Source organism: Peribacillus sp. TH27 (assembly GCF_016650915.1).
GTDB classification, from domain to species: Bacteria; Bacillota; Bacilli; order Bacillales; family DSM-1321; genus Peribacillus; species Peribacillus butanolivorans.
This window is the reverse complement of sequence record NZ_JAEKEV010000002.1, coordinates 3,531,201-3,646,543: the sequence shown is the minus strand read 5'-3', so window position 1 is coordinate 3,646,543 and position 115,343 is coordinate 3,531,201. Positions and strand designations below refer to the sequence as shown.

At 38.8% G+C, this 115,343-nt stretch carries 114 protein-coding genes, 1 other RNA gene and 4 riboswitches (2 of these 119 cut by a window edge); of the genes, 31 read left to right on the top strand and 84 right to left on the bottom strand.

Annotated elements, in window-relative coordinates:
* The 3 genes in view from JFU24_RS18870 to JFU24_RS18860 are tightly spaced (at most 24 nt apart) and all read right to left on the bottom strand, a layout consistent with a single transcriptional unit that may run on beyond the window.
* A protein-coding gene (locus JFU24_RS18870) for an FAD-dependent monooxygenase (protein WP_201222739.1) crosses the window boundary here: on the bottom strand, positions 1 to 733 show its 5' portion. Its footprint begins 362 nt before the window's first position; 733 of the gene's 1,095 nt are visible here — the first part of the coding sequence; it begins with the start codon at positions 731 to 733; the stop codon falls past the left edge of the window.
* 24 nt (positions 734 to 757) lie between these two features.
* Positions 758 to 1,852 carry a bifunctional diaminohydroxyphosphoribosylaminopyrimidine deaminase/5-amino-6-(5-phosphoribosylamino)uracil reductase RibD gene (ribD, locus tag JFU24_RS18865; RefSeq protein ID WP_056524761.1) on the bottom strand — a complete coding sequence of 365 codons (1,095 nt, stop codon included), beginning with the start codon at positions 1,850 to 1,852 and terminating at the stop codon, positions 758 to 760.
* A gap of 13 nt (positions 1,853 to 1,865) precedes the next feature.
* Entirely contained in the window at positions 1,866 to 2,615 is a 750-nt protein-coding gene (locus tag JFU24_RS18860) for a GTP cyclohydrolase II (protein WP_201222737.1), read from the bottom strand.
* Between the two features lie 236 nt (positions 2,616 to 2,851).
* On the opposite strand from JFU24_RS18860, the gene JFU24_RS18855 reads away from it, so the two are divergent.
* Positions 2,852 to 3,247, top strand: a complete 396-nt coding sequence (locus tag JFU24_RS18855; RefSeq protein WP_201187188.1) for a hypothetical protein — start codon at positions 2,852 to 2,854, stop codon at positions 3,245 to 3,247.
* Positions 3,248 to 3,313: 66 nt separating this feature from the next.
* On the opposite strand, the gene JFU24_RS18850 is transcribed toward JFU24_RS18855, so the two are convergent.
* On the bottom strand, positions 3,314 to 4,810 hold the full coding sequence (locus tag JFU24_RS18850; protein WP_201187190.1) for a leucyl aminopeptidase: 1,497 nt from the start codon (positions 4,808 to 4,810) through the stop codon (positions 3,314 to 3,316).
* Positions 4,811 to 5,090: 280 nt separating this feature from the next.
* Here JFU24_RS18850 and JFU24_RS18845 point away from each other — a divergent pair, with 280 nt between their 5' ends.
* Both JFU24_RS18845 and JFU24_RS18840 read left to right on the top strand, forming a co-directional pair.
* Entirely contained in the window at positions 5,091 to 5,573 is a 483-nt protein-coding gene (locus JFU24_RS18845; protein ID WP_201187192.1) for a divergent PAP2 family protein, read from the top strand.
* Positions 5,574 to 5,582: 9 nt separating this feature from the next.
* Entirely contained in the window at positions 5,583 to 6,371 is a 789-nt protein-coding gene (locus tag JFU24_RS18840; protein ID WP_201250290.1) for a cobalamin-binding protein, read from the top strand.
* 123 nt (positions 6,372 to 6,494) lie between these two features.
* Here the strand turns inward: JFU24_RS18840 and JFU24_RS18835 are convergent, their stop codons facing one another.
* The 4 genes from JFU24_RS18835 to JFU24_RS18820 all read right to left on the bottom strand — a co-directional run bounded on the left by JFU24_RS18835 (position 6,495) and on the right by JFU24_RS18820 (position 9,827).
* Positions 6,495 to 7,187, bottom strand: a complete 693-nt coding sequence (locus tag JFU24_RS18835) for a 3D domain-containing protein (RefSeq protein ID WP_201250289.1) — start codon at positions 7,185 to 7,187, stop codon at positions 6,495 to 6,497.
* A 137-nt stretch (positions 7,188 to 7,324) separates the two neighbouring features.
* Positions 7,325 to 7,642 (bottom strand): YuiB family protein, encoded by a 318-nt coding sequence (locus JFU24_RS18830; protein ID WP_056524740.1) that lies wholly within the window; start codon positions 7,640 to 7,642, stop codon positions 7,325 to 7,327.
* Between the two features lie 108 nt (positions 7,643 to 7,750).
* Positions 7,751 to 8,230 (bottom strand): NUDIX domain-containing protein, encoded by a 480-nt coding sequence (locus JFU24_RS18825; RefSeq protein WP_176527503.1) that lies wholly within the window; start codon positions 8,228 to 8,230, stop codon positions 7,751 to 7,753.
* A 379-nt stretch (positions 8,231 to 8,609) separates the two neighbouring features.
* Positions 8,610 to 9,827 (bottom strand): NAD(P)/FAD-dependent oxidoreductase, encoded by a 1,218-nt coding sequence (locus JFU24_RS18820; RefSeq protein ID WP_201187196.1) that lies wholly within the window; start codon positions 9,825 to 9,827, stop codon positions 8,610 to 8,612.
* Between the two features lie 486 nt (positions 9,828 to 10,313).
* Between JFU24_RS18820 and JFU24_RS18815 the strand changes: the two genes are divergently transcribed.
* Together JFU24_RS18815 and JFU24_RS18810 are read left to right on the top strand one after the other, a co-directional pair.
* A complete protein-coding gene (locus JFU24_RS18815; protein ID WP_201187198.1) occupies positions 10,314 to 11,306 on the top strand; it encodes an NAD(P)/FAD-dependent oxidoreductase in 993 nt (330 codons plus the stop codon).
* Positions 11,307 to 11,636: 330 nt separating this feature from the next.
* Positions 11,637 to 11,918: an NAD(P)H-binding protein gene (locus tag JFU24_RS18810; RefSeq protein ID WP_201187200.1), complete on the top strand. Its 282-nt coding sequence runs from the start codon at positions 11,637 to 11,639 to the stop codon at positions 11,916 to 11,918.
* Positions 11,919 to 12,186: 268 nt separating this feature from the next.
* Here JFU24_RS18810 and JFU24_RS18805 read toward each other — a convergent pair whose 3' ends face one another.
* Both JFU24_RS18805 and JFU24_RS18800 read right to left on the bottom strand, forming a co-directional pair.
* A complete protein-coding gene (locus tag JFU24_RS18805; protein ID WP_056524722.1) occupies positions 12,187 to 12,549 on the bottom strand; it encodes a HesB/IscA family protein in 363 nt (120 codons plus the stop codon).
* Positions 12,550 to 12,873: 324 nt separating this feature from the next.
* Positions 12,874 to 13,110 (bottom strand): YuzB family protein, encoded by a 237-nt coding sequence (locus JFU24_RS18800; protein WP_053348713.1) that lies wholly within the window; start codon positions 13,108 to 13,110, stop codon positions 12,874 to 12,876.
* Between the two features lie 309 nt (positions 13,111 to 13,419).
* On the opposite strand from JFU24_RS18800, the gene JFU24_RS18795 reads away from it, so the two are divergent.
* On the top strand, positions 13,420 to 14,487 hold the full coding sequence (locus tag JFU24_RS18795; protein ID WP_053348712.1) for an NAD(P)/FAD-dependent oxidoreductase: 1,068 nt from the start codon (positions 13,420 to 13,422) through the stop codon (positions 14,485 to 14,487).
* 85 nt (positions 14,488 to 14,572) lie between these two features.
* Here JFU24_RS18795 and JFU24_RS18790 read toward each other — a convergent pair whose 3' ends face one another.
* Positions 14,573 to 14,896 carry a YuzD family protein gene (locus JFU24_RS18790; protein ID WP_201187203.1) on the bottom strand — a complete coding sequence of 108 codons (324 nt, stop codon included), beginning with the start codon at positions 14,894 to 14,896 and terminating at the stop codon, positions 14,573 to 14,575.
* A 166-nt stretch (positions 14,897 to 15,062) separates the two neighbouring features.
* Between JFU24_RS18790 and JFU24_RS18785 the strand changes: the two genes are divergently transcribed.
* A complete protein-coding gene (locus JFU24_RS18785) occupies positions 15,063 to 15,299 on the top strand; it encodes a NifU family protein (protein WP_053348710.1) in 237 nt (78 codons plus the stop codon).
* 215 nt (positions 15,300 to 15,514) lie between these two features.
* Here JFU24_RS18785 and thrB read toward each other — a convergent pair whose 3' ends face one another.
* From thrB to yutH, 5 genes are all read right to left on the bottom strand, one after another.
* Positions 15,515 to 16,459, bottom strand: a complete 945-nt coding sequence (gene thrB / locus JFU24_RS18780) for a homoserine kinase (RefSeq protein WP_201250288.1) — start codon at positions 16,457 to 16,459, stop codon at positions 15,515 to 15,517.
* The gene (gene thrC / locus JFU24_RS18775) at positions 16,456 to 17,517 is read right to left on the bottom strand and encodes a threonine synthase (RefSeq protein WP_201222726.1); all 1,062 of its coding nucleotides are present in this window, start codon (positions 17,515 to 17,517) and stop codon (positions 16,456 to 16,458) included. Before thrC ends, thrB begins: the two co-directional genes overlap by 4 nt.
* Complete coding sequence (locus JFU24_RS18770) at positions 17,514 to 18,812, bottom strand: homoserine dehydrogenase (protein ID WP_057215288.1); 1,299 nt, start codon at positions 18,810 to 18,812, stop codon at positions 17,514 to 17,516. Before JFU24_RS18770 ends, thrC begins: the two co-directional genes overlap by 4 nt.
* A 190-nt stretch (positions 18,813 to 19,002) precedes the next feature.
* Positions 19,003 to 19,917 (bottom strand): L,D-transpeptidase family protein, encoded by a 915-nt coding sequence (locus JFU24_RS30395; protein ID WP_242485362.1) that lies wholly within the window; start codon positions 19,915 to 19,917, stop codon positions 19,003 to 19,005.
* Between the two features lie 117 nt (positions 19,918 to 20,034).
* Complete coding sequence (gene yutH, locus JFU24_RS18760) at positions 20,035 to 21,036, bottom strand: spore coat putative kinase YutH (protein WP_056524703.1); 1,002 nt, start codon at positions 21,034 to 21,036, stop codon at positions 20,035 to 20,037.
* 200 nt (positions 21,037 to 21,236) lie between these two features.
* On the opposite strand from yutH, the gene JFU24_RS18755 reads away from it, so the two are divergent.
* The gene (locus JFU24_RS18755) at positions 21,237 to 21,734 is read left to right on the top strand and encodes a phosphatidylglycerophosphatase A family protein (RefSeq protein WP_201187205.1); all 498 of its coding nucleotides are present in this window, start codon (positions 21,237 to 21,239) and stop codon (positions 21,732 to 21,734) included.
* A gap of 146 nt (positions 21,735 to 21,880) precedes the next feature.
* Here the strand turns inward: JFU24_RS18755 and JFU24_RS18750 are convergent, their stop codons facing one another.
* Both JFU24_RS18750 and JFU24_RS18745 read right to left on the bottom strand, forming a co-directional pair.
* Positions 21,881 to 22,648, bottom strand: coding sequence for a TIGR01457 family HAD-type hydrolase (locus JFU24_RS18750; RefSeq protein ID WP_201187206.1), 768 nt, complete (start codon positions 22,646 to 22,648; stop codon positions 21,881 to 21,883).
* Between the two features lie 25 nt (positions 22,649 to 22,673).
* The gene (locus JFU24_RS18745) at positions 22,674 to 23,111 is read right to left on the bottom strand and encodes a DUF86 domain-containing protein (RefSeq protein WP_201187207.1); all 438 of its coding nucleotides are present in this window, start codon (positions 23,109 to 23,111) and stop codon (positions 22,674 to 22,676) included.
* 324 nt (positions 23,112 to 23,435) lie between these two features.
* On the opposite strand from JFU24_RS18745, the gene JFU24_RS18740 reads away from it, so the two are divergent.
* Both JFU24_RS18740 and JFU24_RS18735 read left to right on the top strand, forming a co-directional pair.
* Positions 23,436 to 23,702, top strand: coding sequence for a DUF3055 domain-containing protein (locus tag JFU24_RS18740; RefSeq protein WP_053348702.1), 267 nt, complete (start codon positions 23,436 to 23,438; stop codon positions 23,700 to 23,702).
* Positions 23,703 to 23,768: 66 nt separating this feature from the next.
* Positions 23,769 to 24,062 (top strand): cytosolic protein, encoded by a 294-nt coding sequence (locus JFU24_RS18735; RefSeq protein ID WP_201187208.1) that lies wholly within the window; start codon positions 23,769 to 23,771, stop codon positions 24,060 to 24,062.
* 31 nt (positions 24,063 to 24,093) lie between these two features.
* On the opposite strand, the gene JFU24_RS18730 is transcribed toward JFU24_RS18735, so the two are convergent.
* Entirely contained in the window at positions 24,094 to 24,369 is a 276-nt protein-coding gene (locus JFU24_RS18730; RefSeq protein WP_053348700.1) for a YutD family protein, read from the bottom strand.
* A 115-nt stretch (positions 24,370 to 24,484) separates the two neighbouring features.
* On the opposite strand from JFU24_RS18730, the gene JFU24_RS18725 reads away from it, so the two are divergent.
* Entirely contained in the window at positions 24,485 to 25,147 is a 663-nt protein-coding gene (locus tag JFU24_RS18725) for a YhcN/YlaJ family sporulation lipoprotein (protein WP_201250287.1), read from the top strand.
* A gap of 68 nt (positions 25,148 to 25,215) precedes the next feature.
* On the opposite strand, the gene lipA is transcribed toward JFU24_RS18725, so the two are convergent.
* Positions 25,216 to 26,130 (bottom strand): lipoyl synthase, encoded by a 915-nt coding sequence (gene lipA / locus JFU24_RS18720; protein ID WP_053348698.1) that lies wholly within the window; start codon positions 26,128 to 26,130, stop codon positions 25,216 to 25,218.
* Between the two features lie 189 nt (positions 26,131 to 26,319).
* Here lipA and JFU24_RS18715 point away from each other — a divergent pair, with 189 nt between their 5' ends.
* Both JFU24_RS18715 and yunB read left to right on the top strand, forming a co-directional pair.
* Positions 26,320 to 27,309, top strand: coding sequence for a M23 family metallopeptidase (locus tag JFU24_RS18715; protein WP_446728292.1), 990 nt, complete (start codon positions 26,320 to 26,322; stop codon positions 27,307 to 27,309).
* An 87-nt stretch (positions 27,310 to 27,396) separates the two neighbouring features.
* Positions 27,397 to 28,149: a sporulation protein YunB gene (gene yunB, locus JFU24_RS18710; RefSeq protein ID WP_053348696.1), complete on the top strand. Its 753-nt coding sequence runs from the start codon at positions 27,397 to 27,399 to the stop codon at positions 28,147 to 28,149.
* A gap of 24 nt (positions 28,150 to 28,173) precedes the next feature.
* On the opposite strand, the gene JFU24_RS18705 is transcribed toward yunB, so the two are convergent.
* The 22 genes from JFU24_RS18705 to JFU24_RS18600 form a co-directional block, all read right to left on the bottom strand.
* Entirely contained in the window at positions 28,174 to 29,271 is a 1,098-nt protein-coding gene (locus tag JFU24_RS18705; RefSeq protein ID WP_201250286.1) for an HD-GYP domain-containing protein, read from the bottom strand.
* 178 nt (positions 29,272 to 29,449) lie between these two features.
* A complete protein-coding gene (locus JFU24_RS18700) occupies positions 29,450 to 29,743 on the bottom strand; it encodes a YunC family protein (RefSeq protein ID WP_379156164.1) in 294 nt (97 codons plus the stop codon).
* 70 nt (positions 29,744 to 29,813) lie between these two features.
* A complete protein-coding gene (locus tag JFU24_RS18695) occupies positions 29,814 to 31,199 on the bottom strand; it encodes a bifunctional metallophosphatase/5'-nucleotidase (protein WP_201250284.1) in 1,386 nt (461 codons plus the stop codon).
* A 13-nt stretch (positions 31,200 to 31,212) separates the two neighbouring features.
* The gene (locus JFU24_RS18690; RefSeq protein ID WP_201250283.1) at positions 31,213 to 32,040 is read right to left on the bottom strand and encodes a sulfite exporter TauE/SafE family protein; all 828 of its coding nucleotides are present in this window, start codon (positions 32,038 to 32,040) and stop codon (positions 31,213 to 31,215) included.
* 87 nt (positions 32,041 to 32,127) lie between these two features.
* Positions 32,128 to 32,976 (bottom strand): DUF72 domain-containing protein, encoded by an 849-nt coding sequence (locus tag JFU24_RS18685; protein WP_201250282.1) that lies wholly within the window; start codon positions 32,974 to 32,976, stop codon positions 32,128 to 32,130.
* 136 nt (positions 32,977 to 33,112) lie between these two features.
* On the bottom strand, positions 33,113 to 34,510 hold the full coding sequence (gene sufB / locus JFU24_RS18680) for a Fe-S cluster assembly protein SufB (protein ID WP_056524668.1): 1,398 nt from the start codon (positions 34,508 to 34,510) through the stop codon (positions 33,113 to 33,115).
* 56 nt (positions 34,511 to 34,566) lie between these two features.
* Positions 34,567 to 34,995, bottom strand: coding sequence for a Fe-S cluster assembly sulfur transfer protein SufU (sufU, locus tag JFU24_RS18675; protein WP_053348689.1), 429 nt, complete (start codon positions 34,993 to 34,995; stop codon positions 34,567 to 34,569).
* Positions 34,985 to 36,214, bottom strand: a complete 1,230-nt coding sequence (locus JFU24_RS18670) for a cysteine desulfurase (RefSeq protein ID WP_098176260.1) — start codon at positions 36,212 to 36,214, stop codon at positions 34,985 to 34,987. The genes sufU and JFU24_RS18670 overlap by 11 nt, the downstream gene beginning before the upstream one ends.
* A complete protein-coding gene (gene sufD / locus JFU24_RS18665; protein WP_098176261.1) occupies positions 36,214 to 37,515 on the bottom strand; it encodes a Fe-S cluster assembly protein SufD in 1,302 nt (433 codons plus the stop codon). Before sufD ends, JFU24_RS18670 begins: the two co-directional genes overlap by 1 nt.
* A gap of 15 nt (positions 37,516 to 37,530) precedes the next feature.
* Positions 37,531 to 38,316, bottom strand: coding sequence for a Fe-S cluster assembly ATPase SufC (gene sufC, locus JFU24_RS18660; RefSeq protein WP_053348686.1), 786 nt, complete (start codon positions 38,314 to 38,316; stop codon positions 37,531 to 37,533).
* A 450-nt stretch (positions 38,317 to 38,766) separates the two neighbouring features.
* Entirely contained in the window at positions 38,767 to 38,970 is a 204-nt protein-coding gene (locus JFU24_RS18655) for a hypothetical protein (protein WP_057215299.1), read from the bottom strand.
* Between the two features lie 103 nt (positions 38,971 to 39,073).
* Positions 39,074 to 39,907: a MetQ/NlpA family ABC transporter substrate-binding protein gene (locus tag JFU24_RS18650; protein ID WP_201187224.1), complete on the bottom strand. Its 834-nt coding sequence runs from the start codon at positions 39,905 to 39,907 to the stop codon at positions 39,074 to 39,076.
* 15 nt (positions 39,908 to 39,922) lie between these two features.
* Positions 39,923 to 40,591 (bottom strand): methionine ABC transporter permease, encoded by a 669-nt coding sequence (locus JFU24_RS18645; RefSeq protein ID WP_201187225.1) that lies wholly within the window; start codon positions 40,589 to 40,591, stop codon positions 39,923 to 39,925.
* Entirely contained in the window at positions 40,584 to 41,618 is a 1,035-nt protein-coding gene (locus JFU24_RS18640; protein WP_201187226.1) for a methionine ABC transporter ATP-binding protein, read from the bottom strand. Before JFU24_RS18640 ends, JFU24_RS18645 begins: the two co-directional genes overlap by 8 nt.
* Positions 41,619 to 41,798: 180 nt before the next feature.
* Positions 41,799 to 41,911, bottom strand: a riboswitch (SAM riboswitch).
* Positions 41,912 to 42,028: 117 nt separating this feature from the next.
* Positions 42,029 to 43,339: an O-acetylhomoserine aminocarboxypropyltransferase/cysteine synthase family protein gene (locus tag JFU24_RS18635; RefSeq protein ID WP_201222716.1), complete on the bottom strand. Its 1,311-nt coding sequence runs from the start codon at positions 43,337 to 43,339 to the stop codon at positions 42,029 to 42,031.
* A 103-nt stretch (positions 43,340 to 43,442) separates the two neighbouring features.
* Positions 43,443 to 43,548, bottom strand: a riboswitch (SAM riboswitch).
* 161 nt (positions 43,549 to 43,709) lie between these two features.
* Positions 43,710 to 44,018, bottom strand: coding sequence for a thioredoxin family protein (locus JFU24_RS18630; protein ID WP_056525383.1), 309 nt, complete (start codon positions 44,016 to 44,018; stop codon positions 43,710 to 43,712).
* Positions 44,019 to 44,021: 3 nt separating this feature from the next.
* Positions 44,022 to 44,387, bottom strand: coding sequence for a toprim domain-containing protein (locus JFU24_RS18625; protein ID WP_053348680.1), 366 nt, complete (start codon positions 44,385 to 44,387; stop codon positions 44,022 to 44,024).
* A gap of 90 nt (positions 44,388 to 44,477) precedes the next feature.
* On the bottom strand, positions 44,478 to 44,858 hold the full coding sequence (gcvH, locus tag JFU24_RS18620) for a glycine cleavage system protein GcvH (protein ID WP_201187229.1): 381 nt from the start codon (positions 44,856 to 44,858) through the stop codon (positions 44,478 to 44,480).
* Between the two features lie 96 nt (positions 44,859 to 44,954).
* Positions 44,955 to 45,311, bottom strand: a complete 357-nt coding sequence (locus JFU24_RS18615) for an arsenate reductase family protein (RefSeq protein WP_201188106.1) — start codon at positions 45,309 to 45,311, stop codon at positions 44,955 to 44,957.
* 139 nt (positions 45,312 to 45,450) lie between these two features.
* The gene (locus JFU24_RS18610; RefSeq protein ID WP_098177282.1) at positions 45,451 to 47,238 is read right to left on the bottom strand and encodes an acyl-CoA dehydrogenase family protein; all 1,788 of its coding nucleotides are present in this window, start codon (positions 47,236 to 47,238) and stop codon (positions 45,451 to 45,453) included.
* Positions 47,239 to 47,320: 82 nt separating this feature from the next.
* Positions 47,321 to 48,499 (bottom strand): acetyl-CoA C-acetyltransferase, encoded by a 1,179-nt coding sequence (locus JFU24_RS18605; RefSeq protein WP_201250281.1) that lies wholly within the window; start codon positions 48,497 to 48,499, stop codon positions 47,321 to 47,323.
* A 79-nt stretch (positions 48,500 to 48,578) separates the two neighbouring features.
* Positions 48,579 to 51,008, bottom strand: coding sequence for a 3-hydroxyacyl-CoA dehydrogenase NAD-binding domain-containing protein (locus JFU24_RS18600; protein WP_446728291.1), 2,430 nt, complete (start codon positions 51,006 to 51,008; stop codon positions 48,579 to 48,581).
* Between the two features lie 166 nt (positions 51,009 to 51,174).
* Between JFU24_RS18600 and JFU24_RS18595 the strand changes: the two genes are divergently transcribed.
* Positions 51,175 to 51,306: a YuzL family protein gene (locus JFU24_RS18595; protein ID WP_082612715.1), complete on the top strand. Its 132-nt coding sequence runs from the start codon at positions 51,175 to 51,177 to the stop codon at positions 51,304 to 51,306.
* 49 nt (positions 51,307 to 51,355) lie between these two features.
* Here JFU24_RS18595 and JFU24_RS18590 read toward each other — a convergent pair whose 3' ends face one another.
* Complete coding sequence (locus JFU24_RS18590; protein WP_201250279.1) at positions 51,356 to 52,273, bottom strand: proline dehydrogenase family protein; 918 nt, start codon at positions 52,271 to 52,273, stop codon at positions 51,356 to 51,358.
* A 156-nt stretch (positions 52,274 to 52,429) separates the two neighbouring features.
* On the opposite strand from JFU24_RS18590, the gene JFU24_RS18585 reads away from it, so the two are divergent.
* Both JFU24_RS18585 and JFU24_RS18580 read left to right on the top strand, forming a co-directional pair.
* Positions 52,430 to 52,708, top strand: coding sequence for a hypothetical protein (locus JFU24_RS18585; RefSeq protein WP_162878703.1), 279 nt, complete (start codon positions 52,430 to 52,432; stop codon positions 52,706 to 52,708).
* A gap of 12 nt (positions 52,709 to 52,720) precedes the next feature.
* Complete coding sequence (locus JFU24_RS18580) at positions 52,721 to 53,056, top strand: spore coat protein (protein WP_201187239.1); 336 nt, start codon at positions 52,721 to 52,723, stop codon at positions 53,054 to 53,056.
* 124 nt (positions 53,057 to 53,180) lie between these two features.
* Here JFU24_RS18580 and rodA read toward each other — a convergent pair whose 3' ends face one another.
* From rodA to JFU24_RS18555, 5 genes are all read right to left on the bottom strand, one after another.
* Positions 53,181 to 54,353: a rod shape-determining protein RodA gene (gene rodA, locus JFU24_RS18575; RefSeq protein ID WP_201187241.1), complete on the bottom strand. Its 1,173-nt coding sequence runs from the start codon at positions 54,351 to 54,353 to the stop codon at positions 53,181 to 53,183.
* A gap of 147 nt (positions 54,354 to 54,500) precedes the next feature.
* Complete coding sequence (locus tag JFU24_RS18570) at positions 54,501 to 55,382, bottom strand: metal ABC transporter permease (RefSeq protein ID WP_207203211.1); 882 nt, start codon at positions 55,380 to 55,382, stop codon at positions 54,501 to 54,503.
* Positions 55,379 to 56,305, bottom strand: coding sequence for a metal ABC transporter permease (locus JFU24_RS18565; RefSeq protein WP_053348671.1), 927 nt, complete (start codon positions 56,303 to 56,305; stop codon positions 55,379 to 55,381). Before JFU24_RS18565 ends, JFU24_RS18570 begins: the two co-directional genes overlap by 4 nt.
* A gap of 7 nt (positions 56,306 to 56,312) precedes the next feature.
* Entirely contained in the window at positions 56,313 to 57,068 is a 756-nt protein-coding gene (locus JFU24_RS18560; RefSeq protein ID WP_056524634.1) for a metal ABC transporter ATP-binding protein, read from the bottom strand.
* Positions 57,069 to 57,080: 12 nt separating this feature from the next.
* Positions 57,081 to 58,004, bottom strand: a complete 924-nt coding sequence (locus JFU24_RS18555; protein ID WP_201250278.1) for a metal ABC transporter solute-binding protein, Zn/Mn family — start codon at positions 58,002 to 58,004, stop codon at positions 57,081 to 57,083.
* Between the two features lie 284 nt (positions 58,005 to 58,288).
* Here JFU24_RS18555 and JFU24_RS18550 point away from each other — a divergent pair, with 284 nt between their 5' ends.
* The 5 genes from JFU24_RS18550 (at position 58,289) to JFU24_RS30390 (ending at position 62,447) form a co-directional block, all read left to right on the top strand.
* Positions 58,289 to 58,489: a helix-turn-helix transcriptional regulator gene (locus JFU24_RS18550; protein ID WP_056524628.1), complete on the top strand. Its 201-nt coding sequence runs from the start codon at positions 58,289 to 58,291 to the stop codon at positions 58,487 to 58,489.
* Positions 58,489 to 58,791, top strand: coding sequence for a hypothetical protein (locus JFU24_RS18545; RefSeq protein WP_201187243.1), 303 nt, complete (start codon positions 58,489 to 58,491; stop codon positions 58,789 to 58,791). The genes JFU24_RS18550 and JFU24_RS18545 overlap by 1 nt, the downstream gene beginning before the upstream one ends.
* Before the next feature lie 265 nt (positions 58,792 to 59,056).
* Positions 59,057 to 60,019: a LacI family DNA-binding transcriptional regulator gene (locus tag JFU24_RS18540; RefSeq protein WP_201222710.1), complete on the top strand. Its 963-nt coding sequence runs from the start codon at positions 59,057 to 59,059 to the stop codon at positions 60,017 to 60,019.
* 279 nt (positions 60,020 to 60,298) lie between these two features.
* Positions 60,299 to 60,479, top strand: a riboswitch (Lysine riboswitch).
* Between the two features lie 96 nt (positions 60,480 to 60,575).
* Entirely contained in the window at positions 60,576 to 62,027 is a 1,452-nt protein-coding gene (locus JFU24_RS18535; RefSeq protein WP_242485361.1) for an amino acid permease, read from the top strand.
* 204 nt (positions 62,028 to 62,231) lie between these two features.
* Positions 62,232 to 62,447, top strand: a complete 216-nt coding sequence (locus JFU24_RS30390; RefSeq protein WP_242485360.1) for a helix-turn-helix domain-containing protein — start codon at positions 62,232 to 62,234, stop codon at positions 62,445 to 62,447.
* Between the two features lie 270 nt (positions 62,448 to 62,717).
* Here the strand turns inward: JFU24_RS30390 and JFU24_RS18525 are convergent, their stop codons facing one another.
* From JFU24_RS18525 to JFU24_RS18495, 7 genes are all read right to left on the bottom strand, one after another.
* Complete coding sequence (locus JFU24_RS18525; RefSeq protein ID WP_056525373.1) at positions 62,718 to 64,400, bottom strand: glycoside hydrolase family 13 protein; 1,683 nt, start codon at positions 64,398 to 64,400, stop codon at positions 62,718 to 62,720.
* Positions 64,401 to 64,533: 133 nt separating this feature from the next.
* A complete protein-coding gene (locus JFU24_RS18520; RefSeq protein ID WP_201187246.1) occupies positions 64,534 to 65,616 on the bottom strand; it encodes a Ger(x)C family spore germination protein in 1,083 nt (360 codons plus the stop codon).
* Positions 65,613 to 66,713 carry a GerAB/ArcD/ProY family transporter gene (locus JFU24_RS18515; protein ID WP_201187247.1) on the bottom strand — a complete coding sequence of 367 codons (1,101 nt, stop codon included), beginning with the start codon at positions 66,711 to 66,713 and terminating at the stop codon, positions 65,613 to 65,615. The genes JFU24_RS18520 and JFU24_RS18515 overlap by 4 nt, the downstream gene beginning before the upstream one ends.
* 23 nt (positions 66,714 to 66,736) lie before the next feature.
* A complete protein-coding gene (locus tag JFU24_RS18510) occupies positions 66,737 to 68,245 on the bottom strand; it encodes a spore germination protein (protein ID WP_342214690.1) in 1,509 nt (502 codons plus the stop codon).
* 231 nt (positions 68,246 to 68,476) lie between these two features.
* A complete protein-coding gene (locus tag JFU24_RS18505; protein ID WP_201222708.1) occupies positions 68,477 to 69,010 on the bottom strand; it encodes a YhcN/YlaJ family sporulation lipoprotein in 534 nt (177 codons plus the stop codon).
* Positions 69,011 to 69,064: 54 nt separating this feature from the next.
* Positions 69,065 to 69,385, bottom strand: a complete 321-nt coding sequence (sugE, locus tag JFU24_RS18500) for a quaternary ammonium compound efflux SMR transporter SugE (protein ID WP_201222706.1) — start codon at positions 69,383 to 69,385, stop codon at positions 69,065 to 69,067.
* Between the two features lie 46 nt (positions 69,386 to 69,431).
* Positions 69,432 to 69,530, bottom strand: a riboswitch (guanidine-I (ykkC/yxkD leader).
* A gap of 44 nt (positions 69,531 to 69,574) precedes the next feature.
* Positions 69,575 to 69,904 (bottom strand): DUF948 domain-containing protein, encoded by a 330-nt coding sequence (locus JFU24_RS18495; RefSeq protein ID WP_201222705.1) that lies wholly within the window; start codon positions 69,902 to 69,904, stop codon positions 69,575 to 69,577.
* Between the two features lie 120 nt (positions 69,905 to 70,024).
* Here JFU24_RS18495 and JFU24_RS18490 point away from each other — a divergent pair, with 120 nt between their 5' ends.
* Complete coding sequence (locus JFU24_RS18490) at positions 70,025 to 70,204, top strand: hypothetical protein (RefSeq protein WP_053348658.1); 180 nt, start codon at positions 70,025 to 70,027, stop codon at positions 70,202 to 70,204.
* Between the two features lie 899 nt (positions 70,205 to 71,103).
* Positions 71,104 to 71,724: an RraA family protein gene (locus tag JFU24_RS18480; protein ID WP_201222704.1), complete on the top strand. Its 621-nt coding sequence runs from the start codon at positions 71,104 to 71,106 to the stop codon at positions 71,722 to 71,724.
* An 85-nt stretch (positions 71,725 to 71,809) separates the two neighbouring features.
* Here JFU24_RS18480 and JFU24_RS18475 read toward each other — a convergent pair whose 3' ends face one another.
* The 6 genes from JFU24_RS18475 to JFU24_RS18450 all read right to left on the bottom strand — a co-directional run bounded on the left by JFU24_RS18475 (position 71,810) and on the right by JFU24_RS18450 (position 79,262).
* On the bottom strand, positions 71,810 to 73,789 hold the full coding sequence (locus JFU24_RS18475) for an LTA synthase family protein (RefSeq protein ID WP_201187260.1): 1,980 nt from the start codon (positions 73,787 to 73,789) through the stop codon (positions 71,810 to 71,812).
* Positions 73,790 to 74,759: 970 nt separating this feature from the next.
* Positions 74,760 to 74,996, bottom strand: coding sequence for a hypothetical protein (locus JFU24_RS18470; RefSeq protein ID WP_201250277.1), 237 nt, complete (start codon positions 74,994 to 74,996; stop codon positions 74,760 to 74,762).
* A 455-nt stretch (positions 74,997 to 75,451) separates the two neighbouring features.
* The gene (locus JFU24_RS18465) at positions 75,452 to 76,396 is read right to left on the bottom strand and encodes a siderophore ABC transporter substrate-binding protein (RefSeq protein WP_201188116.1); all 945 of its coding nucleotides are present in this window, start codon (positions 76,394 to 76,396) and stop codon (positions 75,452 to 75,454) included.
* Positions 76,397 to 76,619: 223 nt separating this feature from the next.
* On the bottom strand, positions 76,620 to 77,378 hold the full coding sequence (locus JFU24_RS18460) for an iron ABC transporter ATP-binding protein (protein ID WP_201187265.1): 759 nt from the start codon (positions 77,376 to 77,378) through the stop codon (positions 76,620 to 76,622).
* On the bottom strand, positions 77,372 to 78,319 hold the full coding sequence (locus JFU24_RS18455; RefSeq protein ID WP_053348652.1) for an iron chelate uptake ABC transporter family permease subunit: 948 nt from the start codon (positions 78,317 to 78,319) through the stop codon (positions 77,372 to 77,374). The genes JFU24_RS18460 and JFU24_RS18455 overlap by 7 nt, the downstream gene beginning before the upstream one ends.
* Entirely contained in the window at positions 78,312 to 79,262 is a 951-nt protein-coding gene (locus tag JFU24_RS18450; protein WP_053348872.1) for an ABC transporter permease, read from the bottom strand. Before JFU24_RS18450 ends, JFU24_RS18455 begins: the two co-directional genes overlap by 8 nt.
* A gap of 209 nt (positions 79,263 to 79,471) precedes the next feature.
* On the opposite strand from JFU24_RS18450, the gene JFU24_RS31385 reads away from it, so the two are divergent.
* The 3 genes from JFU24_RS31385 to shc all read left to right on the top strand — a co-directional run bounded on the left by JFU24_RS31385 (position 79,472) and on the right by shc (position 84,114).
* Positions 79,472 to 79,918, top strand: coding sequence for a DUF1450 domain-containing protein (locus JFU24_RS31385; protein WP_207198793.1), 447 nt, complete (start codon positions 79,472 to 79,474; stop codon positions 79,916 to 79,918).
* Positions 79,919 to 80,377: 459 nt separating this feature from the next.
* On the top strand, positions 80,378 to 82,033 hold the full coding sequence (locus JFU24_RS18440; RefSeq protein ID WP_309558268.1) for a M14 family metallopeptidase: 1,656 nt from the start codon (positions 80,378 to 80,380) through the stop codon (positions 82,031 to 82,033).
* A 182-nt stretch (positions 82,034 to 82,215) separates the two neighbouring features.
* Positions 82,216 to 84,114, top strand: a complete 1,899-nt coding sequence (gene shc / locus JFU24_RS18435) for a squalene--hopene cyclase (protein ID WP_201250275.1) — start codon at positions 82,216 to 82,218, stop codon at positions 84,112 to 84,114.
* Between the two features lie 302 nt (positions 84,115 to 84,416).
* Here shc and JFU24_RS18430 read toward each other — a convergent pair whose 3' ends face one another.
* From JFU24_RS18430 to JFU24_RS18350, 17 genes are all read right to left on the bottom strand, one after another.
* A complete protein-coding gene (locus JFU24_RS18430; RefSeq protein WP_201222697.1) occupies positions 84,417 to 84,905 on the bottom strand; it encodes a tetratricopeptide repeat protein in 489 nt (162 codons plus the stop codon).
* A 289-nt stretch (positions 84,906 to 85,194) separates the two neighbouring features.
* Complete coding sequence (locus JFU24_RS18425; RefSeq protein ID WP_201250274.1) at positions 85,195 to 85,743, bottom strand: PepSY domain-containing protein; 549 nt, start codon at positions 85,741 to 85,743, stop codon at positions 85,195 to 85,197.
* A gap of 65 nt (positions 85,744 to 85,808) precedes the next feature.
* Complete coding sequence (locus JFU24_RS18420) at positions 85,809 to 87,164, bottom strand: sensor histidine kinase (RefSeq protein ID WP_201222693.1); 1,356 nt, start codon at positions 87,162 to 87,164, stop codon at positions 85,809 to 85,811.
* On the bottom strand, positions 87,161 to 87,856 hold the full coding sequence (locus JFU24_RS18415) for a response regulator transcription factor (protein ID WP_201222688.1): 696 nt from the start codon (positions 87,854 to 87,856) through the stop codon (positions 87,161 to 87,163). Before JFU24_RS18415 ends, JFU24_RS18420 begins: the two co-directional genes overlap by 4 nt.
* Before the next feature lie 398 nt (positions 87,857 to 88,254).
* Positions 88,255 to 88,776 carry a peptide-methionine (S)-S-oxide reductase MsrA gene (msrA, locus tag JFU24_RS18410; protein ID WP_201250273.1) on the bottom strand — a complete coding sequence of 174 codons (522 nt, stop codon included), beginning with the start codon at positions 88,774 to 88,776 and terminating at the stop codon, positions 88,255 to 88,257.
* 145 nt (positions 88,777 to 88,921) lie between these two features.
* The gene (locus JFU24_RS18405; RefSeq protein WP_053348644.1) at positions 88,922 to 89,530 is read right to left on the bottom strand and encodes a response regulator transcription factor; all 609 of its coding nucleotides are present in this window, start codon (positions 89,528 to 89,530) and stop codon (positions 88,922 to 88,924) included.
* A gap of 12 nt (positions 89,531 to 89,542) precedes the next feature.
* The gene (locus tag JFU24_RS18400; RefSeq protein ID WP_201187280.1) at positions 89,543 to 90,664 is read right to left on the bottom strand and encodes a sensor histidine kinase; all 1,122 of its coding nucleotides are present in this window, start codon (positions 90,662 to 90,664) and stop codon (positions 89,543 to 89,545) included.
* A gap of 94 nt (positions 90,665 to 90,758) precedes the next feature.
* Positions 90,759 to 91,811: a fatty acid desaturase gene (locus JFU24_RS18395; RefSeq protein ID WP_201250272.1), complete on the bottom strand. Its 1,053-nt coding sequence runs from the start codon at positions 91,809 to 91,811 to the stop codon at positions 90,759 to 90,761.
* Between the two features lie 392 nt (positions 91,812 to 92,203).
* The gene (locus JFU24_RS18390; protein ID WP_057215817.1) at positions 92,204 to 92,911 is read right to left on the bottom strand and encodes a response regulator; all 708 of its coding nucleotides are present in this window, start codon (positions 92,909 to 92,911) and stop codon (positions 92,204 to 92,206) included.
* Positions 92,908 to 94,500, bottom strand: coding sequence for an ATP-binding protein (locus JFU24_RS18385; protein ID WP_201222684.1), 1,593 nt, complete (start codon positions 94,498 to 94,500; stop codon positions 92,908 to 92,910). Before JFU24_RS18385 ends, JFU24_RS18390 begins: the two co-directional genes overlap by 4 nt.
* Positions 94,501 to 94,579: 79 nt before the next feature.
* Complete coding sequence (locus JFU24_RS18380) at positions 94,580 to 96,106, bottom strand: tripartite tricarboxylate transporter permease (RefSeq protein WP_053348639.1); 1,527 nt, start codon at positions 96,104 to 96,106, stop codon at positions 94,580 to 94,582.
* An 18-nt stretch (positions 96,107 to 96,124) separates the two neighbouring features.
* Positions 96,125 to 96,574 (bottom strand): tripartite tricarboxylate transporter TctB family protein, encoded by a 450-nt coding sequence (locus JFU24_RS18375; protein ID WP_207198866.1) that lies wholly within the window; start codon positions 96,572 to 96,574, stop codon positions 96,125 to 96,127.
* A 63-nt stretch (positions 96,575 to 96,637) separates the two neighbouring features.
* Positions 96,638 to 97,660: a Bug family tripartite tricarboxylate transporter substrate binding protein gene (locus tag JFU24_RS18370; RefSeq protein ID WP_053348637.1), complete on the bottom strand. Its 1,023-nt coding sequence runs from the start codon at positions 97,658 to 97,660 to the stop codon at positions 96,638 to 96,640.
* A gap of 318 nt (positions 97,661 to 97,978) precedes the next feature.
* Positions 97,979 to 98,905 (bottom strand): AEC family transporter, encoded by a 927-nt coding sequence (locus tag JFU24_RS18365; RefSeq protein WP_201250271.1) that lies wholly within the window; start codon positions 98,903 to 98,905, stop codon positions 97,979 to 97,981.
* 155 nt (positions 98,906 to 99,060) lie between these two features.
* On the bottom strand, positions 99,061 to 99,933 hold the full coding sequence (locus tag JFU24_RS18360; RefSeq protein ID WP_201187290.1) for a LysR family transcriptional regulator: 873 nt from the start codon (positions 99,931 to 99,933) through the stop codon (positions 99,061 to 99,063).
* A 192-nt stretch (positions 99,934 to 100,125) separates the two neighbouring features.
* On the bottom strand, positions 100,126 to 100,923 hold the full coding sequence (fdhD, locus tag JFU24_RS18355; RefSeq protein WP_201187292.1) for a formate dehydrogenase accessory sulfurtransferase FdhD: 798 nt from the start codon (positions 100,921 to 100,923) through the stop codon (positions 100,126 to 100,128).
* 72 nt (positions 100,924 to 100,995) lie between these two features.
* Positions 100,996 to 101,358 (bottom strand): DUF2294 domain-containing protein, encoded by a 363-nt coding sequence (locus JFU24_RS18350; protein ID WP_053348632.1) that lies wholly within the window; start codon positions 101,356 to 101,358, stop codon positions 100,996 to 100,998.
* A 334-nt stretch (positions 101,359 to 101,692) separates the two neighbouring features.
* Here JFU24_RS18350 and fdhF point away from each other — a divergent pair, with 334 nt between their 5' ends.
* The 4 genes from fdhF (at position 101,693) to JFU24_RS18330 (ending at position 107,801) form a co-directional block, all read left to right on the top strand.
* A complete protein-coding gene (gene fdhF / locus JFU24_RS18345; protein WP_201250270.1) occupies positions 101,693 to 104,632 on the top strand; it encodes a formate dehydrogenase subunit alpha in 2,940 nt (979 codons plus the stop codon).
* A gap of 19 nt (positions 104,633 to 104,651) precedes the next feature.
* Entirely contained in the window at positions 104,652 to 105,128 is a 477-nt protein-coding gene (locus JFU24_RS18340; protein WP_053348631.1) for a DUF1641 domain-containing protein, read from the top strand.
* A gap of 143 nt (positions 105,129 to 105,271) precedes the next feature.
* Complete coding sequence (locus tag JFU24_RS18335) at positions 105,272 to 106,321, top strand: P-loop NTPase (RefSeq protein WP_201250269.1); 1,050 nt, start codon at positions 105,272 to 105,274, stop codon at positions 106,319 to 106,321.
* A 643-nt stretch (positions 106,322 to 106,964) separates the two neighbouring features.
* The gene (locus JFU24_RS18330) at positions 106,965 to 107,801 is read left to right on the top strand and encodes a DUF1835 domain-containing protein (protein WP_201250268.1); all 837 of its coding nucleotides are present in this window, start codon (positions 106,965 to 106,967) and stop codon (positions 107,799 to 107,801) included.
* Between the two features lie 174 nt (positions 107,802 to 107,975).
* Here JFU24_RS18330 and JFU24_RS18325 read toward each other — a convergent pair whose 3' ends face one another.
* Both JFU24_RS18325 and JFU24_RS18320 read right to left on the bottom strand, forming a co-directional pair.
* Positions 107,976 to 108,617 (bottom strand): esterase/lipase family protein, encoded by a 642-nt coding sequence (locus tag JFU24_RS18325; RefSeq protein ID WP_201187299.1) that lies wholly within the window; start codon positions 108,615 to 108,617, stop codon positions 107,976 to 107,978.
* Positions 108,618 to 109,157: 540 nt separating this feature from the next.
* Entirely contained in the window at positions 109,158 to 109,706 is a 549-nt protein-coding gene (locus tag JFU24_RS18320; protein ID WP_201222673.1) for a TetR/AcrR family transcriptional regulator, read from the bottom strand.
* A 172-nt stretch (positions 109,707 to 109,878) separates the two neighbouring features.
* Here JFU24_RS18320 and JFU24_RS18315 point away from each other — a divergent pair, with 172 nt between their 5' ends.
* Entirely contained in the window at positions 109,879 to 111,333 is a 1,455-nt protein-coding gene (locus JFU24_RS18315) for a DHA2 family efflux MFS transporter permease subunit (RefSeq protein WP_201250267.1), read from the top strand.
* Between the two features lie 486 nt (positions 111,334 to 111,819).
* Here the strand turns inward: JFU24_RS18315 and ssrA are convergent.
* The 4 genes from ssrA to JFU24_RS18295 all read right to left on the bottom strand — a co-directional run.
* Positions 111,820 to 112,181: a transfer-messenger RNA gene (ssrA, locus tag JFU24_RS18310) on the bottom strand.
* Between the two features lie 124 nt (positions 112,182 to 112,305).
* The gene (gene smpB, locus JFU24_RS18305) at positions 112,306 to 112,773 is read right to left on the bottom strand and encodes an SsrA-binding protein SmpB (protein WP_053348626.1); all 468 of its coding nucleotides are present in this window, start codon (positions 112,771 to 112,773) and stop codon (positions 112,306 to 112,308) included.
* Between the two features lie 63 nt (positions 112,774 to 112,836).
* Positions 112,837 to 115,206: a ribonuclease R gene (gene rnr / locus JFU24_RS18300; RefSeq protein WP_057215845.1), complete on the bottom strand. Its 2,370-nt coding sequence runs from the start codon at positions 115,204 to 115,206 to the stop codon at positions 112,837 to 112,839.
* Positions 115,207 to 115,239: 33 nt separating this feature from the next.
* Positions 115,240 to 115,343, bottom strand: the end of a protein-coding gene (locus JFU24_RS18295; RefSeq protein WP_056524536.1) for an alpha/beta hydrolase. 643 nt of this gene lie beyond the right edge of the window; the window shows 104 of its 747 coding nt (coding positions 644-747); its start codon lies off the right edge, out of view — the gene reads right to left on this strand; it ends in the stop codon at positions 115,240 to 115,242.

Here is a 115,343-nt window from a genome sequence, read left to right as displayed (position 1 = left end):
TTTCAATAAATGGCTCAAAGGGTTGTTTTCGCAGATGAGGATACGAACCATGTTCAATATTCCACCCGATTTGTATGAAACCTCCTGCCTGAGTGAAGAGAGCAAGCTGGGAATCATTGACCAAAGCCATCTTGATGGAAGGTTTCCATCCCTGTGGAGCAGGAATCTTAGCCCACAGCAAATCATAGCCATGGTTTTTAATAACCACAGGAATTTTCGCTTTCTTTCTAACAGTTGAAAATCTGCCGTCCGCCCCAATAATCAATGAGCTTTCCACTCTAATGTTGTTTTCTTCTTTTCGAGCTTCCACACCGGTAAATTGGCCCATTTCGTTCTGAATTAAGTCAGTCACCCTTGTGTTCATCATCAATTGAAAAGAATCGAGCTTTTCAGCTTCATTCAATATAGCAGTAAGCAGGTGATTCTGAGGGACATGGATGCCAAGGTTATCTTTAGTAACTTCGGGAAAAATCCGCTTAAATACTTGGCCGTCCTGCCAATATTCAATTTGCTCCATTCTAAGCAAGCCAAGCTCTTCCACATCCTCGAATAAGCCGTGCTTTTTAAGAATGCTTTCTCCTTCATCGTTTAAAAACTCACCCCGAAACTCTCTTGCTACTTCTGAATGCCTCTCAAGTAGGATGACTGATATGCCTTGTTTGGCCAATAGGTAGCCTAATAGCGCTCCTCCTGGTCCTGATCCGACAATACATACATCTGATTTAACCACCATGCTTTTTCACCTGTTGTCTATTTTTTATTTAGGATAAGCAATGATACAGATATCCTCTCCAGACATGTCCACACTAGAGATGGAAACATCCATTGCTTCATCCATTGTATCTACATTGATTCCGCTAAATGGTGTAAGCGAGTTTCTCCCGCCTAATAGTTTAGGTGCGACATAGATCAAGTACTTATCGATGAGTCCTGCCCTTAGGAATGAGGCGTTTACTTCGCTTCCGCCCTCAAGTAAGACATCCGTTATTCCTTTTTTATATAGTTCTTCCATCAGAATTCTCAAATCCAAACCCGCATCTGTTTTTGGAACAATAATGAATTCAATTCCCTTTTCACTTAAGGCAGCAATTTTATCTACAGATGCATTTTCCTGCGTCACAATCACGGTTTTAGCATCCGATACCTGAACAACATTGGCATCTAATGGAACACGGAGTTCACTGTCTAAAATAATTCGTATCGGGTTCTTCCCTCCGCCTTCTGGAAGCCGAGTCGTTAAGGATGGGTTATCAGCCAATACAGTCCCAATACCGATGAGAATAGCATCGACTTCATCACGAAGAAGATGAACGGAATGGCGAGACTCTTCTCCTGTAATCCACTTAGAATGGCCTGTATGGGTCGCAAGCTTGCCATCGAGTGTCATCGCATATTTGGAAATGACAAATGGACGATTTGTTATCATATTGTGAATAAAACGCTCATTCAATCTTTGGGCTTCCTTTTCCAAAACTCCGACTTCCACTTCAATTCCTGCATCCCGAAGAATTGAAATTCCTCTTCCTGCAACTTCAGGGTTTGGGTCTTGTGTAGCCACTACAACTCGACGTACACCTGATTCTTTTACTAAATTAGCACACGGAGGTGTCTTTCCATAATGAGAACATGGCTCAAGAGTGACGTAAAGAGTCGCATCTTTCGCATAATCCCCCGCCATTTTAAACGCATGAACCTCTGCATGCGGCTCACCCGCTTTACGATGGATCCCCGTTCCAGCGATGACACCGTCTTTAACTATAACTGCCCCAACTACTGGATTAGGATTCGTCTTTCCTTTAGCACTGGCCGCTAAATCAAGCGCCAATTTCATGTAATATTGATCATTATTCATAGCCACATTCTCCTTACACAATCAAAGTAGGCTTCTTTTGCGGAATATGCCCGGATTTCTTAACCTTTGTATTCAGATAGAAACTATTATCGTCTGTCAAACCGCCCCAAAGTGGGATATGGTCTTTAGCCGCAAGTCCATGCTTTTTAAGAGCGTTCAACTTTTTCGGGTTATTCGTAATCAAAGTTACTGGATTCTCACGCAGTTCTCTCAATACCCGAATGGCACCCTCATACGACCGTGTGTCGTCTTCAAATCCTAAAGCTTGATTCGCTTCAACAGTGTCATAACCTTCTTGTTGAAGCAAATATGCCAAGGATTTCGAGAACAAGCCTATCCCTCTTCCTTCATGGTCTGCAAGGTAAAAAATAGCGCCGCAACCATGCTCGGCTATCATCTTCATTGATTGGTGAAGCTGGTATCCGCAATCACAGCGTTTACTGCCAAAGATATCCCCTGTGTGACAGATGCTATGCATACGGACTAGTGCATCCTCCGACTTCTGGAAATCACCGTACACCAATACAGAAGATTGCTGACCAAAAGCCAGGTTGGCTTCTGAAAGCGACTCAAGTACTGTTTCCTTTTCGTTCTCAGTGCCATCTAACTGGAGCCATGTATACCATTGAAAAACAGTAGAGAAATCCCCTTGTTCAACTGGAAGATTCACCGGCCCCACAAGGCATAGATCATCTTTCCCTGGAGTTTTAATGATGTTCATTTTATCTATTAAAAGGTCTTTTGTTTGCTTGGTTATATTCATAATAACATCACCTATTTTATAATTTATAGTGAGCCTGCCCCTTACTTTAGGTAAGTAAGTATATTACTATACACTATACCTGTCAATGAATGAGTTTACAAATAATAGTGTGTGTTTGTTTCTAATTTTCAAGTAGGTTTTTCTCAAACCGCTATCATATCGGCTATCTATAATACATATTTTAACGTATAAAGAAAACGTGTCTATAGATAGACTCAGGAAAGGAAGGCAAGATTTTGGAGGATTTCCCTTATTTTTTATACGACCCTGACCTTTTTCCGATTTGTGACAAGGCAGAGAATATGTATCGAAAATCCGAAGGACCAATGTTCCGCCCCTTCTCGGCCGCTAATCCAGATATGTTAGTTAAATCAGCAAAGTCTTCGCAATCTTTACTACTCGATGTAAAAAAAGTCGTGGATACTTTAGCCACATCCATGCCCTTCTCCACCAGGTTAATGACTGCTGCTCAAGAATCAAAAAAGACTGTCGTGATCGATATGATTCGAAAGACAGGCGTCAAAACCGTACCTGACATCATGTATAGCCCTGATGGAATACGCTTTGATTTCCATCAAATAACAGGTGATGAAACGCGTATCATCGTCAGCTTGAAATGGAGGGATATGTAGGTAATGACCAATCTTTTCAAAAAACCGAAGCCCTTTTTTCGGCTTCGGTTCATTAAGTTCATTTGTTTACGATTCGAAAGTTTCAACTAACAATGCGAGCGTACGTGCCATGACTCCAGTAGCCCCCGCTGTGCATAATTCGGAACTAATCGAGGTCGTGGATGTTCCGGCAATATCCAGATGCACCCATGGAGTTGCTTCGGCAAATTCACCTATAAAGGCACCGCCCATGATTGCATGTCCAGCTCCACCTGGTGAATTATTCAAATCCGCTATTTTACTGTTGCGCACCCGTTCTTTGTCTTTTTCGGTAATTGGCAGACGCCACATCGGCTCTCCCGCTTCCTCTGAGGCTTTAAGGACTTGCTCATAGAATTTCACGTTATTGGTCATTGCACCCGTCATATCCATACCTAGGGCCGTTATAACACCACCAGTTAAGGTTGCAACGTCAACAAGATATTCTGCACCATGATGTTTAGCGTACGTTATAGCATCCGCCAAAACAAGCCGTCCTTCCGCATCAGTATTCAATACCTCAATCGTTTTGCCGCTCATGGCAGTAATCACATCATCCGGCTTAAAGGCATCGCCGCTGATCATGTTATCAGTAGAAGGAATGACAGCTACGACATTTTGATCCGGTCCTAATTCACCTATAATTTCCATTGCACCTAAAACCGCTGCCGCTCCTCCCATATCCGTCTTCATTCCGACGATTCCAGCCTTCGTTTTCAATGAGTAGCCACCAGTATCAAAAGTGATACCTTTTCCCACCAACCCGATAACATCTGTCCATTCTTCTTTGCCTTGATACTTAAGGACAATCATTTTCGGAGGTTCGACCGACCCTTGATTAACTGCAAGAAGAGCACCCATACCTAGCTTGAGCATGTCTTCTTTCTCAAGGATTTCTACTTCAAAACCATAACGTTCACCTAAAGTAGATGAATAGTCAGCTAGATCCTTTGATGTCAACAAATTCCCTGGTGTGTTAACCAATGTTCTGGCTGAATTCGTTGCTCTTCCAAAAATACGGCCAACATGAAGGGCAGCTCCAACTTCTTCGTTATCAAATTCACTATAGACCGTAATTGATTCAATATTTTTTTCAGCCTGATTCGATTTTTGTTTGTAGCCCGCAAACTTATAGGAAGCCAGCTCGAAAGCCTCAGAAAAGGCGTGGGCAGCATCTAGTGCATCTAAGTTTTCAGTCGTAAATGTATCCAATGCTATCGAAAGCGTCGTAAGTTTTGATTTTGCAATTGTTTTACACGATTTACCCAGAGCTTCACGCAACGTTTCAAGGGTAAGCTCTTTATCCTTGCCCAACCCTACAAAGATCAATCTCTTTACACCTAATTTTCCTAATGTATGTATTTTTACAACTGATTTTTTCTTGAAAGAGATTTCACCTGCCTTCACTAATTCAGTAAGTTGACCGGATAATTTCTCATCGGCTTCTTTTCCTATACCGGCAAATTTTATGGGCCGGTCAAAAACGCCTATAATCAGGCATTCTTCGATTACATCTATATTCAAGGAATTTTTTACTGTAAACATTCTGATACCTCCTCCGTTCGATTATCTTTATTATAACGAAATCTTCCGAAATTTTCGAATAAGGACCAATGTTAATAATAATAAGAGATATAGTTTAGAATACCCACCTTTAGAGAAATAGTATAAGAAAGATCATATTTACTCTTACAAGCAGGTAATCGACAGGATTTGATGGAAAGTATAATAAGGGCCAAATCGTCCGATGAAAGAAGCAAGATTACTTATTCACCTTTATATAGATTTCAACGTTATTTTATAATCAGAAAGAAGGCTGATACTTTTGGAATTATTTTTTAACTTCCCTTTAATCGCAGCATTAATTGCCATTTTCTTTGCTCAATTCATTAAAGTACCCATTCATTTTATCGCTTTTCGTAAAGTTAACTGGTCACTTCTTAACTCGACTGGCGGTATGCCAAGCTCTCACTCAGCGGCCGTGTCCGCTCTTACCGTAGCCGTGGGGATAGAAACCGGAATGGACTCCCCGGTCTTTGCCGTTGCTACCATATTCGCCGTCATCACGATGTTTGATGCGACTGGAGTAAGACGGCAGGCAGGAGAACAGGCGGCTGTCTTAAATCAACTCGTAACAGACTTTAATACGTTTGTCGAGCAAGCAAAGAATTGGCAGAAAAAAGCGGAGAAACAGAAACAGCAACAATTAAAGGAACTGCTAGGCCATAAACCTATTGAGGTCTTTTTCGGTGCCTTAACAGGAGTATTCATTGCACTTATTCTTCACTTTTTTATCTTTCAAGGGTAGGTGGTTAACATGAAAATAATCTCTCTTTGCCCAAGCAATACAGAGCTTTGCACATATTTGGGTATTGAAGAACAGCTGATTGCAATTGATGACTATTCAGATTGGCCTGAATCCATTCAGCATCTGCCAAAAGTCGGTCCGGATTTGTCGATAAATATCGAACTCGTAGAATCATTAAAGCCTGATTTGGTGCTGGCTTCACTGAGTGTACCTGGCATGGAAAAAAATATTGAAGGACTAAAGGAAAGAAATCTCCCTTATATTATTTTCAACCCGCAATCGCTTGAAGATATCGCCCAGGACTTGCTGACACTTGGCAAGGCCATTTACGCTAAGGATATAGCAGAGGAACAGGCTGCCAAATTCCGGGCGACTATCTTGCAATATAAAACGATTGCCGACAAAATCGAAACAAAGCCATCCCTATATTGGGAATGGTGGCCTAATCCCCTATTCAGCCCTGGGGGGGTTAACTGGTTAACGGAGATCAGCCGACTGGCCGGTGGGTATAATCTTTTTGAAGAGATAGATATGGCAAGTATTCAGGTTCCTTCCGAAGAGGTCCAAACAAAGAATCCTGATCATATTTGTTTAGCCTGGGTCGGTGTTCCTTTACGAAAAGTAAAACCTGAGCTGGTCAAGAAACGGAAAGGGTGGGCAGAGATAAAGGCTGTCCGAGATAATAACATTCATATTATGGAGGAACCTTTATTCTGCAGGCCTTCTCCTCGTTTACTAGATGGATTGTCAAAGCTGGCTATGACTCTTCACCCTGAGGCCTACAGCGGCATTAGGTAAGTCAATAAAGCATCTGCTATAACAAAAATTACATCAAAAAAGGCTGACTCCCAAGTTGAGTCAACCTTTTTTTAAACTCCTGATTTCCGTCGATTGGAATTTTAATAGTCATCTAGTTAGCTTTTAAAAGGCAAAGGAAGAAACCTTTTTGTTTAATGCCTTTTCGGCAATTTTATGCTTAAAAACCTGCCTAACTTTGGTTTCATTCAACTTGTTTAATTGTGCTTCTGATAAATTTCCATTCCCTTTTTGCACAATATATACTTCTAGGGTTTTCTTTCCCCAGTTTTCATACACATCTTGTACCGTTTCGTAGTATAGATCGAGGTGATTTCCTTTAATCGCTCCACCCTTATCTGCTACTACTCCAAACCCATAACCAGGTATCCAAAGGATGGTGCCTAGCGGAAAAACAGTAAGATCAGCAGCAATGGTGGAAAACAAATCCCTCTTCACCTTCACCCCTGAATATGTAATCCCATAAGATGGGCTTTCCGGATACTTTCCTGTCGACTCATACCCTGCTGTATATCCTGTTGCCAAAACCTCATGCTTAGGATATTTAGAGAGCTCGATTGCCTCTTCAATAGTTGCTGGACTATTGCTCATTGAAGCGGAGGCCGCTAGTGTTGTGACATGGCTCCCTCTATGTACGGCTTTATATTCGAGACCAATCATTCGATTTTGTCTCACAGCATCCTCTAAAGGGTGAACTTCTGACGATGCTCCAAAAACATGATTTAAGGTTGATTCAATAGCTAAGATAAATAATATGATGATAGCAACCCTCAAAAATAATGTCTTTAAAATCTTCATGTATATTTGTTTCACTCCTCTCACAAGGATATTTGTTCCCTTTCCCTAGTGAAAGTATTCATAAAACATAAAAACAATTTTTTATTTTATATACAAAAAATAAAAAAAGACTGCCGATAAATGACAGTCCTTCATATTTAAAACATTTGATATCCTTTATTTCTTAAAGTCTTAATAACGACTCCAGCTAAAACCGCTCCAAGTAATCCACTTGATAAAATTATAATATCCGCAGTATGCAAGGAAGTAAGGTTCGTCCCAAGCTGCGAAAAAGATATCCCCGGATTTCTGAAATATTCGATTAGCTTAGTTTCATTAACTATGATGATGAAAACGATTGGAAATAAGATGACCATGATCCATGAAGAACGAAAGAGCATATTAAGCAAAAAGCCTATACCAAAAAATAATATAAAAAATAAGAGTATTGAGATAATTAAAACAGGCAATGGCATGTTATTCTAGACCCTCCTTTAAAGCAACACTTTTAGTTTACTGAAAACATAATTGGTACGTCAACGACTTAATACCAAATAATACCGAACAAACGATAATTAACCAAATCACATAAATAATTTATACGATGTATATCCAAATTGATTTCCCGGGTTTAACCCGTCCAGCATAGTCTGCATTCTTTCCTTTTTAAAGGCTAATAGTTGTTCTAATAATAAAGATTGCTTGCCTTCCTGTATGAGTAAATCAGGATCATAAAATTTAGCTTCATACAATTCATCCAATTGAGCGGTCACTTCAAAACTAAGCGGCTTAAGTAAAAACACTAACATATTATCACTTATTTCCCCTTTAATGACCCCGCTTCTTACACCTACCATGCCTTCGATTTCTGTATGAATGCCTGTCTCCTCTAACACTTCTCTTATGACAGCTTCATCAACTGTTTCATCATTTTTGACAAAACCGGCAGGAAGAGACCACTGCCCCTTCAACCCGCCGTAACGTTTGTTGACGACCAGCCATTCACCCGTATCGGATATCACAAGACCAGACACAGCCAGCCAAACATTTTTGCAGCGTTCCACCAAATCCCACTTCCCTCTATTTAATTTCCACTATTAGTAGTGTAAACCCATTTTTCCCATAAAACCACAGAGAATGTACAATAGTGAGACAGATACTATCCGTTCATTCAAGGGTTTGACTTAATCAATTTATTAGCATCTATTTGGGATGAGTTCAATAATATGTCTGTAACGTACAAAACTTTATCAATCTAATCTTATACCAATACTTATTTTTCATTGTGTTCCACATCTGAATGGCACATACTCCTCATCTCTCACAGAGTGAGTATCATTATTTCAAGAACACATACTTGCTAAAGATTGAGATGTTTCCATATAATAAAAAAAAAGCCATTCAGGGAAAATCCCCAAACGGCTTTCGGAATATATTTTAAAATTAAAGGACGTTGAATTTACCCTTTTTAGCAACTAGGGAGGCTCCACCAATCATTAATAACGCTCTATTATCAACCATTTTCTTCATAAATGAAGCGGTTTTCCCTGTAACTTTCTTGCCGAATACAACGCCAATCGCATTGTCATCACCAAGTGAACATACAGTTCCTTTGTTTTCGAATGTGAAAGTCTCAAGGTCACTTTGGTTACGTACTAATTTAGTGAGGTTTTTCGCAATAACTTCACCTTGTTGCATAGCGATTTGTGCAGTAGGAGGATATGGACGATTAATTTCTTCGTTGATGATTAATGCACAGTCACCTACAATGAAGATATCGTCATGACCTGGTGCACGCATATCAAGGTTTACTTTAATACGTCCGCGCATTGCTTCAAAGCCAGAAGCTTCAATAACTGAGCTACCACGTACGCCAGCTGCCCATACTACAGTTCCTGCTTTGATTTCTTCTACTTCATCTTCGCCTTTTGCAACGATAATACCTTCAGGAGTAGCACCTTTAATCGGAGTACCGATTTTGAATTCCACACCTTTTTTCTCAAGGTAAGACACAGCATAGTCCACTAATTCTGGATCGAAACCCGGAAGAACAGCTGGTGCTGCTTCTACACAGTACATACGAACTTTTTGGAAATCGATATCGTATTCTTTACAAAGTTCAGGGACACGGTTAGCTAATTCTCCAAGGAATTCGATACCCGTAAATCCTGCTCCACCAACAACGATTGTTAAGCGATCTTCATTTTTCTCAACTTCTGAGCTGTAAGTAGCAAATTGCAATTGAATATGATCACGGATTTCACGTGCAGTGTTTACGTTAGAGATAGAGAAAGCATATTCTTTTAACCCTTGAATTCCGAAAGTTTCAGATTCTGGTCCAAGTCCTACCACAAGGAAATCATAAGAAACTTCGCCGTTTTCAAGAATAACTTTTTTATCTTCTGTTTTAACTTCTAAAACAGAGTCTTGGATGAATTTAACTTTACTGCTGTTGATTACACTTTTGATTGGGTAACGCACACGATCGTGGTGAAGAGTTCCAGCGGATGCTTCATGTAGCCAGGTTGTTTCATAGTGGTAATCATTTTTGTTAACTAATACGATTTCTGCTTCATTTTGACCTAATGCTTTTTGTAAACGAGTAACGGTCATTAATCCACCATAACCTGCTCCTAAAACAACGATAGTTGGCTTTTTCAAAAGTATTCGTCCACCTTTACGATATTTTCTTGTGATGCTTCCCATAACTAAAATCTATTGACTATCCTATAATTTCCATTATAAAAAGCACTCTTATACATTTGTGACTTATTTCACGTACTATTTCAAAATTGTCATAAAAAGTTCATAAAAATTTTACAAAATGATGTCTAAGTAAATATTAGTCGTTTTCCTATCCTTTTTCAAGTAACAATCTGAATTTTTTCTTAATTAAAATACAGATAAAAAATGACACTAATTACTTAGTGGTTATGCAGTATTTTACTACTCTTTTTATAGCATAAAGAGCACTTTTACCTACTTGACATAGGATAGCGAAGTACATTCTCATTCTATTTATTTAGCATGCCTCTCTTATTGTCGAAACTTTCTTACTTTTTGAATCTTTCTCCGTTTTTTAAAACTTTATCTATGGTAAAATAAGAGAATAAATTTTAGCAAACCTAGTATATCGGAGGGATAACGTTGGAAGTTAATGAAAAAGTTTATGATATTACCATCATTGGCGGAGGCCCAGTCGGACTATTTACTGCATTTTATGGTGGCATGAGACAAGCATCCGTGAAAATCATTGAGAGTCTCCCACAATTAGGCGGGCAATTATCAGCCCTTTATCCTGAGAAATACATTTATGATATCGCAGGTTTCCCTAAAGTACGCGCTCAGGAATTAGTCAATAATTTGAAAGAGCAAATGGCAAAATTTGAACAAACTGTAGTCTTAGAACAATCCGTTAAAGAAGTAGAAAAGCAAGCCGATGGCGTATTCAAGCTAACGACTGATAAAGAAATTCATTATTCTAAAACCATTATTATTACAGCTGGGAATGGAGCATTCCAACCGCGCCGCATCGAAATTGAAGATGCAAAAAAATACGAGAGCAACAACCTGCACTATTTCATCGATGACCTTAATCATTTTGAAGGCAAAAAAGTGGTGGTCTTCGGAGGCGGGGATTCAGCAGTCGACTGGGCACTAATGCTTGAGCCTATCGCTGAGAAGGTAAGTATCGTTCACAGAAGAGATAAGTTCCGTGCCCACGAACATAGTGTAGAAAATCTTAAAAATTCAAAAGTTGAAATAAAAACCCCTTACATACCTGCAGAATTGATTGGTATTGAAAATCAAATCCATACAGTGGTCCTTAAGGATACAAATGGTGAAGATACAGAAACTTTAGAAGTAGATGCAGTTATTGTCAACTACGGTTTCGTTTCTTCTCTGGGTCCCATTAAAGAATGGGGACTTGATATTCAGAAAAATAGCATCTTAGTGAACTCCAGAATGGAAACAAACATCCCCGGAATCTATGCTGCAGGAGATATTGCAACCTATGACGGCAAAGTCAAATTAATTGCAAGTGGTTTTGGCGAGGCTCCAACCGCTGTTAATCACGCTAAGCAATATATTGATCCAAAAGCAAAAGTCCAGCCTATGCACAGCTCCTCTATGTTTTAATAAACAAACTTTCAATACAATGCATGAACCGGCATAATCAAAGCCGGTTTTTTTATTGTCCCCATTTTCCTACTGTGGATAACTATTTTTCTTATGAATTATCCACAGTATTAACCATGTTTTATAACGGGTAGAGAATATTAGTAAAACAGAAAAAAAGAATGCACATATGAATATTTTAATTGCAGGAGCTGATGGAACAACTGGAAAGCATATATTATTGAAGAATCATTGAAGAATTTTCAAAAAATCCACAACTTACAGTGTATGGCATGATCCGGAAAGAAGAACAAGCTCGGACACCCTATACTTGCAGATTTAGGGGGTAATGTGGATAAAACAGTGGATAACATGAAAGCGATCATATTTTCAGCCGGACCCGGACCAAAAACAGGACCCGTTAAAACGACAGCTGTGGATAAGAATAGAGCAATTAAACTAATTGATGCTGCTAAGATGAACGGTATCGATCGTTTTGTAATGATAAGCTCTGATGGTTCTGATAATCCACAACAAGCTCAAGAAACACTTCGCCACTATCTCGAAGCAAAACATGATGCGGATGAACATTTAAAAGCAAGTGGAATGACTTACACCATTGTCCGTCAGTAGCATTGACCAATGACAAAGCTGTGGGCAAAATCACAGGTGAGGAAAAAGTCGACCATCCCCACAAATCAATTGAGCCGACGTTGCTACAGTTCTTGCTCATTCTGTCACATAGGAAAAAACATTTAATAACACATTTGAGATTTCCAGCGGCGGCAGCCTTCCAATCAAGGAAGCTCTGCACAATATATAAAGTATCGCTTAATTAATAAACATTAAAAAGGTGAGCACTTTAAAAAGTGATCACCTTTTTTTCAACAATCAAGATTTTTTAGCAATTCTCCGGTGTACCAGCGTTCTTTGCTGTTTTGAAAGAAGACCCACAACCGCATGACGCGATAGCATTTGGGTTTTCAATTGTAAACCCTCCACCCATCATCGTTTGTTTATAATCAATCACTGTTCCATTCAATATATCTGCATCCTCGTTATCCACAAGGATCTTAATTTCAAACTGTTCCAGCTGGTCATCTTTCTCTCCGGGCTCTTGTTCGAAGCCCATTCCGTAGGATAATCCACTGCAGCCTCCGCCTTTAACAGCCACTCTTAAAAAGGAACCTTCTTCACCATTTTGCTTCATCATTTCTTTTATCTGAAAAGCAGCAGCTTCCGTTATTTGAACAACTTCACTCACAATAAATCCCTCCTTCTTCTGATATGTGAGATAGACTATTTCTCCTTATATTATATACCAAAGAATTTCACCCGCTCAATTTTCCAGCTCGAAAAAATTAATCTTCCATCTCCTATTGTACCAACATTTTATAAAAATTAGGTTATATTAAGGTGTATAGATATAATGAACCAAGCAAATAGTCTTACTCTTAAAAAGGGGGGAATCTTTATCGAAGATTTAAGGCCTCTATATGACAAAAGCATGGAATGTCTTCTGTACCTATTTTATAACAAGCAAAAAGACTACCCCAAAAGGAACAGCCTTTTTGATTGTTATTGATGATTAAAACATTTGATACTCATCAATAAACTTATATATTTTTTCTACCAGTTCATCCGTTGTATCCCCAAAAATTACTTCACCATTTACAAGTGCGTATAAGTTACTGGAACATCTACCACAATGACCCAGACAACCATATTCAATAATATCTAAATTAGGATCGCGTTCTAATCTTTCCAAAGCCTCTTGAGCACCACTGGCTAGATTGCTTACACAAAATTCAATAATCGGATACATTGTTTCACCTCATCGTTATTAACAATACATCTTATTACATCTTCCATATACAGTCAATATTTACGCACAAAAAATAAGCCGATTTTAAGATACCAGTTGTGATTTCCCTTTATATTCGTTATACTTTTGTCGGGGTATGTAAAACAAGAAAATCATTTATTTATTTTTATTCTTATTAAATTGGGGCATATATATTTAATGAAATTTTAAAGGGATTCATTTGGGGGAATCCTATAGTAGGACATTTACTTTTACAAGTGAAATAATTAACAAATTTTTCAAGAGATCAAATAAAGGGGAAAAAAACATATGAAGAATTTAGTCATACTTGGTGGTGGCTATGGTGGTATGCGCATGTTGCAAAGATTGCTGCCTAATCAGCTTCCTGAAAATGTGAGCATCACGCTTATCGACCGTAATCCTTATCACTGCTTAAAAACGGAATATTATGCTTTAGCAGCAGGTACCATTCCTGATCAGCACATCCGTGTTGCATTTCCAGAACATCCTCGCTTGAAGAACGTATACGGAGAAGTACTTTCCATCGATATGGAAAATAAACAAGTTATTTTAGAAAATCAAGAGCCTGTTGTTTATGATGATTTAGTTATTGGCCTTGGCTGCGAAGATAAATACCACAATATTCCTGGTGCAGACACACATACTTATAGTATCCAAACCATTGATAAATCACGTCGCACATATTCAGCATTGAATAATTTAGGTGCTGGTGCAACTGTATCAATAATTGGTGGAGGACTTAGCGGTGTTGAGTTAGCCAGCGAATTGATTGAGAGTCGTTCTGATTTAAATGTTAAGCTATTTGACCGTGGACCACATATTCTATCTGCATTCCCAGAAAGACTAAGTACCTTTGTCGAATCTTGGTTTGATAAACATACAATTGAAATTATTCATCATTCTAATATAACCAAAGTTGAACCAAACCTTCTTTATAATGGCGATGAAGCCGTTCAAAGTGACGTCATCGTCTGGACAGCTGGCATTCAGCCAAGTAAAATAATCCGCGATATGGATATTGAAAAAGACGGTCAAGGTAGAGCAGTACTGACGCCTCAGCATTTCCTTCCATCTAATGATAGCATCTTTGTAGTCGGCGACTGTGCTAGCCTGCCGCATGCACCAAGTGCCCAATTAGCGGAATCACAAGCTGAACAAATCGTCCAAGTCCTTGTAAAAAAATGGGCAAATGAACCACTTCCAGAAAGCTTCCCTACCATGAAATTAAAGGGGACATTGGGCTCTCTTGGGAAGAAACAAGGTTTCGGTCTTGTTGCAAATCGTCCTATTACCGGAAGAGTAGCACGCCTGATGAAATCAGGAATTCTATGGATGTATAAATACCATAACGGTTGATTCAAGATTTCATAAACTGACCCAAGAAGTTGCGACAAGCTTCCAAACGGGTCAGTTTTTTTATTTTCCTTCCATTATATATCACTTAAACTTTATATCCATATTTCCCCATCACTTCCACCACTTTTTTAAGACGCACATTTCCTTCTGCAACGATTTCATCCTCAATGATGACAAGCGGATAAAATAAATCCTCTTCAATCATCTTTGCTGCAAAGCTTTTTTGCTTAATATTTTCTGGAGGATTAAACATATCGATATACGAAATTTTAAAGTTCTGCTCAGGAAATTTTCTCGTTAAAGCAGCTTCTAGCCACTCACACGTATCTTTCGAAGAGGGAAGATTTACACAACTTGCACAAATCTGTTCCGCCCCATATACTTCTATCTCAATTTCTTTCTTTACCATACTCTTCCTCCTTTATTTTAGTTTTTTAGCTTCATTTCGATAACTTTTTAAAACCATTCACCTGTTCCTAGCTTACTTGAATAAGATAGATTATTTTTCCGCAAGCTACAGTTGGATTTTTTACTATCTTCGCATTATAATATGATTAGGAAAGGAGTCGATTGCAATGTCTGACCAAACAATGGAAGCCCAAGTTCAAGATGTTCTAGATAAGCTTCGTCCGTTTCTTCTTCGTGATGGCGGTGACTGTGAACTAGTTGACGTAGAAGATGGAATTGTAAAATTACGATTACTAGGAGCTTGCGGAAGCTGTCCAAGTTCGACCATTACGCTAAAAGCTGGGATTGAGCGTGCTCTTCTTGAAGAAGTTCCCGGTGTAGTGGAAGTAGAACAAGTTTTCTAATAGCCTTTATAATAACGTATAACGTATATTAGCTAGAGTATCACTTCAGCTAATATACGTTCAACCATTTTAGATACACACAGCCAAGAACCTTTTTTGCCTGTTATAGAAATAAAGCTGACTCCTCTTTCGGTCCTATCAATTGAATTGATACGGCTTTTGAAGGGGTCAGCTTTTTTTATAATTAAAGAGTAAGTATATGAAGCAGGTATGGCTCACGATTTAATAAAGTTCAATTCCTTCTTTTCTTCCTCTGATAAGATCACTGTATGGCTGCCATCGTTATCAATTTGCAACTCTTTCACTTGAAAGTCCGGAAAGATTTCTGTCAAACTTGAAATCACACTGCCTGCTTTTTCGGCAGAGACCAAGCACAGAACAGTGGGACCTGCACCACTTAGTGCAGTACCATACGCACCTTCATTAAGGACAACCTCTTCTATTTGTGCTAAATGAGGCACTAGCCCAGCCCTATATGGTTGATGAAAACGATCATTTTGCATCATTTTACCGACAAGATTCCAATCATTCGACAAGATTCCAGCAAGCAAAACATTGGCTGCCGCACTTCCGTTTATCGCTTCTTTATAGGGAAGCGAATTTGGAAGGACATTTCTTGAATCCTCTGTAAGCAATTCAAAATCAGGAATGACTGCAATTACCTTAACGCCCTCAATTGGAAACGAAAGGACATCAGTTCTTTCCTCTGTATGCAATCCTACAACCAATCCACCGTAAACAGAGGCCCCTGCATTATCAGGGTGCCCTTCAAAGAGAGAGGCATGTCTATTCTTTTCCTCATCGGATAAATGGAGTTCACCTACCAGGTTTGCTAATTCAATACCTGCTACAATGGCAGATGCACTGCTTCCGAGGCCCCTGGCAAGTGGGATTTCACTTGAAACATAAAGGCGACATGGGGAAAGTTCTTTTCCATAAGAAGCTGCCGTTTTCTTGGCAATTTGAACAATATAATTACAATCATCCCCAGGGAAAACAGACATTTCCTCAGACAGCGGGATGACTTCCCAATGGTCTGATAAAGATCCGTGTACTTCTAAGTAAAGTCCTAGGGCCAGGCCGATTGAATCGAACCCTGGTCCTAAATTGGCCGTACTCGCTGGTACACGGATCAAGAACATCTCAGAATCTGCACTCATGCCTGCTTCACACCTTGCAGATGTTCTAAAATAATCCCTTCATCCATTGGCAGCAACGTTGGTTGAATGGTACTTGTATCAACTGCCACATTCGGATCTTTCAAGCCATTCCCTGTTAGCACCGCTACAATCTTGCTTCCCTTTTTAATTTCACCGCTTTTTAATTGTTTATAAATACCTGCAATAGATGCACATGATGCTGGTTCAGCAAATACTCCTTCTTTTTTCGCAAGGAAATGATAAGCTTCCAGTATTTCTTCGTCGGTCACCTCATCAATTTTACCGTTAGATTCGCTTGCTGCTTCCACAGCGAATTTCCAGCTTGCAGGGTTACCAATACGGATAGCTGTTGCAATTGTTTCAGGATTTTCAATAATAGTGTCCCGAACAATCGCAGCGGCGCCTTCCGCCTCGAACCCTCTCATTTCAGGGAGACCCGTTTGTTTCGTCTCATTATATTCTTTAAACCCTTTCCAGTAAGCAGTAATATTCCCTGCATTTCCAACTGGAAGCGCCAAAATATCAGGTGCCGTGCCTAGGGCGTCACAGATTTCGAACGCGGCCGTCTTCTGGCCTTCAATCCTAAATGGGTTTACCGAGTTCACAAGAGTAATTGGTGAACTCTCACTAAGTGAACGAACGATATTTAATGCTTGGTCAAAATTCCCTTCAATTGAGATAATCTCAGCTCCGTACATAACAGCTTGAGCAAGCTTACCCATTGCAATTTTCCCCTCTGGAATAACGACGATACAGCGTAGGTTAGCACGCGCTGCATAAGCTGCTGCAGCTGCTGATGTATTTCCAGTAGACGCACAGATGATTGTGTCACTGCCCGCCTCGATTGCTTTGGCAACAGCCATGACCATTCCGCGGTCTTTAAACGAACCCGTCGGATTCGCTCCTTCATATTTTACATGCAGGTCGATTCCCCACTCTTCAGATAAACGGTTTAGTTTAATTAAAGGTGTGTTTCCTTCTAATAGGGAAAGTGCAGGTGTATTTTCATTTACAGGTAAAAATTCTTTATATTCACTAATTAGTCCTTGCCAGCTCATTTGATGTTCTCTCCTTCAACTCGGTATGTGCTTTTGACTTCTCTTACCATATTGTAATCATGTAATTTCTGCTTTATTTGTTCAAATGCTGCCAAAGAAGCTGTATGTGTAACCAGTACGATTTCGGAAGATTCTTTTTCATCCAGCGGCAGTTGAAGGATTTTGTCGAATCCAACCCCATGCTCTGCAAATAAATTCGTGATTCTAGCTAAAACTCCCACTTCATCCTGTACATGCAACCGGATAAAGAACTTAGCAAAAATCTCTGTAGCATCTTTTAATTGTTTCGGGTACTGCGGTGAAACAGCACTTCGCCCATTTACACCTAGTCTCATATTCTTGATGACCGTTACCATATCTGAAACAACAGCAGTCGCGGTCGGCAGGCTACCAGCCCCTGGTCCGTAAAACATCGTTTCTCCTACAGCTTCCCCATAAACATATACCGCATTATATTCATTATTTACCGATGCTAATGGATGTGCTTCCGGAAGCAAGGCTGGTTGGACGCTTACTTCAACCCTATCTCCAGCTCTAGAAGCCACTCCAATCAATTTCATTGTATAGCCCAGCTTTTTACTGTATCTCAAATCCTCTTCAGAAATCTCAGTAATCCCCTGTACCTCAACATCATGTAAGCCAATATTCATTGAGAAACCAAGAGTCGATAGAATCGCCATTTTTCGGGCCGCATCCAATCCCCCTACATCAGCTGTTGGATCAGATTCTGCAAATCCTAGCTCTTGTGCTTCCTTTAATACGTCTTCATAGGCTCTGCCTTCTTTGCTCATTTTCGTTAAAATGAAGTTCGTCGTTCCATTGACAATTCCCATCATTTTTGTGATTCGGTCAGAAGATAATCCATCAACAAGACCTCGCAAAATCGGTATTCCCCCTGCAACACTTGCTTCATAGAACAAATCACACTGATTCTCAGTGGCCAATTCCAGCAGTTCCGGACCATATAAGGCCATCAGATCTTTATTAGCCGTTACGATATGCTTTTTATTGTTCAACGCTTCTATTAAATAGCTGCGTGTTTCTTCAATTCCGCCCATTACTTCAATAACTACATCAATCTCAGGATTCGAAAGAATATCCTCTGGATTGGAAGTTAACATACTTTTATCAATATCAACAAGGCGCTCCTTCGTCGTATCCTTGACAAGTATCTTATTAATTGATATTGAACAACCTACTTGATGCATGAGCTTGTCCTGATGACTTTCGATAATTTGTACGACTCCTGATCCGACTGTACCTAACCCCAATAATCCGATCGAGATGGTTTTCATATTTGGTTCCCCCTTAAGAACTGTTTACCTGAAGAAAACATTTGTATTTGTATAGTAGACATTATATGTTTTTTTTATTTAATTATCAATAGTTAGAAAATACAGTCTTCAAGATTTTTTTCTTCTATCCCTTGAAAGAGTAAGATCGAATACCCCTAAATTTTTTATGGGAGAACCATTTTGATGGATATTACTTAACGGATTTCAAGGATTCATTCGTCCCCATAATTATATGTGGGTTTTGCTCGGGATCCATCCATTTCAACAAACTTAGTACATTCTTTTCAGCAGTAGCCGTGCATCCCGCTGTCGGCTTAGTTTCTCCTCTCCATATATGAAGAAAGATTGCACTGCCTTTTCCTTTTTTGATGGGATTCATATTATAATTGATGACCGCTCCATATTTATAGAGTTCATGGTTCATCCTTTCAAAAGACTTCCATTTATCAGCAGGATTTCCCGTGTAAGTCCTCCACTTGTTATAATCCTTCGAGGTCTGATCATCAATCCAGTAATCATTTTTGGTTGTTTTCTTATATTTCATTTTCATATTTGCCGGCTTCGTTTCACTTCCAAAAGCCGTACCAAATGAATATATTCCAATAGGTGATTTTCCGTCGCCCTCTTTTTTACTCTTCGTAAAGCCGTTCTTCCCAATGACGCCCTCCATCTTCTTTAACGCACGTCGCCATTCGCCTTTTTTCTTCTCATATGTTTGAATTGTCACCTTGGTATCACTCATAGATTTTCCTGTGACAGCTACAACTTGGTTAACATTCTTTCTCGTATCAAATTTCTTCAGAATGGCTTTTTCACTGGAACTGAATACCTCTTTGGCATCTGTCATACTGATATATGCGGTCTTTTTTGAATAGCAAACCTTATACCAGTTTCCAGTTCTCCCACTGACTGATAACTCTTTATTTTTCTTATATGTTTTTAAGGTTTTACTGCCAGCCGACGCCTTTTCTTTCAAATCAGTTGTGCTCTTAATGACAATCTTGAATTGCGTTGCTTCACAACTTGTTTTCGTTTCAGCCTTGGCAGGTATCGATGCTTGGAAGACTAGTAGGAATAAAAGGGTAGCCATCATAATTCTTTTCATGGATTCATCCTTCCTCATCTTGAAGTAAAGTAAATAAATATCAAACTATTCTAAAAAATCTTGTTTTTATCATAACATAGTAAGCAAGGATGAATCATATTTCTTTCCAGTTTTTATCTAAATCCAGTCAATTTGAGGCAAATTATATTGCTTGACCGGGACTTCCGCCAATTCATAAAAATGTTTGAGGAAAGACTCATATTGTTGGGATGATTTCGTAATTGAAGATATCTTATCTTCCAGTTCATTGGATCTTGATTCCGTTGTTTTGGAAAAATACTCTTCGACTGTTTCAAAATAATGAATCGGAAACAGCATTCTCGAATATAACAACCGAGCAGAGAAACTCGAAAACTGCTCTACATTCTGATATTCATGAAAAAAATGCGCAATGCCTCGCTGATAAGTATGTTTGTTTTGAAAATAGTGTTCCCTCACCCATTCTGCCACATCCCTTGTTCCATGGTCGAATACCCAATCAAACGGATTTTTCATCCAATTATTGCTTTTCCAGGTATCATGTAAAAATCGTTCATAGCATACCGTTCCACTGTCGACAAGTTGTGGGGTATCATCAATTTCCGTGTCGACTAAATATTGAATCGCATTTTCACCTAATACCATATAATAGGGAAAGGTTTCTACAAATAATTTTTCAAACTGGTTATCCGGATGGGCGTTCAGCTTATCCTTCCAGATCATTTCTAATTGATCAATCCTTTGTTCCCAGAGCTCTTTCCATTTACCAATTCTTGAACATGTTCGAATCGTTTCATTAATATCTCTCCCACGCTGATGAAATCTCGCTAAACGCCGGCCCGGGTTGAAATTTTTCGGACCTTCCAATGCCTCATTAGCAAGGAGGATAAATAATTGCTCATCCGCTTCCGAAACATAACTGCCATGATTTGCAAGGACAAAGGCTGAAACATGACGATCTCCCTGTGAAATCAGATGCTGAGACATTTTATGACGTTCCACTAATTCCTCTTGTTCCACATTTTCTATTGGAACAATGCTGTAAAACATATTTCCAGAACGAAAGCTAGGAAACCGGCTATTGGCTTCCTCTCGCTCTACTTGTATACCGTAATTATTAAAAATGATTTCTTCTATCATAAAATTGCCCCTTTCATCAAATGGATAAAAATAGAAATATTTGGACATTATATACTTATATATATGTGGAATAACCCGTTTTCTGAATGATTATCGAAACCTTATTAGGAAATAAAAGCATGTTTCAGGATTTTCAGTTTTACCACAGTACTACTAGCGTTAGAACTATCCCTTAAAATATAGAGAAATGGGTGAAGACCATGGCTAATATTGAACAATCAATATCTGAACAAACGGCTCGAAGATGGCTAAGTGAACGGGGAGTGAAACTAGAGGATATTGCAGAGCTTGTCATGTATCTGCAAAAAAGCTACCATGAAAATCTTCAAATGTCTGATTGCCTTCACAATGTCGAACGGGTAATCTCTAAACGCGAGGTCCAAAATGCTATCTTAACCGGCATACAGTTGGATATTTTAGCTGAGAAAAAATTGCTTGAAGAGCCTCTACAAAGCATCATTGAAATAGATGAAGGACTATATGGAGTCGATGAGATATTAGCCTTATCGATTGTAAATGTGTATGGATCTATCGGTTTTACGAATTATGGATTTATCGACAAGCAAAAACCCGGTATCTTGAAATATTTAAACGATAAAAGCACAGGTAAGGTCCATACTTTTTTAGACGATATCGTCGGTGCTATTGCTGCTGCCGCATCAAGCCGACTTGCCCATCGAACTAAAAATGTTGAATAGTGGACACCACCTTTAAACAATCGGAGATAAATTTTTTCATCTCCACAAATTCCCCTTAATTTTGAATATATGCTGAAATTTTATGATACATCTAAATTCCAGTTCCATAAAAAAATCCAGGGCTGCTTTCGCAGGCCTGGATTTTTTTATTCGAAGTGCCATAGGTCGAGCGTGTCCACCACATATGTAGGCTGCTTCTCATATTGCTCTAAGCGTTCTTTTGTTGTTACACCTGTATGTACAAGTAATGTATCGATACCTGCGTTAAGGCCAGCCAAAATATCCGTATCATAATTGTCGCCGACCATGATTGTTTCTTCTTTTGGTACACCCAATACTCTTAGCGCCTGCTCTACTATGACGGATTCAGGTTTTCCAATGAATATCGGCTGTACCTGAGTAGAAACAGAGACAACGGACGTCAACGCGCCATTTCCCGGTAATAGACCCTGTTCAGTAGGGATGGCAATATCACCATTAGTTGAAATGAAAATGGCGCCATTTCTCACTGCAAGACAAGCTTTTGACAGTTTTTCGTAATTAACGCCACGGTCGATACCCATCACAAGAAAGTCAGGAGATTCATCAACAAGATTCATTCCCTTTTCCTTAAGAGCCTCGATAATGCCTTCTTCACCAACTACATAAACGGATGCATCTTCTTTTTGTTCAGCAATGTAATTCGCTGTAGCCATACTTGTCGTGAATACCTGGTCATCTTCAGTTGAAATACCAATGCTTCTTAATTTATCCGCTACCTGTGCCGGAGTCCGGGAAGAGTTATTGGTTACGAATAAATAAGGGATATCTCTTTTTCTTAGTTCATTAATAAAACCTGCTGCTTCTGCAATTTGTTCGGTTCCACGGTACATCGTGCCATCTAAATCAATTAAATATCCTTTGTACGATTTCATTTGAATTCCCCCTTACCTAACCAAACTAATTTTTAAAAGCTGAAACAGGACCCAATTCGTTTGTTAAATAGTTTCTTACCAAATCAGGGAATTGTTTAAATGCCTCTATGTTTTCCTCGAATACGGAAAGTAGTTCTTGATGGTTCACTTCAATGAAATCCTGAACTAGCATTTTTCTTAGCGGCAGCACCTTTTTAAATTGTATGGCGATAACTTCGGAAATGACTTTTTCATCATGAAGGATATCAATAATATCTTCGTAACTGCCTGGATCACGCATAATAAAACCATCAATTACTGCATTCCCTACATCCAACACAGAATCGATGGAAGTGTGTATGAGCCTTTCGACGATAAGCTCCGAAAGGTCTCCATCCCAATTATCTTGCCCTTCAAAAAGCCCAAGCTGTTTTTCAAGAAATCCTAAAATCTGTTCAATTTTTTGTCGGTCTACAAAGTACATTCTTTCCAGATCCTTTCTGATCTAAGATGACACATGAATTTTATCTACAATTGAAGGTCTAGCCTAGTAATAGCCCAGTACCAAATCAACCTTATACCTTGATAATACCATAGCTTCTCCAATACTCTCAATTCCTTGGGCTACAACTACTGACCCATTCTCTTTGGCAATCATGTAATTTGGTCATTTCATCAGAAATTTCATACTAAATACTCTCTCTAAAAAAGTAGTACCTCCATAGTACTCCAAAAATGTCTGTTCCCCTATTGCAGTCACTTTGTTATGATGGAACTACCAAAATGCAGATATGAAGGGGATGATAATGTGGAAGAACGTTTTTATTTATACAATGACGTGGTTGACTCCAAAACCCGGTTTATAAGTTTTATGGGTGAGGAATCAAGATTTGATTTGGCCATTACGACTACCGACCGCTTTTATGGCAAGAAGCTTGTATTAAACATGCAGAGTAACCGTTTCGCGATTATTGGACCGGATGATTTAGAAGAGGAAGGCTATCTTGAACATGCATTTCAGTTAACAGAAGCGGAAGCAGAGGAACTAAGTCACTTTTTAATGGAAATCGTATAAATGCTAAAGTTTTTTTCTTTAACGGGAAAACCTACTGAATGTACGATTACATGAGGAGGGTTTACCTTGGAAAAAGAAGAGGAAACATACCACGATTTCTCCAATGTTGAAAAGCAGCGGGATTTTTTACTTCCTGAAGAATTTCCCGAAGGACCTTTTGGATCCACAATAGCACAAGATGCCCCTGTCGAGAATAAAAGTACACCATGGCAGGAAGGACAACGATCTCAAAGTGCCTTTAATTTTGAAAATAAATCATTGCACGAAGACTTACCGCGCAAATATCCTGGTGCTCATCCGACACATGATGATCCGGAAAAGCATGAACAGCCTCCTTATGAAGGATATGGAAGCTCTTAAAGTTAAAGGCCAGAATGCATTCTGGCCTTTTTTATTTCTTTATTTTTTTCACAACAAAATATGGACAGCCAAAATTGCAGTACTCATATAAATATTCGCTGAGCGTACTTATTTTTGTATCGAAGGTTGCTTTCTGATTAGAATCATCAAAAAATCCGCGCAGTCTCAATTGACCGTAACCCCAATCCCCTACGATAAAATCATACTTCGTTAAAATCTCACTATATCTGGCTTTAAACGCTTCTTCGTTATAACCTTCTCTTTCGTCTTCGATTATTTCATAGGTCAGGTTATTGATGTTAATCATTCATTTCACCTCTCAAAAATACATTCCTTCTTTAAATTATAACTGATTCCCCATCAATTACTAAGCGAAAATTAGAGAAATATGTTCATCCTAAGGTTACAGGGGGTGTTTTTTAATGAAAAAAACAATAATAGCAGTAGGTTTAAGTTCAATTATTGCACTAACCGGCTGTGCTACCAATAAAGATAAAGATCAAGGTATGGGTCCCAACAATAATGCCAATAATCCTACAAATGTAAATAATCCAACTCAATATTATGACGAGGATTATCGTAATCATGACAACAAAAGTGATGATTTTGGTTTTACCCGCACCAATAAAACGACCATAAAGGGCCGTAACATTTCTAATAAAACAGCTACCGTTGACCGTGAACAATTGGCTGATATTATTTCAACACTAAGCGTTCAGCTTCCAAATGTCAATGATGCCGCTACCCTCGTAACTGATGAGGAAGTTCTTGTCGTATATGATACAAATACCAAGAATCGAACCGACACCGCGGACCAAGTGAAGCGTACGGCAATGTCTATCGTCCCTCGCTACTATCATGTTTATGTCAGTGATGATCCAACACTTGCCCAAAATGTTGAAAACTTCGCAACACTGCAGTCCGACAGCAAAGGTGTCGACTATACTATCGAAGAGACCATTAAACGCATGCTAAAGTCACCTCAAGGACACAAAATGAGCGATGTGGAAAACGAGAACGGTGAAATGGTTAACGATAAAGGGGATCATCATGATAACATCCAACAAAAAACGGACAATTTTTAATTATCTAATTTACTGATAAAGCAAATGATAAAATGAAAGGACCGAATATTTTCGGTCCTTATTTCTTTCTATTTCAATAATTCTTCACCTTTAATTTGCTTATGTTTTGCTGCGGCATTAACCTGTTCATCTGCATGATAAGAAGAACGGACAAGCGGACCGGATTCACAATGACTGAAGCCTTTTTCCAGTGCCCTCTCTTTCAATTCATTGAACTCTTCTGGTGTGTAGTATTTCAACACCTTTAAATGTTTTTTAGTCGGTTGTAGATACTGGCCGATCGTCATGATATCCACATTATTCGCCCTTAGGTCATCCATTGTTTCAAGGATTTCCTCCCTCGTTTCACCTAAGCCGACCATTAAACTCGACTTCGTTGGAATCTCAGGATACATCTCCTTGGCTCTTCTTAAAAGCTCCAAAGAACGTTCATATTTAGCTTGCGCTCGCACTCGGTCGGAAAGGCTTCTGACTGTCTCTATATTGTGGTTCAGAATGTCAGGTTTAGCATCCATCAATATCTTGATATTATCATACACTCCGCCCATATCTGATGGTAATACCTCAATCGATGTAAATGGATTTTTGCGTCGGATAGCACGAACCGTTTCAGCGAAAACTTCAGCGCCACCATCCTTTAAATCATCACGGGCAACAGCCGTAATTACAACATGTTTTAAATTCATCAATACAACGGAATCTGCAACGCGTTCAGGTTCAGCCCAATCTAATTCGTTTGGACGTCCAGTTGTAACAGCACAAAAGCGGCACGCTCTTGTACAGATTTCACCTAAAATCATAAATGTGGCTGTTCGTCTAACTGCCCAGCATTCATGAATATTCGGACATTTTGCTTCTTCACAAACAGTATGCAGATTTTTCTCCCGCATCATATTTTTTAAACCAATGTAATTTTCATTGGTATTAAGCTTTATTTTTAACCAATCTGGTTTACGAAGAATTTCTTTATTTGTAGCAGACATGAAAATGTCACTCCATTCTATAGAAATTAACACACCCTACTTTAACAATAATAATACATTTAGACAAGTTATAGTGAGTTTCCCATCATTTATTTTTCATGTTTAAAGCTAAATCAGTAAAACTTATAAAAGATAGACAAACTGATGTCTTTATAAATACGGATAGCAATATGAAAGGAGCCTGTCCCGTTGAAAAAAGTATTCCTTTTTACCTTAGCTTGTTTGTGTTTTTTGAATACTCAAAGCCTAGTTGCAAATGCTGCTGACACCCCTGATCCTTATCCAGGGAGAATGGAGCTTTATAAAAACATGGAAACAACTCTCCAAATTCCTTGGTATTATCTAGCAGCAGCTGATCAATATGAGCATAGCCTGAGACTTGCCCGCAGGGACCTAGAGCCGGCAAAGGGCCTAATAGGGATTAATATTGAACCTTCTAAGTGGAGAGGGGCTCTTAATCCCAACTTAAATGATGTAAATCCGCTTACAATCACATTTTTTGATGGCTTAGGTCAAGATGGGAATGGTGACGGGAAAGCTGATATTACCAATGATACCGATCGTTTATATGCCTTTGCAAAGCATCTTCTTAATTACGGAACTGACGAAGATAATATCCGGATCGGCCTCTGGAATTATTATAAACGAGATAAAACAGTTAGCATAATTATCGGCAACTCCATGATTTATAAAAAATATGACCGCCTGGATTTGCAGGAGAAAGCTTTCCCTGTTCCAGTAAGGACTCATTATACGTATTTAAATACATGGGGAAGTGCTCGTGGGTGGGGCGGCAGGAGAATCCATGAGGGAACTGATATTTTTGCAGACTATAGCCTTCCTGTACGGTCAACAAGCTATGGAATTGTTGAAATGAAAGGCTGGAATAAATTCGGAGGGTGGCGAATTGGTATTCGTGATTTAAATAATACGTATCATTACTTTGCCCATTTAAGTGGTTTTTCTGATGGATTAAAAGTCGGCCAAATCGTTGAGCCTGGCCAAATAATCGGTGGTGTCGGCAGTACGGGTTATGGTCCTCCAGGTACATCCGGTAAATTCCCCCCACATCTTCATTACGGAATGTACAAAGACAACGGAATAACAGAGTGGAGCTTCGACCCATACCCTTATTTAAAGATGTGGGAAAGGAAAGATTTAGCGAAAAAGAAAAAGTGAGCAGCGGGAAATTTTCCGCTGCTTTTTTTTGAAACGAACATAAACCCCTGAACTTTATGCATAAGTATTAGTAAAGGGGGCTAAAGCGTGTTCCGAAAAAGATTTCGCCCAAAAAAATTCCGCAAAAAGGGACCTCTTCCTACCCGAAAAGTATTTCTCTATTCTTTTATCCTTTTTATCATATCGAGCATCTCTACACTCTGGTATGTTGATAAAGCAATCGAACCCGTTATCATGAGCGTGGCTGAAAAAGAAATCACGCGTATTGCTACAGAAACGATTCATGAAGCTGTTGATGAGAATATATCAAAGGTTGATATGAAAGAAATGATCACTACCAGCAAAGGCGGTGAGGGGGCCCCTTCTTCTTACAGCTTCAATCCAACGATTTATAGTGAATTGAGATCCAACATTACTAAGGATATTCAAAATAAACTAGGAATCAAAAAAGGAAACCCTTTTACTGAAACCGGCAAAGCGAAACTCAATGATGAACAATATAAAAGCGTTGTGTACTATATACCTCTTGGTGTAGTTACCGGAAATAACCTTCTTTCAAATTACGGACCTGAGATTCCTGTGAAAATGTCTGTCATTGGAAACGTTGAATCAGATTTAAAGACCAAACTGACCAACGCTGGTATCAATAACATTTATTATGAATTAACCGTTGATTTTAATGTCAATATTCAAATTGTCATCCCCTCACTATCTGAGGAAACTAAGGTGAGCCAGGAAGTAAAGGTTGGAGATATACTGATTAATGGTGACGTACCTAGTTATTACAGCAACGGAAGCGGCTCAGTTCCTCCGGCCATTATGAAGGATAGCAAGGAATAAACAAACAGCTTAACCAGTAACAGGTTAGGCTGTTTCTTGTTTGTTTAGGCATTTCCTAATCAGCAAGTGCAGGTTTTTCTTCAAATTCACTTCATAGGGCTCTACTATCTGTTCACCATTTTCCTCAAGGATTCGTATCATGGGACGGTCTCCTATTCCCTCATTTTGAGCAGTCACGACCCCTTTTCTCCCATCATTCAATTCAATAAATAGTCCATTTGGGTATATAGCAACCGCCCGGCGGAAAGCCTCAATGATCGTATTATCAAACTTCTTTCCTGCTCCGGCATAAAGAATTTCCAAGCCCTCATGCGGCATCATAGCCTTGCGGTAAACCCGGTTAGACGTAACGGCATCAAACACATCAGCCACGGCAATAATCTTACCGAAATAATGGATTTCATCCCCTTTGATACCACGGGGATAACCAGATCCATCTAATCTTTCGTGATGCTGATAAGCACAATTCGCAACTAGAAGTGATACAGTGTGTACATTTTTTATAAGTTGGAACCCATACTCGGCGTGCTTCTTGATTTGCTCAAACTCTTCTTCTGTTAACTTACCGGTTTTTCGTAAAGTATCCACAGGGACAAGTATTTTCCCGACATCATGCAAGATCGCTCCAAGCCCAAGAGCTTCTAGATTCTTTTTATTTATGTTCAATTCCATCCCAATTGCCAGTGTATATAAGGTCACATTAAAGGAATGAGTAAAAATATAATCATCATATGTATAAACATCAGCCAATAAAGTCAGCAACTCTTTATTCCTGTTCAACTCTTCCATGATGTTTCGAACTATTTGAGTGAACTTAACGTTGGCCTTCTCTATCGTAAACGAACCATCCAGCTTCATATTTTTTTTCAAGTCCAGAAAAGTGCTTTCTATCGTTTGAATAGCGTCTCGCCTTAATCCCCCAGCGATTGTAGGCGCAGGAATAATGTCATCCGTCCTTGAGTCTTGAATGTAGACAAAGGGAATATTAAGGAAAACCAGTCGATTAATCATGTTCTGCGTTAATGTTAGGCCCTCAGCCAATAGGATATTACCCCGCTCATTATAGATGCTTTTACCGAGCTTGGCTCCTGGGGTGAGAGACTCTGTAATAGATAGCCTCATAATTATACTCCGTTTCCCCATTCAAGATTTGTAAATCCACGTTCATATTCCTTTATAAGGATTATCGGACAATATCTAGAAAAATCAATCTGTTATTGTACATATTTGCAAAAAAATATTGATTTATCTAGGTGAATTAAAAACAAGGCTCCCTCTAGATAAAGGAAAGCCCTCCTGATTAAATCATTTTCATCAATGCCTTTTTTCCAATCATCCCTGGATGAATACCCTTTTCCGCGGCCTCCCAGGTAACCGATTCAAGTGGTGCATCTAAAAGCTCTTCAATCGACTTAACACCGGTTGCCCTTCCTGCAAGGATTTTACGATTTTTCAATTTATCATTTAGTAGTCCGATATCTAGAGCACCGCACATTATATACCCTTTCTCGGACGTGACAGCAAGCAAATTGGTTTTGGGCAGTTGGACAGAAATAGCTAGGAATGTATGATTTTCAAGTATTATTGGCATCATGTTAATCAATTGGTTTCGCCCCTTTCTTCCCCATACTTTATGAAAAAAAGGGAGAAACCGTGTTTATAGCCTATTCATTTGGATATACTTTTTTCAACTTCCATAATAGGATATCCCGTAAAAATTCCGGCAATAAGTAATCTTTTCGATTAGAGCGCTGGATACTTGGAAAGAAGTGCCCAAACGTGAACATATCCGGTATCGCAAGTTTATAGGACTTATGAGGCTGAAGCTTTTCCCCATTTATAAGAATCTCTTTTACTATTCCATTTGTAACTTCTTTAAATTCTATTTGATCATAATGCATGACTCCCATGATTTTCCCACGGAAACCGAACCCCTTTATCTGAATATGAGGCCACTCCTCATTTCTCGATTGCATTAAGATTTCCTTTAATTCATTACCGTTAACCTCAACGATGCATGGATTAATCGGGTGTGGACAGATTCGGTGAATATCCCCTTTTGTGACAGGTCCCTTTGGCAAACCATCAAGTAGAAGGCCTGCATTCAAAAAGGTACAATCTGCCTCACTCCACTCCCTTAAAGCCTCCCCAAGAATTTCAGTAAGCGGACTAACTTTAAACCATTCATTTTCCAAAGACTCGGGTAAGTTTACTGCGACTTGTTGAAGAGTCTCTCCTCCGGCCTGGTACATCTCTTCAATCCAAGATCGTTCATCCTCTAATTCTGGAAGATCGTTTGTATCATAGAGAATAGCCCTCTTTTTACAGACTTTCATTTCTTCATTGACGGACATTTCTACCTGTCCAATAAAAAAGCCATATTTCCCAGCACCACAAAGAAGCGTATTATTGACTAATTTGCCTTGATGAAGTATGTGATGGGTATGTGCACCAAGAATTACATCAATCTCGGGAAAGTCCTCTGCCATTCTTTCGTCATCATGAATGCCTAGGTGGGAAAGTACAATGATCGCATCTGCTTCACCTTTAATCTTATGTAGCTGTGTCTTTAATTCCGTAAATGGTTCGGTTAGTTCCCAACCCATTGCTGAATAAAATTTTTGAAAATAAGCAGTCAATCCTATCATGGCAATCTTTGTACCTTTTGCCGTCGTATGTATCCAATAAGGCAGCGCCCATTCCGGTCTTTCATTATTCTGGTTATAGATATTGGCTGCCAGCACTTGGAACTTTGCATTCTCATATAAGGAGTCTAACGCTTCATGCGGCAAAGTGATTCCTTCATTATTGCCGATTGTTACATATTGATAACCCGCTTCATTCAGCAGTTCAATATTTCCTTTCCCTAAAGTACCTTCTGTATATGGGTGCCAGCGATCAACATGATCTCCTATATCTAGTATGATCGCTTCTTCTCCCGTTTCTTGATGAAGTTGTCTTCTTTCTTTAAGAAACTTATCAATACGAGGCCAGTTTTCAAAATGACTATGAAGATCATTGGTGTGATATATATGAATGATTTCTGACATTTTTTCCTCCTCGTTATCCTGTAATACCTTGGTATATAAGACGTAGACCAATGATTATCAGCACAATTTTCAACATATTTTCGAGCGATGTACTTTTTAAGCGTGTATTAATAAATGCACCCAATTTTGCGCCAAACCAGGCTCCGGGAATAAGGGCAAAAGCATATGGCCAATTTACATTACCAAGCGAAATATGTGTAATAGAATTAGTAATGGAAGACAGAAACACCATGAACATCGACGTCGCTACAGCCATATGCGGCGGGAAGAAGAACATCAGTATCATTACTGGAACCATTAAGGAACCTCCGCCAATCCCAAATAAACCGGAACTGAATCCAACGACGAAAGCAATTAATATCGCTACCAGAGGGTAATATCCATAAGAAGATACTTGTCCATTTTTATTTTTATACGTTTTTACGACCTTCCCTGTTCCAGGTTTGAATACCATAGGCTTCAGGCGGCCTTTTACTAATAAAACCAAAGCCATTAATACCATGAAGATTCCAAAGTACAACGAAAAGGCTTCCACATCAAGGTTTTTATTAACATAGGCTCCAATTATTCCTCCAGGAGCACTGCCTATAAAGAAAATTAAGCCCGCCTTATAATCGACTACTTTATGCTTCATATAGGATAAAGTAGAAGATAACCCGGTAAAAATCATAATAACAGTTGAAACACCGACGGCGACTTGAGGTGTTAGTTCATCGATAATATCTGTCGATGTACCTAGAAACAAAAGGGAAGGTACTATGATTATGCCGCCACCCAGGCCAACGAGAGAGCCGATTGAGCCTGCTAATAACCCGATACCCACTAATACTAACCATACCATGAAGAAATCCGCCTTTATCTGTTTGTGGGCCTCGCGATCCCTTACTAGTTTGTCACATCAGCTAATTTATTAATTATATAATGACGCTTAAAACAAACCAAGCTGCTTAGGGGCTAGCCCTTCATATTCTATACCAAGCATCTCAATCATCTGCTTCGCATTATCTGCGGCATCTCCTCCTGAGTTATTATTGAAAAGGACATATATATCCTTACTCTGTTTTTCTAATTTCCTGATTTTCTCCACCCATTCGGTCAATTCCTGATGATTGTATCGGTATAAATAACGAACTTCCCGCCAATTATCCCCCGAAGAAGGTTTTTGCCAACCATGGATATTGCGGCCATGAAGGCGAACTAAGGTTTTATCTGGATGTATAGACTCGAGCACAATAGGAATGGACCCTTCTCCTGCCTGCGGCTCATCACATACAGTATGAATCCAACCTTCCTTTTGGACAAACTCCAGGGTTTGCTGATACATGTTGGGTCTGTACCAGCTTTGATTCCGGAACTCAATAGCTACTGGAGTATCCCCCATCTCTGCTTTGCACCACCGTAAATAGTTTACATTCTCCCGCTTACAATCAAACCATGGTGGAAATTGAAACAGCACCATTGCTAGCTTGCCGGCTTTTTGATAGGCTTCAAGAGAGTCACGGAAAGCTTTAAACATTTCTTTTTTATTTTCAAAAGGAATTTCTCCACGCTGATGCCCTGTCATCCCTTGATAGGCTTTTACAACAAATTGAAAAGGAACCGGTGTCTCGGATACCCACTTTTCACTGTTCCTCTTAGGCTGGACCGCATAAAACGAAGCGTCCACCTCCACAACAGGAAAATGAGCCCCATACTCTTTCAGCTTATCACGTTGGGACACCCCGTCACGATACAAACTATCATGATCCCCCCAACCAGTCACCCCAACATAAATCATCTGCACCACTCCTTTTAGGGGTCAGACCCCATTTCCCGAATTATTTCCCAAAAGAAAAAGCCTGCCGGATCTACCTGGCAGGCTTTTTATATGAATCGGTTATTCTAAAATGCACTACAGGCAAGTTAGTCGGTTATTATCCGATTGAGCCTTCCATTTCGAACTTGATCAGACGGTTCATTTCAACCGCATATTCCATTGGAAGTTCTTTTGTAAATGGTTCGATGAAGCCCATAACGATCATTTCTGTTGCTTCTTGCTCGGAGATTCCGCGGCTCATCAGGTAGAACAATTGCTCTTCTGATACTTTGGATACCTTCGCTTCATGTTCAAGAGAAATGTTGTCATTCAGGATTTCATTGTAAGGGATTGTATCAGATGTAGACTGATTATCCATGATTAATGTATCACACTCAATGTTAGAACGAGCTCCATCCGCTTTACGTCCAAAGTGAACGATACCACGGTATGTTACTTTTCCGCCTTGTTTTGAAATTGATTTTGATACAATAGTTGAAGATGTATTTGGCGCAAGATGAATCATTTTTGCTCCAGCATCTTGGTGTTGGCCTTTTCCAGCAATAGCAATAGATAATGTCATACCACGAGCACCTTCACCTTTTAAGATGACAGCAGGATATTTCATTGTCAATTTAGAACCGATGTTTCCATCAATCCATTCCATTGTTGCATTAGCATCACAAACCGCACGTTTCGTAACCAGGTTAAACACGTTGTTTGCCCAGTTTTGAATCGTTGTGTAACGGCAGTAAGCATCTTTTTTAATGACGATTTCAACAACCGCACTATGAAGAGAGTTAGTTGTATAAACAGGTGCTGTACAACCTTCTACATAGTGAACAGATGCTCCTTCATCCACAATGATTAGCGTACGTTCGAATTGACCCATGTTTTCAGAGTTGATTCGGAAATAAGCTTGAAGCGGAGTATCTACTTTAACACCTTTTGGTACATAGATGAAAGATCCGCCTGACCATACAGCTGAATTCAATGCCGAAAACTTATTATCAGTAGGCGGGATTGTTTTACCGAAATGCTCACGGAAGATATCTTCATTTTCACGAAGTGCAGAGTCCGTATCTTTAAACACGATACCCAAATCTTCTAATTCTACTTTCATGCTGTGGTAAACTACTTCGGATTCATATTGAGCAGAAACACCTGCTAAATATTTTTGTTCTGCCTCAGGAATTCCTAATTTATCAAAAGTTTGTTTGATTTCATCAGGGACTTCATCCCAAGATTTCTCTGATTTCTCTGATGGTTTAACATAGTATGTGATTTCATCAAAGTTCAAGCTTTGCATGTCGCCGCCCCATTGAGGCATTGGCATATTGTAAAAATGCTCCAATGATTTCAAACGGAAATCAAGCATCCATTGCGGTTCATTCTTCATTCGGGAAATTTCTTCCACGATTTCTTTTGTCAGACCACGCTTTGAACGGAAGATGGAAACATCTTTATCCGCAAAGCCATATTTATAATCGCCGATTTCAGGCATTTTCTTAGCCATAGCTCGTATTCCTCCATTTCAAATGGCTGAATCTACAACAGCTCATTTTAATTTATTTATTCCTTTAATCCCTTTTCCATGGCTTTCCAAGCTAGAGTTGCACACTTGATACGGGCAGGAAATTTAGAAACTCCTTGAAGGGCTTCAATATCCCCAAGGTCGATCTCATCATCATACTCTTTTCCCTGTATCATTAAGGAAAATGTCTGGGACATTGCTAGAGCGGTATCAACGTCTTTGCCCTTAATGGCTTGAGTCATCATAGAAGCTGAACTCATGGATATTGAACAACCATCACCATCGAATTTAACATCGCTGACTTTGCCATCTTCAATCTTCATCGTTAAACGAATCCGATCGCCGCAAGTTGGATTATTCATATCAATTGTCATGCTACCATCTTCTAGCATACCCTTATTACGTGGTTTCTTATAATGATCCATAATGACTTGACGGTAAAGTGTATCTAAGTTATCAAAAGACATTACTGAAATACTCCTTCGTTTTAACAAGCCCGGACACAAGCTTATCAATATCTTCTTCCGTGTTGTATAGATAGAAACTTGCTCTTGCTGTCGATGATACGTCAAGCCATTTCATTAATGGCTGTGCGCAGTGATGACCGGCACGGACAGCAATTCCATCTGCATCAAGAACGGTAGCGACATCATGTGGATGAACGTCATTAATATTAAAGGTTATTACACCCGCACGCTTTTCTGCATCTTTAGGACCGTAAATAGTCAGTCCTTCAACTGCAGACATTTTCTCCATTGCATAAGCTGCAAGTTTATGTTCATGCCGTTCAATATTATCCAAGCCGATTTCTTCTAAGAAATCAATTGCAGCCCCAAGGCCAACGGCGCCGGCAATGATTGGGGTACCACCTTCGAATTTCCACGGGAGTTCTTTCCATGTAGACTCATACAAACCTACAAAATCAATCATCTCTCCGCCAAATTCAATCGGCTCCATTTTTTCAAGAAGTTCTTTTTTACCATATAATACGCCGATACCTGTTGGACCGACCATTTTATGACCTGAGAAGGCAAAGAAATCACAATCCAAATCACGAACATCCACTTTTAGATGCGGCGTGCTTTGTGCCCCATCCACAACCATGACAGCATGGTGTTCATGGGCAATTTTTGCGATTTCCTTCACAGGGTTGATAACACCAAGCACATTGGAAACCTGCATAATGGAAACGATTTTCGTTGCATCTGTAATTGTAGCCCTCACATCATCAAGGGAAATCGTTCCATCCTCTTGAAGCGGAATATATTTCAGTACAGCACCTTTTTCTTTAGCCAACTGCTGCCACGGAATAATATTACTGTGATGCTCCATGTAAGAGATAACAATTTCGTCGCCCTCTTTTACATTTGCTCCACCGTAACTTCTTGCTACAGTATTTAAAGAAGTTGTGGTTCCTCTTGTAAAAATGATTTCTTCTGTAGAAGAAGCATTAATGAATTTACGCACCTTTTCACGTGCACCTTCATACGCATCCGTAGCTTTTGTTCCAAGTGTATGCACCCCGCGGTGAACATTCGAGTTGTATCCGCGGTAATATTGCTCAATCGCTTCAATCACTGCAGCCGGTTTTTGAGAGGTTGCAGCACTATCTAAATAAACTAATGGCTGACCATTGACTTCTTGATCTAATATCGGAAAAAGCTTACGAATTTCGTATGGGTTCATTACTGTACTTTCCTTTCAATGACCGCTACTAATTGTTTTTTAACTCCTTCAATTGGAAGCTGGTTAACAACAGGGGCCAAGAATCCGTGAATGACAAGTCTTTCTGCTTCTTTTTTAGTAATACCACGACTCATTAAATAATAAAGTTGAAGCGGGTCAACACGTCCGACAGAAGCGGCATGCCCAGCCGTTACATCATCTTCATCAATTAAAAGGATTGGATTGGCGTCTCCGCGTGCTTTTTCACTTAACATCAGTACGCGTGACTCTTGTTCAGCATTGGCCTTTGTAGCACCATACTCAATTTTCCCAATTCCATTAAAAATGGAGGATGCGCCGTCTTTCATAACACCGTGCTTAAGGATATAGCCCTCAGAGCGTTTGCCATAATGAATAATGGCTGTCGTAAAGTTTTGTTTTTGTTCCCCGCGGCCGACTACAACGGTTTTAGTATCACCGTGAGAGCCATCGCCCATTAGATATGTTGTGTTATCTGAAATCGTATTTCCATCGTTCATTAGGCCAAGTGCCCACTCAATACGAGCGTCACGTGCTGCAACTCCACGGCGGTTAACATATGTCGTAAAACCTTTCGAAAGGGTATCAACAGCTCCATATTCCACTTTGGCATTCGCATTTGCAAATACTTCAGTTACGATATTAGCAATACCTTCGTTAGACTCAACGCTTGAGAAGTAGTTCTCTACATATGTTACAGAGCTATTATCTTCTGCCACGATTAAAACGTGGTTGAAAAGTGTAGTTTCAGGGTTATCCAACAAAAATACTGCTTGAATTGGATCTTTGATCTCTACATTTTTTGGAACATAAAGGAATGCACCACCGTTAACTAATGCAGCATGTAATGCTGTTAAACGGTGCTCATCTATTTTAACTCCGTCCTTCATGAAATATTTTTGTACGAGCTCAGCATGGTCACGAGCCGCTGTAAAAATATCAGTGAAAATAACGCCTTGTTCTTTTATTTTTGCTGACAAATTAATATGTGCCGGCGTATTATTGCGTTGAATGTATAAGTTTTCATTTCCTTCAATGATGGATTTAATTTCTTCCGGAAGCTCATCTAAAGAGGCAAAAGTTTCACTTTCAACTGTATGAGTCTTGAAAGAAGTAAAATTCCATTTATCGATTTTTGTTTTATCCGGCTTTGGCATTGGGAGCTTTTCTAATTCAGAAAACGCTTGAATTCGAAGCTCAGATAGCCAAGCTGGCTCATTATTTTTAGTTGAATAAGAGCTTATGTCCTCTTGTTCAAACGGTAATTTCGTTTCTGTAGTCATTGCAAATCCTCCTACTTACGCTTCTTCGCCAACAGTTTCGTCTTCAATGCCCAATTCTTGTTTGATCCAATCATAACCTTCTGCTTCTAAACGTGCAGCTAGTTCAGGCCCGCCTGATTTTACAACACGGCCTTGCATCATTACATGTACGTAATCAGGAGTGATGTAATTTAATAGACGTTGGTAGTGAGTGATGATTAAACATCCAAAGTCTTCTCCGCGCATTTCGTTGATTCCTTTTGAAACGACTTTAAGAGCATCGATATCTAGCCCAGAGTCAATTTCATCTAAAATAGCGATTTTTGGCTGAATCATCATTAATTGAAGAATCTCGTTACGTTTTTTCTCTCCACCGGAGAATCCTTCATTTAAATAACGTTGCGCCATATCTTCATCCATTTCAAGGAATGCCATTTTTTCGTCCATTTTACGGATGAATTTCATCAATGAAATTTCATCGCCTTCTTCACGACGTGCATTGATAGAAGAACGTAAGAAGTCAGCATTTGTAACACCACTGATTTCGCTTGGATATTGCATAGCAAGGAAAAGACCAACACGAGCGCGCTCGTCAACTTCCATTTCCAATACGTCTTCACCATCGAATGTGATGCTGCCGCTTGTTACTTCATATTTAGGGTGACCCATAATTGCTGAAGATAAAGTGGATTTACCAGTTCCATTTGGTCCCATGATTGCATGGATTTCTCCGCCTTTTACTTCAAGGTTAACCCCTTTTAAAATCTCTTTACCCTCAATTGATACGTGAAGATCTTTAACCGTTAATGTAGAAGCTGACATAATAATACCTCCGTGAACTAATTCCTATTTTATTACCAGAAAGTAAAAACTACTTTCTTTACTATTTATTTTTCATAAAAGCATTCTCACTTTATTCTCATTCCAATTTTATAACAAATCCAATTTGGAATCAACTAATATAGATAGGGGTTTCCACTTCTTTCATGATGAAAACCTGTCCTATTGTTACAAACCCTACTGTTATAGGCTATTTACAGCAAATAGAGCCTTATTTTAGCTTTTCTTATTTAAAACTTATTATTCAACAAACCTTCGTTCTTATTAATATATGTCTAAAAAATATTAATTGTAAGGTACGTATTACCTTTGTTAAAGAAAAAAAGGTCTGTTAGGTGTTATGTAAGTTAATCTAATAAGGAAACCCTTATTTTCTAGACCACTTATCATTTTACCTCTACAGACCGATCTTTTAAAGACTCTTTTATATGGTTAACCGTGAATTTTACGTTGTAGGTCAAGGACCATTTTGTTGCACTTTTCATGTTCCTTATCTCGTTCTTTCTCAACCTCGATACGGAGGTCTAAATTTCTGCTGTACTCATTATAGCCAATCCCATGTGATAACTGCATCGCTTTTTCCATTTCGCTTGTTACATTTAAATCTAAAGTATTGATAGTGAACCATCCTTTCAAATTTGTGAATCACTTTATTACTCTATTAACTCTATACCCTGTGTTTTCATCTTTAAACATAAAAAAACGACCTGAAGATTTCCAGGTCGTTCCTTACCATAAATTATTTAGTTGGTACGACTGCACCTTTGTATTCCTTTAGAATAAAATCTTGAATTTCTTTAGAATGTAATACTTCTACTAGCGTTTTGATTTCTTCTTTATTTTCATCACCTTTGTTAACAGCAATAACGTTCACATATGGTGATTCAGAGTCTTCAATAGCAATTGAATCTTTAAGCGGATTCAATCCAGCGTCAATCGCATAGTTAGAATTGATTAGAACGGCATCCCCTTCGCCACTCTCATAAATTTTCGGAAGTAAAGCTGCTTCATAATTCGCATCAAATTTAAGTTTTTTCTTATTTTCAACAATGTCTTTTGTTGTAGCTGTCGTTTTATCGATGCCTTCTTTTAATGTAATCAGGCCATTTTTTTCTAATAGAGATAACGCACGTCCGTGGTCAGCAACAGAGCTGCTCATAATAATTGTTGCGCCTTCTGGAAGTTTATCAATGCTTTTATATTTTTGTGAATATAGAGCAATCGGCTCGATATGAATTCCACCAGCATTAACGAAGTCATATCCATTTTCTTTAATTTGCCCCTCTAAATATGGAATGTGTTGAAAGTAGTTAGCATCCAATTCTTTATCGTTTAAAGCCTTATTCGGTAAAACATAATCTTGGAACCGTTTAATTTCCAACTCAATTCCTTTTTCTTCAAGAAGAGGTTTAGCTTTTTCAAGAATCTCAGCATGCGGAACATTGGATGCACCTACAACTAATTTTTTCGTCTCCTTTTCTGTATCGCTGCCACTGTTGTCCTTATCGGTTCCACAAGCAGCAAGAGCAATCGATAAAACAAGTAATAATGCAAATCCTAAAAACTTTTTCATCCTATTCATCTCCCTTTATCTTTTGTCTAATTTAGATGTAATCACATCTCCAATAATTTGAATAATGAAGACGATAATTAGTATAACAATCGTCGCTACAAGTGTAACGTCATTGTGAGTCCTTTGATAGCCGTCTAGATAGGCCAGATTACCAAGCCCGCCTGCACCGATAACCCCTGCCATTGCGGTATATCCAACCAATGCAATCGATGTTACCGTAATCCCTGAAATTAATGCTGGCATCGATTCTGGAAGAAGTACCTTCCAAATGATCGTGCTCGTTTTCGCTCCCATTGATTTAGCCGCTTCAATTACACCTTTATCGATTTCACGGAGGCCGATTTCAACCATACGTGCATAAAATGGTGCCGCCCCGATAATAAGGGCTGGTAAAGCAGCATCCTCACCGATCATAGAACCGACAAGCAATTTTGTGAAAGGTATGAGCAACACAATTAAAATAAGGAATGGAATGGAACGGAAAATATTAACGATAGCACTCATGGTCGTGTTAATTACCCGATTTTCCCACAAGTTACCTTTCCCTGTTAAAAACAGGACTAGCCCTAATAGTATGCCTATAAAAAAGGTTGCTAGTACTGAGATACTGGTCATATAAAGTGTTTCTTTTGTTGCTTCAATAATGTCTTCCCAATATACATTCGGTAATAATTCTTCAAGCATGAGTAATCACCTCCACGCCTACATGCTGTGCTTTAATGAATTCGATTGCGCGGAGCATTTCATCCTCATTGCCATCAAGGTGGATAAATAACGTTCCATATGAACCACTTCTAGTTTGAGATATTTTTCCTTGAACGATATTGACATCCAACTCAAAGTTACGTACCAGCCTAGTAATTAACGGACTCTCTGCATGATCTCCTACGAACGTCAATTGAATTACTTTTCCTGCTGGATAGCGTTCCAGCAAGTGTTCCATTGTTTCTTTTGTTTCTTCAGGCTCTGTTACCTGTTGAACGAAACGCTTCGTCATTTGTTCTTTCGGATTCTTGAAGACTTCCAGGACAGGTCCTTGTTCAACTACTTGACCACTTTCCATTACTGCAACGCGGTGACAAATTTTACGGATGACGTGCATTTCATGTGTAATCAAAACAATCGTTAGACCAAGACGCTTATTGATGTCCACAAGCAATTCAAGTATTGAATCGGTTGTCTGCGGGTCTAAAGCAGACGTCGCTTCATCGCACAGTAGCACTTTAGGATTGTTAGCAAGAGCCCTAGCAATCCCGACCCTTTGTTTTTGCCCTCCGCTTAATTGCGAAGGATATGCCTTTTCTCTTCCTTCAAGCCCAACTAACTTAATTAATTCATTCACACGCTTGATACGCTCATTTTTCGAAACCCCTGCAATTTCTAGAGGAAACGATATATTCTCCTGAACGGTTCTAGACCATAATAAATTAAAATGTTGAAAGATCATGCTGATTTCTTGTCGAGCTTTACGTAGCTTAGCACCTTTGATTTTGGAAATTTCTTTATCAGCCACCACAACGGATCCTTCTGTTGGTGTTTCCAATCCATTAAGCATCCTGATCAAAGTACTTTTCCCTGCTCCGCTGTAGCCAATAATACCGAAAATCTCGCCTTTATTTATTTCAACATTAACATTATTTACAGCCTTAATCGTGTCACTGCTTCCTTTTCCTGTTCGGAATAGCTTACTAACTTTTGTCAATGTAATCATTAATACTCACCTCTTTTATCCAATAAAACCTATGAACTTAGTTGATTTATCTTCATTATCAGCCTGTAAATATGATTTAAAACCGTTTTTCAATATTGCTATACATGTAAAGGTTTTCCCAAACTAAATAGAAAAAACCTTTCTGCATGAGCAGAAAGGCAGGTGAAAAAGCAGGCCTTTCTCTCATCTTCCAAAGCGATTAAACTTTGTGTGAATTGGCACCTTTCCAAGGAAATTTCCTTGTCGGTTGCCGGGTTTCATCGGGCACATCCCTCCACCTCTCTTGATAAGAGCTAATATATAGAATATTTGTACATCATTAAGTTCTTTAGTATGGAGAAATTTTATCATAGATAAAAAAGGAGCGCAATGTATAATATTTCTAGGAAAGAATGAACAGGTCTTTTTTATTAAACAGTTTTAGAAGTTAAGGAGACAATATTCGTCGCTTTTTCAATTGCCTGCTCTAAATCTTCTATTAAATCCTCTACGTTTTCAATACCAATCGATATGCGCACTTGATCAGCACTTACACCCGCTTTTGCTAAACCTACATCATTTAATTGTTGATGGGTCGTACTAGCAGGGTGGATAATTAAACTTTTAGCATCCCCTACGTTGGCTACATGCGACCATAACTCTACCGAATTGATAAGTTTTGCTCCAGCTTCGCGTCCACCTTGAATTCCAAAAGTCACAACAGATCCTGCTCCCTTAGGCAAATATTTATCCGCCAGCGCTTTATCAGGGTGACTTCCATTACTAGGGTGCGAAACCCAGTTCACAGCAGGATGATTTTCCAAATATTGAATAACAGACTTAGTATTCGAAAGATGCTCTTTCATTCTCACATGCAACGTTTCTAGCCCCAGCGTAAACTGGAACGCGCTTTGAGCACTTAACGTCGGCCCTAAATCACGAAGTAATTGCACACGAGCTTTTGTGATAAAGGCAGCAGGGCCGACTGCTTCAGAGTATACAATCCCATCGTAGCTTGGATCCGGTTCCGTAAAGCCAGGGTAGTTTGGTGAGTTCCAGTCGAATTTGCCCCCATCCACGATGATGCCTCCTAAGGTGGTTCCATTTCCCAAGAGCCATTTTGTAGCAGAGTGGATGACAATATCCGCTCCAAAATCAATTGGCCGGCAAAGGTATGGGGTAGCAAAGGTATTATCGATAATGAGTGGTATGCCCGCATTGTGAGCAATGTCCGCTACAGCCTCAATATCAAGAATCCTTAGACTTGGATTTCCAATTGTTTCCGCAAATATAGCCTTCGTTCTAGGCGTGATGGCTTTTTTGAAATTTTCAGGGTCATCAGGAGAGACGAACTTCACTTTTATCCCATATTTAGGAAGAGTATTTTCAAAAAGATTATACGTACCGCCATATAATGTAGAAGCGGACACTATTTCATCTCCTGCACCAGCAATATTTAGGATTGACAGTGTAATGGCAGCCATCCCACTTGCGGTTGCCAGTCCGCCGATACCACCTTCCAACAAGGCCATTCTTTCTTCGAAAACACTGACCGTAGGATTATGAAGTCGTGTATAAATATAGCCATTTTCCTTTAAGCCAAATAAATTTGCTGCATGGTCAGTATCTTTGAACAAGTATGCATTGCTTTGATAAATAGGCACTGCACGTGCACCCGTTTCATCTACTTGCAGACCCCCGTGAACACTCAATGTTTCGAAACGCAACTTTTTCTCTGCCATAAGATTTCTCCCCTTTTTCTATGGATTTAGTTGGATTTAAGAATCAGGCCTTCCTCTTTTAACAAGCAAAAAAACCACTTCATAAGAAGAGGCTTATATACTCTCCTCATCTTCCAGAGCCAATACTCTGTTGGAATTAGCACCGTATATAAATTTATACCGGTTGCCGGGCTTCGTCGGGCCAATCCCTCCGCCACTCTTGATAAGAACTATTAAATTTAGCAGTTACTTTCTTAATTCAAAATATAGCACTTTAGAATTATCCAGTCAATCAATTATTTGAATATTCTTATTTCAATTTCCCATCAACTATATCGTTTATTCACTACTTTTCTACAGCTAAAAAGCCAACCCATATTGGATTGGCTTTTTAGCTTATTTCCTTAAGCACTCCGTACAAATAAGGAACAGACTGAAAGGCATAAATTTTTTTCCGCAACTGCCCTTCTTTAAATAGTAATAAACAAGGTACACTCTCAATTTCATATGATTCGGCGATTGTTTGGACATAGTTCATATTCATCTTTCCTGCCTTCAAGTCTGGAAAAAGCTCCAATGATATCGTAAGCATCCTAGAAGCCACCTGACAGGTCCCACACAAAGGTGTATATAAATATAAGCAAAAGGTTTCCCCTTCTTCAACAGCAAGCCTACAATCTTCTTCTTTCAATTCTTGCATCAATTAGTCGTTCACCCTTTGACTTAAAAATTTCATTTTCACATTCATATTGGCAGATAGGAGCACTGTAGCGATATGATGTTCGGGGGCACTTTCCACTTCTTTGTACATTTTATTGATATACAAGTGGCTTGCTTCTGGCATTTCCCTTCGGAATTGCTTCCGTAGCTTTTCTCCTGAATCATCTGCGTCAAAAAGGAGATAAACATCGCGGTCCATCATTTCATCTACTAACTCATCCAGCTTAGTTAATGAAATGGTCCCATTTGTACATCTTATTTCCACATCTTCATTCAAAACGGAGGCAACTTTTCTTCTATCGGAACTGCCTTCTACAATGATAACTTTATCAAATTCGCCCCACTCCATGTCATCACTCCATCTCACGAATTGTATGCATGCTGCCTTTTTATAAACTGAAAAAGAGAGCAGGCCTATTTAGACCCTCTCTCCCTCATTTTAACCGTTTATCAGGCTATCATATTCTTCAGCGCTCATCAGGTTTTCAACGTCACTGATATTTGATGGTTCAATCACGATCATCCATGCTTTTTCAAAAGGAGATTCATTTACGAATTCAGGATTGTCATTCAACTCTTCATTTACTTCAACAACTTTACCACTGATAGGAGCATACAGCTCAGATACAGTTTTAACAGATTCAACACTGCCAAATGGCTCGTTCGATTTCAATTCAGCGCCAATCTCTGGAAGCTCAACAAAAACGATGTCCCCAAGTTCGGACTGAGCAAATGCTGTAATTCCGATGCGTACTGTTCCATCTTCTGTTTTGACCCATTCATGTTCCTTTGTGTAACGAAGTTCTTTTGGTGTTGTCATCATTAATTCCCTCCATAGTACATCTTATTTTATCTATTACATTATAAGGTAGATTTTTTTTAAAAGTAAGGAATTAACCAAATATTTCGTATTATTTTAGTTCCAAGTCTGTTCGAATTGTTCTTCTTTGAAACCAACTGTCACTTTTGTGCCGTCCGTAACAATCGGCCTTTTAAGAAGCATACCATCAGTAGACAATATATCTAGCATTTCTGCTTCAGAAGCTTCTTTCAGTTTGTCCTTTAAACCCAGCTCCCGGTATTTTTGCCCACTAGTATTAAAAAACTTCTTCAGCTCTAATCCGCTGGTATTATATAGTTGTTCGATTTCTGTTCGAGAAGGCGGATTTTCTACTATATGAATCGCTTCATATTGCAGTTCATGACTATCCAGCCACTTCTTCGCATTACGGCATGTGCCGCATTTTGGGTACCAATATAATGTTAAGCCCATTGTTTCACCACCTATCAATAGAATACCCGTTTTTTCTGTGCAATACAACGAATTCTCCTTGTCTTTCCATCGTGAAAATTTCACACGTAATAAAGGGAATACCCGATTACGGGAATTCCCTTTAAAGGTTGAACTTTGATTATAGTGCGTATTTTTCAGTTTCGATTACCTTAACAGAAGCTTCGCGTTTTTTCGCAATGACATTGATTGGGTTGTGTCTAGTCAACTTGCGAAGTGAAGAAAGCATAATGCGAAGAGTATCGCCTGTTTCAACGGCAATTAACGTTTCTTTTGCATGCTGTTCTATTTCATTGAACGCTTCTTGAACGAAAATTTCAGTGTACAATACCTTTTGTTTATTCTTTTCTAAGCCTGTAGTCGCAATTGCTTTTTCTGTACGTAAAACCACAGATTCAGCAGCGTATGCAAGGGATGCGATATCAGCAATGTTAGATAAGATTTCTTGTTCTTGATCAAGTTTCTTGCCGTATTTCTGTGCTGCAAGACCTGCTGCCAAAATACCGATTTTCTTAGCATTTCTAACCAGCATTTTTTCTTGTGCCAATGGCTCATCGCTAGGCTCTTCAGGCATCATCATCATTAATTCCTCTTGCAGTCCCTGTGCTTTTTGTAGAAGAGGAAGTTCTCCTTTAAGTGCTTTTTTCAGGAATGTTCCCGGAACAAGCAAACGGTTGATTTCATTTGTGCCTTCGAAAATCCGGTTAATACGAGAGTCACGGTACGCTTTTTCAATTTCATATTCCTGCATGAAACCATAACCACCATGAAGCTGTACGCCTTCATCTGTTACGTAATCCAATACTTCAGAAGCGAAGAATTTATTCAAAGAACACTCAATTGCATATTCAGCGATCGCTGCTGCCATTGATTTTCCATCTTTCACTTGCTCATCAGTCAGCTTGCTTTGTCTTTGATCATAAAGACCGACGGTACGGTATACAGAGCTTTCTGCTGCATAAATTTTAGAAGCCATCGTTGCAAGTTTTTCTTTCGTCAGGTTAAAGTCAGAAATTTTCGTTTTGAACTGCTGACGTTGATTTGTATAAGCAGCAGTAATTTCAAGAGCGCGTTTAGATCCGCCGACAGCGCCAACACCCAATTTATATCGGCCAATATTCAAGATATTGAAAGCAATAACATGCCCTTTTCCAGCTACGCCAAGAAGGTTTTCAACTGGAACATGTACGTCTTCCAGGATTAAAGTACGTGTAGATGAGCTTTTTATACCCATTTTCTTTTCTTCAGCGCCTGTAGATACACCTTGATATTCACGCTCTACAATAAAGGCAGAGAATTGTTCGCCGTCGATTTTAGCATATACACAGAACACATCCGCAAAACCTGCATTGGTAATCCATTGTTTTTCACCGTTTAAAACGTAGTGAGTACCTTCTGCATTTAATTTCGCTGTCGTTTTTGCACCCAATGCATCAGATCCTGAGCTAGGTTCAGTTAAAGCATAAGCAGCAATTTTTTCGCCCGTTGCTAGTAATGGAAGGTATTTTTTCTTTTGTTCTTCATTTCCAAATAATACGATTGGCAAAGATCCAATCCCTACGTGTGCACCGTGAGTGATTCCGAACCCACCTGCAAGCGCCATTTTTTCTGTAATTATTGCCGAGCTAATTTTATCAAGACCAAGCCCGTTATATTCTTCAGGAACGTCAGCACCAAGTAAACCGATATCCCCTGCATGCTTCAGTAATTTTACAGAACGGTCGAATTCATGATTCTCTAAATGCTCAACTTGCGGAAGAACTTCATTCACTACGAAATCTTCAGAAGTTTTGGCAATCATTTTATGCTCATCAGAATAATCTTCTGGTGTAAACACTTGATTATACGTAATATCTTCTACTAAAAAGGCGCCGCCTTTTATGAGGTTATCTGTTGTTTGATTGGACATGTTATTTCCTCCTAAATGATTAATGATGATTAATTATCTTAAGCCCGCCGGAATTGTTTATAAACTTTCCAACGAGATGGAATTACGCTAATAATTCAAATACTCCAGCAGCACCCATACCGCCACCGATACACATTGTAACGACTCCGAATTGTTGGTTTCTGCGCTTCATTTCATGAAGTAGGCTTAATGTTAATTTAGTACCGGAACATCCTAGTGGATGGCCTAGGGCAATAGCTCCACCATTGACATTGACAATATCTTCATTCAATCCCAGCTCACGAATGATTTGAATGGATTGAGAAGCAAAGGCTTCATTCAATTCAAATAAACCAATATCAGAAAGCTCAAGACCTGCTAGTTTCAAAGCTTTTGGAATCGCAGCGATCGGACCAATTCCCATAATTTCCGGTGGTACCCCTGCTACGGCAAAGGAACGGAACTTACCAAGTGGCTTCATCCCTATTGAAGAAGCTTTTTCTCCATCCATGACCATAACTGCAGCAGCTCCATCACTCGTTTGTGATGAATTTCCTGCTGTAACGGATCCTGTCACAGAGAATGCTGGTCTTAATTTCTTAAGCACTTCAAATGTTGTGCCTTCACGAACGCCTTCATCTTGTGCAAACTGGAATGACTTTTCCTGTAATTTAAGATCCGGACCTACTGAGCGAATGGTTACATCAACCGGAACGATTTCATCTGAAAACTTTCCTTCAGCAATGGCCTTAGCAGCCCTTTGATGACTGCGCACAGCAAATGCATCCTGTTCTTCACGCGAAATACCGTATTTTTTTGCAACGGCTTCAGCTGTGTGACCCATTCCCATATAGTATTCTGGAGCTGTTTCCGCAAGTTGTGCGTTCGGACGGGTTACATGTCCCATCATTGGCAAAAGACTCATGGACTCCGCTCCACCTGCAATGACCGTATCACTTTGGCCGAGCATGATTCTTTCCGCTCCATAAGCAATACTTTGTAATCCGCTTGAACAGTAACGATTAATTGTTATAGCTGGTACTGTGTAAGACAATCCTGCTAACGCACCAATATTTCTCGCCATATTCAGCCCTTGCTCCGCCTCAGGCATTGCGCAACCGATAATTAAATCATCAATAGAACCTTCATAATTTCCAGCACGCTTTAACGTTTCTTTTACAACAAGAGCCCCTAGATCATCTGGTCGAACGTTAGCAAGAGAACCCTTTTTTGCTCTTCCTACCGGAGTCCTTGCTCCAGCTACTATTACCGCTTCTTTCATGAGGATCCCCCTTACTTCATTTTTAAGCTATCAATCTATTAACCTTCATTTGCAATCTAACCGTATTTTCACTTATCCATTAGTTTCGAAGTGGTTTCCCTTTAACAAGCATATGCTGCATTCTTTGCTGAGATTTCGGAGTAGAAATTAATTTTAGGAAAGCTTGTTTCTCTAGGTTCAAGATATACTGCTCATCTACTTCTGTACCGTATGGAAGTTTTCCTCCGGCCAGGACATATGCAAGCTCTTTAGCTATGACAAGGTCATGATCAGATAGGAAGCCGGAAAGGCGCATGGATTCTGCCCCTAAAAGAAGTGTGGCATAACCTGTTTCACCGACCACAGGAATTTTTGTACGAACTGGAGCTGTATACCCTTGGTTATACATGGAGATGACTGCCTGCTTCGCATCATATAATTGATGATCTGCGTTCACACTTATTCCATCAGAAGAATTAAGGAAGTTATTCCCGCGTGCTTCTTCAGCAGAAGTCGAAACTTTTGCCATCGCGACTGTTTCAAATACTTGATTAGCCACTTTCTGCAAATCAAAGGCGACGCCCTTTGGCATATTCTTCAGCGTTTTTACATAAAGTTCTTTTGTTCCGCCACCGCCTGGAATCAATCCAACACCAGCTTCTACAAGACCCATATATGTTTCTGTCGTTGCTTGGATTCGTGCAGCAGGAAGAGATACTTCCGCACCGCCGCCAAGTGTCATATTAAATGGCGCTACAACAACAGGTACAGCACTGTACTTAATCTTAAGCATTGCCTTTTGGAATTGGCTGATAACCATATCCAATTCCAAAATATTGTCATCTTGTGCTTCCATCAACATCATGGCAATATTAGCACCTACACAGAAGTTTTTGCCTTGGTTTCCGATCACCAGACCTTTATAATTAGCTTCTGCTTCATCGACTGCGGCATTGATCATTTGCATGATATCAAGACCTATTGCATTATTTGGTGAAGTGAATTCAAGAAGAGCCACTCCATCACCAATATCAATCAGACTTGCACCGCTGTTTTTCTTGATTACGCCTTTTTGCTTCTTGATTGCTTTAAGGTTAATCACCTTAGGGTTTTCAAGAAGTTCTTTATATTCTCCATTATCATAGTAGAAAACTATGCCATTTTCTTCTTTATAAAAAGAAGTGATACCTTTTGCCAGCATATCCTTCACCCATTGAGGAACAGTAACTCCTTCTTGTTCTAAACGTGCTACTGATCTTTCAACACCAATCGCATCCCACGTTTCGAAAGGTCCCATAGACCAGCCGAAGCCCCATTTCATTGCTTGATCGATTGCAACAATATCATCGGCAATATTCCCAAGCAGTTGTGCAGAATACACAAGAGCTGGATTTAACACATTCCAAAGTAATTCACCAGCACGGTCATCGCTATAAACAAGCGCTTTCATTTTGTTGGCTAGACCCTTGGCCTGTTTAGCCATTTCAATAGAAGGAGTCTTTAATTTTTTACGGGCTTCATATTCAAGAGTTTCAGGATTCAGCTCAAAGATCTCCTTACCCTTTTTCACAAAAAATCCTTGTCCGGACTTGCTTCCAAGCCAGCCGTTTTCAAGCATCCTATTCATGAAACCCGGTATTTGGAAAACTGCTTTTTCTTCCCCTTCCACCTGGTCATATACATTTTTAGCAACATGTGCAAAAGTATCCAATCCAACTACATCAAGCGTCCGGAATGTCGCGCTTGTCGCTCTTCCGATTAATGGACCAGTTACCGAGTCCACTTCACCAACGCTGTATCCGCCTTTTTGCATTTCACGAAGGGTAACTAGCAAACCATAAGTACCGATGCGGTTTGCAATAAAGTTTGGTGTATCCTTTGCTTCGACAACACCTTTACCCAGTACATCTTCGCCGAATTGTTTCATGTACTCGAGCACTTCTGGAGATGTTTCTTTAGTGGGAATGATTTCTAACAATTTAAGATAGCGCGGCGGATTGAAAAAGTGAGTTCCCAAGAAGTGCTTTTGGAAATCCTCTGAGCGGCCCTCTGCCATAGCTTCAATTGAAATTCCAGATGTATTGGAAGAAATGATGCTTCCAGGTTTACGATGTTGATCAACCTGGGCAAATACACTTTGCTTCACTTCAAGTCTCTCAACGACTACTTCAATAACCCAATCGACGTCTTTTAAACGACTTATATCATCTTCCAGGTTCCCGGCTTCAATTAACGCAAGATTTCCTTTAGCTGAAAGCGGAGCTGGTTTTTGCTTTAAAAGTTTAGTAATCGCAGTTTGGCTGATGCGGTTACGTACTTGTTTATTTTCTAATGTAAGACCTTTTTTCTTTTCATCCTCTGTGAGTTCACGAGGTACAATGTCCAATAATAAAGTCGGAATGCCGATGTTAGCAAGGTGTGCAGCAATCCCTGATCCCATAACTCCTGACCCTAGAACAGCAGCCTTTCGTATTTGTCGAACCAAGTTTATATCCCCCTTACACAATGTATTGAATGAATGCTCATTCATTTTTAATTCAAAAAAATTTTGAATATTTTTTCTTATTACTAATATAGAATATAATTGGAAATTCCGCAATGATAAAACTGGAAAAAAATAAATTTTTTTATCATATTACCTTTGATTAATTCTCCTCTTTTTAGTAGACAATAACGACCAGGAGGTGACTTATACAATGAAGCGTAAAAATAATCCTTCTAATAGAGCTGTGAGTGCCGCAAGCGTTAAAGGCAATGCCGGCCCTGGTCGTGAGCGTCAGCAAGGGATAAATAAAGTAAACAGCCAGAACAATCAGTACAAAAAATAAAGTCGTTATTAGAGCAGCCGTCCCTTATCCGGGCCGGCTCTCGATTTAGCTATTTTTTAAATAGTCCCTTTAAAACGAAAGCAATATTGGCCGGCCTCTCTGCAAGGCGGCGCATGAAATATCCGTACCAATCCGTACCATATGGAACATACACTCTTACCTTATATCCTTCTTTTACGAGTTCAAGCTGCTTTTCATTACGTATGCCGAATAACATTTGAAATTCAAATTGATCATGAGAGATCCCTTGCTCTTTGACTAAGCTCTTCGTATAATCAATAATTTTATCGTCATGGGTGGCAACAGCTGTGTAATTTCCATTCAGCAGATGCTTCTTAATGATCTTTTTAAAATTATCATCGACATCAATTTTCTCTGGAAAAGCTATTTCCCGAGGCTCTTTGTAAGCTCCTTTAACAAGTCGTAGATTCGGGTTGTATGCATTCAACTCCTCAATGTCTTTCTCTGTCCGATAAAGATAAGCCTGTATGACCGTCCCCAATTCATTATATTCAGCCTTTAAGTTTTTGAATACATCCAAAGTTGGCTGACAGCGCGGAAAATCTTCCATATCAAGTGTTACGAACACCCTATGGGTTTTGGCTTCTTCTAATATTCTTCTCATATTATTCATTACGACTTGTTCCGATATATCCATGCCCATCGACGTCAATTTCAAAGATAACTGTGAATCCAGATTTTTTCTAAAAATCATTCGAATGGCCTCTATACACTGGTCTGCCATCTCATTTGCTTCTTGTTCATTATCAATGAATTCACCTAAATAATCGATGGTTACAGACAGCCCTTTTCGGTTTAAATCTGCGATAGCTGCAGCTGCCATATCCAACGATTCTCCAGCCACAAAGCGGGATGCCCCAAACCGCAATCCATATTTTTTCGCTGCCTTTGTCATATTTTTGTTCTTTGATAGAAAAAGAAATAGATTTCTTAATATTTGTTCCATCTGCATTCCCTCCGTATCTTTTCTTCGGAAAATAGATGTATTTCATAAGAATATTTTACCATTTAATTCAAATTCCAGATATCCAAACATCAAGAATAAAAAAATTGTTAATGGGAAAATTAAAGTCGTTTAGATAACACTTAAGGAGGTAGACTGATGGAACAACAAAATTCATTTAACAGCCAACAACAGTCCACCGGCTTCATGAAACAACCGCCGGAAATGGTTTCTGTAAAAGACAGTTTATACTTATCTGATATGCTTGCATGGAACCTGATTGCGATTAAAAAGGCACATTTTTTTGCGGCTCAATGTAAAGATCCACAAATTATTGATGCGTTAAACCGCTGTGGACTAATGCATCAGCGCCATTACGATACCATTCTGAATCATTTAAATCCAAACCAATATCAGAGTCAACAACAATTCCAGTAAGGAGGGTTCTTGATGCCCAACCAAAACAAAGTCCAAAATCCAGAGTCTCCTGTGGCAAAGACACCACAAATGAATGATCGGGATTTTATTAATGATATGCTTGCAACGGAGAAGTACTTCTGTAACTCTTTATCTGTTGCCCTACATGAAATGAGTAACCATGCGTTATTCCAAGACATTTTCTCAGTTTCGAAAGAAAATCAGGAGATGCAACGTGAGCTTTATAACCTTATGTTCGAAAAAGGCTGGTATAGTTTAGAAAAGGCTCAATCCAATAGCTTAAGCCAAACCTATCAACAGTTTTCGGGCTATAAAAACCAATTCCCATATGGATCAAACATTCAATAAGGACATATATATGAGCTGAGATGCACTATAATTCAGTTCCTTTTGTTTGTTTTCTCAATAGCTGTGGCAACAACCTCATTTAAAAGAGCCGGCCCACAGCGAAGCGTGGACCGGCTCTATATATTTAGATATCCGTTGAAAACATATACTTTTTATAGTGATACCTGATGCTGAATATTAGGCCCATGGCCATCATATTCCCCATTAGCGAGCTTCCTCCATAACTGATAAATGGAAGTGGAATCCCCGTAATCGGTAAAAGGCCTACCGTCATTCCGATGTTCTGAAAAACATGAAACGTTAACATGCTGATAACACCAACACAAATATATGTATAGAAGTTATTTCTCGTTTCCATTCCCGTTTTTGTTATATGGTAGATCAAAAGGAAGAACAAGGAGATGATGATACTTGATCCGATAAAACCAAATTCTTCTCCGATTATACTGAAGATGAAATCCGAATGACTCTCAGGTAAATACACTTCTCTCGACCCAATTCCCTTTCCTGTGGTCTGACCAGAGCCGATAGCTAACAGAGACTTGGTCAAGTGATAACCTTCAGCGCTCGCATAATTATAAGGATCCAGCCAGGAATAGATGCGGCCGAATTGATAGGATTTTACTCCCAAGTATTTTTCCAGAAGTTCTGGCTTCCAAAGTACAAAATATAGAATCGTAGAAGCGACAACAATTCCTCCTGAGACTATCGGAAGCAATATTTTCCATGAAACCCCTGAAATAAAAACCATTCCAAGCATAATCGACAGTATGACAAGCGCGGTTCCTAAATCCGGCTGTTGCATGATTAACAAAAGCGGAGCACCCGTCACAAGACCGATTTTAACAAGCAACCATAGATCCGTTTGAATCGTTTTCAGCGTGCTTTTGAGATGATGGTTTGATATAACATTTGCTAAAGCCAGGATCAGGAAAACCTTCATGAATTCCGATGGCTGAATCGAACCGACTCCCGGAATTTTGAACCAGCTTCTTGCACCATTTAATTTAGGTACGATGCTTTCCGGCATAAGGATCAGCAACAAAAGCAAAAACAATCCGAATCCATAGGCATACCAAGAAATTTTTTTCAACTGATCTGAATCTAGAGTAATAAACCCTAATACGATTCCAATTCCTACTATATACCAAAAAATTTGTTTAATTAAGAAGTTTTCAGCGTACTGTCCAGTCGTTTGGGCACTATAGATTGCTAAGCAACTTCCAACGCATAACAACAGCAATATTGTGACCAAAGAAAAATCTATTCGTGATGAAAATTTATTTTGTTCTTCCATACTTAACTCTCCCTTAAAAAGGCTCCTGCGATACATCTTTTAATACACTTATTCATTATACTTTAAACAAATAAAATCACAACTATATCGCAGAATAGATTACAGGCTGCATGGAGTTATAAGCATGCAGCCTGTTAGTTGGAGATACTAAGAATGTGATTCCATTGCGCTTCTGCGTTTCATAAATCTACTGACTAATCCATGGCTTGGAGAAAAAAGAAATGCCAATCCGAATAACAGAGCGGCTGCACCTACCATGCATCCCGATATCGAGGCATCTAAAACGGTAGCTGAAAAGTAACCGATAATAGAACTGAGTATTCCAACCCCGATACTGACCAAAATCATCCGACTTAAACGGTCTGACAGCAAATAGGCTGTTGCCGCTGGTATAATGAGCATCCCGACTACCAAAATTGAACCTACACTATCAAAGGCGGCTACTGTCGTTAGCGAAATAAGGCTCATCAGTAAATAATGAAAGAACAAAACCGGAATTCCCATCGCAGCCGCAAGTGATGGATCAAAGGAAACAAGCTTAAACTGTTTGAAGAAAAGAAAAATCAGAATAAGATTGAGAATAAAACAACTGCCAACAATCCAAACAGCTTTTGGTCCCGCCTCGAATCCGCTAATTGTCATCGTATTCCATGGAGTATAGGCAATTTCTCCATACAGGACATGCTCCAGGTCAAAATCGATTTGTTGCGTATACAAACTCACTAGTACAATCCCTGTTGCAAAAAGAGAGGTAAACACAATGCCGATTGCTGCGTCAGACTGAACGCCTGAAGATTGAAAAAGCTGGATTAAGAATACTGTAAGTAACCCTAGTGCTGCTGCCCCGATCAGCATTGGAACCGAGTCACGTGTCCCGGTTATTAAAAATGCCAATACGATTCCTGGTAAAACGGAATGACTGATTGCATCCCCAATCAATGTCATTTTTCTGACTATCAAAAAGCAACCTAATACACTGCAAGAACCCGCAACTAGTGCCCCGACTAAGATAATCCAAAAATCATTCATAATGGATGGCTCCCTTTCCTTTTATCCTGTTCGAGAGAATATTTCTTTTTCGTTGATAGCCTTCTCCATACAGTTGAAAGAACCCCACGTTTAGGAGCAAAAAGCATGGAAAAGAAAAACCATACCGTCGCGGACAAGACAATTAATGGACCTGTCGGCAAATTATTGACCGATGTACTGATTAACGTACCTGATACACCGCTCAGCATACCGAATATTCCAGACAGGATAACCATGATATGCAGCCGCTCTGTCCAGTACCTAGCAGAAACAGCCGGAGTAATGAGTAAAGATGCCATCAATACAACTCCTACTGCTTGAATACCGATGACCACGGCCGCCACGATCAGCATCATAATGAAATAGTCTAGAAAAACAACCGGTAAACCTATTCCCTTAGCAAATCCCGGGTCGAAGGACAGTAATTTAAATTCCTTAAAAAACACGGTACAAGTGAAGATGAGTATAAAGGAAACAGTCATCATCATATAGACATCCGACATGACCATTGATGCAGTCTGCCCAAATAGAAATGTATCCAATCCACTCTGGTTTCCATATTCACTCTGCTGGATTTGCGTAAGTAACACAATTCCAAAACCAAAAAATGAAGATAACACAATTCCGAGTGCAGCATCTTGCTTGATCTTACTGTACCTCGTAAGTACGCTGATTAGGAAAACTGCCACTAAACCAGCCAAGGCTGCTCCTATTAGAAAGAAGGAAGTAGATTTCACCCCAGTTAATATAAAAGCAACGCAAATTCCTGGCAATGCCGCATGTGCGAGCGTGTCACCAAGCAAAGACTGCTTTCTGAGGTAGGCAAAACTGCCGATGACTCCACTGCTTAATCCGAGGAACATCGTGCCAAGCAGAATCCACCGTGTATTCGGATCATTAATAATATCCAGTAAATTCATCATGTACACCTCATTTTAATAATAGACCGGACTGTGCATCTGATAATATCGCTAAGCGGCCCCCGTATGTTTCCTGTAAGTATTCGGGGATAAATACCTCTTTTGTCGGTCCAATTTTCATAACCTTTTTATTCAACAGCATCGTCCAATCAAAATATTCCTTTACTGTTGATAAATCATGGTGGACAACAAGAACTGTCTTGCCTTTTTCCTTCAATTCCATCAGCAATTGAATGATCGCTTTCTCTGTTGCTGCATCTACCCCTACAAATGGTTCATCCATAAAATAAATATCCGCTTCTTGTGCTAAAGCACGAGCTAGAAAAATCCGTTGCTGCTGCCCGCCTGAGAGCTGGCTTATCTGGCGGTTAGCGTATTCAACCATTCCCACTTTATCCAAGCATTCCATTGCCTTATGTCTTTCAGCCTTTCCTGGTCGCTTTAACCAGCCGAGGTGACCATACCTGCCCATCATCACGACATCGAGCGCATTGGTTGGGAAATCCCAATCTACTGACTCCCTCTGTGGTACATAGCCTATACTCTTCCTCATCGATTTATAGGAAGATCCACTGATTGTGACTTCCCCGGATAGTTTAGGAATCAGTTCGAGTATCCCCTTTATTAATGTAGATTTCCCCGCTCCATTTGGACCTATGATACCGATTAGATTCCCTTCCGGCACCTCAAATGAGACATCTTCGACAACCGGTTTTTTATGATAAGCTATCGTTAAATTTTCTACCTTCAGAGCTGCCTGATACATTCTTTCTCCCCCTTATTTCAAAGCATTAACAATGGTATCTGTATTATGACGGACCATACCGATATATGTTCCTTCTTCAGTGCCTTTTTCCCCCATCGCATCCGAGAATAGTTCACCACCGATTTTCACTTTGTGACCTTGCTTTTCAGCTCCTTGAATAACCGCCTCAATAGCCTTCCTTGGCACGCTAGACTCTATGAATATTGCTTTAATTTTATTCTTCACAAGATAATTCCGCATATCAGTCACATCTTTTGACCCATATTCCGATAGCGTATTAATCCCCTGTAGCCCTCTTACTTCCAATCCATATGACTTGCCGTAATATCCAAATGCATCATGTGCCGTAACGAGCACTCGCTGATCCTCTGGTATTTTATTTATTTCACCCTGTACATATTTATCAAGTTCCTTTAACTGCAGAACATAAGCTTCATAATTTTCTAGATAACTTGCTTCATGGTCAGGATCAATGGCAATTAACTCTTTTTTTACCGCTTCCGCTGCAACCATCCAGAGCTTTACATCAAACCAAACATGCGGATCATGTTCCGTTGCACTTACTTTACGAAGTTGTTGCTCCTTGAAATCCTCCGTTACCGCAATCGTCGGTTTATCCTTGCTCATTATTTCAAAGATATCTGTCATTTTCCCTTCAAGGTGCACGCCGTTATAAAAAATCATGTCAGCTGAATCCAGTGTCTTCACATCACCCTGTGTTGCCTTATAAAGATGGGGATCGACTCCCGGTCCCATTAAACTAGTGACCTCCACATGTTTACCGCCAATATTCTCAACCAAGTCCCCAATCATCCCCGTTGTTGCGACGACATTTAACTTGCTATTGCCTTTATCTTGTTCAGTCGTATCATTTCCGCATCCCGCTAAAATGATCACAGCAGCAAGTACGCCACCAATAGTTTTTAAAAACCCCATCCTTATTCCCTCCCTTTTTCATCTTCCTAAAAATGTTTACCAAGCGCAAAATTTAGCTCAAATTTTTTTTCCGTCTATCACATTGTCGTAAATGCTAAAAAGTTTCCCGTACACAACTTATTTTATACTATACACAAATGTACTAAAAAAGTGCAACATTTTTATCTTTGACCACTATTCTTTATCATAGGATTTTGTCGAATGAAAATTATTTACACATTTTCAATTTGTAAAGTATACTTTACGTAAAGCTAGCTTTACATTTCTGAAAGGAGTTTAAGAATTTGAAAAATAACATTCGGGAACTACGCAAAGCGCATCAACTTACACAAGAAAAGCTGTCCGAACTTACAGGCGTGTCCCGACAGACGATTATTTCTATAGAAACAGGAAGATTCGACCCTTCCATCAAGCTTGCTTACAAGCTAGCGAAAGTGTTTCAACTGGCCATTGAAGATATATTTATATTTGAGGAGGAGTTATGATGGAGGATTTTAACTGGGGGGCCTTTTTAGGAATCACGCTTGGGATTATTTGCGGACTGACTGGATTATGGTGGGGACGCCGTGCCGCCGCCAAGCAACGGGGATTAGATGAACGATTTGACCTCATCCGAACTAGAGCACGGGCATCCAGTTGGTTTTTCCCAATTATTGGGACGTGCTTTTTTTTCTTGTTATTGCTTTTTGGAGTGAAGCTCTCTGTTGCAGCTGTCCTTGGCATTCTATTGTTCATTCATCTGGGCTCATGGGCGATCTTCGTTCTTTATTATCAAGCGAAGTTATAAGCCGTCAACATTCCATTCATTTTTCCGACTTCAAATATACTGCGAAGTAAGCTAATCCCAATTCGATACCGCATAGTACGATCAGACAGAGTAAAGTTTGGACCATCCTAATCTCCTCCTCTAAGACTTTTTTCAATCTTAAAGGATGAAACCCATACCAGAACAAGACCCTGAATAAAGAAATCTTTAGTTCTCTTATTCTCGCCTCTTGCTCTGAAATGGGTTTCATACGATACAATAAAAAAAAAGAAAAAACGGTGATCCTATGACAAATATTAAAGAAATTGCTCAATATGCAGGTGTGTCCGTCTCCACAGTGTCTCGTGTAATGAATAATCACCCATATGTTAGTCCTGAAAAAAGAAAGAGTGTTTTACAGGCCATTGACCAATTAAACTATTCGAGAAATATCAACGCCATTCATCTTTCAAAAGGCAAAACGAATCTAATCGGCGTCATCATTCCCTTCACCAATCACCCCTATTACGGAGCAATCGTGCAAGGAATTACAAAACAAGCCAATGCTATCGGCTATCATATAGTCATCTTTCAAACACAATATGAAAGAGAAAAAGAAATTCAGGCATTGAATATGTTACAAATGAAGCAACTCGATGGCATTATCGTTTGTTCAAGAATTTCAGAAATGAAAGTCCTCTTGGACTATCAAAAATATGGACCAATTATCTTATGTGAAGATACAGCCCAGGCTGAATTATCGTCCATAAGCATTGATCACTATGCCGCTTTTTCCTCTGCACTTGAATACGTGGTTGCTAAAGGATATAAGAAAATCGGATACAGCCTCGGGCGAAAAAAGAGCAGAAACAGCTCCCTTCGTACAAAGGCGTTTAACGATATTATGAATAAGTATCATCTTTTAAATAAAAAAGAATGGCTGTTTGAAGGCAGTTATCACATCAAAGATGGTGAAAAATTGTTCCAAGATTGGAATTCTATGATAGATAAACCAGAGGCTATCATCATTACTAATGATGACACCGCGTCCGGATTCATTCTTACTGCCAACAAATTCGGAATGAAAGTACCAGAAGACGTGGCCATTCTAGGTTTTAATAATGATAGCCTCAGTGAGATGCTCGATATCACAACCGTTTCCTTACCGCTTGATTGGATTGGCAAAATGGCTGTTGATCTATTTGAAAATCCTGAAGTTATCAGACATGTAAAATTAGATTATACTCTTATGAAACGAAAAACTATTTGAATTATCTTAATTATCCAAATAAAAGATGTTTAAATGACAAACATTTAAACATCAAATTCAAGTGATACATTTAAAAACTAGGAAAAAATAACCTTGAAAAATAATCATTGCGCTATCTATAAGATTATTTTATAATTTTAATATAGTAAAGTTTACTCAATGACCTGCTGACATAGAAGTAATTGTTTGAACTTTATATTGAAATCGTATAGGTTGACTAGAAGTTGACGCAACGATTTATATATTTAGTATAAGAAAATTGAATACTTCCTCATTTACCGATGAGTTAGAGGCTGCGGCTTATAAAAGTAGTACGGACGAGATTCAGGAAAATTGACGACTCCGTTTGAAAGGATAAGTTGCCGAAGTTTAGATATGGTCCTTGTATATCTAGGCTGGCGGTGTTACCGAATAGGAACACCACTGTCACGTTTTATTAACGTGGGGAGCTATCTTCGGAAGGATAAACGGGTTTATTATAAACAGCCGTCGATCTTTTTCGACTGCTGTTTTTTTATATATCGTTCCCTTCCAATAAAAAGGAGTGTAACATCAATTGTCAAATTCACAAACAACATCAAATCCCACTGAGTTGAAAAGGAGCCTGAAAGCACGCCACTTAATGATGATTTCATTAGGTGGAACGATTGGAACAGGTTTATTTTTAGCAAGTGGCGGTGCCATCCATACCGCTGGGCCTGGAGGTGCTTTGGCAGCATACGCAGCCATTGGCTTCATGGTTTATTACTTAATGACAAGTCTTGCAGAAATGGCAGCATTCATGCCAGTAGCCGGTTCGTTCCGTGTCTACGCATCCAAATTCGTCGACCCATCTTTCGGCTTCGCGATTGGCTGGAACTATTGGTATAACTGGGCCATCACAATTGCAGCTGAACTGGCTGCCGTTGTCCTAATTATGAAATTCTGGTTCCCGGACAGCTCGTCCATTATCTGGAGTGCCGTTGCGTTAATTATTATGTTTCTTTTTAACTATATGTCTGTTAAAGGATTTGGCGAAGCTGAATTCTGGTTTGCTTTAATCAAGATCGTGACCGTTATCATCTTCTTAATCACTGGATTTCTAATGATTTTCGGAATCCTGGGGGGAAATGACCCAATTGGTTTTTCTAATTTCACCATGGGAGAAGGTCCATTTAATGGAGGCTTCTTCACAATTCTAGGAGTATTCATGGCAGCAGGTTTCTCTTTCCAAGGAACAGAATTACTTGGAGTTACAGCCGGCGAAAGTGAGAATCCGGAGAAAAATATCCCTAAAGCGATCAAGTCCGTTTTTTGGCGCATCCTTTTATTCTATATCCTTGCGATTTTTGTAATTGGAATGATTATTCCGTTCACAGATGCACGTTTATTAAGCGAAGATGTTGCCGTCAGTCCATTTACACTTGTATTTGAACGCGCAGGTCTTGCGTTTGCGGCATCGGTCATGAACGCAGTTATATTGTCATCTGTGCTCTCTGCTGGTAACTCCGGCATGTATGCTTCAACTCGTATGCTATGGGATTTGGCCCGCGACGGAAAAGCTCCGAAATTCCTTGGCAAGCTCGATAAAAGAGGGGTACCAGTGAATGCTCTTATCGCGACTTCTTTAGTTGGTTGCCTCGCTTTCTTAGCTTCATTTTTTGGAGACGGTGTTGTTTATATCTGGTTATTAAATGCTTCAGGTATGGCCGGGTTTGTCACATGGGTTGGAATTGCGATTGCTCATTATCGATTCCGCAAAGCCTATGTAGCTCAAGGTCTTGATTTGAATGCTTTACCATACCTTGCTAAAGGATTCCCAACTGGACCGATTTTCGCGCTCGTCTTATGTATTTTCATTATCATTGGACAAGGCTACCAAGCTTTCAGCAGCAGCGGGATTGATTGGAATTCAATGTTTGTTTCTTACATTGGCCTGATCTTATTCTTCGCCCTATGGTTCGGCTATAAAATTAAGTATAAAACTAAAATCATCCCACTTGAGGAATGTGATTTTAAAGTAAAATAAGCGTTTTAAAAGGACCTGATTTCCTCTTCAAGAGGAATCAGGTCCTTTTTTTATCATTTCCCACCAGAAGACTCCCTCTTCAAGCGTGTGAGGGGCGAGAGCCCAACGGTAAGGGAGAGATGAATGGCGGTTGGCATAAGCCAAAGTAATCTTTTGGCAAACATACGTTCTGTGGTTAATAATAACTATAAGGGGGTGAAACCAATGGTCGTAAACAAAGCTTATAAATTTCGAATCTATCCAACTAAAGAACAACTAGCTCTAATCAATAAAACGATCGGCTGCTCCCGTTTTGTCTATAACTTCTTTTTAGGCAAACAAAAGGAGAAAGATGCCTACTGGTATATTTGTGAAGAAATGAAGCAGAACAAAGGTTCTTTTCTGAATAAATACGCAACAATCAAAGAACTTCCAGCTTAAAGAAAGAGTATTCTTTCCTGAAAGAAGTAGACAGTATTACCTTACAGAAATCGGTGGAAAATTTAGCAGATTCCTATAGTCGATATTATAAAAAGCAAAACAAGTCACCACGATCGAGATATTAACGCAGGACTCAATCATGAATGAAGCCATAAGGCTTCTAACCGTAGGAACTACGGGAATAGCCTAATTAAAAATTGGCCGATAGGCTAATTTTCTTAGGAATCCCCCACTTCAATCAGACCGTAAGGTCGATAAGTGGGGGGTAGTTCAATTCAAATGATAAACACGGCATTCAAACGGTCGCAGAGGTTTAACGGAAATTTCCTCAATCGGCAGTTGTTCATAATTGCCGATTAACAGTGTAGCAGACATTGTATCTAACCCTTCAGGTATGGAATAGGAAGCTTCATAGTCTTTGAAATTACATAACACCAGCAGCTTTTCTTCATCAAGTGTTCTCGTATAAGCAAATATTTGTTCATCATCAGGCCATAGTAGTTCGTAACGGCCATAAACGACGATTTCATGTTTTTTACGTAATTGAATAAGCTTTTTATAAAAATGAAAGATGGAATTCGGATCGTTATAGGCTTTTTCTGCATTGATCTCCGGATAATTAGAATTGACACCGATCCAAGGAGTTCCCGCTGTAAACCCCGCGTTTCTTGAGTCATTCCACTGAACAGGTGTCCTCGCATTATCTCGACTGCGCGCGTAAATGGCCTCTAGCATCCGCTCTTCTGTCCATCCACACGAATTCACAAGTTCCTCATAAGAATTCAGCGTTTCAATATCGCGGTATTCATCTATTCTTTCAAAGCAAACGTTGGTCATACCCAGTTCTTCGCCTTGATAAATATAGGGCGTTCCCTGAAGCATATGCAGACAAACAGCAAGCATTTTTGCGCTTTCTACCCGATACTTCCCATCATCTCCGAACCTTGAAACAATTCTCGGTTGATCATGGTTATTCCAGTATAAACTGTTCCAACCATCCTCCTCTAAACCAATCTGCCACTTGGAAAGAATCCGCTTTAAGTCACTCAATTCCCACTTTTTGTTACTCCATTTCCCTTCTGGTCCTCCCCCCAAATCCATATGTTCAAATTGAAAGACCATATGTAGCTCACCACGTTCTTTCCCTGTGAACAATTGAGCTTCATCAGGTGATACACCAGGCATTTCACCAACCGTTATCAAGTTATAACCAGAAAGCACTCGCTGATTAATTTCCTGCAAAAACTCATGAATGCGCGGACCATTCATGAAAAATGGACTTCCATCACCATGCTGCTTCCCATACCGGACATCCCCGTCCAAATATCGCTGATCTTTCGAAAGGAAGTTAATAACATCCATTCGGAAGCCATCGACTCCCTTATCCAGCCACCATTTCATCATGCTATAAATTTCTTCACGAAGCTCAGGATGTTCCCAATTTAAATCCGGCTGTTTTTTACTGAATAAATGCAAATAATATTCATCCGTTGCCTCATCATATTTCCACGCCGAACCTTTGAATATGGATTCCCAGTTATTTGGCTCCTTTCCATTCTTCCCAGGTCTCCAAATATAGTAATCCCTCTTCGGATTATCTTTAGAAGACCGGGATTCCTTGAACCATGAATGTTCATCTGACGTATGATTGACCACAAGATCCATCATGATTTTCATTCCACGTTCATGAACTGCCTTCAATAATCGGTCAAAATCACTCATTGTCCCAAACTCAGTCATAATCGAACGATAATCACTAATATCATAACCGTTATCATCATTGGGAGATTGGTAAACCGGAGAAAGCCATATCACATCTACACCCAGCTCCTGTAAATAATCAAGTCTCATCAATATTCCTTTCAGGTCCCCTATCCCGTCTCCATCGCTATCCATAAAACTCCTGGGATACACCTGATACACAACCGCCTCTTTCCACCATGTTTTGTCCATTTCCTCCACACCCTTCATTAAGCAAATTGACATAAATGTTTACATCAATACACCTATTATAAAGAGCGAAACTTCAGAATATTCTTGATTAACGAATCTATTTAAGGAATTTTTATATTATGGATTTTTTTCCTTATTCTGCGATTCCCGTTTGAATCATTTCAATATCTACAGCCAAATCAATTGGAATATGAGGATATACTTCCTCCCAATGTTTTCGATTAAAATTTCTTGTTTTACTTCTAGCGATATCACCCATCGCAATTGGATCTATATTATTTTCCTGAAACATAGTTAACATCTTATTTAGTTTTTTTTCAATGGCCTGCTCAGCTTTATTCTCAATATTTTTCACGTCGAGTGGTTTGCCCAAGTCATACCCTTGTACCTCAAGTATACTTGCCTTTATTTTCACTTCAATCCTGACCTTGGGCTCTTGGTTTGCATGTAAGATATCATAATGGACATGTGATTGAACGTTATTAATATCAATAAAGTCATTATCCTTCAATTTTATTTCATAACTCCCCAGTTTGAAGTTTTCGCTAAGTACTTTGAATAAGAAACCGTCCTCATAAGAAATATACTTACCAATGTACCTGTCCTTTTTAAACAGAGCTATCCCTTTCACCCGTACACGCTCGCCTGCTGTTTCCAATAATGGCATAACCGGATCAATTCCTTTACCATGACTGGCATATAAATAGTGGTGCAAATCGACATTAGGTAAATTCGTTCTGATGTTTTGTTCAATTAGCTCTTTTACTTGAACCCCTGGAGTTTTGGATAACTTCGGCTCTATTTTAACTACATCATCAGCTCTGCCATGAACAACAGCTAAATATAGATTTCTTCCTACCATTGGGTCACGCCTATATGTATCGACATAATCATTGAGGCCTTTTCCAGCTAATTCTTCACTATAGAGAATTACTGATAATCTACCACCAACAATTGGAAATGTGGTTTTAGAGTTTTCTTGCTGACGAGTAGCTTTTACGTCATGAGAAATAGCTTCATAAACTTCCTTACCTAGGTTTGCTTCCTCTCCAAGTTGAGGAACATTGACAACAACTGTTCCCTTAATCTTATGGTCACCAGCATCATCATAGCCAACGACTTCGGCAATTAAGATATCTTCTAAAATTTGCTTCTCCACTCCGCACGCTGTCATTAATACGCAACCTAATGTAATCAATAGTAGTTTGGTTTTCATGGTTTATGATCCCTCACTTTGTAAACAATCAACTGCCATAAAAATAAAAAGGGAAGGTACAGATACATCATATAAAAACCCATACGGGAAATGTACGTATTTAACAAATCGATTTTATTGCGATTATCCAAAAAAATACAAGACACTAAAATAACCATCAGAATAATAACTAACATTTTTTTCTGTCGGAACCCAAATACCCGTTTCGCACATCTGCTTGCAGCCCAGACTCCCAGGCATGCATTCGGTATCACCATAAAAAGCCACATAGAAATTCCTATGTATTCAAATCTTTCAATAAAGGGTAGGTCTACAATTTTCCATAACGTCAAAGTTGCCCAAATAACATCTTTCAGCTGATCCTGGTGATAGTATGCTAATGAGACAAGAATTGAGATGAGATATAGAAAAGTTGTATAAAGTGCCCCGAGATGGGCCCACTTTTGAGACCGTTCACGCTTTTTTATAAATGGATAATAGACCAAGAGCAGTTCAAAACCGAGATAATTCAGCGTCATCGACTTACATGCTTTCATAATATCTAGAAAGGAATGATCCAGGACAGGTGTCAAATTATAGAAATGAGCTTGTTTTAATGGGAAATACTTCAAAAGCATTAAGGGCAATCCAATCATCAGCCCGATCATACAAAAACCGGTGATAACTCTAAACCCTCCCGTAACAAAACTATAAACAAGAATCAGGATGATGGTTAATAACAGCGGGATATTAACACTAGGGAACATCCAAACCTGAATAACCTCTAAATAAGTCCTAATAATAATGATGGAAATCAATATAAAGTAGAGGATAAATACTATATTGAAAGCATTTCCTGCCCATTTGCCAAACAAATCTTGATGGACAGCAACCAAATCAAGTGTTTGTGGACCGCGTCCTAAAATTTTGTAGCACATCCAAAGAAGAATATTTATGATTAATCCTGAAATCAGGACTGATATCCAGGCATCTTGGCCTGCCTCTTTTGCTATGATCCGTTCAAATCCCAATACCCCTACTCCAATTTGCATACCTGGTATGAGGAAAGAGACAAAGAATGGAGAAATCTGTTTAGTCACATTTGTTTGAGCTTCCATGCTTTCTCACCGCTTTCTACACCTTATTCATCAATATCATTTTGGGATTTTTGGGTTTGAGTTTTCTTTCTTATTCTTACTGGATTTTCAGTCCGCAAAAAATGCGGACGTTTTTTCTGTTTTGAAAAGTGAAGTCGAATAAAACTATCTTTAAAATCCTTAATTCTTAGCGGATAAAGCGGTTCTAAATATGGACTGCCAAGTGACGTCAGTTTTAATAAATGACTTAAAATAAATGCACTACATAATGCTATTCCAAACAATCCGTATAACTGGGCGCCCAATAAAAAAGGAAAGCGGATGAGACGAATCGTATTACTAATCTGGTAAATAGGTACCGTAAAAGAAGCAAGGGCAGCCAAAGCGACAAGCATTAATAAAACATTACTAACAAACCCCGCTTCTACAGCGGCTGTACCGATAACAATACCGCCAACAATACCGATGGTAGAGCCGACCTTTGCCGGGAGCCTTACCGCAGCCTCCCTCAGCAATTCAATCGTTCCTTCAAGCACTATTGCTTCTAAAATCGGCGGAAAAGGGATGACCCCCCGTGAGGAGATTAGGATTGGCAATAAATCCGTTGGAATAACCTGATAATGATATGTTAAAACTGCAACATAAAGAGGCGAAGATAAAACAGAAAATAAAACTGCGAAAAGGCGAATCAAACGAAACGAAGTACCGATATTCCAAGTTAGAAAATAATCTTCAAATGACGAAAAAAAACTAATGATGGTGTTGGGACCTATCAATACATGAGGTGATCCATCCAGCATTATCCCTATTTTCCCTTCTGTTAATACACTGGCCAAATGGTCAGGCCGTTCTGTATCAATCAGCTGGGGGAACATCGAATTCCGATTATCTGTTATCAGCTGGCTAACAAAAGAAATATCCACGACCGTATCATAATCGATGTCATTTATTCTCTGCATAATCGTATTAATATTTTGTTGATTAGTAATCCCCTCTATATAGAGAACTACTAACCTGGTTTGTGAGATACTCCCTACCTGAAATTCTTTTGCCTGCAATTCGGGAATTGGGAGACGATTACGGATTAAATTTAAATTCGTATCAATCGATTCTACAAAGGCCTCTTTAGGACCCAGGACAGTATACTCCGACTCTGGAGTAGAAATTTGCCTTTTAACACTGTTGACACATGGAATTAACAAACAATTTTTATCATCTTTTTTGTATTGAATCATGATTGATCCTGTCAGCATCAACTCTTTAATTTCGTTTAAGTCCGCCGTTTCTTTTATATCTCCGACTGGAAAATCACTTTTTAATTGGTGGATATCTTTCTTTGGTTGATTCGAGATAACAGGTAGCAATTGTTCATGGACCTGTTGTGAACTAACTAGTGATTTAAAATAGGAAATGATATAGCCTTCTTCATTTGGGAATAGGTAAGTAAGAAAATCAGATGACTCTTCAAACTTTTTAAACAGTTCCTGAAAATCCTCAGAAGAATGCTGAAAAGCTGTTACCTCAGATTTCTTTTTTCCATTAAAAAACCTCACTTTCCCGCCCCCTAACACCGTTCTAAGTTTACCCAATTATTGTAACCAGACTCCCCAAAGTTAGTCATAAAATCCCATTACCTCAGAACCTGACACAGTAGCTGAATACTCTAGCTAGTGGTTTATCTCTTCATAAAACATAAAAGACCTATCCGTATCATTTTCAAGCTCTTATAAAGCTGAAAATAAAAGAATAAGTCTTAATGTGGAAGGGATTTCACCCCTTATTAATCACTCTGAGCTTGGAAAAATACGTGTTACAAGATCACGGAATTCATCAACAAATCCTTTAACAGGCTTTCCATTATTTATATCGGTAACATAATCATTCATTCTTTGAACAAAATCAGGGTTCGTAGACACATACACTTTTTCTACGGATGAATCGGCTCCTCTTACAGAGTCGGCGATTCTATCTTTCAATTCATTTGTAAGATCCTTATCCGCCCCGTCATTTAGCTCAGCCCCAACATACGCATGATGATCAGTTACAATAACCCAGGCATTTTTTACTTCCTTCAAGGCCTCAACACGATTTGAGATATCTTCAGAAACCCTCAAATCGTTTGTACCATTATCATTTATATTATCATTTAGATCATTATCATTTTGCCTTGTGTCACTTACCCTCATAGGTGTATCATAATTATCCTGATTGTTCCGATTAAGTCCAAGATTTTCATTTGCTCCTTGTTTATCATTAGACGTACAGCCTGAAATCAATAAAGCCATCATCGCACTTGATACTACCGCTTTATAATTCATTTTCCTCACTCCTTACAAATTGTTTAATGCTACTATTTGCAAGGAAGCAATTAATTATTCAGAAGAGGTGACCTTTAATCCAATAATGCCAATCAAAATGCAACCAACAAAAACTAAGCGCATCGCATCTTTTGGCTCGTTAAAGACAATAATGCCAACAAGGACGGCACCGATTGCCCCTATTCCGGTCCAGATTGCATATGCTGTCCCCATCGGCAATGTTTTTATCGCCGATGATAAAAAATAAAAACTAATAACCATACCGACAATCGTTATGATAGAAGGAATTAATTTTGTAAACCCCTCCGTGTATTTCAAACTCGTTGCCCATATTACTTCGAATAATCCTGCAATAACTAAGTATAACCAAGCCAACTTTTTCCCTCCAATACAGAAAAAAACCCAGTAGGTTATAAATATAACCTCCCGGGCTTTTTTCCCTCCGTGTACGCAAAAAAATCCTGCGCGCTTCTCTCGGACCATCCTGCAATTAAACTGCGGAACCCTAGAAACTTTTTATCCCCATACTATATCACGCAATATCAAAAGTGGTCAAATACATCCTCAACCGTTTCGTCTGCTTCTAAGGTTCCATTTTTCACCCTTGATTGTAAGCCAAATATTTTTAAATGGTTCCGGCGTTTGTTTAGCTGCATCAACTGTATATTGAACGGCCTCTTTTTTATATTGAACATCTTCTGTGATTTCCTGCTGTATCAATGCTAGCTGATCCGTCTCTGATTTAATTTGATCCGTTTTTGCCTGAATCCGTGCAACGGTTTCCGTCACGTTCTCAATTGCAGGTTTAGTATCCTTATATGTTTTGAGTGCAAAAAAGACTAAGTAAATAATGGCTCCAATGAAGAGGGCAAGACTAATATATACAATTAACATCTATAATTCCTCCTTCTTCTTTTATCTCTAATATACCCATAATACTGGGCAGAAAACGACTGACTATGTATTTTATTTTATTCCTGGACATATTATTGAAGAGAAAAGGAGGAATGAAAAATGAATCACACACCTCTCATTAAGGCTTGTCTTAAAGCTGGGTTACACTTTATTAGACATATGACCATTCAGCAGGCTGCCACAATTGCAGGAATCGTTTTTCTTATCATTCATCCAGAAATATTTAGCCCTATTTGGCTAACCCTGGCAACCTCTGTCTTAATATTACTCTTTCTTTGACATGAAAATACCCCTCTATAAAAAAAAGTTTTACCGCAGGTGTTTCACTAACAGCTTTTAAAAGTTCACCCCAAACATCAAATTATTTGAGTTCTGTGCAATCATTTTTGTAAACATTTCTTTTACCTTCGATACACTTATGATTTGTCCTTGCTCACTTTCTCTACTCATTGAAAATATTTGCACATACAATCTTTAATTAGTATTAAATATCTTCCTGGAAGTTTCCCTCAAGCCACAAGACTACATTGAGGTACATACTGAACAAGAAGGCAACAGGCCACCGCGTAAAGTATACTCGATTAATGAAAAGGGCAAACAATATTTCACGAACTATTCATTCCTAACCTCTCATCAGCTGAATCTACCGTTGGAGAGAACCATCCCTGTGCGGAAAAGCAGACTTTCTGAGAATATGAATTTCATAAATATGTTTGATCAAGCATCGATACATGGGACATGCCTTGGGGTTGATCTTGCAATAGAGCATAAAATCGCTATGTGCTAAGGCAGAAACTTAATTCATAAAAAAACCGTCCCTATCCTTAAAGTGTAACAGGAAAAGGGATGAACTTGGCTCTTAAAAGATTACCCTTTCAGGAAACAAAAATAACCAATTTCCCAAAATGGACCTTGAGGGGGATTAAATGAATGTTAAACCCTTATTTAATTAAAAAGAAAAAAACTGTAGATTCCCTATTTGGTAACTATATAAACTCCCCCCCTTCCTACTACAGGATGGGGGTTTGTCGATTAGAGACATATTCCTTTATCCATTTAGAATTGTAAAACATCGTCTAAAAGTTATAAAGAATGATAACCTATACCTATTATCCGAAAATTATAAAAATTGTTATAATTAGGCTATATTCCAAAAATCCTAAGGAGGACTTATTTTCATGGATACTCTCATTCAACAGTTTAAAGCTTTACCTACCACGGCCATTTCTGATGCAATGGATGGATTGAACAATCTAGACTCAGCAATTAAACCCCTAAAAGATGATTATCATTTTGCCGGACGCGCATTAACTGTCCAGGTACCAGTCGGTGATAATTCAGCCGTTTTAAAGGCAATCGGTGAGGCCCAGGCAGGGGACATATTAGTTGTTGACTGCAAAGGGGATACATACCGAGCTATCGCTGGTGACTTTGTTGTGGGCATGATGCAAACAATGGAAATTGAAGCTCTCGTCGTCGATGGAGTTATTCGTGATCTAGCAGCCATTAAAGATCTAAATTTCCCTGTATTCAGTAAAGGGACCACTGTTGCCTCAAGCGGAAAGGCTGGTGTGGGTGAAACCAATATCCCAATTTCCTGTGGTGGTGTCACTGTATATCCAGGCGACATTATAATAGGGGATGTAGATGGAGTCGTGGTCGTCCCTCAAGCTATTTGTGAAGAAATATTAAAAAAAGCAAAAAATAAAATCGTAAAGGATGAACAGCGTGCAGAAAAGTATGCAGGAAAGCCTGATGAAATCAGGAAGTATATTGCCATGATGACTGCAAAATCCTAAAGAACTGCCTTATTAAAATTATCCCTTAAACTATAAAAAAACAGGCAGGAAGCTATTGCTTCCTGCCTGTTTTTTTATTAACCATTTATTTATCAGACTCAGCTTTTGAATCAACTTCTTTTGAATCTTCTTCATTGTATGTGTAATCATAATCCTTCGGATCAATCGGTTTAAAACCATTTGGAGTATAGAATCGGAGTAAGTCTCCGTTTACGACTTGGTCGGATAAATTAAGCATCTTTTCAGCTCTCGTTTTATAATTGAGAATGTCTTCATTCTCCTCGACCAATTCTCCAGTATTAGTATCATAGTACTTTCCTTTAATGGAAGTAACATCTGGCGTTACAAAGTCTCCATTCCTGAAAGGTACTACTTCATTATGATCTTTTGACAATAAATCTGAACCGAATTGTACATAATCATTTGATTTAATCCCTAACAAATGTAGTAAAGTTGGGAGAAGATCTATCTGTCCACCGTATTGATGCATTTCCCCGCCTTCAACGCCTGGAACATGAATCAATAATGGTACACGTTGTAATTGGGCATTCTCAAACGTGCCTACTTCTTTGTCCAGTACTTTTGACATCGCTTCTTTATGGTTTTCAGAAATACCATAGTGATCGCCATACATAACGATTACCGAGTTATCATATAGGCCTGATTCTTTCAGATAATCGAAAAATTCTTTAAGCGCTTCGTCGGCATAGCGTGCAGTTTGGAAGTAACTATCAACCGATGCATCACCCGTTGTTTGTTTACCAATTGTTGCTTTTTCCTGATCCATAGCATATGGGAAATGGTGAGATACTGTTATGAATTTTGTATAGAAAGGCTGCTTAAGTGTTTCTAACATAGGAATGGATTCTTTAAAGAAAGGCTTATCCATTAATCCATAACTTAGTACTTCTTCTTTATTTTCCATATTATAATGGTTTGCATCGAAGAACTGATTAAAGCCAAGAGACTTATACATATTATCCCGGTTCCAGAAAGATTTATAATTACCATGGAACACAGCAGATGTGTATCCTTTTTGTCCTAAAATCGCTGGTGCCGCTTGATACGTATTTTGAGATCGATTTGTGAATGCTGCCCCCTGTGGTAAACCAAACAGAGAATTTTCGAGCATGAATTCAGCATCCGCTGTTTTACCCTGACCAACTTGATGGAAGAAATTATCAAAATACATGAAATCAGATTTATCATGTGCAAGTGAGTTTAAAAATGGAGTTACTTCTTCTCCATTCAACTTATAGTCAATCAAGAAATTCTGCATGGATTCCAAATGCAAGTATATGACATTCTTTCCTTCAGCTGCACCGAAGTATTTAGGATTAGGCTCAGCGCTTGTCGCTTTTGTATAGTTGACGACTTCTGCGATATCCGTGCTATTAGCTGTTGCACGCTGAGCATAGGTTTTAGTATTCTGAACCGCATCATAGACAGTATAGTTATACATGCCTAGATATTTGACAATATAGTTCCTGTCAAACGTTCTCGATAATAATTGCGGACGATCCTTTTCAGCAAGTCCCAAATTGATAGCGAAAATTGCAAGTCCTGCAAGGTATACCATTCCAACAGTACGACGTTTAATTTTGATGTCTTCCACTTTAAAGTCTTTGAATTTATATAAAACAATTAAAAGAACCGTATCAAGGAAATAAAATACATCATGGCCTTTAAATAATTCTAAAATACTCGGTCCCAAATCCCCGGCATTTTGCACTTGTGTCAAGGTTGGTAATGTAATGAAATCGGTAAATGAACGGTAGTATACAATATTGAAGAATAGCCATAAGGACATCAATAAGTTCAACCGAATAATCCATTTAAACGATTTTTTACCTTTTGCCAGTAATGCCAACCCAAAGAATAAAATAGCTGAACTAATCGGGTTTATGAATAGCAAAAACTGTTGTAGTCCATTTTCAATACCTAAGTTAAATTCAACTCGATATCCAATATAAGTTTTAATCTGAAACATTACTACGGCAATAAAGAAAAAGCCTAGTACATTATTTGCAAATAAATGCTGGCTCTTTTTAAGAAAATTATTCATGCTTTCACCTCTATTAATCTAGTGGTTTATATATATAAATTTTTACATACTTACAGAAGACGGAAAATCGCAAACCTTATGATAGCATTCTTTCCCTTAGATAGTCAAGATTGCGCAAAACCACTTTTTGTCACAATATTTACTATTGCATAAAGAACGCTTCTTTAGCTTATGAACAAGCCTTTGAAAAAATAACAGAGTTTCGCCCCGCCTTTGAAGTATGATTTCCTATAATAAATATATAGGAACTCCAAATCTTATTCCAATAAATATCACCATAAATTCCTGGTAAATGTGGATGACAAGTTATATTTATTTTCACTTCCCTTAGGCTTTTACCATTATAAACGACTCCTTATAAAAACACCAGTACATTACAAAAACTGTAAAAAAAAATTCTTTAAACATCGAAAGCTATTAGATTTATCCTAGATTTTTTTCCCGATAATTCGACAGTATAAAAATGATCTGCTTTTTTTTCATTTTATTTATGTCAGGAATTACTCCCTGAAAACTTTTTAACTTCGAACATCTACCTGCAGGGCTTCTCTTTCAATATCTCCGACCTCATACGCGAGTCGGATACCTACTAATAACTCAAAGCATTTATCCTACATTTACTTGTATTCCTGACTGTAAAAGATGCAATTCTTATGCTCAATTCGAGTATTATCGACAACATCGCCTTCCAAATGTCCCATAATTCGATCATTTGTATATTCTTTTTTTCAATATTTTTAGGCTTCTTTTGATTAACACCGCAATTATTTATTAAATAATTGTCTATGTTAAATAAGTGTTGATTCACAAACACATTGTAAAAATATCTCAAAGAACATATGGAAAGCGAGTATTCTTTTTCTCTATCTAGATATTTTTCATCTGCTCCATTTTTTCGTGCGGCAACCAAAAGAAATAAAGAATTACAGGCTGAAAATGATTACAAATGGAATAACTGAAGTGAAAAATGTCACCAGCCACTTGTCTTTTTCCGAGGATCAACAGTGATGATGCCTTTATCTAACTTTTCTACGGCATCACCAGATACGTACGTTACTAAGTTCTTGTTTTCATCATACCCCTTATGCTTCCCTGTGATTTTATATTTACTGCTTTCGGACTGCATCGTAAGTGATGTTACTTCCCCACTCTCCAAAAAAATAGAACTCATCGTCATTTTCTCTGTTTGTTCATTGATATTATTCAAGACTCATACAAATCCAATGATGACCAGCCAAAGTTCACTGAGATTTTTGACTTTAATATACCCCTGACTCATAAATAGCAGCAAGATAAATAGCATTGCTATACAAACGACATATAATAGGAAGAAAGTATATTTATTCTCTTCTGGTTTTTGTTTTTTTTGGTTCCCTGCTTTAAGCTCCTAGGAGTCCAATTCCAGCTTTTGATCTCCTTGGCTGCTATCAAATCCATAGCTGGGATTGCATTCACTGTGGTGCTCAACTACAAGGCTTGGTTAACGGTCGTTGAGCATAAGCCCTCGTTATTTAAAGGTGGGGATTTTCAATAGGTGCAGTCATCTTTCATTATGGTATGTTCTCTTAGCCTATTTGTTATATGAGCAAATCTGCTTTATATATAAAACAAAAAAAGCCTGCTTTCACTTTACGTGAGAGCAGGCCTTGCTTTACATCTTTATTATTTAATACCCTTAGAGATTTCTTTAACCATAGAATCAACAGACTCTAAACCGCCGCCTGATAAGTACCAGTAGTTAGGATCAAGATAAATGATGTTGCCTTCTTTATAAGCTTTTGTATTTTTTACAATATCATTTTCAACTGTTTCTTTCGCTGCAGCTCCATCACCAGCAACTGCATCTCTATCAACTACGAAAAGGTAATCAGGGTCTTTTTCAGCAATGTATTCAAAAGAAATACTTTGACCATGTGTAGATACTTCTAATTTATCATCAACTGCAGGAACGCCGAATACATCATGGATAATACCAAATCTTGAATCAGGACCGTATGCACTTACTTTTCCACCGCTAGCAAGAATGATTAAACCTTTTTTATCTGTTGGTGCTTTTTCTTTCAAAGCAGTGATGTTTTCTTCAACACTTGCAAATTCTTTAGCAGCTTCTTTTTCTTTACCAAAGATTTTACCAAGAAGTGTTACGTTTTCTTCAAATGATTCCATATATTTTGTAGTATCCACACCTACATAAACTGTAGGAGCAATTTTACTTAATTCTTCATATGCATCAGATTGACGACCTGAAATAAGGATTAAGTCAGGAGCAATCTCGTTAATTTTTTCGAAGTCAGGTTCTTTTAATCCACCAGCATTTTCAGTTGTACCTTCATATTTAGAAAGGTATTCAGGAAGGCCATCATGAGGAACAGCAGCCACTTCTACACCCAATTTATCAAGTGTATCAAGAGTTCCCATATCGAATACGACAACTTTTTCAGGGTTTGTTTTTACTTTCGTCTCTCCTAGTTGGTGCTTAACTGTTATTTCTTCGCTTTTAGCCGATTCTTTTTTCGGACTTGATTCTTCTTTTTCATTATTTGATCCACAAGCTACAGCCACTACAGCCAGCATTGCTATTAATAGCAGTAAAGATAATTTCTTAATCATTAAAATGTCACCTCAAAAAGTATTTTTTATTATTTAAAATTACATGTTGAATCCGTAACTTGTTAGAACCCATCGTTTTTCCCTCTTTTTCCTTATATTTAAACAGGAGGCGGCTAATTCTTGGGCGCCCGCCAACTCTTAACAGCCTAAAGAGTGTTCTTAATGTTTCCTAGTTTAGTTACGAATACCTGAAGTAATTTAAAACCAAATGGCATAGTTCCTAAGTAAAGTACACGCAGATCTTATTATCATTGATATTTTGAATCTCAATATCCATATCATAGATTTCCTTTAATACATTGGAATTAATGACTTGTTCGGTAGGTCCATTTTGGACAACCTTTCCATCCTTCAATGCAACAATATAGTCGGAATAACAGGATGCAAAATTAATATCATGAATGACGATAATGACTGTTTTCCCTAATTCATCAGCCAACCTTCTTAATACCTTCATGATTTGGACAGAATGCTTCATGTCCAAATTGTTCAAAGGTTCGTCAAGAAGTACATACTCTGTATTTTGTGCAATTACCATTGCAATGAAGGCCCGTTGTTGTTGGCCCCCGCTAAGCTGGTCAAGAAACTTATCCTGCATATTCTCAAGTTCCATATATTCAATCGCTTCATCGACATATTTCCAATCCTCTTTAGTCAATTTCCCTTGTGAATAAGGGAATCGACCAAAGGCGACGAGTTCACGAATCGTCAATCGGATATTAATGTGGTTAGCTTGCTTTAAAATGGCGATTTTTTTCGCAAGCTCATTGCTGTTGAATTTCCCCATGTCTTTACCATCAATCAGGACTTCCCCTGAATCTTTAGTAATGAGTCGGCTGATCATCGAAAGAACCGTACTTTTCCCCGCACCATTAGGGCCGATGAAAGAAGTGATTTTTCCTTTGGTAATTTCAATGGATACATCTTCGACAACCGTTTTATTATTATATTTTTTGAATAAACTTTTCACTTCTACCATGACTTATTCTCCTTTAATAGAAGATAGATGAAATAGACACCGCCAACAAAGTTGATAATGACACTCAAAGTTGTAGAGAAGGTGAAGATTCTCTCAACTATGAATTGGCCGCCGACCAAGGCAATCACACTAATCAGCATCGCACCTGGAAGGATATGTTTGTGCTGATAAGACTTAATAAATTGATACGCCACATTGGCAACAAGTAAGCCGAGGAATGTGATAGGACCTATCAGGGCTGTTGAAATGGAGATTAAAATCGTGACAACGATTAATACCCGTTTCGTTACAAAATCATAATCCACACCTAAGTTGATGGCTTGGTCTCTCCCTAAGGACATGACATCTAAATACTTCAAAAATCTCATAAAATATACGATTACTGCTATCATAAGGACAATAGCTAACGTCAATAAGTCCGTATTGACATTGTTAAAACTCGCAAACATTTTATTTTGAATGATTTGAAATTCATTCGGGTCAATCAATACCTGCATAAATGATGACATACTGCCGAATAATGTTCCGAATATGATGCCTATCAGCAAGAGAAAATATATATTTCGATTTTGCTTGAACATGAACTTGAACAGCAGACTGGAGAAAATAAGCATAGCTGTCAAAGTAACCAGAAAATTTAGATTTTTATTTAAAATCATGACATGTGTTGAACCGAACAGGAAGATGACTCCTGTTTGAATCAGCATATACATAGAATCTAATCCTAAAATGCTTGGTGTTAAAATTTTATTATTTGTTACTGTCTGGAAAACTACTGTTGCGAAGGCAATCGCACAACCAACTACAATGATGGCGATAATTTTGATAACCCTTCTTGGAAGTGCATAATCCCAATTCGGGCCAAGATCCCAAAAGATATAACCTGCCGTTAAAACAGTTGCAACAACAGCTAGTAAAATGATTTTTCCTTTATTATTCATATGCCTTTCTCCTCATTATCAGATAGATAAATACGGCGCTTCCTATTACACCAACTACGAGACCTATCGGAATTTCAAATGGATAAATGATAATCCGACCCAGAATATCGCAGATCAATAGGAACACAGCCCCTAGCAATGCTGTATGAGAAAGACTCTTCTTCAAATTATCACCAAGGTAAAGTGAAACAATATTAGGTACAATCAGTCCTATAAAAGGAATTGTTCCCACCGTTAACAAGACGACGGTAGAGGATAATGCTACGATTACCAATCCAAAATTGACTACAAATTTATAATTGAGTCCAAGATTGATAGCAAACTCCTCACCCATCCCTGCCACAGTGAATTTATTAGCAAAGAAGTATGCGAGAATGACCAAAGGGATACTTATGTATATTAGTTCATATCTTCCCGACATAATCATCGAGAAATCACCATTCATCCATGTGTTGAGACTTTGAATCAAATCATATTTATAAGCAAAGAAAGTTGAAATAGATCCGACGATATTACCGAACATCAAACCAACCAATGGAATGAAAATCGTATCCTTGTATTTAACTTGATCAAGAATTTTCATGAACAAGAAAGTGCCTGCCAAAGCGAATATGAATGCGAATGCCATTTTCTCAATAAGTGCTGCGGATGGAAAAATGATAATAGCAAGAAGAAGACCCAACCTTGCAGAATCCATCGTACCGGCAGTTGTTGGTGATACAAATTTATTTCTACTCAATTGCTGCATGATTAAGCCACTGATGCTCATAACCACCCCAGCAATTACAATAGTTACCATTCTAGGAAAACGGCTTTGCAGCATAATTTGCACTTTATCATCACTTAAATCTAATAAATCGAGTGGCGTAATATCTTTTACTCCAATGAATAATGAGGTAAATGATAAAACAATTAACGCCATGACTAAATATCTTATCTTCATCTTCATTTCCTACTCTTCCTATATCAGTAAAAACACAGTGATAATATTTTTAATTAAAAATGTCTGAATAAAGACTATTATTAAGTTTTTATCTATCTTTAATAAAAATAAGACCCATGAGCTACAATAACTGCACGTGTTTTCCTTTTTTTTGATAATGAGATTCATTATCAATATCGTATTCATTTCTATTCTACCATTCCTTTGACATGTGTCAACATATACAAGCGAATTACTTTGATAAATTGGAAATTGTATCCGTTCTTGTTCACACAATCTATATAAAGTTCTTGTGTATTAAATTCTTTCAAACCATGCATTTCGCAACATTAAGTGATAAAATCAAAATAACATATATTTACTCTTCCAATGAAAGTAGCGATATGATGAAAACCTTTCTTTCTAAAATGTTCACCAAAAAAGAGAAAATCCAGATTGAATTTTGTCAAAATAATCTTGACCGTTTCCTTAATGAGCAAACACTCGCTGTGTTTGGAAAGTTCTTGACGAACCCCCGAATTCAATATAAAGAATATGAATGTTTAAGTGAATGTAAACTTTGTAATAAGACACCCTATGCTAAAGTAAACGGGCAGATTATGAGTGGGGAAAATACACAAGATCTTTTAAACCAGTTACAAAACATATTAAAATAAATACGGGCCAAGCAACTTCAAATTGCTTTGGTCCTTATTTTATTGTAGAGACTTTAACTATATCCCTAAAATTATAATGAAGAAAACCGTGTAGAAAAAAACCTCTATAACTCCTATTCCTTCTATATTATAGGAGTGCATAAAAGGATTAGCTGTATCAGCCCCTCTGGAGCATCCGTTATATCAGCCATTGCAGTCGGGATGAAACAAGATCCTGCTCTACTGTTTCACGGCTGGAGCTCTCTTATTGTTGTTTCGTCTTCATTTCTTTGATTTAGGTTTTACATTGTGATTTATGAGGAGTAGCAGAATACATACTACTTCTGGGCACCTAGCCATAGAACGCCCTTTATCAACCTAGTAGATACTTCCTGTTTTTTACTATTTTCAAAGTTTATGCTATTTTTCTAGTATTATATGTGATAATTTATGGAAAAAAGATTAATTAGGAGGATGTCTGTGAAAAAGATCATACCAACGATTGTTTCTGTTGTCTCTCTTAGTCTTATCACTGGATTGCCCGGCCTAAGCTCCACGGCTCAGGCAGATGAATTTACCCCTTATTATGGCAAGGGTCCTAGCTACATTCAGCCAGAAAATCTCTCCTACCTTTTCCCAGACCCTAAAGTTACCTTCAATACTCCTGCCTTTCAACATGACAAGATTGCCTTTACAAGCCAAGAAGAAATGATAGCTTATATCAAAAAACTATCCCACAAAAGTAAAAACATCCAAATTAAGACGATTGGTCAATCTACAGAAGGACGCGATATCCCGATGCTCCTTTTCAGCAAGGATTCAAAAAAGCTGAAAAAGGATACTAAGAAACCGTTGATTTGGATTCAAGGTCAGATTCATGGCAATGAACCCGCCTCTGGTGAATCTACATTAGTTATTGCCCAATGGCTTGCTGAAGGAAAACTTGGTGATGTCCTCGATAAAGTGAACATTGCCATCGTTCCACGTGTAAATCCAGATGGCTCCTATTATTTTAAACGGTTTACCTCTAATGACATGGATGCGAATCGAGACTATTTAAAAGTGGAGTATCCTGAGGTACAGACTATTCATCAAACCATCAATGATTATGAGCCTGAAGTCATTCTTGATGTACATGAATATACAGTGAACCCCGCTCCCCTTAAGAAGGTTGGCGCAAATGGATCCATCGCTTCCTATGATCTGCTCATTTCTTCAGCAAAAAATTTAAATATTCCGGAACAGCTTCGAAAAGCATCCGACGAACTACTTTTGCCTAATGTTTTTAAAACATTGGAAAAAGAAAAGCTTTCCTATCATGATTACTATACACTTGATACTTCTGATGCTGGAATTCTTACCGCTACTGAAGGAAGCACAGAAGCCCGCATCGGTCGCAACGCTCTCGGATTGAAAAATACGATGACCTATTTAATTGAAACAAGGGGTATCAATATCGGTCGTACTGACTTCAAACGTCGTGTTTATGCACAAGCTACAGCTCAGGCGGCCTTCATTAAAACGACAGCTGATCAAGCCAGTACAGTAAAAAAGGTGGTCAAGCAGGCCGAAAATGAAGTGGTGAAAAAAGGGAGAAAGGCAAATGATCATGATAAAATTGTCATCACCAGCGAAAATAAATTGATAAAAAATCAAAAGTTAACAGTAGTTGATTTAGCAAAGTCCAAAAAGGTCGATACGCCTATCGATTGGCTGGATTCTACCGATGCCTACCCTACCCTTGTTAGAGATCGACCAACAGCTTATATCCTCCCACCTGAATATGAAGATATTGCAAAAAAACTTCAGTTATTGGGAGTGCAGGTGAAAAAACTAAAAAAACCTGTAAAATTATCTGTTGAAAGTTACAAAGTAAAGGATTTGAAAGTGTCCACTACACTTGAAAGCGGACATACAACCAAAGAAGTGACGACCAATGTATCAGCGAAAAAACAGGAATTCCCGAGAGGAAGCTATGTATTTAACATGGACCAGCCTGATGCTAACTTCATTTCCCTCGCACTCGAACCTGAGGGCATAGACAGCTATGTGACATTCAATTTCATTCCCGCTGTTAAGGGCGGAGAACTTCCGATTTACCGCTACATGCAACAATCAGCATTACCAGTTAAATAATAAATCTCCACTACTATCTAAAAAACGCTTTGGCAGCTTTCCTTGCCGAAGCGTTTTATTTTTTATTCCATCTTTAAGCATTAGCAGAATTTCTGACACCATTCAGTCGTCTTTCTTGAATGCAGCAAAAACTTTTGAATATATATATAAACGGACAATGTGTTTAGGAGGGGGGAACACCTTTGAACCACCAACATGTACAATTGGAAATTAACCGACTTGTTTATCGCTTAAAGCAAGACCAATCAGCAGATGGATCTTGGAACTATCCCTTTGACACTGGGATAACAGCTGATGCCTATATGATTATTTTACTAAAAATTTTAGACATAGAAGATGCTCCACTTATAGAGGCCTTAGTAAAAAGGATTGAAAGCAGACAAACAGAAAACGGTTCTTGGAAACTTTTCCATGATGAAAAGGAAGGCAATCTCTCGGTCACAATTGAAGCTTACTATGGTCTTCTATATAGCGGCCAACGGAAAAAACAAGATCCCCATATGAGAAAGGCCAAACAATTCATTCTTTCTAACGGCGGAATCAAACAGGCCAATACGCTAACTAAAATGATGCTCACCGTCACTGGCCAATATAAATGGCCTCCTCTATTCCCGATCCCACTCGAGGTTATATTACTGCCGCCAACCTTTTTCATCAGCATTTATGACTTTTCCGTATATGGGAGAGTTAACATGATCCCCATGCTTCTGCTTGGACATAAAAAGTATCAGATTAAGTCCTCGAACGCTCCTAGTTTAAAAGATTTATATCAAACGCGGGAGGAACGTACTGAAGAATATGTGTGGGAGGAATATCGAACGGACGAATACCGCTCTTTCTTTTCCAAACTTCAAACAGGTGTCAAAACCTTAATTGGTTATCCAGATTATTTGCATTCCTTGGCGCTAGAGTCAACGAAAAGATATATGCTCGACCGGCTAGAGCCCGACGGAACGCTTTACAATTATTTTGTTTCTACCTTTTTCATGATCTTTGCACTTCTCTCAACCGGCTATTCGAAAAAAGATCCGGTGATCCTAAAAGCAGTTGCCGGTCTGAAGGGAATGGCCTGTTCAGTTGATGGTTACACTCATATCCAATTTACAACAGCCCATGTTTGGAATACCTCCTTAATCAGCTATGCTTTGCAAGAAGCAGGATTGCCTTCCAAAGATCAAACTGTTAAAGCCGCAAATCAGTACTTACTTTCCCGTCAGCATTATATGTATGGTGATTGGCTGGTTCATAACCCTTACGCGGTTCCAGGTGGCTGGGGTTTCTCAGATTTGAACACAATGAATCCAGATGTAGATGATACGACTGCTTCACTACGGGCGCTTGCCGGTCAATTGCAAACAAACCCAGATAATCAGAACAGCTGGCAGCGTGGTGTCGCCTTCACGATTTCCATGCAAAATGATGATGGCGGATTTCCTGCATTCGAAAGAAATAACGACCATAAATGGTTACACCTTACCCCTTTCAAAGGAGCCAAATATCTCCTAACTGACCCATCGACCGCTGATTTAACAGGAAGAACACTTGAATTTTTAGGGAACTATACAAATTTGAAGAAACCTGAGAAAGTCAGCAAAAAAGCCGTAGATTGGCTCTTGAAAGACCAGGAGCGCGACGGATCTTGGTACGGACGCTGGGGAGTTTGCTACCTATATGGCACATGGTCTGCACTGACTGGCCTTAAGGCAGCTGGGCAATCCTCTGATCACCCAGCTATCCAAAAAGCTTTGGCCTGGTTAAAGAAAATTCAAAATAAAGATGGAGGCTGGGGAGAATCTTGTTACAGTGACATCAAGCAACATTATATGCCTCTCGGGACCAGCACCCTGACCCATACAGCTTGGGCTGTGGATGCGTTGATTTCGGCATCTGAAAAAACGACACCCGAAATCGAAAAAGGCATCACCTATCTCATTCGCGAAGCCCAAAAAGAAAGCTGGACCAATGACTATCCTGCAGGTCAGGCACTGGAAAATTTTGTGTATATCCATTATCACAGCTATCGCTATATTTATCCGCTATTGGCCTTAAGTCACTACAGAAATAAGTTCATGAATGTTTAAGCGCTGTGTGTCGGCGCTTTTTTTCGTCATAAAAAGATGAATATGTGGATTACCTGTGGAAAAGGGTGGCACATAAAAGTACAGTTATCCACATTTTAAGGTTATCCACATATAATTAGCCAAAAAATTGACCCGAAGCATTTTATAAACAAATTATTATCCACAATTGCTGTGAGTAACGTTCATTCTTATGTATTTTGCCAACTTATTTGTCCGAAAGTATGCACACAAGCTCTAGATTACTTGTCTTCTTAAGGTTTTGTGGATAATTTGGGGATGAATCCTCACTGTTTTATTATTTTTCACTTCCAAACCGTATCAAGTTTATCGCTATAGAATTCTATTGCCTTTGCATATGACTGGATTGCATGATCCTTAGAAGTTTCCGCAATAATTTTCAGTAAAGATTCCATTGCCAAATTATGATGTCCTAAATTATAGAATGCCATTGCTCTAAATACTATTAAAGCCTTGTCCTCAGGAAACTTGCTCAGCCCTGTTTCTAATGTTCGTTTTGATTTTTCATATTCTCCAATGGTACGATATGTACTCCCCAACCCTAAATATGCACCTTTAGCATCCTCCTCTGATAAACCCAATGTGAGCGCTGTTTCATAATAGGGCACAGCCTGTGACTCAAGCCCAAGAATATCCAAACTCCAGGCACATTGATACTGAATTACAGCATCCTCGGGATTTTTCTTTGCGAGTTCCATTAAAAGTTGATTTGATTTCTCAAACTCTTTCTTACACCGTAACGATAGCGCCGCTTCTAAATTCTTCACTCTCATTCCCCCTATTGGATAAAGATCTTTATGTCCCTTATTCTGGAGGAACCCTTTAATTCCTTCTTAATTTCGAAACGGATATTGCCATTGGTCATTTATAAGAAAAAAACTAATATGACTGACCAGATACTGTATCAACTATTCTTTTAATGGATTTTGTAAGTATTTAGATTACTAACAAAAAAAGGATCTGCCCCATGGCAAATCCTTTTTAGTCTTTGATAATCATTTCAGCAAGGTTATTAACAATAAATGTTACGTATTCGAAACAACTTTTGGTCTTGATATTCGATTAATCATCCAATTCGGTTTTTAATACTTTCCCCGTAGTAGCATCAACTACTACGTCATATTCCTTTTGTCCCTGGTTTATCTCCAGCTCGTATACAAGGATGCCATTCTCAGAATCCAGCTCTACATCCGTAATTTGGCCATCCACCTTTTTCAAAGCAATCTTTTCAGCTTGATCCATACTGATTTTGGCAGTTTCCACCGCTTTTTGAGTGCTCATATCCTCATCATCATCGTCTTCCATCTCCTGAGAAAGAATCTCTCCTTTTTCAGCATCCACATCTACGTCTTGATAGCCTTCTTCCGTTTTAACGGTCATCTCATAGGTCATCGGCTGGTCCCAATCTTTTTCATATTGAGTAACTTCCCCACCTAGTTTTTCTGAAATCATTTTGACAGCCTCGTCTTCAGATAGCGCACCCTTATTGACTGCATATACGGCCGTTCCGGCAGCACCACCGAAAAGCAATACAGAGGCTATGGACACCGTCATTATTACCTTTTTCTTTTGGATGATACCTTGTTTTATCATGCTCCACTGCTTTTTCATGAATGAATTCCTCCTTTAATTTGTTACCTTAAGAATAACAATCCTTCATGAAACGAACATGAACGCTAGATTAGAATTTGATGAGAAAGAATAATCGTCACCGACGTTCCTTCTCCCACTTCGCTTTGAATTTCCAATTTGCCGCCGAATGACTCAACAATTGATCGAGCAATGGAAAGACCAAGTCCATTGCCTCCCGTTTTCCTTGCTCTCGATGAATCCACACGATAGAAGCGTTCAAATACATGTAACAGATGTTCTGGTGATATGCCTACACCTTGATCTTTCACTCCAATAAAAACTTCATTTCCCTGCTGATTAATCAAGATCTTTATACCCGATTCACTGTATTTCATGGCATTGTCCAATAGGATGACCAACACCTGTTCAAGCTTACTGGAAATGATCATTGCATATATTTCCTTAAACTCGGATTGTATATTTATTTCACGATTCCCAGTCCGTCTAAACGTTTGGGCAATCTGTTCACAAAATGAAATAAGTTCGATTTTTTCCTCCATATCGACTGAAGGTTCCGATTGGGAAGCCGCCTGTAGAAGATGTTCCGTCAACTTTTTCATCCGGATGGCTTCATGATGGATCGCTTCCACTGCCTCTTCCTGAATCGCTGCATCCTTCATTCCCCAGCGTTTCAATAGTGAGGAATAGCTTTCAATAACCGTAATCGGTGTTTTCAACTCATGTGAAGCGTCTGAAAGGAATTGCTGCTGTTGGTTATAATTCCGTTCTAGCCTTTCTATCATCCTGTTGAATGAAACTCCCATTACCTGTAGTTCGTCCTTTGATTGATCCGATAGCGGAATCCGTTTGAATTCTCCACTTTCCTCAATATCCATCATTGTCCCGCTCATGATGGATATTGGTTTAAGAATTAGATTTGCCAACCACTTGCCAGCAAAAATGGATAAAAGAATGACAAAAAGGGATGAACCAGCAAGCACAAGTGCAAGTGTTGATAAATTATCAAGAAGGCTGTCCTGTGCCTGGGTGACCTCAATCATTCCAAGCGGCTTACCTTCTTCCGGATAAGGATAGCGGTAGGTTAACACATACTCTCCGTCGACTTTGGTAAAATCATATCCCTTCTCGTTAACGGATTTTATTATAAGCCCCTGGAGGTCCTCTTCATCAGTAAATATGTTGACCAAGCGTCTTTCGGTGTTAAATACTCGTACCATTCCATCGTCTGGGGTATATGGCTCTACCAAGCTAGAATTGCCGGAGAATAGATCCTTCGCCTGGACATTTTCTTCGATTAACGAAGCCTGATTTTCAAGCATATCCTGTTCCCTCTCAACGGAAATCCAAAGAAAGGCGGTTAAAACGATGATACTCAGCACTACCAGCATGAGGATTAAAAAAAGACTAGAATACCATTGGATTTTCGTCCGGATCTTCATACTGGCTCCTTCAAGCTATATCCTACCCCTCGATAGGTATGTATGAGCTGCAAATCAAAAGGATAATCAATTTTTTTACGTAAATAACGAATATACACATCAACCACATTCGTATCCCCTACAAAATCATACCCCCATACATGGGTCAGGATTTGGTCTCTCGACAATACTTGATTTTTATTTTGCAAAAGATAAACTAGCAAGTCGAACTCGCGGGAAGTCAGCTCGATCCTTTTACCTTGCCTCAGAATGTCCCTTGTACCAAGGTTCAATTGCAGATCATGGACCTTAAGGTCATCCGCTTTTTCTTCTGATTGGCTCCCCTGTACATTCATCCGAAAACAAGCACGAATCCGGGCAAGTAGTTCTTCTATTTCAAATGGTTTTGTTACATAATCATTCGCACCATGGTCCAGGCCGTTCACCTTATCAGGTATTGCATCCCTGGCTGTTAAGAGGATGACTGGTGTGTGACCATTCTTTTTTCTAAAACGCCTAAGTACTTCTATGCCATTTAACTCGGGTAGCATCACATCTAATAAGATTAAATCCCACTCTTCAGCTTCAGCCCTTTCCAGACCTGTTTTTCCGGTAAAAGCCGATTCAGTTTGATAACCCTCATGGTTCAGTTCCAGCTGTATGACCCTCGCGATTTTTTCTTCATCTTCTATAATTAAAATTCTTTTAATCATTATTTAACACCACCTACCCCTTAGTGTACTGAAGAAAAATGAAAATATCATGAGAAATTGAACCCTTCTCGTTAAATCGTATGACAAAAACAATTCTATAGAGAAAAAAAAGCCCTGCTTCTATCTTTACAGATTAAAGAGAGGTGACCTCCCTGTTTTATGTTCCTTAACTATCGATACTGTAGAGCTTTAATTAATAGGGGCGGATTCCCAGCAATCCACTGCCTTATGCTCTATGTCATTTTTTCGCGCCAACTGTCCCATATACTACCGATAAAGAAGAATCTTTAGAAATTCTGTTGGATCGCCCTTATTAACAACGAATATACTTACATGAAGAAAGAGTCAAAATTGAAAAAAGAACCGGATGTGAAAACACATCCGGTTCTTTTGTTCTTTTATTTACCAATCCAATGTTGATCAATAAATTCATCGCGTCCTGATTTCGCACGGTCCGCTTTGTACTCATCTTTGTTCTTCTTATGATAGCCTTGATGATATTCTTCAGCCGGATAAAAGGTTTGGGCCTGCAGGATTTCAGTTACTATAGGTTTCTTGAACTTACCGCTAGCTGCTAACTGTTCCTTAGTTTCAATAGCTAATTGTTTTTGAGTTTCATTATGATAGAAGATAGCCGTGCGATACTGGCTTCCTCTGTCATGGAATTGACCGCCATCATCGGTTGGGTCAATCTGCTGCCAATACAATTCCAGCAGTCTTTCATAAGGAAATAACATAGGATCGAAAGTAATTTCAACGACTTCATAATGGCCCGAAGTTCCCGTCTTCACTTCCTCGTAAGTTGGGTTTTCAAATTGTCCACCTGTATAACCGGATACGATTCCTCCAATGCCAGGTTGTTCTTCAAATGGTGTCACCATGCACCAAAAACAGCCTCCAGCAAATGTAGCTTTTTGCATAATGGTCATCTCCCTCCAATACTTATGAATAAAAATTAATATATCATATCCTAACCCCAACCATATGTTTTTTTGATTCTTTATAATTTGCGGAACCGCCATGTCATCGTGCCAAAAAGGATCTGCCTCTTTGGCAAACCCTAAATCAATCTTTTGACCAACCCTTTTCCTTGAATCTTACTATCGCTTCAACGCGATTGCTTACATCCAATTTATCGAGAATGACCGAAATATAATTACGAACCGTTCCATTAGTTAGATAAAGTTGGCTGGCAATTTCCTTAGTATTCTTACCATCTGCAATCAATTTGAGCACTTGACTCTCTCGTTCAGTCAACGGGTTTTCTTCTTCAAAAGCCATATCCACCAGCTCCGGAGCATATATGCGCCGACCATCCATGATGACTCTAATTGAGTTTGCCAATTCCTCACTTGGACTATCCTTCAGTAGATATCCACCTACTTCTGCCTTTCTGGCTCTTTCAAAATATCCAGGACGTGCAAAAGTTGTTAAAATGATGACTTTGCATTGATGGCCCTGACTCTTAATCTCTTCTGCTACATCGAGGCCTGTTTTAACGGGCATTTCAATATCCGTAATGCAGATATCCGGCTTTAAACGATTTACGAGATTCATTGCTTCTTCCCCATTGCTTGCTTTTCCGACAACTTCCATATCCTCTTCTAAATCAAGGATAGAACCTAGCGCACCAAGCAGCATCCGCTGGTCTTCAGCAATAACGATTCGAATCAAAGTTAATCCCACCTATTCATTATTTTTTATAGCATTCGGAACCCTAATGTAAAGTGTAGTTCCTTCAGTTGATTTAATATCTAGGCTGCCGTTAACGAATTCAAGCCTTTCTTTCATTCCTTGAAGTCCATTGCCTTTAAAAAACTCTGATTTGTGTGAAAGCCCCACTCCATTATCTTGGACTTTGATCGTCACTCCTGTCTTTAATTCTTCTATAACGATATTACAGCAGTCGGCACAGCTATGTTTGACTATATTGGTCACAGCTTCTTTCAAGCACATGCTTAAAACCGTTTCAACAAGCAATGGGGTATCTTGCAATTCCGTGGTTCCTTCCAATTTGAATTCTATCTCTGCCGCTTTCAAAATTTGCTTGACCCGGATTATTTCATCGCTTAGCTTAGCCCCACGCATTTCCGACACCATTTCCCGTACTTCTTTGAGTGCCGTCCTCGCCGTTTGGCGGATATCCTTGATTTCCTTCTTAGCCGAATCCGGGTTTAAATCAATCAATTTCCCAGCAAGGTCACTTTTCAAGCCAATCAAAGAAAGTTTTTGTCCAAGAGTATCATGTAAATCACGAGCAATCCGCTGACGTTCTTCCATTTTGCCAAGTTCGGATATTCTTTTATGCGCATCTTCCAGTTGTTCTTCCAGCCTATCCCGTTTATTCCGATTATATGTGTTGAATGGGAGAAGAATCACGCCTACTACACAAATGAGCATAAAGGGAAATTGCGAAAAGAAGGTAGGATCTTTCATGATGAACCCAATATTGACGGACACGATGGTAGCTAATAACTGAATCGAATATAATACGAAAAAACCAACCTTATTTTGAACATTCCCAATAAAGAATGCTAAAAAAAGTGAAAAGTAAATGTAGCTGAAAAATATGGTCATGGATATGGATATGACTATTTGTATCGCAGTCCAAACGTATACGGGCCATCCCTTTGAAACGAATGAAAGGCCATATGAAATGAAAAACAAAATGATCATGACGATTCCAAAAACAATCTCCAACATAGATGAAGATTTGAAAATGAAATAAAAAGGGAGGATACAAAAAATGATCCAGACATAAGGGCTTAGCCCTGTGTTCTTCGGAAAGATATGATACCAACTTTGCATGGCGCTGCCTCTTTTTCTTTTACTCCTAGTATATACTAAGGAGTTTTATCAAAAAACCATCCAATGGAAATTGAATGGTTTTTTAATAAACTATTTATTTTTCTTGAAGACTTGGACGTTTATTATTGATTCCTACCTTTGATTTTGTATCGCTTAGACGGTGCTTAATCTCTTTAAAACTTACAAACGTTTTGTTTTCGCTATCATAAAGGCGGAAGCGAAGCGATTTTAAGCTTGAACCAAGAGTGATTGTTGTTGCCTGTTGCAAAGGAAGGGTGGAATCATGGACTTTTTCCAGATTATAGTTTGGCACTCTTGGACTAAGATGATGCACGTGGTGGAAACCGATATTTCCAGTTACCCATTGTAAAATCTTTGGAAGCTTATAATAAGAACTTCCATCAATGGCAGCCTTCACGTAATCCCATTCTGATTCCTCTTCGAAATAAGAATCTTCAAACTGATGCTGTACATAGAACAGCCAGATGCCCAGTGATCCCGTTACAAAAAGAAGCGGTACTTGGATCATCAAGAATGCCTGCCATCCGATAGCCAAGCATAAAAGACCATAAATCACCAAAATAGAAGCATTTGTCAAATACGTATTCATACGTTCTTTCTTTCTAGCGCCTTTTGTATTCAAACGATTCGACACAAGGAATAGATAAAATGGTCCTAAACCAAACATGACGATCGGATTTCTATATAAACGATAAGCTAGACGTCCCCAGAATGAAGCGGCTACATATTCATCAACGGTCATGACCCAAATATCGCCAGTACCGCGTTTGTTTAAATTACTGCTTGTTGCATGATGTATGGAATGACTATGCTTCCATTGTTCATACGGAAATAATGTGACGATTCCACTGATTGTACCCAGGATATTATTCGCTTTCCTACTTTTGAAAAACGATTGATGACAACAATCATGAAAAATAATGAAAATCCTGACCACAAACCCTGAAGCCAGAACGCTAAATGCAAGGGTCAGCCAATATGAGATCGATAAGCTCTGATAGGCTAAGAACCATAATAGAAAAAAGGGTGGAAATGTATTTAAAAGTTGTTTCACACTTGATTTAGTATTGGACATTTCAAAAGGGGCAATATCTTTTCTCAATTGTTTTTGATTATGGTTACTCATAACTTCCTCCTAATAAATATTATATAGAAACGTGGAGTGTTTAAATGGATTGGTAAGCTTACATTTTAAAGCAACTATAATTTACGCCTTGGCCCGTTAAATTTAACGAACTATCTTTCTCTTCTTAAGTATAGGAATAATCACCGATCATCTGAAGTCATAAACGTCAATTGGCTGGCATGACAAACGTCATATACTTGTCTATCCTTTCACTTTTCACACGTATTTTTTCCTCATTTATCATTTTTACCCCTCAAAAATTGATAAATCCACTCAAATGGGGGAAAACAATTAACTATTTTCAACCCAATCGAAACATACTTCCCTTATATGTAAAGCAAGTCTATGTATTGCTCAAACACAAAAACAGATTCACCACAAGGCGAATCCATTTATATCTTAATGGCATAAACCCTTTCAGGCCGTCCTACCGTGCCGTATGTTAAATCCGCTTCAATTTTTTCCTCAGACATCAAGTGTTCAAGATAACGCCTTGCCGTAGTCCTACTCACTCCGATTTCCTTCGCCACTATTTCGGCAGTTAACCCAGGGGATGTGTTTCCCAACACTACCATCACCTTCTCCAAAGTCATCCTATCAATCCCTTTTGGCAATGAAGTCTGTTCTCTTTCCTTGTCATTCATTTCCTTTCTCAAAAGCTTATCCACTTGTTGCTGTGTCACAGGAAAATTGCCCTTTCCTAATTCAGATAATTTAATGTAATATTCTTGATATCGGAGTAAGGACTGTTTGAACCGTTCAAATACGACAGGCTTGATAATATAATCAAATATGCCGATTTTAATGGCTTCCTGGACTTTTTCAATCTCTTTTGTTGCCGTAATCATAATGACATCCATTTGTTTGCTTTGCTGCTTGATTTCTTTCAGGATATCGAGCCCATTCATATCCGGAAAATACATATCGAGCAGCAATAGGTCCGGCTGCATGATTTCAATGAAGCTTTTAGCTTCGACATAACTTGACGCTATCCCAATGGTTTGAAACCCTTCAATTTTTTCGATGAACAGCTTCTGTATTTCAGCAATCCGTAAGTCATCTTCTACGATTAAAACTTCTATTTCGCTAATAGCCTTCATTTAATCACCCCTCTGTTTTTTGGTATGGCTACTGTAAAGATCGTATATTCCCCTTCCTTTGATGAAAAAGTGATATATCCTCCTAAACCATTAATTGCTTCCTGAACAAGACTCAGACCAATCCCTGAATTAGTTTGATGGTTTTTCGTGGTAAAACCTTTCTGAAAAATTTGTTCGGTAACACCTGAATTCATCCCTTTTCCGTTATCTTCAACTTCGATAATCAGTTCTTTACCCAAATCAGTTACGAACAACGAAACCTTTTTTTCCTCCCTTTGGTTTTCCCGTACCGCTTCAAAAGCATTATTGATAAGGTTACCGATAATCGTCACTAACACATCCCGGTCTATTTCGGACGGAATATCTTTAAAACTGCTCTCTCTATCAATAGTAAAATGAATTTTCAGCTCGCTTGCTAAACTTACTTTCCCTAAGATGAACCCAGCAATAATCGGATCAGGTACTTCCTTCATTAAAAAGTGAATGAACCCTTGTGTGACATCTACTTCCTTCGATATAAAATCTATCGCTTCTTTATAGGACCCCAGTTGAATCAAACCAAGAAGAGTATAAAGCCGATTGGAATATTCATGTGTCTGTGCCCTTAGCCCCTCTGCATAGGCCTTCACATGGGAAAGCTCTTGAAGAAGGTTCGATAGTTCGGACTTATTTCTTAAACTCGCAACAGCACCGATAACTTCTCCGTGTTTATTTAATATTGGAATGCGACTTGCCAAAAAAATTTCACCGTCTATCATAAATTCCTGATCATATTCGGCCTGTGCTGTACTGACTACATCAAGCAGATGTGTATTTGTAATGACCTCTTCAATTTTTCTCCCGCGTAGCACAACGTCTTTAGGAATATGAAGGAATTTATGCGCCGTTTCATTGACAACAGTGATTTTCCCATAGACATCAATGGCTATAATTCCTTCATGAATGGATTCCAAAATGGCATGTTTCTCTTGAAACATCCAGGCAATCTCCTTGGGCTCAAGTCCTAATATGGCCTTTTTTATATTTAATGAAATAAAGAAGGCAATTAGTAAACCACCTATTAAGATAAAAGAGATGGTCCATACTATCTTTCTTTGTATTCTAGACACTTCATTTTCAATATCGTTCTGCATGTAACCAACAGAGACTACACCAATGACTTTTCCCTCATCCTCTATTGGAGCTTTCCCCCTTATGGAAGGGCCCAATGTCCCGGTTGATTCCGTGATGATTGATTTCCCATTCCAAACCTCGGCGTTATCTCCCCCTACCATTTTCTTCCCAATCAATTTGGGATTAGGGTGAGACAGGCGTGTTTCATTCTCATCTCCTATTACAATGAATTCCGCATCGATCTGTCTGCGAATTTTTTCCGCAATAGGCTGGATGATCACGGAAGGGCTATCCGTTTGAAAGGCTTGTTTAATTTCAGGCAGCAGTGAAATAGTCTGGGCAACTGATAATGCTTTTTCCCCTGTTTCCTGTTTCAGGTTAATTTCTAAGATATTTATAAAAATAACTTCAAAGATTCCACCTATTAAGATGATTAACGTGCAGATGCCCAGCATCAACTTAGTATGTAAACGCATTCAATCACCTCTTCTTACATCATATAAAAAAAAACCCCTTTAAAAAAGGAGTTTTTTTGCAACATTCAGAAAATATTTATTAACCTTCTATATTGATGACGACATCTTTCCCTCTCTTCTTAAGTAAAACCGGAATGAGCAGCCATAATGCCGTTACAATCAAAAAGGTAAGTGAAAGTGGCCTAGTGAAAAACAAGCTGTAATCACCATCGGATATGGTCAAGGCTCTGCGCATATTATTTTCTATCATCGGCCCTAATACCAACCCTAGTACCAATGGAGCGATTGGATAATCATTTTTACTTAAGAAATACCCCAAGACCCCGCACCCTAATAATAGCAATAAATCATAAGTGGATACTTGAACCGCATAAACACCAAAAATGGAAATCGCGATAATGATCGGAATCAAGTACTTCTTAGGCGTTTCAATGATTTTTGCAAAAACCTTAACGAGCGGAAGATTAAGGATGAGAAGCATCAGATTCCCAATGAACATACTGGCGATAAGTCCCCAAGCTACCTGAGGATGATCTTCGAATAATAATGGTCCAGGTTGAACATTGTACATCATGAGTGCTCCCATTAAGATAGCTGTTGTACCGGAACCTGGAATCCCCAGAGTCAATAATGGAATCATCGCTCCACCAGAAGCTGCGTTATTAGCTGTCTCAGGCCCTGCTACTCCTGCAATTGCTCCAGTACCAAATTTCTCAGGTTTTTTTGAAATCCGTTTTTCCATAAGATAAGAGAAGAAAGAAGCAAGAGTTGCCCCTGCACCTGGTAGGATTCCTACAAAGAAACCTAAGAGCGATCCCCTGGCAATGGGACCCGCGGATTCTTTGAATTCTTCTTTGGAAGGAATCAAATTACTAATCTTAGCGATTTCCCCGTCATCCTCTTCTTTTTCCAATATCGTCTTGAACACTTCTCCAAGGGCGAATAACCCAACTGCGATTGTCAGGAATTCAACCCCTTGATATAGCCAGGGAACGTCGAAGGTAAAACGAGCAATCCCTGATACATTATCAATGCCTATCGTCCCAATCAGCAAGCCGCAAACAGTCATAATTAACGCCTTCGTTACTGACTTTCCCGCCAAACCACTAACAGCTGCCAGTCCTAGAAGCATAAGTGAAAAATACTCAGCTGGACCAAATTTTATGGCAATCGTCGATAATGGTTGAGCTAAGGCAATCATAGCGATAAGGGTGACAATCCCTCCAACAAAGGAACCGATGGCAGAAATAGACAAAGCACTTCCAGCCCTGCCCTTCTTCGCCATTTGATAGCCATCCAATGTTGTAACAACAGAAGAAGATTCCCCAGGTGTATTTAATAGTATAGAAGTTGTCGAGCCTCCATACATCGCTCCATAATAGACACCTGCAAGTAAAATGATGGCGCTTGTTGCCGCTTGCTCTGGGGGAAGTCCTCCCGTAATTGAAGCCGTTACCGGAATTAAAAGGGCCACACCGCTCATCGGTCCAATCCCTGGCAAAACACCAACTGCCGTTCCAATCAATACTCCAACAAAAGCAAAAAGCAAATTATACCAAGTAAGTGCTGTTTCAAACCCTTGTAATAAATAATCAAAAGTGCCCATTACTCATCCTTCTTTCCTTTATGAAAACCAGATTGGCCAACCAGGCAGTGTTCCTTTTAAGACATTTACGAATAAAAAATAGACGATTCCGGAAAACCCTGCAGATATAATGAGTGCTGTTACCCACTTGCTCCGTTCCATAGTTTGAAAGCAAACAAACAAAAAGAGAAAGGTTGTAATGACATACCCAAATGTTTCTAATGTCAAAATATAAATCAATGTTGAGAGTAAAATAATGATAAAAGGCTTATACTCCAGCTTTTCCTTACTCGATTCTTGTCTCTTACTCTGATATGCCTCATAAAATAGGCGAATACTCAATGCAGCAAGAACAAGTCCCAAAACAAATGGAAAAATATCTGGCCCCACTGAACTTCCATAAGAAGAACTGGATAAATTCCTGCTCCCTATCATAAACAACACACCGACAGCCAGAAAGGCTACAGCTGCAAAGCGGTCAAATTTCATGTCCACCCTTATCCCCCCAATTCAGAAAATAAGAAGAAGGAGAAGTACCTCCTTCTTCCCCCATTATTTTTCCATTCCTAAAGCTTCTAATAATTGCTGCACTTGTTTCTCTTGTTCTTCTAAAAACTTGCCAAACTCTTCACTGTTTTTATATTCTTGCTCCCATCCTTGTGCCTCGACTTCCTTTTTCCATTCAGAGGTTTCAACTAACTTTGCAATAGATTCGTTCCAAAATGTTTTAGCTTCATCAGACATTTCCTGAGGACCAAAAACTCCCCTCCAAATGGTAAACTCAGCATCTACTCCCTGTTCCTTAGCCGTTGGTATATCTTTAAGATCTCCACCAAGGCGTTCAGTCGATGTTACGGCCAGAACTCTAATCTTCCCTGCTTTTAAAAACTCTCTTACACTAGAGGCATCCGTTCCAATTACATCTGCATTGCCTCCAAGCAATGCCGTTATCGCTTCCCCGCCACCGTCGTACGATACATATTTAAGTTCAGTAGGATTTAAACCATATTCATAGGCTGGAAGAATGGAAATCAAGTGATCCATGGAACCAGGAGCTGATCCTCCTGCAAAAGTTAGCTTGCGCGGATCTTTTTTTACTACTTCCAACACTGATTTTAAATCTTTAAATTCTGAATCCGCTTTGACTACGATAGCTCCATAATCTTTTGTCAGCTGCGCCAAAGGAGTCGTATTTTTATATCCATAAGGACTGTTGCCCTCTTTTTTAAGATTATTAATAATGACAGGGGGCGAGTTCACAAACAGCATGTCGTTATTATCAACTTGCTGTGTTGCATATTCCGCCATAAAAACAGCACCACCACCACCGGGTTTGTTTTCAACGGTTAACGGCTGGTTTACCAGTTTTGTCTCACTTAAGACCTTTGTAAATGAACGAGCTGTTAAATCCCATCCGCCACCTGCACCCGACGGAGCAACAATCGTTATGGCTTTTTTCGGATATCCAGTACTTTCTTTCTTTTCGCCTGATGTATCCGAACTACTGCATGCACCTAAACTTAGGGCTAACGAACTTGCCAATATAACCGCAGAAATCTTTTTACGAGAAAACATATGAATCCCCCTTTTGAAAGCGTTTTCTTAATTTTACAAAAATTTATACCTTTTCTTTAATTATTCACCTAAAAAACATAAATTCCATAATATCCATATTGTTCATAAAGTTTTATAGCAGGAAAAGGGGGATAAGACTGCTCCTTCAGAGCAGTCCCAGTTTGTAGACAAAAGGGGGTCTATCTAAATTAAACAAAGTGATTGGAATGGAAGGTGCGAGACTCCTGCGGGGAAAACGAGTGCCTTACGTTCCAATCACGGTTCGAATTTTACAAACACTTTAAAAAAACTGTAGACTGCCCATTAAGAGCAGTCCAACTAGAATAGAATTTTTGATAGATATACGACCAACGTTACCGTTATACTGCTGAATAAAGTGGACATCAAGACGGCCTGTGCCGCATACTCCGGATGGTTACCATATTCCAAAGCAAATAAAGCACTGTTTCTTGATGTTGGAAATGAGCTTGCTATAAATAATCCTTGAGCAACCGTCCCTTCCAGCCCAAGCATGAGAATGATTAGGAAGGCAATAGATGGGGAGAGTATTAAACGGCCAATCAAGCTAAGAATTAGCGGAAGCGGGAAGTGAGTTATTTTTAAGTACGCACTCTGTGCACCCAGTGTAATCAAGGCAATCGCTATGAACGCACTTGCTATATTATCAATCGGAGTCCATAAAAACAAAGGAATATTGATTGAAGTCGCCTGTAAAACGAAACCAAGTAAGAGAGCGTAGATAACAGGGTTCTTCAAGAACTCACTGATCGCTCCCTTTGCACTTTTTGTATGAACGGAAACGGAATTCATCAATCCATATGTATAGGTTAGTAGATTTTGAAAGATGATAACGATGACTTGAATTGATAGCCCAAGAGGATTATTATGAAACACCAACTGGCTGACTGGCATCCCAAAATTGGCTGAGTTATTTAAGACCACACTATTTTTAAAAGTTGCAGAGAGACTTTGATCAAACTTAGCGAGTTTAGCAATCAATGTACTTACTATGATGAGACTTACAGCTTGAAGGGCAAGGAAGCCAAATATTTGTACAATCATCCCCCCTCCCATCTTGCTTTGATAAATATTAACAAAGCTAATGGCCGGCATAAGCAGGAAATTGTTCAATTTAGACAACGTGTTCATATCCAGATGGAATTTACGATGAAGAAATACCCCCGCTCCTATTAGAAAAAAGACAGGTACAATGACATTCAATAAAATTAGAAACAAAACACTCATATTACTACCTCTCCATTTCAAAAGGAAATATCCTGTAGATTCACTTCTCTCATACATCATAATGTGGATGAACCCATAATTAAAATACGAATAAATTATCGTTGGCTATTCAAAAAAGGAATGATAAAAAAAGCACAGAAGTTTCTGTGCTTTATCTAAATATCTCTCATAAAATCGACACTCTTAACAAATTGGACAAACTCATTGACCAGCTTTAATTCTAGCGTCTTTTCATGATATAACATCCAAGTATCTCTAATAAGTATATCTCCTTGTTCATCCTTCAAATTAATCTGATATAGATTTTGGTCTTTCTCCAGTAAGACGCTTGGAAGAATTCCATATCCTAGCCCATTCCTGACCATTTCTTTGCATGTATCACCCTTATCCACTTCCATTCCAACCAAAGGGGGTCTGGAGAAATTCCTTCTCCACCAATTATCAATCATCGATTTTAAAAGAGCGTCGGTCCCATAATCAATCCTCGGCAAAGATGGCAGGTCCTGGATATCAATTTTTTCCTTTGAAGCGATACAAATCGTTTCCTCAAAAAGATGATGCCTTGATTCCGACCATTGATAGTCCCCACGTACAATCCCAACATGGACTTCTTCGTTGTAAATGAGGTTTAGTATTTCCTTACTCCAACCCGTTGTCACATTAAAATCAACCTTAGGAAATTGTTCACGAAAAATTTTCAACAGGCCCGGCAACTTATGAAGCGTAATATAGTTGGAAACTCCCAATCGCAACGTTCCACTAATCTCCTGTCCCATGTTAAACGCAGTCTCTTTTATCTGACGGAGCCTAATCAGCATCTCATCAGCACAGTTTGCCAAGTACTCCCCTTGAGGGGTAAACTGGACACCTCTTGTTCCCCGCTCCACAATCTTCAAATTAAATTCTTTCTCGATTTGTTGAATTCGTTTTGTTAAAGAAGGTTGCGAGATATATAAACTTTGCGCGGTTTTAGTAATATTCTTTTTTTGATATAAAACCTTTAAAATATGCCAATCCCTTTCATCCATTGACTTTCCTCCGATATAACTTTCCAGTAATTGTTTTACCCAAACTGTACCACAAAAGGCTTGAAGGATATATTATTTAACAAAGTCAAAAAAAGGTCCTAGCCATGCCGGCAAGGACCTTTTTACCTTTAAGCAAATTCTCCACCCTTTTCCCTAGTGGGGGGTGGCAACATTCAAGAGGAATACGCTCATTTATTCATTTAATTGAATTCTTTCAGGACATGTATAGATATTCATGGAATCATTACGAATAAATCCGACCGTCGTAATTCCTAATCCTTCAGCTAACTCCAAAGCTAGTTCTGTTGGAGCAGATTTTGAGAGTATAAGTTCACAACCAATCTTCGCCACTTTCAATAAAATTTCCGATGAAATTCGGCCACTGAACACGATAGCCTTTCCTTCTATCGAAATACCATTTTTCAAGCAATATCCATATATTTTGTCCAGAGCATTATGTCGTCCAATATCCATCCGACTTAATACGAGGCCATCGACATCACATAACGCAGCATTGTGAACTCCACCCGTATTTTGAAACGTGACAGCAGAATTTTGCAGATCCTTCATCAAGCGGAAGCAATCATCAGGTGTAAGTTTTACTGAAATATTATCCATTTTCTTAGCAGTCAGTGCATCGTTTACAAAGACAAATCCTTGCCTGCTCATCCCACAGCAAGACGTAATATACCGCTTATTTTGAAAGTCCTGGTAGTATGGGTTCACCTTATCCGTTTTCACATGAACAAAACCTTCTTTTTCTTGCACCCAAATTTCCTTTATTTCTTCATATTTTTTGATAATTCCTTCAGAAGCCAAGTAACCAATGACCATATCTTCAATGTATTCAGGTGTACAAACCATGGTAACAAATTCTTGTCCATTTATTTTCACAGTAACAGGAAACTCCGTCACGACCGTATCTTCTATTCTCTCAATTTCTCCATTAGCTATACGGATAATGTCCCGCTTCATTTCAATTGCTTTCATGTCCCCACTCCTTTTAATGTCTAGGAGCTAATTGACCTAATATGTTAGGAACCTATATCTTCTAGAGGTTGGTCAATGCCCGTTTAGTTTTTCCGCTATTTCCTTATCAAAGACAAATACGGAAATCGCTATATTTTCTTTTACTTTTATATCTGAAAACAAATGGACTAGTTTAGCTCCAACCAATTTCTCCATTCCTTCCGGAGGATTCACCGAGTATACATCCTGAATCATTTTAGTTCTGGCTGAATGGACCATCTCTTTTCCTTCCTCTGTGCTTGATATGAACATTTCCGTCGGAGTTAAATTACCGTATAACGTTGAGACGGCCATATTTTCAACGAAAACTGTGTGGATACGCTCCGGGCCTTTCCCAAATAGTTCCTTACGAAGCTTACGAATCATATCATTGAATTCATGAATTACTTTTGACATATTACCCTCACTCCAATTCACGGAATTACACTTCTCAATTTTCTTATCATAAATCAACAAGAAAAAAAACGAAAGGAATTTGGAAATGGTAGCTCCTTTACAGGATTGTTTCTTTTTGAAATTAAAGGTATAATATCAATAATAAAAGTTGGGTACGCAATAGTGTACTGTTGTGTTTCTATCTTTTCTCAATACCCATACATAATGGTATGATTGGTATATTGGCAAGTTTTGCTATTAAACTATTCCACCATGACTTACACCACCGTTCAGAGCCGGAGGTGTAATCATGGTGGTTTTTTTCGTGTTTTCGGCTATAAAAGGGGGAAATATTATGAGCGATTCAAATATTACTATAAAAATTAATGGTTTGGACTATACAGCAAAAACCGGATCAACAATACTGGAAGTTATCAATCAAAATGAGATAGCTCATCCACAAATTTGTTATGTTCCTGAAGTAGATCCGATCCAAACATGTGATACATGTATCGTAGAAGTAAATGGGAAACTCGTCCGATCCTGCTCGACAGCGGCAGTGAGCGGCATGGATATTGCCTTAGACTCAAGCAAGGCAAAAGAAGCCCAAACCGAAGCTATGGACCGGATCCTGGAAAATCATTCTTTATACTGTACAGTATGTGATAATAATAATGGAAATTGTAAACTTCATAACACCGCAGAATTAATGGAAATTGAACATCAAAAATATCCTTACACACCGAAAGTGAATTTGGGTGACGTCGATATGTCCCATCCTTTTTACCGCTATGATGCTAATCAATGTATTGCATGCGGACAATGCGTAGAAGTCTGCCAAAACCTTCAGGTCAATGAAACGCTATCCATTGACTGGGAAGCAGATCGCCCTCGGGTAATATGGGATGAAGGAACAGATATTAACAACTCATCTTGTGTCGGTTGCGGACAGTGTGTAACCATTTGTCCTTGTAATGCATTAATGGAGAAATCAATGCTTGGTGAAGCTGGTTTCATGTCAGGTTTGAAAAACGACATGCTTGAGCCAATGATTGATCTTGTTAAAGAAGTAGAACCTGGCTACAGTGGTATATTTGCCATTTCAGAAATTGAAGCAGCAATGCGAGACACTCGGACGAAGAAGACAAAAACAGTCTGTACGTTCTGTGGGGTAGGCTGCTCATTCGAAGTTTGGACAAAAGGCCGAAAAATCCTTAAAGTCCAACCAACTCATGAAGGCCCTGTTAATGCGATTTCCACTTGTGTTAAAGGGAAATTCGGTTGGGACTTCGTAAACTCTGAAAAACGGTTAACTAAGCCCCTAATTCGTAAAAATGGACAATTTGTTGAATCAAGCTGGGATGAAGCACTTGATTTAATTTCATCTAGATTAGGTTCAATCAAACAACAGCACGGAGGTAATTCTGTAGGTTTCATTTCTTCATCTAAGATTACGAATGAAGAAAACTATGTAATTCAAAAACTAGCACGTCAAGTTTTCGAAACGAATAACGTCGACAATTGCTCCCGTTACTGTCAATCTCCAGCAACAGATGGATTGTTCCGTACAGTCGGCATGGGTGGAGATGCTGGAACGATTAAAGATATCGCCGCTGCAGGTCTTGTCATTATCGTTGGGGCAAACCCGGCTGAAGGCCATCCTGTACTAGCAACACGCGTTAAGCGGGCACATAAGCTTCATGGTCAAAAACTGATTGTTTCAGATCTTCGTAAAAATGAAATGGCAGAGCGTTCTGATATCTTTATGAGACCAAAGCAAGGTACGGACCAAGTATGGCTAATGGCCGTTACAAAATATATGATCGATCAAGGTTGGCATGATCAAGAATTCATCAGTGAAAATGTGAACTTCTTCGACGATTATAAAGAGATACTTAAAAAATATACCTTAGAATATGCAGAACTAAACACAGGGATTTCAAAAGAAACACTAATTCAAGTAGCCGAAATGATTCGTGATGCTGACGGGACTTGTATTCTTTGGGGAATGGGTGTAACACAAAACACTGGAGGTTCCGATACTTCCGCTGCGATTTCCAACCTTTTACTAGCTACAGGAAACTACCGTCGTCCAGGGGCTGGAGCTTATCCGCTTCGCGGTCATAACAATGTACAAGGTGCTTGCGATATGGGTACACTTCCAACATGGCTTCCAGGATATCAGCATATTTCTGATGATGTAGCACGTGCTAAATTCGAAAAAGCATATGGAGTAAAAATTGATGGAAAACCAGGTATGAACAATATCGAAATGCTTCACGCTATTGAAAAAGGCGATATGAAAGCAATGTACCTTGTCGGTGAAGATATGGCACTTGTCGATTCCGATGCCAACCACGTCCATAAAGTGTTATCAAGCTTAGATTTCTTTGTTGTTCAAGATATTTTCCTTTCTAGAACAGCTCAATATGCAGACGTCGTATTACCAGGAGTACCATCTCTTGAAAAAGACGGAACGTTCACTAATACAGAACGTCGCGTACAGCGTTTATACCAAGCACTGCCTACTTTAGGAGAAGCTAAAGCAGACTGGTGGATCACCCAAGAAATTGCTAAACGTTTAGGAGCGGATTGGAACTTCAATCATCCAAGTGAAATTTATGCGGAAATGGCGAGCCTGTCTCCAATATTCAGCGGAGCGAATTATGAAGTCCTTGAAGGCTGGAACAGCTTCCTATGGGGAAGCCATGATGGAACTAGCACACCGCTTCTTTATGTGGATGGCTTCAACTTCCCTGATAAGAAAGCCCGTTTTGCTCTATCTGATTGGGTGGAGCCTGCTCAGTTCCCAGAGGAATATGATCTTCATATCAACAATGGACGTATGCTTGAACATTTCCATGAAGGAAATATGACGAATAAATCCAATGGAATTCAATCTAAAGTTCCTGATATATTCGTTGAGGTTTCTCCTGAGCTTGCAAAAGAACGTAAAGTCAATGACGGCGGACTCGTACGCTTAGTGTCACCGTTCGGAGCCGTTAAATTAAAGGTTCTTATCACAGACCGAGTACAAGCAAATGAGCTTTTTCTACCGATGAACTCAGTTGACAAAGATTCAGCCATTAATTTCCTGACAGGTCCTGTGTATGATAACCGTACAAGCACGCCTGCTTATAAACAAACGATGGTTCGCATGGAAGTATTAAATAAAAGCGGAGACACTCCATTACCGGGATCTAATCCACGGAATAAAAAACGTCATCCTCAAAAAGGTGTTGAGGTAGAACGTAAGTGGGCTCGTCCAGGGTATGTTCACTTAACGGATAAATAATTAAAGGAGGGTGAAGCTCATGGCAGCTCCAATTACGGAAATCCATAACCCTATAACAGAGGAAGAAATAAAGCTACAAAAACTCGAAGAACTAAAAACGCTTGTCACCAACAATGAGGATGTGTTGAACAATATGTTTAAAATCCTCGGTGAACTTAATGAATCAGGTGTCCTTGAAGCTGCGAATTCCATGCTTCAAGGAAAAGAACAAATTGCAAAAATCGCTCTTCAACAAGTCACAAGACAACCTGTAACCAATTTAATCAATACCCTTATGGGAGCAACAGGAGCTTTGATGAACGCTGATGCCGCACAATCTACAAAACTACTTAACAGTGCACTAGCAGGAGTCGATGAAGCCAACAAATTCCTACAGACCGATAAGAAAATTGGTGTAATGAATTTAATGAAAACATTAAATGACCCAGATATAAATCGAGCAATCGGTTTTGGCATCCATTTCCTAAAAGGAATGGGTAAGGAACTAAAAGAATAGATTTAGAACCTTTTTTACAAGTGACTATCCCTAAAAGTCAGCTTTCTCTCAACAAATAGATTAAGACTTAAAAGAAGTTCATCCTTCTTTTGAGTCTTTTTTCTATCATGCACGACGATATTGAAAACAAAAGGATGGATGAAATGCTAACACATGAAAAAGTCATGGATGCTTTGAAACATGTCGAAGATCCTGAATTGCATAAAAGTATTGTAGAGTTGAATATGGTTAGAAATATCAAAATCGACGGAACCCATATCCAGTTAGAAGTAGTCTTAACCATTCAAGGTTGTCCTTTAAAAGCGAAAATTCAGGAAGATATTGAAAACTCGCTAAAAGCCATTGGTGCTTCAACTGTGTCTTTACAATTTGGCTCGATGACTAAAGAAGAACGAGAAGCCTTGACGAAATTACTAAAAAGCAATGCAACCACTGAAACGGGTATGCCTAATATGCTTCGCCCTGATTCAGGTGTGACCTTCATTGCCGTTACAAGCGGGAAAGGAGGAGTTGGAAAATCAACTGTTACGATTAATCTCGCAGTCTCTTTAGCACGAATGGGCAAACGTGTGGGCATTTTAGATGCTGATATATATGGCTTCAGTGTCCCTGCAATGATGGCGATTAGCCAAAAACCAACGATGATTGACCAAACCGTCATTCCCGTTGTCAGTCATGGTGTGAAGGTCATGTCCATGGGATTTTTTGCAGCAGATGATAATCCTGTTATGTGGCGGGGACCTATGCTTAATAAATGGATAAAAAACTTCCTTGTGAACACGCATTGGGGAGAACTGGATTACCTGCTGCTTGATTTACCTCCTGGAACTGGAGACGTAGCCATCGACGTAGCGGCAATGATCCCTCAAGCTAAGGAAATCGTTGTAACCACTCCACATAACGTCGCCTCTTTTGTCGCTTCAAGAGCAGGTGCAATGGCCAAACATACTAAACATGAAATCTTGGGTGTCATCGAAAACATGGCATATTTTGAAGAACAGGACGGATCGAGGAATTACCTGTTTGGAAAAGGCGGCGGGGCCATTTTGGCACAACGACTTGAAACTGAAGTAATCTCTACCATCCCATTCTCAAACCGCAAAGAAAATAACGACGCCTCTGTCTTTGATGAAGAATCGTACGTTGGAGAAACCTTTACATCTTTAGCAGAAGATATTATCAATCAAGCATAATTGAACAGAGGTTGACTCTTAAGAGTCGTCCTCTTTTTTTACTCATTAAAAGACAAGCTGTATACTCTCCCCTTATTCGCCCCCCTACTTGTTAGATTCAATGATTGCAATATTCTCGTAGCACTAGCAGAAGATGAAACAAGTAAAAACTCCCTCAATTGACGATTGATTTATAGTCGAGAGTTATAGCGGATACACTTCCGGAACTTGTTAATGGAATGAATAAGACGAGAATTTACTCAATTTTGCCGATATAGAGCGGCAAACCCTTGCGAGGGGCAGGTCCTCTCCTTTGTCTATTAAACCTTGCACAGGAGCAGGAGCACCTGGAAGAATTCAGAATAAAACTTTCCAAATACTTTGCCTGTAAAATCCGGTTTCTGTTCTAACCCCGATTGTAAGAATGAGGAATTATCAACTTTACGCTATTTCTCTAGAGTGTATTTTTAATAATGGACCCTTTATTTGCGTTACCGTTTGTTCAAAAGAAGTAATTATCTTATAAAAATTCGACCTATATGGAATTTAATTCGATAGTTATTCCTTTTTATATCACATATAATAAAACGAAAAAGAGCAATTAGCTCATATTTGCTCTTTCCATACAAAAATAGCCATATTTAGTCAGTAAGGAGATAAAAATATGAATGTTGTACATATTTGTTTTGGTGATTCTGCTTATGGGAGTTTAAAAAACATTTTTCAAAAAAGTAATGAACACCAAAACCAACAAATTATTTGTATTAATGAAGATTTTTCAATAGGTCCTATTTATAAATTAGAATCTATTGAAGGGCTACACGAAAGAAAACAATGGATGAAAGAAGTGTTAACAAAAACAGGACCAACCTCAGATACAGACTACTTAGATTGGATTGAAACAATCCTTAAAAGTAATTCACGAATCGCAATTGAAGTTCCGAGTAATAGCAGAGTAATCTTATGGCATGGTGACAATACTTCTGATGAAATCGGTTTAAGATTTGTATTATTTTTACTTCAAAATAAACATATTCAATTTGAAGAGGTCGATGTTACAGAGTACAGCCACCATATAGAATACAAAGTACGTGACTTACAGGACAAAGAAATTTCATATGTGATAAGAAGTTTAGGTGAAATGCCTCCAAAACTGATTTCAGATGCTCTACAAATGAAAAAAAGCATGTCTCATATAAAAATTAAAGATTTAATAAGTGACTGGAAAAAATGGTCTCAAACGAAAGACGTATTAAGAATATTATTAGATGGAAAACTAGTAGCTGTATCTGAAGATTATTATGATGGATCTATCTTAAAAAATATTTCAAATGAATATCAAAGTGCAGCCCGAGTTGTTGGAGAAGTAATGGGGGAAAGTGACCAATGTATTGGTGATACGTATTTAGCTTTCCGAATATACCAATTGATTCAGCAACAAAAATTAAGTTATCAAGGAAATCTGGGATCTTTAGGAAAATTGAAGATTCGATTATCTTAAATAGTAGAACTTAAAGAAGATGACCCCTGTTAAATACAGGAAATCATCTTCTTTGTGCTGCATGCTTATAGATTGTTGTTATTCGTTCTGGCTTCGATTAACATTCTAGTAAAGCATTAGGCGGTATGTGTTTAATATTGCTGAAAAAACTAAGTTCAAGATAAGAATCTTTTGTTAATTTGTATTTGTCCCTCCGCCATTCAATCCTTCTTTAATCAGCTCGTTGACTTTACTGTTCCAGAGCATTCCCACGTGGTCTACACCGCTAATTTGAACGTTTTTCGCTCCCTGAAGTATTGAAAGCGAAGTGGGTACAACATAGTCGTTGGTACTGTAAATCGAAGTATAACGGATTTTACGGGTAGGATCTGTACCTACGGGAGCTTTCGATGTTACAAATTTGTTTGGAGAACCCAACGTTACCACATCGTTTACCTTGCTTCCGCCGCCATTGAGGAGAATATAAGTCAGGGTATTGATGCCTCCCGCGCTGTGTCCAATAATATCAACCTTACTCTTTCCTGTTTTCTTTAACACTTCATCTACATAAGGAGCTAGCTGTCTTGCATTATTCAAGCTATTACCCGATTTATCCACCATTTCGATGGCATACAGTTCATTATCGGACCAGCCTTGTGCTTTCAGGTAGTTCTTAATGCTGTTAAAGTTTCCGCTATTACCGCCGGCTCCGTGAATGAAGATAACTGGATCATGGCTGTTTGTCTGTGCTTTGGAATCAGAAGGCTGAATAGTAACAACAGAAAAAATAATGGCCATGCATGCAATTATTGAAAGTAGCAATCTCTTATTTTTCATTATTTCCCTCCTATGTGTTTGTCTGCTTTTTTGTTACGTTAATTGTCATACATTTTGGAGGGTGAAACAACCGGCAACTTTTTGTAACACTGGTTACTGCTGGTATTTAACTGGTAAATAAGAGAAAAACTACTTCGCCTATGGCCCTGTAAAATACAGAAATCATCTTTTTTGTGCCGCCTAGTCCTTTTTTCAAATAACCTTTACAAAGGGGACACTTCATTTAAATTTATCCTTTATACTTTTGAACAAATGGTAATATTTTCTATTATTATTTATATGCAAATAAGGGTAACAGCCCTAATTGACCATTGTTTTCTTTCTTCTTGTAGCGTCAGGAAAATGCGGATTTACAACGTTAAGGAAATGCCAATATAAAAAGCCCAATTTCTCAGCATTAAAATTGAGGAATTGGGCTTTTTTCGTTACTTGTTCCTACTTTACACTCTTACTTGTAAGAGAATAACTTTAATGGTCCTTTTAATTTTCATCATTTACGGATTCCAATGTTTATTAATAATATGGATGAATGATTTAGAATCATTGCACTTTGTACATTAAATAAATTTGATTTGCAATATAATCTGAACTAAAATGAAGCCCCTTCGTTATCCACCACATGATGATGCCTACCAATGAAGCTGTTTTAATATCAACCGCGACATAGTCAGCAGGTAAATCCTTTTTGGTATTCTTTCTTCTTGTTTCTACTAGTTGCTTTAAAAATAAAAACAATTGCTCCTCAAATTGATTCATTTTAAATATAATAAGTAAATAATTTCGATGGATATATAAATAATCAAGAAATTGTGTTAGCTTTTGTTTTTCTGATAAATCTTTTGCATGTATTAAATCAACAATTTTATTAGAAAGCTCATTTGAAATCTCGTTGGTGATTTGCGTTAGTAAATCTTGAATATCTTGATAATGTAAGTAAAATGTTGTCCGATTTAATTCTGCTTTGGCTGCGACTTTCTGAACCGTTAAGTTTGAAATGGCGGGGTCCTCACATAAAAGAGAAAAGACGGCATTTTTAAACATTTCTCTTGAACGAATTGTACGAGGATCTTCTTTTTTAGGTGTAGACATTTTTAACCCCCTTATAGATTTTCCTTTTACTTTCTCAACATCATATATGTTTTATGTCGAGTAGTGAACATTTTTAAAAAAACTGTTCATGGTCAAAGAATATATATCTTGTTACTATTGATTTTATCGACACGGTGTCGATAATTCAAGTCTAGAATAAAGGAGTTTATGAATGCAGAAGGAAATAGCGGAAAAAAATAAAAAAATCTTATTAATGGTCCTGATTGCTGGCTGTTTTTTATCAACATTAAATCAAACACTATTAAATGTAGCAATGAGTAATTTTATGGAGGTATTTCATGTTACGGCTGCAACTGTACAATGGCTATCAACAGGCTTTATGCTCGTAAACGGTATTTTAGTGCCGATTACTGCGTTTTTAATGAAACGTTTTACAACAAGGCAGCTGTTTATTAGCTCGATGTTCTTTTTGTTCATGGGGACTGTGCTATGTGCCTGTGCCATGAACTTTAGCATTCTGTTAACAGGAAGAATGATTCAAGCAATTGGGGCAGGAATTATTATGCCACTAATGATGACGGTTATTTTGTATTTATACCCTAGTGAAAAGCGTGGAAGTATTATGGGAACTATCGGCTTTGCCATAATTTTTGCCCCAGCCATCGCTCCAACAATATCTGGCTTTATCATTGAATATGTATCATGGAGATGGCTATTTATTGGATTAGCTCCAATAGTATTAATCGTCATTATTCTGGCTTTTAAATATTTAATGAATGTTGCAGACACAACAAAAGCAAAATTAGATATCGTAAGTGTCATTTTATCAACGATTGGCTTTGGTTGTATTTTATTTGGCTTTAGTAGTGCAGGAAGCAAAGGATGGGCACATCCAGTTGTTATTACAACAATCATCATCGGAATAATCGTTACAACTCTATTCTGTTTACGTCAAATAAAGTCTAACGATCCATTATTAAATTTATCCGTATTTAAGTATAAAATTTTCACTCTTACATCAGTCATTAACATACTCATTACGATGATTATGTATGCCGATCTAATTCTTTTACCAATTTACTTGCAAAATGGACGAGGTTTTACCGCATTTGAATCAGGTCTACTTCTATTACCTGGAGCCGTGATTAATGCCTTCTTATCACCTATCACAGGTAAAATGTATGATAAATACGGGGCGAAGCCACTCTTTATTACAGGTTTAGTATTTATCATTATTTCGATGTGGGGTGCAATTGATTTGACCGAATCCACAACTTATATGTATTTAATGGTTCGTACCATTATTTTACGAATTGGATTAAGTTTCATTTCGATGCCTTTAAATACAGCAGGGTTGAATGCTTTACCCAGAGAATTGGGTTCACATGGTTCAGCAGTAAATAATACCATTCGCCAATTAGCAGGTGCTATAGGAACAGCAGTTATCATCACAGTGTATACAATTCAAGCAACTTCGCATGCTTCTCAGTTATCCATTGAAAATGGAGACATTTCAGCTATACAACTAGCGAAATTATCTTCTATCTTCAGCTCAAGTGACGCCTATGTATTTATGTTATTCGTATCTTTTGTAGCATTAATTTTTGCATGTTTAATGCCTAAAAAAGTAGCCATTCAAAAATACGAAAGTGAATCACATAACTAAAACAGTCAACATTATTATTTAGTGTATTTAAAATGAAAGCATATCTGAGAAATCTCAGATATGCTTTGTTATTTTTTAGATATTACAATTCCATATAATTCATCTCGGAGTAGGTAATTTTAATGGTGACTTTTTACATCATATATCTACTTTAGGATGGGATCATATTAATTTACGGAATTAATTCAGAGAAAATGATCACCCTAGATTCTTTAAAGACCATTAAAACTTTCTTAATGTTGTAAATCCGCATTTTCCTGACGCTATCCTAATAAGTGTTGCTTTATTATAAATGATCAATCTTTATTTTAAATAATCTAACTTTGTTTTAAATGATCAATCTTTTTTATAAAACCACAATAAGTGAGTTAACGTTAACTTTGTGGAAGCATATTATTGCACAACAAAAAAGGAAGCATAACCCTGCATTTTATGAAAAGTTACGCTTCCTGTTATATAAAAATAAAAAACCACCAATATATGTATTGGTGGAGACGGTGGGAGTCGAACCCACGTCCAGACATAACGGCACTTAAGCTTCTACGAGTGTAGTCGATATATTCGCATTTCGCGAACTCATTAGCCTATCGACAGGCGGCAGAGCAGCTAGTCTGATTGGTCTCTTCCTTCATCCTCAGACGGTGGATTCCGGCGTATCCCACTTAGAGTGAGTCCCTTACCCTACCACGTGGGCCATGGAGGGAGGAACAGCTATCGACTGTTGTTACGCAGCGAAAGCTAGGTTGTTGTTTTGTTTGCCAGTTATAGGCGTTGACGTTTTAACGAGGCCGATCCCCTCGACTCGCAACTTAAGCTCGAACTATCCCTGTCGAATCCGTAACGTCCCCATGATTAAAATGGAGCGTACGAGAAAAGAATAGTCAGCAAGTTGTGCTGATATTCAGTTGTCATCGGTACAGGATTAATTATAACAGATTCATTAAAAAAATCAATTGTAAGGTCTTGGCAGTTCTACATCTTTTGTCTGTCGCGGAAAGCACGTTCAATATCACGTTTCGCTTCCTTCTTCTTCAGGTCTTCACGCTTGTCATATTGTTTCTTCCCTTTACCCAGCCCAATTAAAACCTTGGCAAAGCCATTTTTCAAATACATTTTCAAGGGTACAATTGTGTATCCTGTTTCTTTCGTTTCCCCGATAAGCTTATTAATTTCCTTTTTGTGCAGGAGAAGTTTTCGTGTCCGTAATGGATCATGATTGTAACGGTTTCCTTGCTCATAAGGACTGACATGCATGTTATGTAGATACAATTCGCCGTTTTCAATTTTGGCAAAGGAATCCTTTAAATTGGCTTTTCCGGCCCGAATCGATTTGATTTCTGTCCCTTGCAAAACAATTCCTGCTTCAAAGGTATCTTCAATAAAGAAATCATGAAATGCTTTTTTATTTTGTGCTAATTGCTTCCCTGAGCCTTTTGGCATCTAACTCTCCCCTTTATCATCCAATCAGGGAGAGGATGACTGGATCATCCTCTCTCCTCAATCTTATCTCTTTTTAGGTTTTCTTTTGCGCTTAGCAGCTGGCGCATTTTCAAAGAATTTTTTCTTCTTTTTCGGTTTTCTTTCTGAAGAAGACGAATCACTATTGCGATTGCCTCCACGGCTTCCGCCTTTGCTTTCGTTACGGCCCGAATTACCACCGCGGCCTCGTTTACGCTCACCTGAATTAGCCTTGAATATTTTCTTCTCCCCAGAAGGACGAGGACGGCTAACTTTCATGCCGATAATTTCAAAATCAATGGCCCGTTCCTCTTTATTCACGTTGGAAACACGTATGTCTATCTCATCGCCAATCCGGAATACCTTACCTGTTCGTTCCCCGATCATCGCAAGCTGACGCTCATCAAAACGGTAATAATCATCCGTCATAAAGCTTACATGAACAAGCCCCTCAATGGTATTCGGCAGCTCAACAAACATCCCGAAGTTCGTAACAGATCCAATGATACCAGTGTATTCTTCACCAATTTTATCAAGCATGTACTCTGCTTTCTTCAAATCATCGGTTTCCCGCTCAGCATCGACTGACCGACGTTCGCGCTTCGACGTATGATCGGCAATCTCAGGTAAAATGGCATTCCACTTTTCCTTGGTAGCTTGATCTAGTTTACCCTCCACCAAATAGGTCCGAATTAAACGATGCACGATTAAATCCGGGTAACGGCGTATCGGTGATGTGAAATGGGTATAAAACTCAGCTGATAAGCCAAAGTGGCCCAAACTCTCCGGATCATATTTAGCCTGTTGCATTGAACGAAGCATTACCGTTGAAATAACCGTTTCTTCCGGTTTTCCAGCAACAGCCTCAATGATTTCCTGTAAAGCCTTTGGATGAACATCATTGGCCGATCCTCGAACAATATATCCGAAGTTCGTAATGAATTCAAAGAAGCGCTGCAGTTTTTCAGGTTTCGGATCCTCGTGAATACGGTAAATGAAAGGTACATCGAGACGATGGAAATGCTCTGCAACAGCTTCGTTAGCTGCAAGCATGAACTCTTCAATCAGCTTTTCCGCAACTGATCTTTCACGTAATACAACTTCAGTCGGATGTCCTTCTTCATCCACAATGACTCTCGCTTCATTAAAATCAAAGTCGATTGCACCGCGGTTCATCCGCTTTTTACGAAGAATGGCCGCTAACTTCTCCATGTCCTGGAACATAGGTACCAGCGCTTCATATCGTTCGAGTTGTTCTTCATCTTTGTCCACAAGAATTTTGTTCACATTGCCATAAGTCATTCGTTCCGTCGTTTTAATGACACTTTCAAAAATTTCATGATTGACGACATCGCCATTTGGCGTGATTTCCATTTCACACGATAGTGTAAAACGATCAACTTGAGGGTTCAAAGAACAAATCCCATTCGATAAGCGATGCGGAATCATAGGAATAACCCTGTCCACCAAATAAACGCTCGTACCTCTTTCAAGAGCTTCCTTATCGATCGGTGAACCTTCCTTCACATAATGGCTTACGTCAGCAATATGTACACCCAACTTGTAATTGCCATTTTCAAGTTTAGAAACCGTAACAGCATCATCCAAGTCCTTCGCATCCGCTCCATCTATCGTTACTAATACATCATTACGCAAATCCCTGCGGTTGCCAATTTCACTTTCTTCAATGGTATCCGAAACGGCATTAGCTTGCTCCATGACTTCTTCAGGGAACTCCATTGGCAAACCATATTTATGAATTACTGACAGAATATCCACGCCAGGGTCATTCTTATGCCCAAGAATTTCAATGACTTCTCCTTCTGCACTTACACGTCCTTCAGGATAAGAAGTCAGCTTAACTACAACCTTATGACCCTCTACCGCTCCATGAGAGGCATGCTGTGGAATGAAAATATCATTCGCAATTTTTTTATCATCTGGGATGACAAAACCAAAACTTTTACTCTCGGAGTATGTACCGACTACTTGTGTAATTCCGCGTTCAAGTATTCTAATAACTGTACCTTCTTGTCTTGAGCCGGATGTTTCTGAAGAAACACGGACCATGACGATATCTCCATGCATTGCTGTACCTGTTTCATTTGGCGGAATGAAAATATCATCCATTCCTGGATTATCTTCAGGTGTAACAAATGCGAAGCCCTTAGCATGTCCTGTTAATTTACCGCGAAATAAGTTCATTTTTTGCGGCAGACCGTAACGATTGCTTCTCGTTCTGACTACCAATCCCTTTTCTTCCATCTTAACTAGCGCCTTCACGAAATTCTTGAAGTCTGCTGAGTCTTCGATTTTTAGAGCCTCTTCAAGTTCTTGTACTGTTAACGGCTTATACGCTTCGTCTGTCATATACGTCAGAAGCTTATTTATGTGTTCTTGAATGTTATCTTCCATAAAACCCCTCCTATTCAGGGTATGATAATTTTGTTATTCGGACCAATCCAGACTTTCTAAAAATTCAAATACATCTTCATGCAACTGGTTACGTTCTTTATCAAGGGTTATGACATGACCGGATTCTTCATACCACT

What these genes read in the sequence shown, in the direction of transcription:
- ribD (WP_056524761.1), bottom strand. Translation starts at nt 1,852, where the DNA reads ATGAATAATGATCAATATTACATGAAATTGGCGCTTGATTTAGCGGCC.
- JFU24_RS18860 (WP_201222737.1), bottom strand. Translation starts at nt 2,615, where the DNA reads ATGAATATAACCAAGCAAACAAAAGACCTTTTAATAGATAAAATGAAC.
- JFU24_RS18850 (WP_201187190.1), bottom strand. Translation starts at nt 4,810, where the DNA reads ATGTTTACAGTAAAAAATTCCTTGAATATAGATGTAATCGAAGAATGC.
- JFU24_RS18840 (WP_201250290.1), top strand. Translation starts at nt 5,583, where the DNA reads ATGAAAATAATCTCTCTTTGCCCAAGCAATACAGAGCTTTGCACATAT.
- JFU24_RS18835 (WP_201250289.1), bottom strand. Translation starts at nt 7,187, where the DNA reads ATGAAGATTTTAAAGACATTATTTTTGAGGGTTGCTATCATCATATTA.
- JFU24_RS18830 (WP_056524740.1), bottom strand. Translation starts at nt 7,642, where the DNA reads ATGCCATTGCCTGTTTTAATTATCTCAATACTCTTATTTTTTATATTA.
- JFU24_RS18800 (WP_053348713.1), bottom strand. Translation starts at nt 13,110, where the DNA reads ATGTATCCGATTATTGAATTTTGTGTAAGCAATCTAGCCAGTGGTGCT.
- JFU24_RS18795 (WP_053348712.1), top strand. Translation starts at nt 13,420, where the DNA reads ATGAAGAATTTAGTCATACTTGGTGGTGGCTATGGTGGTATGCGCATG.
- JFU24_RS18790 (WP_201187203.1), bottom strand. Translation starts at nt 14,896, where the DNA reads ATGGTAAAGAAAGAAATTGAGATAGAAGTATATGGGGCGGAACAGATT.
- JFU24_RS18785 (WP_053348710.1), top strand. Translation starts at nt 15,063, where the DNA reads ATGTCTGACCAAACAATGGAAGCCCAAGTTCAAGATGTTCTAGATAAG.
- thrB (WP_201250288.1), bottom strand. Translation starts at nt 16,459, where the DNA reads ATGAGTGCAGATTCTGAGATGTTCTTGATCCGTGTACCAGCGAGTACG.
- thrC (WP_201222726.1), bottom strand. Translation starts at nt 17,517, where the DNA reads ATGAGCTGGCAAGGACTAATTAGTGAATATAAAGAATTTTTACCTGTA.
- JFU24_RS18770 (WP_057215288.1), bottom strand. Translation starts at nt 18,812, where the DNA reads ATGAAAACCATCTCGATCGGATTATTGGGGTTAGGTACAGTCGGATCA.
- JFU24_RS30395 (WP_242485362.1), bottom strand. Translation starts at nt 19,917, where the DNA reads ATGAAAAGAATTATGATGGCTACCCTTTTATTCCTACTAGTCTTCCAA.
- yutH (WP_056524703.1), bottom strand. Translation starts at nt 21,036, where the DNA reads ATGATAGAAGAAATCATTTTTAATAATTACGGTATACAAGTAGAGCGA.
- JFU24_RS18755 (WP_201187205.1), top strand. Translation starts at nt 21,237, where the DNA reads ATGGCTAATATTGAACAATCAATATCTGAACAAACGGCTCGAAGATGG.
- JFU24_RS18750 (WP_201187206.1), bottom strand. Translation starts at nt 22,648, where the DNA reads ATGAAATCGTACAAAGGATATTTAATTGATTTAGATGGCACGATGTAC.
- JFU24_RS18745 (WP_201187207.1), bottom strand. Translation starts at nt 23,111, where the DNA reads ATGTACTTTGTAGACCGACAAAAAATTGAACAGATTTTAGGATTTCTT.
- JFU24_RS18730 (WP_053348700.1), bottom strand. Translation starts at nt 24,369, where the DNA reads ATGATTAACATCAATAACCTGACCTATGAAATAATCGAAGACGAAAGA.
- JFU24_RS18725 (WP_201250287.1), top strand. Translation starts at nt 24,485, where the DNA reads ATGAAAAAAACAATAATAGCAGTAGGTTTAAGTTCAATTATTGCACTA.
- lipA (WP_053348698.1), bottom strand. Translation starts at nt 26,130, where the DNA reads ATGTCTGCTACAAATAAAGAAATTCTTCGTAAACCAGATTGGTTAAAA.
- JFU24_RS18705 (WP_201250286.1), bottom strand. Translation starts at nt 29,271, where the DNA reads ATGAGGCTATCTATTACAGAGTCTCTCACCCCAGGAGCCAAGCTCGGT.
- JFU24_RS18700 (WP_379156164.1), bottom strand. Translation starts at nt 29,743, where the DNA reads ATGATGCCAATAATACTTGAAAATCATACATTCCTAGCTATTTCTGTC.
- JFU24_RS18695 (WP_201250284.1), bottom strand. Translation starts at nt 31,199, where the DNA reads ATGTCAGAAATCATTCATATATATCACACCAATGATCTTCATAGTCAT.
- JFU24_RS18690 (WP_201250283.1), bottom strand. Translation starts at nt 32,040, where the DNA reads ATGGTATGGTTAGTATTAGTGGGTATCGGGTTATTAGCAGGCTCAATC.
- JFU24_RS18685 (WP_201250282.1), bottom strand. Translation starts at nt 32,976, where the DNA reads ATGATTTATGTTGGGGTGACTGGTTGGGGGGATCATGATAGTTTGTAT.
- sufB (WP_056524668.1), bottom strand. Translation starts at nt 34,510, where the DNA reads ATGGCTAAGAAAATGCCTGAAATCGGCGATTATAAATATGGCTTTGCG.
- sufU (WP_053348689.1), bottom strand. Translation starts at nt 34,995, where the DNA reads ATGTCTTTTGATAACTTAGATACACTTTACCGTCAAGTCATTATGGAT.
- JFU24_RS18670 (WP_098176260.1), bottom strand. Translation starts at nt 36,214, where the DNA reads ATGAACCCATACGAAATTCGTAAGCTTTTTCCGATATTAGATCAAGAA.
- sufD (WP_098176261.1), bottom strand. Translation starts at nt 37,515, where the DNA reads ATGACTACAGAAACGAAATTACCGTTTGAACAAGAGGACATAAGCTCT.
- sufC (WP_053348686.1), bottom strand. Translation starts at nt 38,316, where the DNA reads ATGTCAGCTTCTACATTAACGGTTAAAGATCTTCACGTATCAATTGAG.
- JFU24_RS18650 (WP_201187224.1), bottom strand. Translation starts at nt 39,907, where the DNA reads ATGAAAAAGTTTTTAGGATTTGCATTATTACTTGTTTTATCGATTGCT.
- JFU24_RS18645 (WP_201187225.1), bottom strand. Translation starts at nt 40,591, where the DNA reads ATGCTTGAAGAATTATTACCGAATGTATATTGGGAAGACATTATTGAA.
- JFU24_RS18640 (WP_201187226.1), bottom strand. Translation starts at nt 41,618, where the DNA reads ATGATTACATTGACAAAAGTTAGTAAGCTATTCCGAACAGGAAAAGGA.
- JFU24_RS18635 (WP_201222716.1), bottom strand. Translation starts at nt 43,339, where the DNA reads ATGGCAGAGAAAAAGTTGCGTTTCGAAACATTGAGTGTTCACGGGGGT.
- JFU24_RS18630 (WP_056525383.1), bottom strand. Translation starts at nt 44,018, where the DNA reads ATGCAAGAATTGAAAGAAGAAGATTGTAGGCTTGCTGTTGAAGAAGGG.
- JFU24_RS18625 (WP_053348680.1), bottom strand. Translation starts at nt 44,387, where the DNA reads ATGGAGTGGGGCGAATTTGATAAAGTTATCATTGTAGAAGGCAGTTCC.
- gcvH (WP_201187229.1), bottom strand. Translation starts at nt 44,858, where the DNA reads ATGACAACACCAAAAGAACTTCGTTACACAAAGGAACATGAATGGGTC.
- JFU24_RS18615 (WP_201188106.1), bottom strand. Translation starts at nt 45,311, where the DNA reads ATGGGCTTAACATTATATTGGTACCCAAAATGCGGCACATGCCGTAAT.
- JFU24_RS18610 (WP_098177282.1), bottom strand. Translation starts at nt 47,238, where the DNA reads ATGTCCAATCAAACAACAGATAACCTCATAAAAGGCGGCGCCTTTTTA.
- JFU24_RS18605 (WP_201250281.1), bottom strand. Translation starts at nt 48,499, where the DNA reads ATGAAAGAAGCGGTAATAGTAGCTGGAGCAAGGACTCCGGTAGGAAGA.
- JFU24_RS18600 (WP_446728291.1), bottom strand. Translation starts at nt 51,008, where the DNA reads ATGAATGAGCATTCATTCAATACATTGTGTAAGGGGGATATAAACTTG.
- JFU24_RS18595 (WP_082612715.1), top strand. Translation starts at nt 51,175, where the DNA reads ATGAAGCGTAAAAATAATCCTTCTAATAGAGCTGTGAGTGCCGCAAGC.
- JFU24_RS18590 (WP_201250279.1), bottom strand. Translation starts at nt 52,273, where the DNA reads ATGGAACAAATATTAAGAAATCTATTTCTTTTTCTATCAAAGAACAAA.
- JFU24_RS18585 (WP_162878703.1), top strand. Translation starts at nt 52,430, where the DNA reads ATGGAACAACAAAATTCATTTAACAGCCAACAACAGTCCACCGGCTTC.
- JFU24_RS18580 (WP_201187239.1), top strand. Translation starts at nt 52,721, where the DNA reads ATGCCCAACCAAAACAAAGTCCAAAATCCAGAGTCTCCTGTGGCAAAG.
- rodA (WP_201187241.1), bottom strand. Translation starts at nt 54,353, where the DNA reads ATGGAAGAACAAAATAAATTTTCATCACGAATAGATTTTTCTTTGGTC.
- JFU24_RS18570 (WP_207203211.1), bottom strand. Translation starts at nt 55,382, where the DNA reads ATGAATGATTTTTGGATTATCTTAGTCGGGGCACTAGTTGCGGGTTCT.
- JFU24_RS18565 (WP_053348671.1), bottom strand. Translation starts at nt 56,305, where the DNA reads ATGATGAATTTACTGGATATTATTAATGATCCGAATACACGGTGGATT.
- JFU24_RS18560 (WP_056524634.1), bottom strand. Translation starts at nt 57,068, where the DNA reads ATGTATCAGGCAGCTCTGAAGGTAGAAAATTTAACGATAGCTTATCAT.
- JFU24_RS18555 (WP_201250278.1), bottom strand. Translation starts at nt 58,004, where the DNA reads ATGGGGTTTTTAAAAACTATTGGTGGCGTACTTGCTGCTGTGATCATT.
- JFU24_RS18545 (WP_201187243.1), top strand. Translation starts at nt 58,489, where the DNA reads ATGGAGGATTTTAACTGGGGGGCCTTTTTAGGAATCACGCTTGGGATT.
- JFU24_RS18540 (WP_201222710.1), top strand. Translation starts at nt 59,057, where the DNA reads ATGACAAATATTAAAGAAATTGCTCAATATGCAGGTGTGTCCGTCTCC.
- JFU24_RS30390 (WP_242485360.1), top strand. Translation starts at nt 62,232, where the DNA reads ATGGTCGTAAACAAAGCTTATAAATTTCGAATCTATCCAACTAAAGAA.
- JFU24_RS18525 (WP_056525373.1), bottom strand. Translation starts at nt 64,400, where the DNA reads ATGGACAAAACATGGTGGAAAGAGGCGGTTGTGTATCAGGTGTATCCC.
- JFU24_RS18520 (WP_201187246.1), bottom strand. Translation starts at nt 65,616, where the DNA reads ATGAAAACCAAACTACTATTGATTACATTAGGTTGCGTATTAATGACA.
- JFU24_RS18515 (WP_201187247.1), bottom strand. Translation starts at nt 66,713, where the DNA reads ATGGAAGCTCAAACAAATGTGACTAAACAGATTTCTCCATTCTTTGTC.
- JFU24_RS18505 (WP_201222708.1), bottom strand. Translation starts at nt 69,010, where the DNA reads ATGAATTATAAAGCGGTAGTATCAAGTGCGATGATGGCTTTATTGATT.
- JFU24_RS18495 (WP_201222705.1), bottom strand. Translation starts at nt 69,904, where the DNA reads ATGTTAATTGTATATATTAGTCTTGCCCTCTTCATTGGAGCCATTATT.
- JFU24_RS18490 (WP_053348658.1), top strand. Translation starts at nt 70,025, where the DNA reads ATGAATCACACACCTCTCATTAAGGCTTGTCTTAAAGCTGGGTTACAC.
- JFU24_RS18480 (WP_201222704.1), top strand. Translation starts at nt 71,104, where the DNA reads ATGGATACTCTCATTCAACAGTTTAAAGCTTTACCTACCACGGCCATT.
- JFU24_RS18475 (WP_201187260.1), bottom strand. Translation starts at nt 73,789, where the DNA reads ATGAATAATTTTCTTAAAAAGAGCCAGCATTTATTTGCAAATAATGTA.
- JFU24_RS18460 (WP_201187265.1), bottom strand. Translation starts at nt 77,378, where the DNA reads ATGGTAGAAGTGAAAAGTTTATTCAAAAAATATAATAATAAAACGGTT.
- JFU24_RS18455 (WP_053348652.1), bottom strand. Translation starts at nt 78,319, where the DNA reads ATGAATAATAAAGGAAAAATCATTTTACTAGCTGTTGTTGCAACTGTT.
- JFU24_RS18450 (WP_053348872.1), bottom strand. Translation starts at nt 79,262, where the DNA reads ATGAAGATAAGATATTTAGTCATGGCGTTAATTGTTTTATCATTTACC.
- JFU24_RS31385 (WP_207198793.1), top strand. Translation starts at nt 79,472, where the DNA reads ATGTGTCAACATATACAAGCGAATTACTTTGATAAATTGGAAATTGTA.
- JFU24_RS18430 (WP_201222697.1), bottom strand. Translation starts at nt 84,905, where the DNA reads ATGAGAGTGAAGAATTTAGAAGCGGCGCTATCGTTACGGTGTAAGAAA.
- JFU24_RS18425 (WP_201250274.1), bottom strand. Translation starts at nt 85,743, where the DNA reads ATGAAAAAGCAGTGGAGCATGATAAAACAAGGTATCATCCAAAAGAAA.
- JFU24_RS18420 (WP_201222693.1), bottom strand. Translation starts at nt 87,164, where the DNA reads ATGAAGATCCGGACGAAAATCCAATGGTATTCTAGTCTTTTTTTAATC.
- JFU24_RS18415 (WP_201222688.1), bottom strand. Translation starts at nt 87,856, where the DNA reads ATGATTAAAAGAATTTTAATTATAGAAGATGAAGAAAAAATCGCGAGG.
- msrA (WP_201250273.1), bottom strand. Translation starts at nt 88,776, where the DNA reads ATGCAAAAAGCTACATTTGCTGGAGGCTGTTTTTGGTGCATGGTGACA.
- JFU24_RS18400 (WP_201187280.1), bottom strand. Translation starts at nt 90,664, where the DNA reads ATGCAAAGTTGGTATCATATCTTTCCGAAGAACACAGGGCTAAGCCCT.
- JFU24_RS18395 (WP_201250272.1), bottom strand. Translation starts at nt 91,811, where the DNA reads ATGAGTAACCATAATCAAAAACAATTGAGAAAAGATATTGCCCCTTTT.
- JFU24_RS18390 (WP_057215817.1), bottom strand. Translation starts at nt 92,911, where the DNA reads ATGAAGGCTATTAGCGAAATAGAAGTTTTAATCGTAGAAGATGACTTA.
- JFU24_RS18385 (WP_201222684.1), bottom strand. Translation starts at nt 94,500, where the DNA reads ATGCGTTTACATACTAAGTTGATGCTGGGCATCTGCACGTTAATCATC.
- JFU24_RS18380 (WP_053348639.1), bottom strand. Translation starts at nt 96,106, where the DNA reads ATGGGCACTTTTGATTATTTATTACAAGGGTTTGAAACAGCACTTACT.
- JFU24_RS18375 (WP_207198866.1), bottom strand. Translation starts at nt 96,574, where the DNA reads ATGAAATTTGACCGCTTTGCAGCTGTAGCCTTTCTGGCTGTCGGTGTG.
- JFU24_RS18370 (WP_053348637.1), bottom strand. Translation starts at nt 97,660, where the DNA reads ATGTTTTCTCGTAAAAAGATTTCTGCGGTTATATTGGCAAGTTCGTTA.
- JFU24_RS18365 (WP_201250271.1), bottom strand. Translation starts at nt 98,905, where the DNA reads ATGAGTGTTTTGTTTCTAATTTTATTGAATGTCATTGTACCTGTCTTT.
- JFU24_RS18360 (WP_201187290.1), bottom strand. Translation starts at nt 99,933, where the DNA reads ATGGATGAAAGGGATTGGCATATTTTAAAGGTTTTATATCAAAAAAAG.
- fdhD (WP_201187292.1), bottom strand. Translation starts at nt 100,923, where the DNA reads ATGAAAGCAATTGAAATGAAGCGGGACATTATCCGTATAGCTAATGGA.
- JFU24_RS18350 (WP_053348632.1), bottom strand. Translation starts at nt 101,358, where the DNA reads ATGTCAAAAGTAATTCATGAATTCAATGATATGATTCGTAAGCTTCGT.
- fdhF (WP_201250270.1), top strand. Translation starts at nt 101,693, where the DNA reads ATGAGCGATTCAAATATTACTATAAAAATTAATGGTTTGGACTATACA.
- JFU24_RS18340 (WP_053348631.1), top strand. Translation starts at nt 104,652, where the DNA reads ATGGCAGCTCCAATTACGGAAATCCATAACCCTATAACAGAGGAAGAA.
- JFU24_RS18335 (WP_201250269.1), top strand. Translation starts at nt 105,272, where the DNA reads ATGCTAACACATGAAAAAGTCATGGATGCTTTGAAACATGTCGAAGAT.
- JFU24_RS18330 (WP_201250268.1), top strand. Translation starts at nt 106,965, where the DNA reads ATGAATGTTGTACATATTTGTTTTGGTGATTCTGCTTATGGGAGTTTA.
- JFU24_RS18325 (WP_201187299.1), bottom strand. Translation starts at nt 108,617, where the DNA reads ATGAAAAATAAGAGATTGCTACTTTCAATAATTGCATGCATGGCCATT.
- JFU24_RS18320 (WP_201222673.1), bottom strand. Translation starts at nt 109,706, where the DNA reads ATGTCTACACCTAAAAAAGAAGATCCTCGTACAATTCGTTCAAGAGAA.
- JFU24_RS18315 (WP_201250267.1), top strand. Translation starts at nt 109,879, where the DNA reads ATGCAGAAGGAAATAGCGGAAAAAAATAAAAAAATCTTATTAATGGTC.
- smpB (WP_053348626.1), bottom strand. Translation starts at nt 112,773, where the DNA reads ATGCCAAAAGGCTCAGGGAAGCAATTAGCACAAAATAAAAAAGCATTT.
- rnr (WP_057215845.1), bottom strand. Translation starts at nt 115,206, where the DNA reads ATGGAAGATAACATTCAAGAACACATAAATAAGCTTCTGACGTATATG.